At 58.3% G+C, this 113165-nt stretch carries 110 protein-coding genes, 2 tRNA genes, 1 pseudogene and 1 riboswitch (2 of these 114 cut by a window edge); of the genes and pseudogenes, 60 read left to right on the top strand and 53 right to left on the bottom strand.

All coding sequences use genetic code 11. The features are described from left to right. Together ACR0CZ_RS18515 and ACR0CZ_RS18510 are read right to left on the bottom strand one after the other, a co-directional pair. Positions 1–509 carry the 5' portion of an FAD binding domain-containing protein gene (locus ACR0CZ_RS18515; RefSeq protein ID WP_170398402.1) on the bottom strand. It extends 358 nt beyond the left edge of the window, so the window shows 509 of its 867 coding nt (coding positions 1–509); the start codon lies at positions 507–509; its stop codon lies beyond the left edge, outside the window. A 128-nt stretch (positions 510–637) separates the two neighbouring features. Next, positions 638–3850 (bottom strand): reductive dehalogenase, encoded by a 3213-nt coding sequence (locus ACR0CZ_RS18510; protein ID WP_480537250.1) that lies wholly within the window; start codon positions 3848–3850, stop codon positions 638–640. Positions 3851–3927: 77 nt separating this feature from the next. Between ACR0CZ_RS18510 and ACR0CZ_RS18505 the strand changes: the two genes are divergently transcribed. Next, on the top strand, positions 3928–4830 hold the full coding sequence (locus ACR0CZ_RS18505; protein WP_170398397.1) for a LysR family transcriptional regulator: 903 nt from the start codon (positions 3928–3930) through the stop codon (positions 4828–4830). Here the strand turns inward: ACR0CZ_RS18505 and ACR0CZ_RS18500 are convergent. Next, on the bottom strand, positions 4821–5672 hold the full coding sequence (locus tag ACR0CZ_RS18500; RefSeq protein ID WP_170398394.1) for a LysR substrate-binding domain-containing protein: 852 nt from the start codon (positions 5670–5672) through the stop codon (positions 4821–4823). The two genes, ACR0CZ_RS18505 and ACR0CZ_RS18500, sit on opposite strands and share 10 nt — an antisense overlap. Positions 5673–5775: 103 nt before the next feature. Here ACR0CZ_RS18500 and ACR0CZ_RS18495 point away from each other — a divergent pair, with 103 nt between their 5' ends. Further along, positions 5776–6477, top strand: a complete 702-nt coding sequence (locus ACR0CZ_RS18495; RefSeq protein WP_480504100.1) for an SDR family oxidoreductase — start codon at positions 5776–5778, stop codon at positions 6475–6477. 2 nt (positions 6478–6479) lie between these two features. Here ACR0CZ_RS18495 and ACR0CZ_RS18490 read toward each other — a convergent pair whose 3' ends face one another. Genes ACR0CZ_RS18490 through ACR0CZ_RS18480 form a run of 3 tightly spaced genes read right to left on the bottom strand, consistent with a single transcriptional unit; the run spans position 6480 to position 11016 of the window. After that, positions 6480–7751, bottom strand: a complete 1272-nt coding sequence (locus ACR0CZ_RS18490; RefSeq protein ID WP_170398389.1) for an NAD(P)/FAD-dependent oxidoreductase — start codon at positions 7749–7751, stop codon at positions 6480–6482. Positions 7752–7792: 41 nt separating this feature from the next. After that, positions 7793–8827 carry an ACP S-malonyltransferase gene (locus ACR0CZ_RS18485; RefSeq protein ID WP_170398386.1) on the bottom strand — a complete coding sequence of 345 codons (1035 nt, stop codon included), beginning with the start codon at positions 8825–8827 and terminating at the stop codon, positions 7793–7795. Then, complete coding sequence (locus ACR0CZ_RS18480; RefSeq protein WP_170398383.1) at positions 8824–11016, bottom strand: thiamine pyrophosphate-dependent enzyme; 2193 nt, start codon at positions 11014–11016, stop codon at positions 8824–8826. Before ACR0CZ_RS18480 ends, ACR0CZ_RS18485 begins: the two co-directional genes overlap by 4 nt. A gap of 217 nt (positions 11017–11233) precedes the next feature. Between ACR0CZ_RS18480 and ACR0CZ_RS18475 the strand changes: the two genes are divergently transcribed. After that, positions 11234–12133 (top strand): LysR substrate-binding domain-containing protein, encoded by a 900-nt coding sequence (locus ACR0CZ_RS18475; protein ID WP_170398380.1) that lies wholly within the window; start codon positions 11234–11236, stop codon positions 12131–12133. Positions 12134–12140: 7 nt separating this feature from the next. On the opposite strand, the gene ACR0CZ_RS18470 is transcribed toward ACR0CZ_RS18475, so the two are convergent. Together ACR0CZ_RS18470 and ACR0CZ_RS18465 are read right to left on the bottom strand one after the other, a co-directional pair. Next, entirely contained in the window at positions 12141–12893 is a 753-nt protein-coding gene (locus ACR0CZ_RS18470) for a nuclear transport factor 2 family protein (protein WP_170398377.1), read from the bottom strand. A gap of 216 nt (positions 12894–13109) precedes the next feature. After that, positions 13110–14267 (bottom strand): acyl-CoA dehydrogenase family protein, encoded by a 1158-nt coding sequence (locus tag ACR0CZ_RS18465; RefSeq protein WP_170398374.1) that lies wholly within the window; start codon positions 14265–14267, stop codon positions 13110–13112. Between the two features lie 219 nt (positions 14268–14486). Here ACR0CZ_RS18465 and ACR0CZ_RS18460 point away from each other — a divergent pair, with 219 nt between their 5' ends. The 3 genes from ACR0CZ_RS18460 (at position 14487) to ACR0CZ_RS18450 (ending at position 19339) form a co-directional block, all read left to right on the top strand. After that, positions 14487–15128 (top strand): pyridoxamine 5'-phosphate oxidase family protein, encoded by a 642-nt coding sequence (locus ACR0CZ_RS18460; protein WP_170398371.1) that lies wholly within the window; start codon positions 14487–14489, stop codon positions 15126–15128. Positions 15129–15242: 114 nt separating this feature from the next. Continuing rightward, the gene (locus ACR0CZ_RS18455; RefSeq protein ID WP_255612153.1) at positions 15243–16169 is read left to right on the top strand and encodes an NAD(P)-dependent oxidoreductase; all 927 of its coding nucleotides are present in this window, start codon (positions 15243–15245) and stop codon (positions 16167–16169) included. Between the two features lie 104 nt (positions 16170–16273). Continuing rightward, on the top strand, positions 16274–19339 hold the full coding sequence (locus ACR0CZ_RS18450; protein WP_170398365.1) for an aminotransferase class III-fold pyridoxal phosphate-dependent enzyme: 3066 nt from the start codon (positions 16274–16276) through the stop codon (positions 19337–19339). A 46-nt stretch (positions 19340–19385) separates the two neighbouring features. On the opposite strand, the gene ACR0CZ_RS18445 is transcribed toward ACR0CZ_RS18450, so the two are convergent. After that, positions 19386–19862, bottom strand: coding sequence for a hypothetical protein (locus ACR0CZ_RS18445; RefSeq protein ID WP_170398361.1), 477 nt, complete (start codon positions 19860–19862; stop codon positions 19386–19388). Further along, the gene (gene hemP, locus ACR0CZ_RS18440) at positions 19859–20026 is read right to left on the bottom strand and encodes a hemin uptake protein HemP (protein WP_170398358.1); all 168 of its coding nucleotides are present in this window, start codon (positions 20024–20026) and stop codon (positions 19859–19861) included. Before hemP ends, ACR0CZ_RS18445 begins: the two co-directional genes overlap by 4 nt. Positions 20027–20251: 225 nt before the next feature. Between hemP and gph the strand changes: the two genes are divergently transcribed. Beyond that, positions 20252–20914 (top strand): phosphoglycolate phosphatase, encoded by a 663-nt coding sequence (gene gph / locus ACR0CZ_RS18435; protein ID WP_170398355.1) that lies wholly within the window; start codon positions 20252–20254, stop codon positions 20912–20914. Positions 20915–21127: 213 nt separating this feature from the next. Here the strand turns inward: gph and ACR0CZ_RS18430 are convergent, their stop codons facing one another. The 3 genes from ACR0CZ_RS18430 to ACR0CZ_RS18420 form a co-directional block, all read right to left on the bottom strand. Continuing rightward, positions 21128–22300 carry an acetate/propionate family kinase gene (locus ACR0CZ_RS18430; protein ID WP_170398336.1) on the bottom strand — a complete coding sequence of 391 codons (1173 nt, stop codon included), beginning with the start codon at positions 22298–22300 and terminating at the stop codon, positions 21128–21130. Further along, positions 22300–23685 (bottom strand): bifunctional enoyl-CoA hydratase/phosphate acetyltransferase, encoded by a 1386-nt coding sequence (locus ACR0CZ_RS18425; protein ID WP_170398333.1) that lies wholly within the window; start codon positions 23683–23685, stop codon positions 22300–22302. Before ACR0CZ_RS18425 ends, ACR0CZ_RS18430 begins: the two co-directional genes overlap by 1 nt. A gap of 75 nt (positions 23686–23760) precedes the next feature. Then, positions 23761–25029 (bottom strand): cytochrome c peroxidase, encoded by a 1269-nt coding sequence (locus ACR0CZ_RS18420; protein WP_170398330.1) that lies wholly within the window; start codon positions 25027–25029, stop codon positions 23761–23763. Between the two features lie 15 nt (positions 25030–25044). Here ACR0CZ_RS18420 and ACR0CZ_RS18415 point away from each other — a divergent pair, with 15 nt between their 5' ends. Continuing rightward, complete coding sequence (locus tag ACR0CZ_RS18415; RefSeq protein ID WP_170398327.1) at positions 25045–25515, top strand: tetratricopeptide repeat protein; 471 nt, start codon at positions 25045–25047, stop codon at positions 25513–25515. A 30-nt stretch (positions 25516–25545) separates the two neighbouring features. On the opposite strand, the gene ACR0CZ_RS18410 is transcribed toward ACR0CZ_RS18415, so the two are convergent. The 6 genes from ACR0CZ_RS18410 to ACR0CZ_RS18385 are packed head-to-tail and all read right to left on the bottom strand — an operon-like array spanning position 25546 to position 31123. Then, positions 25546–26607, bottom strand: a complete 1062-nt coding sequence (locus tag ACR0CZ_RS18410) for a TRAP transporter substrate-binding protein (protein ID WP_170398324.1) — start codon at positions 26605–26607, stop codon at positions 25546–25548. A gap of 25 nt (positions 26608–26632) precedes the next feature. Beyond that, positions 26633–27922, bottom strand: coding sequence for a TRAP transporter large permease (locus tag ACR0CZ_RS18405; protein WP_480537231.1), 1290 nt, complete (start codon positions 27920–27922; stop codon positions 26633–26635). Continuing rightward, on the bottom strand, positions 27923–28510 hold the full coding sequence (locus ACR0CZ_RS18400) for a TRAP transporter small permease (RefSeq protein WP_170398319.1): 588 nt from the start codon (positions 28508–28510) through the stop codon (positions 27923–27925). It lies immediately after the preceding gene. Between the two features lie 53 nt (positions 28511–28563). Continuing rightward, positions 28564–29079, bottom strand: coding sequence for a flavin reductase family protein (locus ACR0CZ_RS18395; protein ID WP_170398551.1), 516 nt, complete (start codon positions 29077–29079; stop codon positions 28564–28566). Further along, positions 29079–29969 carry an aldo/keto reductase gene (locus ACR0CZ_RS18390; protein WP_170398317.1) on the bottom strand — a complete coding sequence of 297 codons (891 nt, stop codon included), beginning with the start codon at positions 29967–29969 and terminating at the stop codon, positions 29079–29081. The genes ACR0CZ_RS18395 and ACR0CZ_RS18390 overlap by 1 nt, the downstream gene beginning before the upstream one ends. Beyond that, complete coding sequence (locus tag ACR0CZ_RS18385) at positions 29969–31123, bottom strand: LLM class flavin-dependent oxidoreductase (protein ID WP_170398314.1); 1155 nt, start codon at positions 31121–31123, stop codon at positions 29969–29971. Before ACR0CZ_RS18385 ends, ACR0CZ_RS18390 begins: the two co-directional genes overlap by 1 nt. Positions 31124–31228: 105 nt before the next feature. On the opposite strand from ACR0CZ_RS18385, the gene ACR0CZ_RS18380 reads away from it, so the two are divergent. Both ACR0CZ_RS18380 and ACR0CZ_RS18375 read left to right on the top strand, forming a co-directional pair. Next, positions 31229–31939: a GntR family transcriptional regulator gene (locus ACR0CZ_RS18380; RefSeq protein WP_170398311.1), complete on the top strand. Its 711-nt coding sequence runs from the start codon at positions 31229–31231 to the stop codon at positions 31937–31939. Positions 31940–31951: 12 nt separating this feature from the next. Continuing rightward, on the top strand, positions 31952–33052 hold the full coding sequence (locus ACR0CZ_RS18375; RefSeq protein WP_170398308.1) for a Gfo/Idh/MocA family protein: 1101 nt from the start codon (positions 31952–31954) through the stop codon (positions 33050–33052). 9 nt (positions 33053–33061) lie between these two features. Here the strand turns inward: ACR0CZ_RS18375 and ACR0CZ_RS18370 are convergent, their stop codons facing one another. The 3 genes and pseudogenes from ACR0CZ_RS18370 to ACR0CZ_RS18360 form a co-directional block, all read right to left on the bottom strand. Continuing rightward, the gene (locus ACR0CZ_RS18370) at positions 33062–34918 is read right to left on the bottom strand and encodes an SLC13 family permease (RefSeq protein ID WP_170398548.1); all 1857 of its coding nucleotides are present in this window, start codon (positions 34916–34918) and stop codon (positions 33062–33064) included. 131 nt (positions 34919–35049) lie between these two features. Beyond that, positions 35050–35517 (bottom strand): annotated as a pseudogene (locus ACR0CZ_RS18365) (CmcI family methyltransferase); the annotation flags it as partial. A 460-nt stretch (positions 35518–35977) separates the two neighbouring features. Further along, positions 35978–36053: transfer RNA gene (locus tag ACR0CZ_RS18360), tRNA-Lys, on the bottom strand. A gap of 218 nt (positions 36054–36271) precedes the next feature. Between ACR0CZ_RS18360 and dapF the strand changes: the two genes are divergently transcribed. Then, on the top strand, positions 36272–37105 hold the full coding sequence (dapF, locus tag ACR0CZ_RS18355) for a diaminopimelate epimerase (RefSeq protein WP_170398305.1): 834 nt from the start codon (positions 36272–36274) through the stop codon (positions 37103–37105). Then, a complete protein-coding gene (mtaB, locus tag ACR0CZ_RS18350) occupies positions 37102–38358 on the top strand; it encodes a tRNA (N(6)-L-threonylcarbamoyladenosine(37)-C(2))-methylthiotransferase MtaB (protein ID WP_170398302.1) in 1257 nt (418 codons plus the stop codon). Before dapF ends, mtaB begins: the two co-directional genes overlap by 4 nt. Positions 38359–38501: 143 nt before the next feature. Here the strand turns inward: mtaB and ACR0CZ_RS18345 are convergent, their stop codons facing one another. From ACR0CZ_RS18345 to petA, 3 genes are read right to left on the bottom strand one after another with little or no spacing between them, the layout of a single operon-like run. Continuing rightward, positions 38502–39287 (bottom strand): cytochrome c1, encoded by a 786-nt coding sequence (locus tag ACR0CZ_RS18345; protein ID WP_170398299.1) that lies wholly within the window; start codon positions 39285–39287, stop codon positions 38502–38504. A gap of 17 nt (positions 39288–39304) precedes the next feature. Then, positions 39305–40636 (bottom strand): cytochrome b, encoded by a 1332-nt coding sequence (gene petB / locus ACR0CZ_RS18340; RefSeq protein ID WP_170398296.1) that lies wholly within the window; start codon positions 40634–40636, stop codon positions 39305–39307. Positions 40637–40650: 14 nt separating this feature from the next. Then, positions 40651–41235 carry a ubiquinol-cytochrome c reductase iron-sulfur subunit gene (petA, locus tag ACR0CZ_RS18335; protein ID WP_170398293.1) on the bottom strand — a complete coding sequence of 195 codons (585 nt, stop codon included), beginning with the start codon at positions 41233–41235 and terminating at the stop codon, positions 40651–40653. A 485-nt stretch (positions 41236–41720) separates the two neighbouring features. Here petA and ACR0CZ_RS18330 point away from each other — a divergent pair, with 485 nt between their 5' ends. Beyond that, a complete protein-coding gene (locus tag ACR0CZ_RS18330) occupies positions 41721–42167 on the top strand; it encodes a c-type cytochrome (RefSeq protein WP_170425585.1) in 447 nt (148 codons plus the stop codon). Positions 42168–42189: 22 nt separating this feature from the next. On the opposite strand, the gene ACR0CZ_RS18325 is transcribed toward ACR0CZ_RS18330, so the two are convergent. Then, positions 42190–42804, bottom strand: a complete 615-nt coding sequence (locus tag ACR0CZ_RS18325) for an FMN-binding negative transcriptional regulator (protein ID WP_480537230.1) — start codon at positions 42802–42804, stop codon at positions 42190–42192. A gap of 55 nt (positions 42805–42859) precedes the next feature. Continuing rightward, positions 42860–43006, top strand: a riboswitch (FMN riboswitch). Positions 43007–43078: 72 nt separating this feature from the next. On the opposite strand from ACR0CZ_RS18325, the gene ACR0CZ_RS18320 reads away from it, so the two are divergent. From ACR0CZ_RS18320 to cobO, 5 genes are all read left to right on the top strand, one after another. Further along, positions 43079–43519, top strand: coding sequence for a 6,7-dimethyl-8-ribityllumazine synthase (locus tag ACR0CZ_RS18320; RefSeq protein ID WP_170408142.1), 441 nt, complete (start codon positions 43079–43081; stop codon positions 43517–43519). 111 nt (positions 43520–43630) lie between these two features. Continuing rightward, positions 43631–44731, top strand: coding sequence for a chorismate synthase (gene aroC / locus ACR0CZ_RS18315; RefSeq protein WP_170466537.1), 1101 nt, complete (start codon positions 43631–43633; stop codon positions 44729–44731). Further along, positions 44715–45377 (top strand): HD domain-containing protein, encoded by a 663-nt coding sequence (locus tag ACR0CZ_RS18310; protein ID WP_170466534.1) that lies wholly within the window; start codon positions 44715–44717, stop codon positions 45375–45377. Before aroC ends, ACR0CZ_RS18310 begins: the two co-directional genes overlap by 17 nt. Before the next feature lie 54 nt (positions 45378–45431). Further along, positions 45432–46367, top strand: a complete 936-nt coding sequence (locus ACR0CZ_RS18305; RefSeq protein ID WP_170398226.1) for a DMT family transporter — start codon at positions 45432–45434, stop codon at positions 46365–46367. A 58-nt stretch (positions 46368–46425) separates the two neighbouring features. Next, positions 46426–47025, top strand: coding sequence for a cob(I)yrinic acid a,c-diamide adenosyltransferase (gene cobO / locus ACR0CZ_RS18300; RefSeq protein ID WP_170398223.1), 600 nt, complete (start codon positions 46426–46428; stop codon positions 47023–47025). Here cobO and ACR0CZ_RS18295 read toward each other — a convergent pair. The 4 genes from ACR0CZ_RS18295 to ACR0CZ_RS18280 form a co-directional block, all read right to left on the bottom strand. Continuing rightward, positions 47022–47231 (bottom strand): hypothetical protein, encoded by a 210-nt coding sequence (locus ACR0CZ_RS18295; RefSeq protein WP_170398221.1) that lies wholly within the window; start codon positions 47229–47231, stop codon positions 47022–47024. The genes cobO and ACR0CZ_RS18295 overlap by 4 nt on opposite strands. 268 nt (positions 47232–47499) lie before the next feature. Next, on the bottom strand, positions 47500–47865 hold the full coding sequence (locus tag ACR0CZ_RS18290) for an SPW repeat domain-containing protein (RefSeq protein WP_170398218.1): 366 nt from the start codon (positions 47863–47865) through the stop codon (positions 47500–47502). A gap of 111 nt (positions 47866–47976) precedes the next feature. Beyond that, on the bottom strand, positions 47977–48927 hold the full coding sequence (locus ACR0CZ_RS18285) for an AraC family transcriptional regulator (RefSeq protein WP_480537229.1): 951 nt from the start codon (positions 48925–48927) through the stop codon (positions 47977–47979). A 116-nt stretch (positions 48928–49043) separates the two neighbouring features. Next, a complete protein-coding gene (locus ACR0CZ_RS18280) occupies positions 49044–49910 on the bottom strand; it encodes a branched-chain amino acid aminotransferase (RefSeq protein ID WP_170398212.1) in 867 nt (288 codons plus the stop codon). A gap of 158 nt (positions 49911–50068) precedes the next feature. On the opposite strand from ACR0CZ_RS18280, the gene ACR0CZ_RS18275 reads away from it, so the two are divergent. The 14 genes from ACR0CZ_RS18275 to ACR0CZ_RS18210 all read left to right on the top strand — a co-directional run bounded on the left by ACR0CZ_RS18275 (position 50069) and on the right by ACR0CZ_RS18210 (position 61944). Then, complete coding sequence (locus tag ACR0CZ_RS18275; RefSeq protein WP_170398209.1) at positions 50069–50581, top strand: MarR family winged helix-turn-helix transcriptional regulator; 513 nt, start codon at positions 50069–50071, stop codon at positions 50579–50581. Further along, positions 50578–51279 (top strand): response regulator, encoded by a 702-nt coding sequence (locus ACR0CZ_RS18270; RefSeq protein ID WP_170398206.1) that lies wholly within the window; start codon positions 50578–50580, stop codon positions 51277–51279. Before ACR0CZ_RS18275 ends, ACR0CZ_RS18270 begins: the two co-directional genes overlap by 4 nt. A gap of 69 nt (positions 51280–51348) precedes the next feature. Beyond that, positions 51349–52275: a histone deacetylase family protein gene (locus tag ACR0CZ_RS18265; RefSeq protein WP_170466531.1), complete on the top strand. Its 927-nt coding sequence runs from the start codon at positions 51349–51351 to the stop codon at positions 52273–52275. After that, on the top strand, positions 52272–52514 hold the full coding sequence (locus ACR0CZ_RS18260; protein WP_170613140.1) for an exodeoxyribonuclease VII small subunit: 243 nt from the start codon (positions 52272–52274) through the stop codon (positions 52512–52514). Before ACR0CZ_RS18265 ends, ACR0CZ_RS18260 begins: the two co-directional genes overlap by 4 nt. Then, positions 52515–53381, top strand: a complete 867-nt coding sequence (locus ACR0CZ_RS18255) for a polyprenyl synthetase family protein (RefSeq protein WP_170625405.1) — start codon at positions 52515–52517, stop codon at positions 53379–53381. A gap of 14 nt (positions 53382–53395) precedes the next feature. After that, the gene (gene dxs, locus ACR0CZ_RS18250; RefSeq protein WP_480537228.1) at positions 53396–55324 is read left to right on the top strand and encodes a 1-deoxy-D-xylulose-5-phosphate synthase; all 1929 of its coding nucleotides are present in this window, start codon (positions 53396–53398) and stop codon (positions 55322–55324) included. Positions 55325–55464: 140 nt separating this feature from the next. Continuing rightward, a complete protein-coding gene (gene napF / locus ACR0CZ_RS18245; RefSeq protein WP_170398196.1) occupies positions 55465–55974 on the top strand; it encodes a ferredoxin-type protein NapF in 510 nt (169 codons plus the stop codon). Continuing rightward, a complete protein-coding gene (locus ACR0CZ_RS18240; protein ID WP_170398193.1) occupies positions 55971–56243 on the top strand; it encodes a chaperone NapD in 273 nt (90 codons plus the stop codon). The genes napF and ACR0CZ_RS18240 overlap by 4 nt, the downstream gene beginning before the upstream one ends. A gap of 17 nt (positions 56244–56260) precedes the next feature. Then, positions 56261–58753 (top strand): nitrate reductase catalytic subunit NapA, encoded by a 2493-nt coding sequence (gene napA / locus ACR0CZ_RS18235; protein WP_170398190.1) that lies wholly within the window; start codon positions 56261–56263, stop codon positions 58751–58753. A 27-nt stretch (positions 58754–58780) separates the two neighbouring features. Further along, positions 58781–59599, top strand: coding sequence for a ferredoxin-type protein NapG (gene napG / locus ACR0CZ_RS18230; protein ID WP_170398187.1), 819 nt, complete (start codon positions 58781–58783; stop codon positions 59597–59599). After that, positions 59596–60507, top strand: coding sequence for a quinol dehydrogenase ferredoxin subunit NapH (gene napH, locus ACR0CZ_RS18225; RefSeq protein ID WP_170408116.1), 912 nt, complete (start codon positions 59596–59598; stop codon positions 60505–60507). Before napG ends, napH begins: the two co-directional genes overlap by 4 nt. A 12-nt stretch (positions 60508–60519) precedes the next feature. Beyond that, the gene (locus ACR0CZ_RS18220) at positions 60520–60954 is read left to right on the top strand and encodes a nitrate reductase cytochrome c-type subunit (RefSeq protein WP_170398181.1); all 435 of its coding nucleotides are present in this window, start codon (positions 60520–60522) and stop codon (positions 60952–60954) included. 26 nt (positions 60955–60980) lie between these two features. Continuing rightward, positions 60981–61685 (top strand): NapC/NirT family cytochrome c, encoded by a 705-nt coding sequence (locus ACR0CZ_RS18215; protein WP_170398176.1) that lies wholly within the window; start codon positions 60981–60983, stop codon positions 61683–61685. Position 61686: 1 nt separating this feature from the next. Further along, positions 61687–61944: a hypothetical protein gene (locus ACR0CZ_RS18210; protein WP_170398173.1), complete on the top strand. Its 258-nt coding sequence runs from the start codon at positions 61687–61689 to the stop codon at positions 61942–61944. 33 nt (positions 61945–61977) lie between these two features. On the opposite strand, the gene ACR0CZ_RS18205 is transcribed toward ACR0CZ_RS18210, so the two are convergent. Next, positions 61978–62679, bottom strand: a complete 702-nt coding sequence (locus tag ACR0CZ_RS18205) for a Crp/Fnr family transcriptional regulator (RefSeq protein ID WP_170398170.1) — start codon at positions 62677–62679, stop codon at positions 61978–61980. Between the two features lie 185 nt (positions 62680–62864). On the opposite strand from ACR0CZ_RS18205, the gene hemA reads away from it, so the two are divergent. Continuing rightward, a complete protein-coding gene (hemA, locus tag ACR0CZ_RS18200) occupies positions 62865–64088 on the top strand; it encodes a 5-aminolevulinate synthase (protein WP_170425552.1) in 1224 nt (407 codons plus the stop codon). Between the two features lie 60 nt (positions 64089–64148). Here the strand turns inward: hemA and ACR0CZ_RS18195 are convergent, their stop codons facing one another. From ACR0CZ_RS18195 to ACR0CZ_RS18170, 6 genes are read right to left on the bottom strand one after another with little or no spacing between them, the layout of a single operon-like run. Beyond that, a complete protein-coding gene (locus tag ACR0CZ_RS18195) occupies positions 64149–64436 on the bottom strand; it encodes a cytochrome C oxidase subunit IV family protein (RefSeq protein ID WP_480459885.1) in 288 nt (95 codons plus the stop codon). Positions 64437–64441: 5 nt separating this feature from the next. Beyond that, positions 64442–64990, bottom strand: a complete 549-nt coding sequence (locus ACR0CZ_RS18190; protein ID WP_480537227.1) for a cytochrome c oxidase subunit 3 — start codon at positions 64988–64990, stop codon at positions 64442–64444. Then, complete coding sequence (locus tag ACR0CZ_RS18185) at positions 64987–66909, bottom strand: nitric oxide reductase D protein (protein ID WP_170466512.1); 1923 nt, start codon at positions 66907–66909, stop codon at positions 64987–64989. The genes ACR0CZ_RS18190 and ACR0CZ_RS18185 overlap by 4 nt, the downstream gene beginning before the upstream one ends. A 9-nt stretch (positions 66910–66918) precedes the next feature. Further along, on the bottom strand, positions 66919–67728 hold the full coding sequence (locus ACR0CZ_RS18180) for a CbbQ/NirQ/NorQ/GpvN family protein (RefSeq protein WP_170398158.1): 810 nt from the start codon (positions 67726–67728) through the stop codon (positions 66919–66921). A 5-nt stretch (positions 67729–67733) separates the two neighbouring features. Beyond that, positions 67734–69101: a cbb3-type cytochrome c oxidase subunit I gene (locus tag ACR0CZ_RS18175; RefSeq protein WP_170398155.1), complete on the bottom strand. Its 1368-nt coding sequence runs from the start codon at positions 69099–69101 to the stop codon at positions 67734–67736. A gap of 16 nt (positions 69102–69117) precedes the next feature. After that, a complete protein-coding gene (locus ACR0CZ_RS18170) occupies positions 69118–69567 on the bottom strand; it encodes a c-type cytochrome (protein ID WP_170398152.1) in 450 nt (149 codons plus the stop codon). A gap of 272 nt (positions 69568–69839) precedes the next feature. On the opposite strand from ACR0CZ_RS18170, the gene ACR0CZ_RS18165 reads away from it, so the two are divergent. Further along, positions 69840–70952, top strand: coding sequence for a Hint domain-containing protein (locus ACR0CZ_RS18165; protein ID WP_480503897.1), 1113 nt, complete (start codon positions 69840–69842; stop codon positions 70950–70952). A gap of 15 nt (positions 70953–70967) precedes the next feature. Here the strand turns inward: ACR0CZ_RS18165 and ACR0CZ_RS18160 are convergent, their stop codons facing one another. Continuing rightward, positions 70968–72158 carry an NnrS family protein gene (locus ACR0CZ_RS18160; RefSeq protein WP_170398149.1) on the bottom strand — a complete coding sequence of 397 codons (1191 nt, stop codon included), beginning with the start codon at positions 72156–72158 and terminating at the stop codon, positions 70968–70970. A 242-nt stretch (positions 72159–72400) separates the two neighbouring features. Between ACR0CZ_RS18160 and ACR0CZ_RS18155 the strand changes: the two genes are divergently transcribed. The 20 genes from ACR0CZ_RS18155 to ACR0CZ_RS18060 all read left to right on the top strand — a co-directional run bounded on the left by ACR0CZ_RS18155 (position 72401) and on the right by ACR0CZ_RS18060 (position 92805). Beyond that, positions 72401–74077 (top strand): cytochrome D1 domain-containing protein, encoded by a 1677-nt coding sequence (locus tag ACR0CZ_RS18155; protein WP_170398146.1) that lies wholly within the window; start codon positions 72401–72403, stop codon positions 74075–74077. Between the two features lie 125 nt (positions 74078–74202). After that, positions 74203–75987: a NapC/NirT family cytochrome c gene (locus tag ACR0CZ_RS18150; protein ID WP_170398143.1), complete on the top strand. Its 1785-nt coding sequence runs from the start codon at positions 74203–74205 to the stop codon at positions 75985–75987. 54 nt (positions 75988–76041) lie between these two features. Further along, positions 76042–76443, top strand: coding sequence for a plastocyanin/azurin family copper-binding protein (locus ACR0CZ_RS18145; protein ID WP_170398140.1), 402 nt, complete (start codon positions 76042–76044; stop codon positions 76441–76443). A gap of 189 nt (positions 76444–76632) precedes the next feature. Next, positions 76633–77394: a uroporphyrinogen-III C-methyltransferase gene (gene cobA, locus ACR0CZ_RS18140; RefSeq protein WP_170398137.1), complete on the top strand. Its 762-nt coding sequence runs from the start codon at positions 76633–76635 to the stop codon at positions 77392–77394. After that, on the top strand, positions 77387–77758 hold the full coding sequence (locus tag ACR0CZ_RS18135) for a c-type cytochrome (RefSeq protein ID WP_480459890.1): 372 nt from the start codon (positions 77387–77389) through the stop codon (positions 77756–77758). The genes cobA and ACR0CZ_RS18135 overlap by 8 nt, the downstream gene beginning before the upstream one ends. Then, complete coding sequence (locus tag ACR0CZ_RS18130) at positions 77755–78900, top strand: cytochrome D1 domain-containing protein (RefSeq protein WP_170398133.1); 1146 nt, start codon at positions 77755–77757, stop codon at positions 78898–78900. The genes ACR0CZ_RS18135 and ACR0CZ_RS18130 overlap by 4 nt, the downstream gene beginning before the upstream one ends. Position 78901: 1 nt before the next feature. Continuing rightward, a complete protein-coding gene (gene ahbB / locus ACR0CZ_RS18125; RefSeq protein WP_170398130.1) occupies positions 78902–79891 on the top strand; it encodes a siroheme decarboxylase subunit beta in 990 nt (329 codons plus the stop codon). Next, positions 79888–80337 (top strand): AsnC family transcriptional regulator, encoded by a 450-nt coding sequence (locus ACR0CZ_RS18120; protein ID WP_170398127.1) that lies wholly within the window; start codon positions 79888–79890, stop codon positions 80335–80337. The genes ahbB (ACR0CZ_RS18125) and ACR0CZ_RS18120 overlap by 4 nt, the downstream gene beginning before the upstream one ends. After that, complete coding sequence (ahbB, locus tag ACR0CZ_RS18115; RefSeq protein WP_170398124.1) at positions 80334–80816, top strand: siroheme decarboxylase subunit beta; 483 nt, start codon at positions 80334–80336, stop codon at positions 80814–80816. The genes ACR0CZ_RS18120 and ahbB (ACR0CZ_RS18115) overlap by 4 nt, the downstream gene beginning before the upstream one ends. 3 nt (positions 80817–80819) lie before the next feature. Beyond that, positions 80820–82034: a heme d1 biosynthesis radical SAM protein NirJ gene (gene nirJ, locus ACR0CZ_RS18110; RefSeq protein WP_170398121.1), complete on the top strand. Its 1215-nt coding sequence runs from the start codon at positions 80820–80822 to the stop codon at positions 82032–82034. Then, entirely contained in the window at positions 82009–83562 is a 1554-nt protein-coding gene (locus tag ACR0CZ_RS18105) for a nitrite reductase (protein ID WP_170398118.1), read from the top strand. The genes nirJ and ACR0CZ_RS18105 overlap by 26 nt, the downstream gene beginning before the upstream one ends. Next, positions 83519–83782 carry a hypothetical protein gene (locus ACR0CZ_RS18100; RefSeq protein WP_170398115.1) on the top strand — a complete coding sequence of 88 codons (264 nt, stop codon included), beginning with the start codon at positions 83519–83521 and terminating at the stop codon, positions 83780–83782. The genes ACR0CZ_RS18105 and ACR0CZ_RS18100 overlap by 44 nt, the downstream gene beginning before the upstream one ends. A 102-nt stretch (positions 83783–83884) precedes the next feature. After that, positions 83885–84349 (top strand): DUF2946 family protein, encoded by a 465-nt coding sequence (locus ACR0CZ_RS18095; RefSeq protein WP_170398112.1) that lies wholly within the window; start codon positions 83885–83887, stop codon positions 84347–84349. Between the two features lie 17 nt (positions 84350–84366). Further along, positions 84367–86517, top strand: coding sequence for a 4Fe-4S binding protein (locus ACR0CZ_RS18090; protein ID WP_480503915.1), 2151 nt, complete (start codon positions 84367–84369; stop codon positions 86515–86517). Positions 86518–86532: 15 nt separating this feature from the next. Continuing rightward, on the top strand, positions 86533–88440 hold the full coding sequence (gene nosZ, locus ACR0CZ_RS18085) for a TAT-dependent nitrous-oxide reductase (RefSeq protein ID WP_170398107.1): 1908 nt from the start codon (positions 86533–86535) through the stop codon (positions 88438–88440). A 2-nt stretch (positions 88441–88442) separates the two neighbouring features. Continuing rightward, positions 88443–89699, top strand: coding sequence for a nitrous oxide reductase family maturation protein NosD (locus ACR0CZ_RS18080; RefSeq protein ID WP_170398104.1), 1257 nt, complete (start codon positions 88443–88445; stop codon positions 89697–89699). Beyond that, the gene (locus tag ACR0CZ_RS18075) at positions 89689–90582 is read left to right on the top strand and encodes an ABC transporter ATP-binding protein (protein WP_170686791.1); all 894 of its coding nucleotides are present in this window, start codon (positions 89689–89691) and stop codon (positions 90580–90582) included. Before ACR0CZ_RS18080 ends, ACR0CZ_RS18075 begins: the two co-directional genes overlap by 11 nt. Next, positions 90579–91400: an ABC transporter permease gene (locus tag ACR0CZ_RS18070; protein WP_170398098.1), complete on the top strand. Its 822-nt coding sequence runs from the start codon at positions 90579–90581 to the stop codon at positions 91398–91400. Before ACR0CZ_RS18075 ends, ACR0CZ_RS18070 begins: the two co-directional genes overlap by 4 nt. Next, the gene (locus ACR0CZ_RS18065) at positions 91397–91912 is read left to right on the top strand and encodes a nitrous oxide reductase accessory protein NosL (RefSeq protein ID WP_170398095.1); all 516 of its coding nucleotides are present in this window, start codon (positions 91397–91399) and stop codon (positions 91910–91912) included. Before ACR0CZ_RS18070 ends, ACR0CZ_RS18065 begins: the two co-directional genes overlap by 4 nt. Then, positions 91909–92805, top strand: coding sequence for an FAD:protein FMN transferase (locus ACR0CZ_RS18060; RefSeq protein ID WP_170398093.1), 897 nt, complete (start codon positions 91909–91911; stop codon positions 92803–92805). The genes ACR0CZ_RS18065 and ACR0CZ_RS18060 overlap by 4 nt, the downstream gene beginning before the upstream one ends. A gap of 27 nt (positions 92806–92832) precedes the next feature. Here the strand turns inward: ACR0CZ_RS18060 and ACR0CZ_RS18055 are convergent. After that, a tRNA-Thr gene (locus ACR0CZ_RS18055) sits at positions 92833–92908 on the bottom strand. Positions 92909–93035: 127 nt separating this feature from the next. Between ACR0CZ_RS18055 and ACR0CZ_RS18050 the strand changes: the two genes are divergently transcribed. The 4 genes from ACR0CZ_RS18050 (at position 93036) to ACR0CZ_RS18035 (ending at position 97977) form a co-directional block, all read left to right on the top strand. Beyond that, entirely contained in the window at positions 93036–94262 is a 1227-nt protein-coding gene (locus ACR0CZ_RS18050; protein WP_480544989.1) for a YcaO-like family protein, read from the top strand. After that, positions 94259–95596: a TfuA-like protein gene (locus tag ACR0CZ_RS18045; protein WP_170397995.1), complete on the top strand. Its 1338-nt coding sequence runs from the start codon at positions 94259–94261 to the stop codon at positions 95594–95596. Before ACR0CZ_RS18050 ends, ACR0CZ_RS18045 begins: the two co-directional genes overlap by 4 nt. A 12-nt stretch (positions 95597–95608) precedes the next feature. Further along, on the top strand, positions 95609–96919 hold the full coding sequence (locus ACR0CZ_RS18040; protein WP_170397993.1) for a gluzincin family metallopeptidase: 1311 nt from the start codon (positions 95609–95611) through the stop codon (positions 96917–96919). A gap of 137 nt (positions 96920–97056) precedes the next feature. Beyond that, positions 97057–97977: a pentapeptide repeat-containing protein gene (locus tag ACR0CZ_RS18035; RefSeq protein WP_170397991.1), complete on the top strand. Its 921-nt coding sequence runs from the start codon at positions 97057–97059 to the stop codon at positions 97975–97977. A 101-nt stretch (positions 97978–98078) separates the two neighbouring features. Here ACR0CZ_RS18035 and ACR0CZ_RS18030 read toward each other — a convergent pair whose 3' ends face one another. Further along, the gene (locus ACR0CZ_RS18030; protein ID WP_170397989.1) at positions 98079–98843 is read right to left on the bottom strand and encodes a nuclear transport factor 2 family protein; all 765 of its coding nucleotides are present in this window, start codon (positions 98841–98843) and stop codon (positions 98079–98081) included. A 181-nt stretch (positions 98844–99024) separates the two neighbouring features. Between ACR0CZ_RS18030 and ACR0CZ_RS18025 the strand changes: the two genes are divergently transcribed. Next, on the top strand, positions 99025–99402 hold the full coding sequence (locus tag ACR0CZ_RS18025) for a winged helix-turn-helix transcriptional regulator (RefSeq protein ID WP_170397987.1): 378 nt from the start codon (positions 99025–99027) through the stop codon (positions 99400–99402). A gap of 27 nt (positions 99403–99429) precedes the next feature. On the opposite strand, the gene ACR0CZ_RS18020 is transcribed toward ACR0CZ_RS18025, so the two are convergent. The 13 genes from ACR0CZ_RS18020 to ACR0CZ_RS17960 all read right to left on the bottom strand — a co-directional run bounded on the left by ACR0CZ_RS18020 (position 99430) and on the right by ACR0CZ_RS17960 (position 112778). Further along, positions 99430–101151, bottom strand: coding sequence for an adenylate/guanylate cyclase domain-containing protein (locus ACR0CZ_RS18020; RefSeq protein WP_480537232.1), 1722 nt, complete (start codon positions 101149–101151; stop codon positions 99430–99432). 126 nt (positions 101152–101277) lie between these two features. Next, the gene (locus ACR0CZ_RS18015; protein ID WP_170397983.1) at positions 101278–101913 is read right to left on the bottom strand and encodes a GNAT family N-acetyltransferase; all 636 of its coding nucleotides are present in this window, start codon (positions 101911–101913) and stop codon (positions 101278–101280) included. 175 nt (positions 101914–102088) lie between these two features. Next, complete coding sequence (locus tag ACR0CZ_RS18010; RefSeq protein ID WP_039542759.1) at positions 102089–102388, bottom strand: lipid-A-disaccharide synthase N-terminal domain-containing protein; 300 nt, start codon at positions 102386–102388, stop codon at positions 102089–102091. After that, the gene (locus ACR0CZ_RS18005) at positions 102385–103146 is read right to left on the bottom strand and encodes a glycosyltransferase family 2 protein (RefSeq protein WP_170397980.1); all 762 of its coding nucleotides are present in this window, start codon (positions 103144–103146) and stop codon (positions 102385–102387) included. The genes ACR0CZ_RS18010 and ACR0CZ_RS18005 overlap by 4 nt, the downstream gene beginning before the upstream one ends. A 141-nt stretch (positions 103147–103287) precedes the next feature. After that, positions 103288–104772, bottom strand: a complete 1485-nt coding sequence (locus ACR0CZ_RS18000) for a glycosyltransferase family 39 protein (RefSeq protein WP_170466450.1) — start codon at positions 104770–104772, stop codon at positions 103288–103290. 138 nt (positions 104773–104910) lie between these two features. After that, positions 104911–105900 carry a C45 family autoproteolytic acyltransferase/hydrolase gene (locus tag ACR0CZ_RS17995; RefSeq protein WP_170397976.1) on the bottom strand — a complete coding sequence of 330 codons (990 nt, stop codon included), beginning with the start codon at positions 105898–105900 and terminating at the stop codon, positions 104911–104913. Between the two features lie 8 nt (positions 105901–105908). Beyond that, complete coding sequence (locus tag ACR0CZ_RS17990; protein ID WP_170397974.1) at positions 105909–107357, bottom strand: biotin carboxylase; 1449 nt, start codon at positions 107355–107357, stop codon at positions 105909–105911. Between the two features lie 22 nt (positions 107358–107379). Next, positions 107380–110112 (bottom strand): aminotransferase class I/II-fold pyridoxal phosphate-dependent enzyme, encoded by a 2733-nt coding sequence (locus ACR0CZ_RS17985; protein ID WP_480537226.1) that lies wholly within the window; start codon positions 110110–110112, stop codon positions 107380–107382. A gap of 42 nt (positions 110113–110154) precedes the next feature. Then, positions 110155–111123, bottom strand: a complete 969-nt coding sequence (locus ACR0CZ_RS17980; protein ID WP_480537225.1) for a carbon-nitrogen hydrolase family protein — start codon at positions 111121–111123, stop codon at positions 110155–110157. Then, positions 111120–111257 carry a hypothetical protein gene (locus ACR0CZ_RS17975; protein ID WP_170684571.1) on the bottom strand — a complete coding sequence of 46 codons (138 nt, stop codon included), beginning with the start codon at positions 111255–111257 and terminating at the stop codon, positions 111120–111122. Before ACR0CZ_RS17975 ends, ACR0CZ_RS17980 begins: the two co-directional genes overlap by 4 nt. Continuing rightward, complete coding sequence (locus ACR0CZ_RS17970; RefSeq protein ID WP_170397963.1) at positions 111254–111604, bottom strand: hypothetical protein; 351 nt, start codon at positions 111602–111604, stop codon at positions 111254–111256. Before ACR0CZ_RS17970 ends, ACR0CZ_RS17975 begins: the two co-directional genes overlap by 4 nt. Beyond that, positions 111601–112074, bottom strand: a complete 474-nt coding sequence (locus tag ACR0CZ_RS17965) for a VOC family protein (protein WP_170407970.1) — start codon at positions 112072–112074, stop codon at positions 111601–111603. Before ACR0CZ_RS17965 ends, ACR0CZ_RS17970 begins: the two co-directional genes overlap by 4 nt. A gap of 137 nt (positions 112075–112211) precedes the next feature. Next, positions 112212–112778, bottom strand: coding sequence for a cupin domain-containing protein (locus ACR0CZ_RS17960; RefSeq protein ID WP_170425413.1), 567 nt, complete (start codon positions 112776–112778; stop codon positions 112212–112214). A gap of 149 nt (positions 112779–112927) precedes the next feature. Between ACR0CZ_RS17960 and ACR0CZ_RS17955 the strand changes: the two genes are divergently transcribed. Next, on the top strand, positions 112928–113165 hold the beginning of the coding sequence (locus tag ACR0CZ_RS17955; protein WP_170397954.1) for a 4-aminobutyrate--2-oxoglutarate transaminase. Its footprint extends 1040 nt past the window's final position; only the first 238 of its 1278 coding nucleotides appear in the window; it begins with the start codon at positions 112928–112930; its stop codon lies beyond the right edge, outside the window.

Here is a 113165-nt window from a genome sequence, read left to right as displayed (position 1 = left end):
GCTGGAATGTTGACCGCCGAGATCAGTTCGCCTTTGGCCAGTGAGGTCTTGCCGGGTCCCGTCGGGATGTCTTCGACCGCCACCTCTCGTGTGCCGTCCGGGCCCGTCACGGTGACTGTAACGCCTGCCGCAACCATCGCTGGCACCGAGTCCGCCGCCGGAGAGCCATTGCACAGATTCCCGGTCAGCGTCGCACGCCCCTGTACCTGAGTCGATCCAATCAGGTCCATCGCCTCGACCACACCCGGCCAATCGCGGCCCAACGCGGCGTGCTCGCTCATCTCGGCACCGGTCGCGGCGACGCCCAGAGTCCAGCTGCCATCGGCATTGCGGGTAATTTCGCTAACGCCGTCGATCTTCTTGATGTCGATCAGCGTATCGGGCGTCACCAATTCCGAGCGCAACTGCACCAGCACATCGGTGCCGCCTGCCAGAAACCGAGTGATGCCCGTTGCATTTGCGGCCAGAGCCGACGCCTCGGCAAAGCTGGCGGGGCTGTGATAATCCATGAAAGTACCTCGCACCTGTTGATCAGGATAGACTGGGGTTCGCCGGGGACGTTAGTGCAGCAAGTCGGCGGCGTCCATGGCTGGAACGACCAATTTTTGGGATTCAAAATTCGTTTTATCGAGAGCAATCACAGATCGATCTCGATCACCCCGTCTGCCCGGGCCGCCCGGCTTTGGCACAGTATGATCGCACCTTCGCGTTGTTTGTTGGACAAAACGAAATCGCGGTGTTCGATATCACCTGAAATCACGTCACATTTGCAGACCCCGCAGATCCCATCAGCGCATTTCACATCCACGTGAAAGCCCGCCTCATTAAGTACCTGCGCCGCATCTTTGTCAGCGGGTACAGTCAACTCCCGACCCGATTTCGCCAATTTCAGAGTGAACGGATGGTTCTCATATTCGGGCTGTTCCGGCACCGAGAAATATTCGAGATGCCGTGCACCTTCCGGAAACCCCTGCCGTTCGGCTGCGTGAATGACGCCGTCCATATAGCGGTCAGGGCCGCAGGTATAAACGTGCCATCCGTCCTGATATCCGCCCAGAACGGCCTCCAGATCGGCCCGTGTGCCCTCGTCCGAGAAGTGATAGTGCACGTGATCGGCCCATGGCACAGCCGCCAGATCATCCAGATATCCGGCACCTGCTCGTGTGCTGGCGGAATAGTGTAACTCGAACGGTTTGCCCATCGCATACAGTCGGTGGGCAAAAGCAATCATCGGCGTGATGCCAATACCACCGCCCATCAGGAAGGTTTTGGTTGCAGTCTCGTCCAGCTCAAAATGGTTTATCGGCTTTGAGATGAAGACCTTGCGCCCTTCGTTGAAGATGCGGTGCAGCAAGGCCGAGCCGCCGCGCCCCTCATCCTCGCGCAGCACGCCGATCTGATAAGTGTTGCGGTCGGAGGGATCGCCCGACATCGAGTACTGCCGCAGGAATTCGGGCGAAACCAGCACGTCCAGATGCGCACCCGCCGTCCATTTCGGCAAGGGCGCACCGTCGAGGGTTGAGAACTCGTACTTGGTGACATCCGAGGTCATCTTGTCGACCTTGGTTAATTCCACCCGCATCACCGGGGCGTCCCCTGCGACCTGATAACGGTGGATCACAGACATATCGCCGGCCGCTTTGCGCGCTTTGTAGTCTTCAGCTGTGACCATCGCCTCATAGGCGGCAATTCCGGCTTCCCGGTCCATGTTGAAGGGATAGGGCCATGGGTGCGGTGCGAGCGGAGCGGGGTAGACAGCAAGCGTCTGATCCTCGTACTTCAAATCGAGGTCTTTTTGTAGGTCCCGCCGGTTCAATGGGTGCTGCGACGGGCGATAGGCTCCGTCGGCTTCCAGTTCGATATCCCACCACCATTTCTTGGTGTCATTCAGACCACCATTACCGACGGCGTCATCCAGTTTGGCCAATGCAGGCGCGGCCTGCGGAATATTCATCGCGGCCCATCGGAACGGGCGTTCCTTGAATATACCTTCGAGATTCCATGGGCAGGTCTTCATGCATCGTCCGCACATCGCCCCCCCGGGCGTGGTGATACGGTAAGTGGCGCATTTCTGGCTGTCGGATTTCCAGATTTCATAGCCGTTGAACATCAGCTTTGGCCCGGCAGTGATCGCGCCCGAAGGGCATTCCCGAGCGCATTTGTTGCAGCTTTCGCAAAACGTCTGAAGGCCGAAATCGATGGGTGTGTCATGCGTCATCGGCATGTCGGTTGTCACGACACCGGATTTCAGGCGCGGGCCAAGATAGGGGTTCAGGATCACCTCACCGATCCGACTGACCTCGCCCAACCCCGACAACAGCAGCAGCGGCGGTTGCAGCACCTCGCCATCCATCACCGTATGCGCCTTGGCCTTGTAGCCGAGATTTCGGATTTGCTGCGCGATCACGCCCCCCAGCAGTGAAAACCGCAGATAGGCGCGCATGGATTGGGCGACGCTGATCCAGTCATCGCCGCTGGCACCTTCCATCGTCTCATAGCCCTGGTCGATGATCATGCTGATCGCCTGATCATGGGGTGGAACGATTTCGTCTCCGGTGGCGTCATGGGAATACCAGCTCCACTCGGGGCACCGGCTGAGCCCGACCGCGTCGACCCCAAGGAAATAGGTTGCAGCCTTGATATTCGCGGCATTTCTTTCGGTATCTGTGGGCTGTACAGCCTCGGCGCTGTCACCGTCCTGCAGCAAAACAAATGCGCCCAGCGCGCGGCGTTGGGCGAAGCTGGGGGCGGATTTGCGCACGTAATGCCCGCCCTTTGTCGCATCCTGCAGCGATCTTCCCATGTCGCCGAACTGAGCCCGCGCAAACATGTCTGCGCGTTTGGGCACCCGGGCTACGTTTTGCTCGTCGATATAGGTGGTCGGTGTTTCGACTCGTTTGAGGTTTTCAAAAGGATGTGCGCCGTCCACATAGCGCCGCTTGGCATAGGCATCCCGGTTCACAGCGTTCTTGGCGAAGCCTGCACCCAGCCACCATGCAGGTCCTTGCGTGCGGAACCACGGTTGTTCGGCCAGCGGTCGCAAGGGTCGGTCATGCGCGATCTCCATTTCGGTGGTCACAGCGGCCAAACCGAACCGCTTGCCCAGCCACGGCACCACAACCGCGCCGTCCTCGACCGAGGCCAGTCCCGCCGAGACCGCCAGCTTGCCCAGATCGACCTCGGACGACATTGCCGTATGCGCACGCGCATCGAAGCCCAGCAGGCGGATGTAATTGGCAATGACCACCGCATTCTCGGTCGCCAGCAGGCACGCACGATGATCCTGCGCATCGCCGATCCAGTCTGTGCCCGGCTCTGACGGCTCAGGGTCGCGATTGAATTCATAGAGGAACACAATCGCATGACGATGAGAGTCGATGGGTTTCGGCGCGGTCTCCATGCTTTCTTTCAGGTCCGCCATGATCACGTCGATGCCCGAGGCAAGTGTCTTGGTCTGCCGCGTCCTGAGCGCATGTGCCAGCCGGTCGATATCCGGGTTGCGCCGAGGCTCAGCCAACATCGCCTCCGCGGGTAGCGGCCCGCAGCCCATCATCGACGCATCGTTGAAATAGCCAAACGCTTTCAGATGGTTGGCACGATCTGCTGGGTTGGCAGGAATTTCCGATGCGACGGGGTTCACAAATCCATCCCGGATTGCGTCCATCATCGCCTGAAACTCGCCCATCGCATTCACGATGCTTTCAGGCTGCTCGGGCCTGCGAAAGCTAAGCGCACACATCGGTTCGACCTGCGCCAGATCAGGCATCCGATCCTGCCGCGCCAGCCGTTCCAGCGGGAACGGACCCATGTGAACAGGTCTGTTCTTGTCCGAGAAAAAGCGGATCCCCATCGCGCGCCTCCAGTTAGCTGCCCTTTCCCCTACCCCGGCATGGACACCAAATCCATTCATGAATAATCATAAATGGTATGAGCAGAATTGATTTCACAGATCTGGACGGCAAGGTCCTACGGGTGTTCCTGACGATACTCGAAGAAAGCTCGGTGTCGAAAGCTGCCGACCGGTTAGGGGTGACGCAATCGGCCATCAGCCATACGCTGGGCAAGTTGCGGCAAGTGCTGGGCGATCCACTATTTGTCCGATCCGGACAGGGGCTGACCCCGACCGAGCGCGCTTTGTCGCTGAAAGAGCCGGTGCAACAGGTGCTGGACAACATGCGCGCCCTGACCGAAGGTCGCCCGTTTGATCCGCTGTCCGAACAGATGGACATTCAGATCGCCACCAACGACATGCCGCGCGAGTTGATCTTTCCCGAACTTCTGCGGGCGACACGCGCCGAAGGCGTCAGGTTGCGGCTGGAGTTCATCCCGTCGGGTGTTCCCGACCCGGACTTGCTGCGCAGCGACCGGTGTCAATTGATGCTCACCCCGCTGCCACCGGACGGGCCGGATATCTTTCAGAAGCGGCTGATCACCAGCCCGTTGTTGGTATTCTATGATGCCGCTCACCGTGATCCGCCTGAGGATTGGCAATCCTATTGCAACAGCGACCATGTCGAGGTGCGCTTTGCAGACGGCCGCAATGCCCGCGCCGTGATGCGCGGCGTGGATCAGAGCCAGATCAGACCGCCCGTCGTAACCCTGCCGCATTTCAACGCGATCCCGCCATTCGTGAAAGGCAGCGACCTGATCTCGACCGATACGGAGTTGATGAAATGCGGGCCGCTTGCCACGCTGGACAGTGCGCCACTGCCGTTCAAATGCGAAGCAGTGTCAATCTATATGGTCTGGCACCAACGCTCGGCCAACGACCCGGCACATCGTTGGTTACGCGACCGGATCGACGCGATTGCGGCCTCGCTTCAGACCTGAGATAGCAACCAGTCGCGCATCTGTTTCACCAGCTCCGGTTGGCGCGGTTTCTGCGGGGTGACGATGAAAAAGCTCAAATCGTCAACCAGCACCTCAGAGAGCGGCTGCACCAACCGACCCGAAGCCAGTTCCGCAGACACAAGTGGCGCATTGGCCAGCGCAAAGCCTTGCCCCGAGACAGCGGCGTCTATCGCCAGACTTGTCTGGCTGAAACTCATCATCCGCGGCTTCCCCTCGACCCCGGCGCGTTCAAGAAACAACGGCCACAGCCCATGGGAATCGCTGAGCAAAACGTGTTGCATCAGGTCGTCTGGACCTGAAATTTGCGATGCGAGGTCCGGACTGCCCACGACAACGAATTCGGTCGAGAACAAAGGTGTTGCTTGCAGATCTCGAGCAACCGGTGAACGGCTCTGGCGTACTGCAATATCGATTCCATCAGACTGGAAATCCGCCAACCGCTCGCGCGCGTCAACCTGCACCGAGATATCGGGATGGCGGGTCACAAAATCATTCAGACGCGGCACCAGCCATTTTGAGGCAAAGCTGGGCGTGACCGAGATCGTGATCTGCCGCTGATCAGCCAGCTCATCGACAGCCTCTTCAATCAGCCGAAACGCCCGACGCAGCGGCGCGTGGAACCGACGCCCCGCTTCGGTCAAGCGCAACCCACGTGGTAGTCGTTCAAAGAGTGCAGTGCCCAGCCGCGCCTCCAACCCCCGCACCTGCTGCGCAACGGCCCCTTGGGTTACGCCGATTTCTTCCGCAGCCAAGCGAAAGTTCAAGTGGCGTGCCGAGGCCTCAAAGGCGCGCATCGCATTGAGAGGTGGAAGAGCGGGCATAACTAGACTGTAGATTTTCTACAGCCTATGCGCAATAGAACTGATTGGTCAAAGTGAACGCTGCCAGCCATCTTTATACCAAACATCGCAAAGGAGCGTGAAGATGGAAAAAGTAGCTTTGATCACGGCAGGCGGCAGCGGTATGGGCGCGGATTCCGCGCGCAGATTGGCGGCGGATGGTTTCAAAGTCGGCATCCTGTCCTCGTCAGGCAAGGGTGAGGCGCTGGCGCATGAGTTGGGTGGCGTGGGCATCACGGGCTCGAACCAGTCGAATGATGACCTGCAGAAACTGGTCGATGCTGCAATGTCCCATTGGGGGCGGATCGATGTGCTGGTGAACTCAGCCGGGCACGGACCCCGCGCAGCGGTGCTGGAGCTGACCGATGAGGATTGGCACACCGGCATGGATGTCTATTTCATGAATGCCGTCCGACCGACCCGACTGGTGACCCCGATCATGCAAACGCAGGGCGGTGGATCGATCATCAACATCTCAACCTTTGCTGCGTTTGAACCGGACCCGGTTTTTCCTACCTCGGGCGTATTCCGCGCCGGGCTGGCGGCGTTTACCAAGCTGTTCTCGGACAAATACGCCGCCGACAACATCCGCATGAACAACGTCTTGCCCGGGTTCATCGACAGCCTTCCGGAAAAAGAAGAGTTCCGCACACGCATCCCGATGGGCCGCTACGGGCGCAGCTATGATGAGATCGCCTCGGTCGTGGCTATGCTCGCCTCCGAAGGCGGAGGCTACATAACCGGGCAGAACATCCGCGTCGATGGCGGCATCACCCGGTCTGTCTGAATTCAGAACCGCGCCTTAACAAAATGCGTCAGCGCCGCGCCGGTTTCGAAGAAAGCGCGGCGTAGGCCAGTCCAGTTTTCGCTATACTCAGCCACTGACGGAACCGGCAGCAAGGACGGATCGTCCTTGAGCAGACTTTTGGCCATCAAACGCCCGAACACGGTGCCCGGCCCGATCCCACGCCCCGAGAACCCATGCGCGGCTAACGCATTTGGACCGATCAGAGTGATTTTGGGAATATGATCCGAAGTCATGGCAATCCGCCCATGCCAGCCCTCAATCAACGGCTGATCCGCCAATTGCGGATAAAGTGCAGCCATTTTGCGCTTGATCCAGGATTTGTGTGCAAATCCTCCGGCGCTGTTTAGGTCGCCCATACCGCCAATGATAAACCGTCCTGCCTGGTCCAAACGGAAGGATGTCATGATCAGGCCGGTATCCCAGCATCCCTCTGCTTTAGGCAATATGCTGGCCCGCAGGTTATGGGACAGCGGCGCGGTGGCGTATTGGAAGTAGTAGACCGGCACATAGTCTGGTGCCGTATCAGCAATGCCCTGATGATAAGCGTTGGTCGCCTGAATAACCGATCTTGCGCGTACGGTTCCATCATCCCCCTGCAGCACCCAAACCCCGGCTTCCTGCCGCAAAGATCGAATCGGGCTTTGCGTATATATCTGCGCCCCCGCATTCTGTGCGGCGCGGGCCAGTCCCACCGCATAGCCCAGCGGCTGAATTGTACCCGCGCGGGGGTCAAACAATGCGCCGTGGACTGCCGGGCTGCCCGTCCGCTGGCGCGACGCATCAGGATCGAGCAATTCGACCGACGCACCAGAAGCGCTCAGCTGTGCGTGGCGTGTACGCAAATCACCAAAGCCCGAGGCCGAATGAGCACAATGCAACGTGCCCTGCCGCTCAGGCTCGCAGTCAATCCCGTGCGCTTCAATCAACTCGAACACGTCTGACGGCGCGTTAGCCAGCAGATCGATCAACCGATCCCCCGCCATTTGCCCCAGATGCGACCGAATTTGATCGGGTGGCAGCCAAAGCCCTGCGTTGACGAGACCGACATTCCGCCCCGATCCACCATGGCCGATCTGATGCGCTTCGAGCAGGCACACCGAAGCCCCCGCTTTTGCTGCGGTCAAGGCCGCAGAACACCCGGTGTAACCACCGCCGATCACGGCAAGATCAACGCTTACGTCATCAGACAGCTTTTGCGTGTCGATACGCTCGCGACAGGTCTGCCGCCATAACGATTGATCATAGTCGCGCATGCCCGGGCCTCGCCAAAGTTTCGCCGATCATCAGGCTGGTCTCAGTTGGTTGCAAGGGCGCGCTGGTCAGCCCGCCCCATGGCGATGAGGAATGGATCCGCCTCCTGATGCGACTGGAATGACGCCTTGTCGGTCATGCCCCGCCAGCGCCCCAGTGTTAGTGACTGCGCCACCGCGCCGCTCAGCGTTGCACCTGGGCCGGTGACGATGAACAGATCGGGCGCGAACTCGCGTGCGGCCGTCTGGATCGCATGGGTGAAGTCATAGGTCTCGGTCACCTGATGGCCCAGCGTGTAGTCCCACAACTCACTCGTGTCAGTTGCGCCGGGCCACCAGATTTTGCCACGCCCGTCAATCATCGGGAACTTGGGCTGAGCAAAAAGATCAGAACTCAATTGCGCCCGACCTTCCGCCGCCACCGGGGCCTGCAGCGCCGTATGAAAGGCGGCGTGATTGGCCAGCCGCAATGGGAACCGATCCTGCACGGTGGGGTGTGCCGCCTCAAACGCCGTCAGACCCGCCTCATTGCCTGCCAATACCAGCATCCCGCCCAGATCGATGGAAAGCGCCAGAGTGTGATCGTGCAACGCATTGATCCTCGCCACCTCATCCAGCAATGCGGCTTTGCGGGCAGGATCATTCGCCCATGTCTCATCGACGAATGGGTAAACCAGTTGACCGCCGATCAGGTGCTTCTGCATCAGCGTGCCCATCGTATTGACCACGCGAAACCCGTTCCCAGGGGTCAATGCCCCTGCGGTGGCCAGCGCAATATACCAGCCCATCGAGTTACCAGTGACGGCGACGACTTCAATATCGTTGGCCAATGCCTGCGCATCGGCCAACGCGGCAGCATAGATCAGGGGTGAGGCCACATCGCCGCGCGAGTACTTCCCGACGCTAAAGCGATCAGCCCCATCCAAGGCAGTAATCGCATCCTGTCCGGTTCCGGCGCGAATGGCGTCGAAGCTGCGGAACAAGTCCATACGATCCGAATGATGTTGGTGCAGATAGCCCAGCTCAGGCTTGTTATAAGTGCCCCGGCCCGGGCAGATCACAACGGCGGTGCGGGTCATGAGGCTGCTCCTGTCAAAGCCAGCGCTGCGGCAACGATACCGTCTTTCGAAGGAAGAGGTGCGGCATAGGCGGGGCCAGTTGCAATAAAGCAATCCTCGGCCACAACGCGGGCAGTTCGGGTAGAAGAACTTTGTTCGGCGAAGAAAGTCATCAGCGCTTCGGACTGACTGCCGGTCTTGCGGCATTCGTCGACGATCAAAACATGCGCGCATGTTTTGGTGGCTTCGCGCAAAGCCTCAACCGGCAGAGGAGCTAGCCAACGCATATCGATAATCCGGGTTTTCAGACCCGCCGCCTCAATTTCGGGCAGGGCCTGTTGCGACAGGTAATGCCCGTTGCCATAGGTCACGATGGCGAGATCGGTGCCGTCCCCCTGTACTCCCACATCGCCCAGCGCAATTTTCTGATCCCGCGCAGGATAGATGGTCATCCACCCGCCATCCTGCGCCGCATGCAGATCGCGCATCGGGTAGAGTGCGATCGGTTCAAGAAACACCACGACCCGCTGCTCTTCGCGCGCCAACCGCACGCATTCGCGCAGCATCAGTGCTGCATCGGCCCCGGTCGACGGGCAGGCGATGATGACACCAGGGATATCCCGCAAGACGGCCAGAGAGTTGTCGTTATGGAAATGTCCGCCAAAGCCCTTCTGATATCCGAGCCCAGCAATCCTCAGCACCATCGGGTTGGTGAACTGCCCGTTCGAGAAGAACGGCAGGGTTGCCGCCTCCCCCCTGATCTGATCCTCGGCATTGTGCAGATATGCCAGAAACTGGATCTCGGGGATCGGGATGAAACCGTTATGGCCCATACCGATCGCGAGACCCAGAATGGACTGTTCATCCAGCAGCGTATCAATCACGCGGTCCGGACCAAAGCGTTGCTGCAGCTTTTGTGTGACGCCATAGACGCCACCTTTGCGGCCCACATCTTCGCCCATGCAAACGATCTCGGCATGTTCCAACATCAGATCGGTCAGCGCCCAGTTGATCAGGCGGCTGAGCGGCTGCGGCTCATCCATCGCGCGCATATCTGCGCCAAAGGTCTTCGCACGCGCCTCAGCGCTCGGGCCGTTGGTCGCTTTACAAGGGCGCTTAGGCGGGATCAGGCTTGCCATCACTTCGGCCGCATTGGCCAGATGGGGACGGCTGGCAGCCTCTGTAGCCACACGATCCGTTCGGGTGCAGGTATCGCTGTAGATTTTTAACGCCTGATCCGGCGACAATGCATCCGCCTGATCCAGCAGTCGTACGGTGTGCAAAAGCGGATCATTGGCCTCATCCGCCTCAACCTCAGTTTTCGGCAGATAGGTCGTGGGCACATCCGCCCCGGCATGGCCATAAAGCCGCACGGTTCTGAGATGCAGGAAGGCCGGTTTCCTGCGCTTGCGGACATAATCTGCAGCCTCTTTCGCGACCGCATGGGTTTCATAAATGTCCAACCCATTGGCCTGAAAATACTTGATCCCCGGACGATGCTCCATCGACGCCTGAATCCAGCCCTTGGGCGTTTTGACCGAAATTCCGATCCCGTTGTCTTCACACACGAACAGCAGCGGCAGCGGCGTCGATTGCACACTGGTCCAGCCTGCCGTGTTGATCGCCCCCTGCGCGGTGGAGTGATTGGCCGAAGCATCCCCAAATGAACACATCGCAATCCCGTCTTCCGGCAACACGCGATGTTCGGGCGCATGTCGCCGGGCTGCCCCCAGCGCATAAGCCGCACCAACGGCTTTGGGCAAATGGCTGGCGATGGTCGAGGTCTGCGGCGGGATCATCAGCGCCCTTGATCCCAACACCTTGTGCCGCCCGCCCGAGGTCGGGTCCTCTTTCGAGCACGCAAAGCTGAGCAGCATATCCCACGCGATCTGCTGGCCCGGCACCTGTTCGGCGCGCGCGATCTGAAACGCAGCATCCCGGTAATGCAGAAAGGCAATATCGCTTGGGCGCAATGCGTGCGCGACGGCGGCCATCCCTTCGTGGCCAGATGAGCCGATGGTGTAGAACCCCTGCCCTGCCTTCTGCATCGCCCGGCTGGTCCGATCCAACGCGCGGCTGAGAACTTGCGACCGGAATAGTGAAACGGCTTCAGAATCGCCCAGACCGACGCGCGGCGGGGCTCCGTCGGGAAAATCACGATTTGCGACACGGGTCAGGAAATTCTCATGTACGATCTGGGCGCGGTCCATGTCTCTCGCTTTTGTCTTGTTGGTGTCATCGGCCTTGGGGAACCTCTGCGCGGGCGCGACCCGCTTGCTGATTTGTCCCGCGCTCCGACGTGAATTTCAAGATCGCGGATGGTACGGCACCCGCTCGACCACAAAAGTGATGTGGCGCACCACTCATCGCTCTGGCGGTAGGAAAAAACCAGTGCTATTGCGTTCAATAGGTATGAGGAATTGTCATATGATTGCACCCCGCCGTTTCTTGCCTTCAATCTCGTCCTTGCTTGCGCTTGAAGCCGTAGATCGGCTGGGCAGCGCATCTGCTGCTGCGGCTGAGCTGTCCTTGACACAAAGCGCGATCAGCCGGCAATTGAAGACGATGGAGGATCAGCTGGGCGTGCAATTGATTGAGCGCAGCCAGATGCGATTGCACTTGACGCCAGCAGCCAAAGACTATGTGCAAACCGCAAGGTCTGCTGTTCAGGATCTGGCGCAGGCCGCACTGAAACTCAAAGCCAACCCGGCGGGTGGGTCACTTGATCTATCGATCCTTCCCGCGTTCGGCATGCATTGGCTGGCACCCCGCCTTCAGGATTTTGCGCGACGGCACCCTGAGGTCACCGTCAATCTGGGGACCCGCCTCAAACCGTTTGATTTCATGTCTGAACCATTTGATGCCGCGATCCATTTCGGTCAGCAAGACTGGGCGGGCGTTCAGTATTTACCGATCATGCGGGAAGAAGTCCTGCCCGTCTGCGCCCCTGCCCTTACCGCTGTCAATTTCAATAGCTTGGGTGCTCTCCGCGCCGCGCCACTGCTGCATCTGGAGTCGCGTCCGGATGCCTGGGAGCGCTGGTTTGAGATACAGGGCCAGCCCGTCACCGGCCTACGGGGAATGCTGTTCGATCAGTTTTCGACCATGATTCAGGCCACGATTCATGGGTTGGGCGTGGCTCTGTTACCGTCATATCTGGTGCAGGATGATTTGCGCACCGGGCGGCTTGTCCAGGCATGGGACGGGCCGCGCGTGAGCCTTGGCAGCTATTATCTGGTCTGGCCGAATGACCGCTCGATGCCCGAGCCGTTACGGTCTTTCCAAGCCTGGATCAGTGAACAGATTTGGGCAGACGCCCACGCCTAACGCAACCTCAGAACTTACCGTTGTCATTTTTCCATTCGCTGCGTGGTGCAATGGACTCAACCGTATCCCAGTGTTCAACGATCATTCCATCTGCAACGCGGAACAGATCATAGAATGCGCTGTGTTTGCCCTGATACGCTCCTTCGCATACGGTCAGTACAAAATCCCCTTCCGCCAATACCCGATGCAGATGCTGATAGTTTAGGGCGTTCCTATCGGCCAATGCGGTCCTCAAGGCAGTCAAATCATCAGAGAACTGCGGACTGTGTTCTACGTAAGCGGAAGTGTTGATACAGGCCTCTATCTGGTCGAGGTTCCCGGCAATCAACGCGGTTTCGACGAAGGCGCGAACAAAGGCCCGGTTCTCCTCGGTTTTCTCGACATCCCGAACTTCGGTCGGACCATCCACCATACTGTGATCCGAGCCGTTTGGCCCCATCCGTTTCTGGATATTGTCCCAGTGCTCTACCGCTTGCCCGTCTTCGAACCGGAACACTTCGAAGCCGATATTCCGCCGTGAGAAATCATATTCCGTATGCGCGAAGACAAAATCGCCGTCTTCAAAGGCGCGTACGATATTCACGTGCGGTGAGGTCTGGGAAAGCCGTTTGAATAGGGATGCAAGCCCTTCGCTGCCTTCATGGGTTTGCGGATTGTGCTGGATGTATCGTGCTTCATTTACCACTGAAACCGGACCCGGATCGCCCGTTTCGATGCTTTTGAGCAGGGCAGATATGCGATCTTTGTTGGACTTCTCCATACCGGGTTCCCTTCAGGTCTGACTACTCCGTGATCACAATGGCAGGCGAAGTGTCAGGCATCAACGCCAGCAACAGCCAAACCCTGCGCGGCCTTCGGCCTTGCGTCCTGCGGACGGCAGGGGGCCAGGCAAGCGCGGGCTGCGCCCGCGCTTGCCTGGCCCAACGGGAGGAGACGTTCCGCTAGGAATGTCGAAGACGGGCGGGAGTGTTTTGGTTCAGACGTCCAGCGAACGGGCGATGAGTTCTTTCATGACTTCATTCGTCCCGCCATAGATCATCTGGACCCGCGCATCCGCATAGAGCCGCGCGATCGGGTACTCCATCATGAACCCATAACCGCCGAACAGTTGCAGGCATTCGTGCATCACTTCGTTCTGCACCTCAGAGCCCCAGTATTTCACCATCGAGGCCGTCGCAGCATCCAATTCACCGGCCTCCAGTTTTCCAATGCAGTCATTGACGAAACTGCGCAGTACCTCGGCCTTGGTTTTACACTCGGCCAACTTGAAACGTGTGTTCTGGAAGTCCATCACCCGTTGTCCGAACGCCTTGCGCTCCTGCACGTAGTCCACCGTCTGCGATATGGCGAAATCGATCGCGCCCAGCGCCATGATCCCGATGGTCAGCCGCTCCCACGGCAACTGCTTCATCAGTTGATAGAACCCCTGCCCCTCTTCCGGGCCCAGCAGGTTGGTCATTGGCACCTTAACGTCTTCAAAGAACAGCTCAGCCGTATCGTTGCCCTTCATTCCCAGTTTCTTGAGGTTCCGCCCCCTCCGGAATCCGTCAGCCCCGTCGGTTTCGACCACAATCAGAGAGACACCCTTCGCCCCTAACGACTTGTCAGTTTTGGCAGCCACAATAACCAGATCAGCCGATTGCCCGTTGGTGATAAATATCTTGGACCCGTTGAGCCGATAAGAATTGCCATCCTTCTCAGCGGTCGTCTTCACCGCTTGCACATCCGATCCCGTGCCCGGCTCGGTCATGGCCAGCGCGCCGATCATCTCACCCGAGGCCAGTTTCGGCAGCCACTTCTGTTTCTGATCCTCACTGCCATAAGCGGTGATGTAGTGGGTCACGATAGACTGGATGCCATATCCCCATCCTGCGTCCCCGCGCGCAGTCTGCTCATACAAAGTAACGGAATCGAAACCCATCCCGCCGCCGACGCCACCATATTCCTCAGCAATCGAACCGGCCATCAGACCCGTCTCTCCCGCCTGCAGCCAAAAAGTACGATCAACCGCCCCGTTCTCGGCCCATTTCTCGGTATTGGGTACCAAGGCATCATCCATGAACCGGCCCGCCATTTCAGCAAACATTCGGTGTTCGTCAGTAACCCAGGCGGCGGTGCTGGTAAAAAGCGACATCAAATAGCTCTCCAGATCAGGTGTTTGCCCAAAACTAGCCGGGTGTGTGATTCCTTCCAATCCATGTGACGTGGCGTCCAGGACAGATACTACGCAACGTCCTTGGCACCATTGCCGAATTTGGGGCCAAACGTTCACATCTGTGTTCCCACGCCTGACAGAGCAGGCCATCATCGACCATATTGCGCATACGCCCCGGACGACGCAGGAGACAGCATAATGCCCCGCGCCTTTTCTGAACTGACCTTCACACCTGCCGTTCGCGCCCATCAAGAGCGGATGGGATCCGCAGCGACCTACGCGAAATTCCTGAGCCTAGGACCAAAACAGGGCTACCAAATCGGACCGACCGAAGAGGCGTTCATTCGCGCCCGCGACGGGTTCTATCAGGCCACCGTCTCAGAAACCGGCTGGCCTTATGTGCAGTTTCGCGGTGGGCCGATAGGGTTTCTGAAAGTGCTGGACCCGCACACCATCGGCTATGCGGACCTGTCTGGTAACAAACAATATATCTCGCGCGGCAACCTGGATGGGAATGACCGCGTGGCGCTGATATCAATGGACTACGCGAACCAGCGCCGTCTCAAGATTCTTGGGCGGATGACATTCAAGGAAGGTGCCGCGGCAGCAACTGATCTTTACATCAAAGGCTCCGAGACCGAGGCAGAACGTGCCGCGATCATCAAAGTTGAAGCGCTTGACTGGAATTGCCCCCGCCACATCACGCCGCGCTTTACCGAGGCCGAGCTTCGGCCACATCTGAATGATCTGGGTCAGCAACTGGCTGTTCTGCAATCAGAAAACCAGCGTTTACAGAGGGAATTGGCTGAGCTCAAAGCTGCGGCCGTTTTTCGAAGATGAAATCCGCGCCGGTTCAGATGTGAAACGAATGGCGCGCGATCGCTATGGATCTGAGCGGCAAATTGTGACGCAGGGTTGCCCTTTGGTCCAAGCTTTGCTTTGTCCTTTCTAAACATCACGACCTGCCGTCCGCTTGAGGCAGGAGCGGATAACAGAGAGGATCATCACATGGCAAAAGTTGCGTTCCTTGGCCTAGGCGTCATGGGCTACCCGATGGCCGGGCATCTCCAGGCTGCCGGCCACGAAGTCACCGTCTACAACCGCACCGCATCCAAGGCCGAGGCTTGGGTCGCCCAGCATGGCGGCGCGATGGCCCTGACACCGCGGCAAGCCGCAGAAGGGGCAGAGTTCGTGATGGCCTGCGTTGGCAATGACGACGATCTGCGTATGGTTTGCACAGGTGAAGATGGCGCCTTTCACGGAATGGCCAAGGGTGCGGTATTTGTTGATCACACCACCGTCTCGGCCAAGGTCACGCGTGAGTTGTACGAGGCTGGCATGACACAGGGGGTTGCTTTTGTGGACGCCCCGATCTCGGGCGGTCAGGCGGGAGCCGAAAATGGTGTGCTATCGATCATGTGCGGCGGTGACATGGACGCTTATCGTGCTGCTGAGCCGGTGATGCAGGTCTATTCCAAAATCTGCCGCCGCATTGGGGACAGCGGCGCGGGTCAAATGACCAAAATGTGCAACCAGATCGCGATTGCAGGGCTGGTGCAGGGCCTGAGCGAAGCATTACATTTTGCCGAAAAGGCTGGGCTGGATGGTCGGGCTGTGGTCGAGGTGATTAGCCAAGGCGCGGCAGGCAGCTGGCAGATGGCGAACCGGTATGAGACCATGCTGGATGACCATTTTGAGCATGGCTTTGCAGTCGACTGGATGCGCAAGGATCTGGGAATCTGTCTAGATACCGCCAATGAGACCGGGGCTTCACTACCAGTGACGGCGCTGGTCGACCAGTTCTACAAAGACGTGCAGAAACTTGGCGGGGGCCGGTGGGATACGTCCTCGTTGTTCAAACGGTTGCGAGCACTGGACTGAGCAAAGGGGGGGCTGTCTGCCCCATCGCGCCAGGGCGCGACTCCGCCCGAAGATATTTTTGGCCAGATGAAGAGGATCACCGTGGCAGTTGCAAGAGATAGCACATGAGCGACTTGAACACTTTCTGGGCTGGTCGCCTGCGTGAACACTGGGGGCTGGACGCCCGTCTGACGCGTCTGGATGGGGAGTACGACCTCAACTTTCTGGTCGAAGCCACCAACGGGCAGGATTATGTGCTCAAGGTGATGCACGCGGGGTGCGATGCGGCATTGGTCGATCTACAGATCAAGGCGCTGGGACATCTCAGCGCAGCAGCGCCCGGATTGCCCTTTCCTGCCGTTTATCCCGATTTGAACGGGATGATGTTGCCTGAGATTGCCGACGCGCATGGGCAACCGCGACAGGTCTGGCTGCAGGAACGACTGCCGGGGGCAAGCTATGCAAGCAGCGCGCCCAAGACCGAAGACCTAATACTAAAACTGGGCCGTGTTCTGGGCGCAACCGACCGGGCGCTGGAGGGGTTCACCCACGAGGGCTTGCATCGCGCCGATTTCAAATGGGATTTGACGCGGGCGAGTTGGATCGTCGACCAACTAGAGGCCATCTCTGATCCGGCAAGACGCGCGCGCGTTCAACAAATCGCTGAGGATTTTGAGGCGATCTCTGATCAACTGGGTGCATTGCCAAAGCAGGCGATTCACAATGATGCCAATGATTACAATATCCTTGTTGAAGGCAATCTGTGCGAACGACGCAGCATCTCGGGTCTGATCGATCTTGGCGACATGTGCGCGGCGCCGCGCGTTTGCGATCTGGCTATTGCCGGGGCCTATGTCGTTCTGGACCACCCTAAACCCGAGCGCGCATTGGCTGCGCTGGTACGCGGTTATCACGCCGCCAATCGGTTACGCCCGGATGAGATCGACCTGATCTGGCCTTTGTTGCAAGCACGGTTGGCGGTGTCCGTGGTGAATTCGACGCTGATGGCGATTGAGAACCCGGATGATCCGTATGTCACGATCAGCCAGGCCCCAGCGTGGCGATTGATTGAAAATGAGGCAATCAATGGCGCACTCATGCCCGCCCGATTGCGCGCCGCGTGTGGCTTGCCCGTTGTGGATGGGGCCGAGCGCATCCATGCCTATCTGTCCAACCATCGTGGACATTTCGCGCAGATGTTCGGGCAGGATCTGAGCGACACGCCAATGGGCTCACTGTCGGTGGAAAACTCAACCTGGCCTCAAAACCCGTTCCACATGCCGTTGGACGAGGCGGCGCGGGTTGGTGAGGAGTTTGGGGATGGTCCCTGGCTAGGGTATTACAGCGAGCCACGCCTGATCTATGCTGAGCCGGGGTTTCGCAAGGGACCGTGGAAAGCGTCGGATCGGCGCACAGTGCATCTGGCCGTGGATGTGTTTGCACCGGCCGGAACAGTGCTGCATGCACCTCTCAGCGGTCGGGTCGAAGCGGTTGAAAACAGGGACGCGCATCTCGACTATGGCGGGGTTGTGATCCTGCACCACGAAACGCCCGAAGGGGATGCATTCTACACGCTTTATGGCCATCTGGACCCTGAGGTGAGTGAGCGTTTGAAACCAGGTGACCCGGTGGCTCAGGGTGCAGCTTTTGCTCGTCTGGGCGATGCCAGTCAGAATGGCGGATGGGCCCCGCATGTGCATTTCCAACTGGCGCTGACGACCGACGGTATGCAGGCCGACTGGCCGGGCGTAGCGGATCCTGATGAGCTCGAGCTTTGGCACGCGGTCTGCCCCAACCCCGCAGCACTGTTGAACTCGCCTGATGAAAAGGTTTTCTATCGACCAACCGACAAGCAGGCGATCCTACAGGACAGGCGCGAACACTTCGGCGGCAATCTCAGCCTGACATACGACGACCCGGTCATGCTGGTGCGTGGCTGGAGGCATCACCTGTTCGATGAATGGGGGCGACCCTATCTGGATGCCTACAACAACGTTCCGCATGTAGGCCATGCGCATCCGCGTATTCAGGCGGTTGCAGCGGATCAGCTGAAGCGCATGAATTCGAACACACGCTATCTGCACCCGGCGCAAACCGCTTTTGCCGACAAGGTATTGTCGAAACTGCCGGATCACCTTGAAGTCTGTTTCTTCGTCAACTCAGGGACAGAGGCCAACGAATTGGCTCTGCGTCTGGCGCGCGCGCACACCGGGGCAAAAGGGATCGTGACGCCCGATCACGGCTATCACGGCAACACAAACGCTGCGGTGGCGATCTCGGCCTACAAATTCAACAAACCTGGCGGTATTGGGCAGGCAGATTGGGTGGAACTGATTGAGGTCGCGGATGACTATCGCGGCTCGTTCCGGCGTGATGACCCCGAGCGCGCACGGAAGTTTGCTGACCTGATTGATCCGGCGATTTCGGCATTACAGGCAAAAGGGCAAGGCCTAGCTGGGTTCATCGCTGAAACATTCCCCTCGGTCGGGGGACAGATCATTCCACCAAAAGGCTATCTGTCTGCGGTCTATGAAAAAATCCGCGCCGCCGGAGGGGTCTGCATTGCCGATGAAGTCCAGACCGGCCTCGGGCGCCTGGGCGACTATTACTTCGGCTTTGAACATCAGGGCGCGCTGCCTGATATAGTGGTAATGGGGAAGCCCATCGGCAACGGCCACCCGCTGGGTGTGCTGGTCACTACCAAAGAGATCGCCGAAAGCTTCGACAACGGGATCGAGTTTTTCTCGACCTTCGGCGGCTCAACCTTGTCCTGCAGAATCGGGAAAGAGGTGTTGGACATCGTCGACGATGAAGGCCTTCAAGAGAACGCCCGTGTGATGGGGGCTCGTCTGATGGACGGCCTCCGAAAGATCGAAGCGGACTTTGCCTGCGTTGGCGATGTACGCGGCATGGGTCTGTTTTTAGGGGTGGAACTGGTCAATCCTGACGGTTCGGAAAGCGGTGAGGTTTGCAGCTACGTCAAGAATCGGATGCGCGATCATCGCATTCTGATCGGTAGCGAGGGACCCAAGGACAATATCCTGAAAATCCGGCCACCGCTAACCATCGAAGCAGAGGACGTCGACATGATTCTTTGGGCGATGCGGGAGGTTCTTGGCGAAGTGGGTGACTACAGCCCTGCCCCCATGTGCGATCACGATCATCATCATGCGGGCTGCGGCTGCTGCTAAGAAACACAAAACCCCAGCGAAATTGCTGGGGTTTTGTCGCCGTCGATCAGTGGAGCACTGAATGTGGGGGGTGGTGCCCGGTCGTCGGCAAAGGGATCGAAACGGTCATCCGGCGTAACGCCAAGCCCAGTTCCTCGGACAACGAGGCCAGTGCCGGGGCGAAATCGGGCCGTACGATCAGCGAGGCCATCATCATTGCATCTTCACGCGCCCCTTCAGAGGCGGCACCGATCATCTGGGCAAAACAATTCTCATCAGCGCCCAGACATGCACATCCCAGCCCATGACGCACCAGCGGACGGCGACCGTGATGTGCACAAAGTGAACACAGCCGGTCCAGCGTCAGCATCGTGGCGCGTCCCTGATCTGCACCCAGCGCGATGTCAAAATCGCTTGCGGCATTTGCCCGGCCTTCGACCCCATCACCCCAAAGCCGCAGATACATGACGGCTCCGGCCTCAATGGGGTTCAGGTCAGCCAGACGGCCAACAGCCGCCCCGCCACGCGAAGAAGGTCCGCTCATTTTGTCAGGATCAGTTTGCCTGCGCGGGTGATGCGCAGCGTATAAAGCTGATCGCCCAGCTCGATATGGGCCAAATTGCCGCCATTGGTGAGGTCTTCCGCCTTGTGGGCCGGAAGCATCGAAACAGCATAGCTAAGGGTCGAGGTAGGGGTTTGCGCGTTCATTGGGGCATCTCCAGAGCATCTGTGGCACTTGGCCTTGTCTGTCTTCGTTTCGCTTGATCTGGCTGACCCTGTTTTGGGCTGGCTATCTGTTCGTGTGATTAATCTGATAAAAATAGTAAGGTTTGTCAAGCTGCTGTTTTTTCAATCGCTCCCACGGGTCTCTATTGCGCCGTCGCACAGCACGACCTAGGCATTGGACATCAACAAACAAAGGCGGATTCGCAGATGGCAGCAGTTGTCGTATTTGACTTGGATGGCACCCTGATAGACAGCCTTGCCGACCTTGCAGCTGCGGTAAACCGAATGCTGCACGATCAGGGGCACCCCTCCTTGCCTCAGGATACGATCCGGGGATTCGTCGGGAACGGATTACCCAAGCTGGTCGAGCGGGCGATGACGCATTGCGGGCTGGAGCCAACGCTTCACAAGGACCTGACACAGCTTACTCTGAAGCACTACAATGCAGGCGCCTGCGATCAGACCGTAGTTTATCCCGGCGTGATCCAGGCGCTGGATGAGCTTCGCGATATGGGCTGTGCGCTTGGGGTCTGCACCAACAAACCCGAAGCCCCTGCCCGGCATGTGCTGGGCGAACTTGGCCTGCTACCCTATTTCAACACGGTCTTTGGTGGAGACACGCTGGATATACGCAAACCCGATCCAGAGCACTTGCACGCCTGTTTCAAGACCCTTCAAGCCGCAGGCCCACAGATCTTCGTTGGCGACAGTGAGGTTGATGCCGAAACTGCGCAACGGGCTCAGGTTCCGTTTTTGCTGTTTGAACAGGGATATCGAAAGTCGCCGGTTTCGGACATGCCGTACACGCTCAGCTATGATAACAGTACCGCACTGCCTGCACTTGTTCGGAAAATCCTGACGCAGGCATAGACCCCAAAAAAGGTCGAGGGGCCGGCCAAGGGGGTAAGAAGCCAGCCCCTCATCGGGGGAAATTAGTGAAAGTGGATTGGGCGCACTGGCCCGGTAGTTAATGAAAAGTTAACGCACCTGCGCGGATCGCGAAATTGGGGGATTCCCGTAGTGCTGCGATTTTTTTCCCGATCCCCCAAATTATTTTGCGCGCAGAAGCCTAAAAACTGGGATTTATGCGGCTTTCTCAGCCGCGGCACGCGCGATCACCAGTTCCTCGTTCGTCGGAATGACCATCAGTTTCACACGTGACAGGTCGGTCGAGATGACGCGCAGATTGTCCGCGTTTGCATCGTGGTCCAGTTCAAGACCCAACCACCCCATGTCAGTGCAGATACGGTCGCGGATATAGGTCGAGTTCTCACCGATCCCGCCGGTAAACACGACTGCGTCCAAACCTCCCAACACGGCGGCCAAAGCGCCCAGCTCGCGGCGTATCCGGAACGTGTAGTAGTTGATGGCATTGCGTGCACCCGGCGTATTCGACGCCTCAAGCGTACGCATATCATTGGTCATTCCGGAAAGGCCAAGCAACCCGGATTTACGATACAGAAGGTCCGAGATCTCATCCGCATTCATGCCTTGCTGATCCATCAGATACAGCACAACGCCCGGATCCAGCTGGCCACAACGCGTTCCCATCGGCAAACCATCCATGGCCGAGAACCCCATGCTTGAACCGACCGAGCGACCTCCGATCATGGCGCACATCGAGGCACCGTTGCCAAGATGCGCCACAACCACCCGTCCGCCATGTATCAGCGGCGCAGTCTTGGCCAGATGGTCCGAGATGTAATCATAGCTCAGACCGTGGAAGCCATAGCGGCGAACGCCCATATCGTAATACTCGGTCGGCAATGCGAAGGTGTCATTGACCCAAGGGTGGTGGCGGTGAAAAGCGGTATCGAAACAGGCAACCTGCTTGGCATTGGGGAACCTGTCCATCGCAGTACGTGCGCCCTGCAGATTGTAAGGTTGGTGCAAGGGCGCAAAAGGCTCGAGTTTTTCCAGCATCTGCAAGCTTTCGGGGGTCAGCAGAATGGGCCTGTCATTATCCGGGCCGCCATGCACGATGCGGTGTCCAACCGCGGTCACGCCCGCCGACGGAAACTGCCGTTCCAGCAAATCCAAAATATAGTCCAAGGCGCTGGCCTGATCGCACAGCGCTTCAGAAGCGGTATCGGCAAGCACGCGGCCATCCGTGGTCTCTGCTTTGATGCGCGCCGCGCGGCTGCCGATGCGTTCCACCTCTCCCGAACAGACCAGGATCGGATCTGCTTCGCCTGCGGAGAACAACCCAAACTTCAGCGAGGACGAGCCTGAATTCAGTGTGATGATATGGTCCATCAGATCTTACCCGACATCCGCGCCGCATGCAGGGCCGCGACGGCACAGGAAACGAGCCGCGCCTTTTCGCCATCTGCGCGACTGGTCAGAATAATCGGTACGCGCGCGCCCAGCACCACCCCGGCAGCCTCGGCGTGCGCGATATACGTCAGTTGCTTGGCTAGCATGTTGCCTGCGTCCAGATTGGGTACGACAAGAATGTCTGCCCGTCCGGCCACCTCGGACACGATCCCTTTGGTGCGCGCCGCGGCCAGGCTGACCGCGTTGTCCATGGCAAGCGGCCCATCGACCAAGCCACCCCTGATCTGTCCCCGCTCGGCCATCTTCGACAGCAATGCGGCATCAATCGACGACCGGATTGCTGGATTCACCGTCTCGACCGCCGACAGAACACCCACTTTCGGAGCGCCAATTCCGATTGAGATTGCCAGATCGATCGCGTTCTGCGTGATGTCGATCTTGGTTTCCAGATCCGGCTCGATATTGATGGCCGCATCGGTCACCAGCAAGGGATGCGGCTGGCCGGGTATATCCATGACGAAGACATGCGTAAATCGGCGCCCCGCGCGAAGTCCACGATCCCGCCGCAACGCCGCCCGTAGCAGTTCGTCCGTATGAAGATGCCCCTTCATCAATGCTTCGGCATGTCCTTCGACAACCAGATCAACCGCTTTGTTGGCGGCGTCCAGATGGTCCTTAACGGGAACGATCTCAACGTCACCCAAGGGCAACTCAATCTCACGCGCTGCTGCAGCAATCTTGTCGGGGTCACCTATCAGGACCGGCTTGATGATGGTTTCACGCGCCGCCAATAAGGCCCCCCCCAGCGAGTTGGGCTCTTCTGGGGCGACAACTGCCGTGGGGATCGGAGGCAGCGGGCGCGAGCGATCGAGCAGTGCATCAAAATGCCGGTGCCGCTCGACGACCAGACCAGGCACTTCAATCTCATTGAATGACAGTTCTTTCTCCGGAGCGATCACGACCGCGATGCCGGACACGATCAGCGCCTCATCACTAGGGCGCATCACCTGAGTTTCCAGAACTACCTCGCGGTTATCGCGTTTTTCGATCACCGTAACTCTGGCCAGCAGTTCTTCGCCCGCATATGCCCGGGCGCTAAAATCCAAGCTTTGCGACTTATACAGCGTACCCGCGCCCGGCAGGATATTCCCCAAAACGGCCGAGATCAGAGCCCCAAGAAACATCTCGGGCGCGATCGCCTCGTTTACGTTATCACCGTCCCCATCTTCGTCGGCCAGGTTCAAAGGGTTATGGTTGCCGGAATTCGATGCGAAAACATAAAAATCATCCTCTGTGCAGAACCGAGTCAGCTCGGCGGTGTCACCGATCTGAAGCTGATCAAAGGGCTTGTTGTGATACTGCATTGAAACTCTCGGCGGCTGTTTTGCACCGATCATTATGAGATTTCAGGTAAATTTCCAATGACGTTCGATGGGTTTCTAGGGCTCAAAGCCATCTGGCACACCGAACAGTGGCTCATCCAGTGTGGTCCCGGTCAATGCACCCATGAACGCCACCAGATCTGCGACCTGGGCATCGGTCAGTTCCAGCGGTTCGATGTCAATTTTCTGGCGATGACGCTCCATCTCGAACCGGTCCTGCCAGACGATGAAATCAACATTCTCAAGCCACGGCACGTTGGGCAGCCCGGCCAAATCAGGGGTCCAGGCAGCGAGGCTCTGAGATGGGTTCAAGTGGTGGCGAATAATGCCTTCCAGATCGGGAAAGGCACCGTTGTGACCATAGGGCGCCGTCTCTGTCACATTGCGCAGCATCGGTGTGCGGAAACGATAGGCGTCCTCAAGACGGTTGCTTTCACCCATATGACCCACGTCGCGGGCATAGGGGTCCCATTGGCGGGTCTTGCCCGGTCCAAATGGCGGCAGGCTCAGCGCGTGGAATTTTTGATCCGATAGCAACGGGCCGGAATGGCAGTTTGCGCAACCTGCCTCACCATAAAACAGGGTCATGCCGTCCTTTTGCCGAGGCGTCAGGGCGGTGTTATCTCCGGCCAGATATTGATCGAACGGGCTGTCCATGCTGCGCCATTCCAGCGCCATGAATGCCGCCAGCGCGTTGGCTACTTGGGTGATCGTGATGTCCTCGGTCGTGTCGATGTCATCGAATGCCTTGACCATGGCAGGCCCATAGCGCGGATCAGTGCGCACGCGTTTGGCGAGGATCGGCCAGCCCTTGTCGATGCGGTCATGCACCGCGCCGGTGACTTGATTTTCGGCCACATTTCCGGCCATCTCGAATTGCGAGGTCAGCGGGAAAAGTGCCTGCGCGGCCAGCAGCGAATTCAAGCCGTCCGGCAACCACTCCTGCGCGGGTGAGTTGAAACCGTTACCGTAGACGTCAGAGATACTCAGACGGCCATCATGGAAAACCGTGTGAAGTTCCTTTGCACCAAGGTTCCAAAGCCCCGGCGAATTGCGGGGAATTCGCTTGCGGATTTTGTCCGTTCCGATGCCCGGCGTCCGGTCTGGCCCCAAGCCCATCCCGCCTTCTCCGATGCCAAGCGACAAGCCGTCCGAGGTGCCGAAATCCGGGTGATGGCAATGGGCGCAGCTTATGTTCCGGTTTCCCGATAAAATGGGATCGTAAAACAGTTGATGACCGATAGCGGCCTGTTCCATATCAAAGGGGATGAAATCGTCATCCGTCAGCGGGCGCGGCAGATCCTGAGCTGCCGCAGCCCCTGCCAAAAGGAAAGCAACCCCATGCGCCAGTTTGTATTTGCCCTGTGCCTTCTCGCCACACCAGCGCTGGCTGAACTGGAACAAGCACGCGATCTGATGGAGGCCGGAGAGTTTGAAGCCGCGCGTGAGGAATTGCTGCCAGCAGCGCGGTCCGGCAATGCCGAAGCCGAGGAATTGATCGGTGTGATGTACGGGTTGGGACTTGGAGTCGATCAGGACTATGAACGCGCGTTTGAATGGTACTTGCGCGCCTCGATGAAAGGTCATCCCGGGGCGCAATCCGGTATCGGTTGGTACTACGAGTTGGGTCTGGGCATGCCCGCGCCTGATCTGGTTCGAGCGTACATGTGGTACACGCTCAGCGCCATTGGCGGCGACCCCGATGCGGCGATCAGCCTTGAAGAAGTGGTCAAAAAAATGTCGCCGGAGCAGATCGAGAAGGCGCATGTTCTGGTCAACGACTACAAAGGGTGGATGTATCCGTTTCGGTGAGGGCCGGACCCCACGGCCCGGCCCAGCAATTCAGTTCAGATCCGCATCACGTGAGGCATTAACATCCGCCTCGGCTGCTGCCACAGCGTCAGTCAACGCTACAAAGATCTCATCACCACGTGCCACATTGGACTGGAACCATTCATAGACCGGGGTTGCGGCTTCTTTGAACGCAGCTTTCTGGTCGGGTGTCAGAACATAGAGGTCCCCGCCACCGGCAACGAAATCCTCATAAGCCTGAATCGACTTGCGCTTGGGTGAGGCAAAGGTCGCCTGCTGCAGCGCATAAAACCCGTCGACTACCACGCGGCGCATATCTTCTGGCATCTCCTGGAACTTGGCGTTGTTCATCCACCACAGCGCACCCATATAAGCGTGCCCGTCCAGCGTTACATATTGCAGGCCTGCATCCGGGAACTTCATGCCCATGATGTCCGTGATGCCGTTTTTCGAGCCCTCAACCACGCCGGTCTGGAAGCTGGTGAACAGTTCTGGCCACGGGATCGGGGTCGGTGATGCACCCAGTGCTTTGACCAGCTCCTGCGGCAGGTCGGCAACCACGGTGCGGATTTTCAGACCTTCCATGTCAGCCGGCTCGGCGACACGGCGTTGTGTATTGGCGAAGTTGCGCCAGCCACCTGTATTGCCGATTGTCATCAGACGGATCGCACCGCCGGAATCCTCCAGCGCCATGTCGCGCATCTGCCGGGTGAAATCACCAGATAGGACATGTTCGGCAATGCGGTCATCGGCCATCAGGTAAGGCAGGTCCAGAACCTGCACGTAAGGGAAGATGCCCGAGGCCCCTCCAGAGGTTGAGATGTAGATGTCGATCGTACCGTCTGCCACGCCCTGCAGACACTCAGCACCGTTCGAGCAGAGCTGCGTACCGATGAACAGCTCAACCTCAATGGCTCCGTTCGAGGCCGCCTCAACGTAGTTCTTGAAAACGACCAGACCGTCATAGTCTTCGTCGTTTTCATTCGAGTTTGCTGTGGCGCGTAGCGTGTAGTCGGCGGCTGCCGCGGCAATCGCAGACGCGGCCACTAGCGACGTGGCCACCGCTGCGGTTTTGATAAATCTTCTGAGCATGCGTTTCCTCCCTGTGATACTCAGTTCAGTTTGCAAATCCCGTTATCCTCGGGATCGTCATGGATAGTGCGGGGATGTATGTGATCAAGAAGATCACGATGATTTCGACCGCCAGAAACGGCAGGATTGCCTTGGCGATGGTTTCAACCCGTTCCCGAGACACGGCGGCGGCTACGAACAGCACCAGCCCCATGGGCGGGGTGGCCAGACCGACAGTCAGGTTGACGCTCATGATAATGGCAAAATGGATCGGGTCTACACCGAGGCTGGTGAAGATCGGACCGAGGATCGGGCCAAGGATGATAATAGCGGGGCCTGCATCCAGGAACATTCCGACGATGAACAGCAGCAGGTTGATCAGGAACAGCAGGATCAGCGGGTTTTCCGACAGGCTGAGGATTAGCGAGGCCAGCTGCTCCGGCGCATGGCTAAGACTAACGACCGTCTTGAACGCCATTGCCGCCCCGACCAACAACAGGACGACAGCTGAGGTCATACCTGCATTGCTGAGCACTTCGGGGACTTCTTTCCACGTCAATGTGCGCAGGACGAAGAAACCGATGATAAAGGCATACCCTACGGCGACAGCGGCCGCTTCGGTCGGGGTAAAGATGCCACCCAGTATTCCGCCCAGGATGATCACAGGGGTCATCAGTGGGAAGAACGCTTTTAGGCTGGCCTGACGGCGTTCTGGCCAAGTATATTTACGGCTGGCGACCGGGAAGTCGTATCGATCCGCCATAAGCTTGATCATGTGCATCAAACCGACACCGACCATGACCCCAGGCACGATGCCAGCGAGAAAGAGTGCAGCCACACTTTCACCCATGACATAGGCATAGATGATCATGATGCCCGAGGGCGGGATGATCGGCCCGATCACCGAACTGGCTGCCGTGATCGCGGCGGCAAATTTGCGGGTATAGCCTTGCTTCTCCATCGCCGGGATCAGCATTGACCCAAGCGCCGAAGTATCGGCGACAGCGGATCCTGAAAGGCCCGCGAACAGGATCGAGCTGAGGACGTTCACATGCGCAAGGCCGCCCCGCAGGTGGCCCATCAGGGCCTGGCTGAACTCGACGAGGCGGATGGTAATGCCGCCCCGGTTCATCAGTTCTCCGGCCAGCATGAAGAAAGGGATCGCCATCAGCGGGAAGCTATCCATACCGTTATAGACATTGCGATAGAGCAGCGTAATGTCGTTGGTCTGACCGCTAAGCCATAGCAGAATGCCGGGCGCTGCCAGCAGTGCGAAAAAGACCGGCAGGCCGATCAGCAGGAAAATCAGGAAGGTGGGCAGGAACCAAATCAGCATTTATTCAGCCCCCACCGCAGCTTCGGGAATTTCAGGCAAAAGATGTGCTCCGCCCAGCATGGTTACTATCGACCGCAAGATCAGTTCGATATTGACCGAGATCAGCAAGATGATCCCAACCAGCAGCGAGGCCATCATCCAACTGCGCGGAATACGGTACCATTCATCGAACCCGAAAGAGGTAGGCAGGTACAACGCCGCAGTGGCGAACCGGCCACCAAAGCCCGTAACCTCAGACCAGCCGATATTGACCGCAACAAGCAGCACGGCCAGCGAGATCAGCAGCAGGAACAAATTGAGCGATTGACCAAGCACGCGCGGCAGGAAGCGCGCAAGCATATCGATGGCGACGAACCCTCCGCGACGGAAAGCTGTGGGGGCCATCAGGCCCGTCATCCAGAGCATGCAGAACCGGGCAGCCTCATCCGGCCATGGCAGTGCGTTACCCAAGACATATCGGAAGAACACCTGAATCAGGATCGCGATAACCATAACTGCAATCGCAACAACACCGACCGCGCGGCCCAGACGCAGCACGGTTTCGTTCACGAATGCAATCGGCGTCAACGCCGATGCCAGTCCGCCCATGCGGATCCTCCCACTGTCAGCTGCGGGTTTGACCCGCAGTCGTCATATCGCGCTTAGCTCTGCGCGAATTGGCCGAGTTTTCCGGCAAAGAACGTCAGCGCGTCTCCATCCGCCATGCTGACTTTCAGAACTTTGCCCACCACGATCACGTGATCGCCTGCATCGTGATAGGCGTGCTGCTCGCATTCGAACCGGGCAAGACTACCCGGCAATAACGGGGTGCCGTTTTCACACCGGTCATGTTCGATACCACGCAGCGCATGGGCGTCTTTTGAACAGCCAAAGCACAGCTCGGCCTGTTCAGCAGACAGAACATGCACGCTGAAGTGGCGCGCCGCGTGAAAATAGCGGAACCGGCGCGAATTGCGGTCGCCCGCCCACATCACCAGCGGCGGATCCAGCGACAGGGAGGAAAAGCTGTTGGCCGTAATGCAGATCGGCCCATCCTCACTGTCGCAGGTCACGACAGTAACTCCGGTGGCAAACCGGCCAAAAGCATCGCGCAGGGTTCGCGTGTCGTCCTTATGCGGGACGAATGTATGGTTCATATCGCGCGAGATTGCGTTCATCATGGCACCTCATGTCCCAGCGCCGCCTCATACAGGCGGTACCAGCTTTCACGATCCAGCTTGACCTTCAACGCATCCGAGGCGCGTTTGATACGGCCCAGATTATTTGTGCCCAAAACCGGCAGGATGTTCGCCGGATGCGCGAGCAGGAAGGCAACCGCAACGGCGGCGCGGTCCACCCCGAAATCCTCGGCTATCTCATCCGCGACAACACCAACCGGTGGATTCCCCGCCATCAAAAGGCCCCCGCCAAGCGGGGACCACGCCATCAGCGGATGACCATGCTGCTGATGGAACGCCAGATCGCCGTTGGTGAACGGGCTGATCTCGCCCAGAGATATCTCGATCTGATTGGTGACCAACTGGGTTTTCATCGCCGACTGCAGCAAAGACCAGTCCCAAGGGCGGAAGTTGGACACACCAACCGCACCGACCTTGCCACTGGCAACCACCTCATCCAGCGCTGCACCGGTTTCATGGTGATCCATCATTGGATCCGGGCGGTGGATCAGTAGCAAGTCGATGTGGTCGATCGCCATTTCCGACAGAGATGTATCGACCGATTTCAGAATATGCGCGCGTGACGTGTCGTAGTATTTGACCTTGGCCTCGGCATAGCGCCCCATCGGTGCAACGATGTCACATTTGGTGACAATCTCCATCTTCTGACGCAGGTTGGGATTGGCCCGCAAGGCGTTGCCCAGAACGGCCTCGGCCGCGTATCCGCCGTAGATATCTGCTTGATCGAAGGTGGTGATGCCCTGATCCAGACAGGCCTGTATCTTGGCCTCGACATGCGCAGTCGAGGTGTCACTGTCATCACCCAAGCGCCACATGCCATAGACAAGACGGCTCATTTCCAGCGTGTCAGATAGTTTCACACGTTGCATCAGCGACGAACTCCGTTGCCCAGCGGGGTTGCCGGGGTGGTTGCTGGCACGCGCCCGTAGGCTTCGGGAAGCGAGCAGGTTTTCAGGTTGGGCATCACACGGGCGCCAAAATGCTTGGCCTCGTCCATGTGCGGGTAGCCCGAGAAGATGAAGGCGCGGATGCCCATCTTCTGATACTCTTCGATTTTAGACATAACTTGATCGGTCGAACCGACCATCGCAGCACCACAGCCCGACCGTGCGCGTCCGACGCCGGTCCACAGTCCAGGTTCGACATAGCCATATTCGTCGGCCAGATCGCGGTTCTTGGATTGATGCGCCACGCCCAAGGATGTCGCGTCCAGTGCCCGCTCGCGGATCGCACGACCATATTCGTCATCCAGTTTCGAGACGATGTAGTCGGCGTATTCCTGTGCCTCAGCCTCGGTATCGCGAACAATCATGTGGACGCGCAGACCGTAGTCCAGAGTACGATTGTAATTCTCGGCAACCGCATGAACGGCTTTCATCCGCTCGGCCAACTGATCCTTTGTTTCCGGCCACATCAGGTAGACATCGCAATGTTCACCGCACAGGTCCAAAGCAGACGGCGAGTAGCCGCCGAAATACAGCAGTGGGCCACCGGTCTGGTAAGGCCGAGCCGGGTCGGTGGTCAGGCCTGAAAAGTTATAGACCTCGCCCGCATGGTTGATTTCGTCCTGCGTCCAGGCCTGTTTCAGGATCTCGACCACTTCGCGCGAACGCTGATAGCGGTACGCACTGTCGGCTTTCTCGCCCGGGAAATCGGACGAGATGATGTTAACCGTCAGCCGCCCCTTAAGCATGTGGTCCAGCGTCGCGATGGTGCGGGCCAGCATGATGGGCTGCATTTCACCACAGCGCACGGCGGCCAGCAGGTTGATCTTTTCAGTGATCGGGGCGCAGCCTGCAACAAAGCTCAACGTATCCTGACCGACCTGATACGATGAGGGACACAGGATGTTGCGAAAGCCTTGCGCCTCGGCCTCTTTCACGATGCCTGAACAATGCTCCCAACTGGATCGCAGTTCACCATCGGGCACACCCAGAAACTGGTAGTCATCCGAGCAAAGCGCTGCAAACCACGAAACCTCGGCCGCATCCAGGTCGGGGGATGTGATGGGGACGATGGTCATTTGATTCACGCTCCGTACATCTTTGACTTTCCTCTTGCGTAGCAAGCGCATTGATGTAGATCAATAGTGTATCAATTTTTCCTGCGACCGAGTGAAGCGCCCTCAATGTCCGCCAACAGCCGCAATCCAAATGCCCTGCCGATCTATGTCCAGATCTCAGAGCTTCTGATCCGCGACATAGCTGCGGGCCGTCTGATTGATGGTGAGCGTCTTCCACCTGAACGGGACATGGCTTCGAACCTAAATGTCTCGGTCGGGACCTTGCGAAAATCGCTCGCCGAGCTTGAGAAAAAAGGCATGTTGGAGCGTATTCAGGGTTCGGGCAACTACATCCGCGAGACCGGAACGCAGAACAGCGTCTATGCTATGTTCCGGCTGGAACTGCCCGAAGGCGGCGGGTTGCCGCGTGCCGACATCCTGTCGGTTGATCATCTCAAGAAGCCTGCGAAACTGCCGAAGTTCGGCCTGTCTGATAGCGGTTCGCGTGTACGCCGGATGCGTTATCTGAATGACACAATCATCGCGGTCGAAGAAATCTGGTTGGACGAATCAGCCGGGACCATCGACCAGAACCTGCTGTCCGACTCGCTTTATCGCTATTACCAGCAACAGCTTGGCTTCTGGATCACACGGGCAGAGGATCGCGTTTCTGTCAGTGCCCTGCCCGACTGGACTCCTGAAGGCTTCACCAAACCTGCGGGCCAAGCCGCAGGGTATATCGAACGGTTCAGTTGGTCTGAGAAAGCTGAACCTATCGAGTTTTCAAAAACATGGTTTGATCCAGATCGAGCCACATACGTTCAACGCCTGAAATAAAAGGAACTGCGCATGACCCGGACCACCAATTACGGGCTGATCGGATGCGGCATGATGGGGCAGGAACACCTGCACAACATTGCTCTGCTTGAGGGCACACGAGTCGCCGCAATCTTCGAACCCGACCCGGAGATGGCGTATAAGGCGCAGGCGATTGCACCCGACGCGCAGATGATGTCTTCCCTTCAGGACCTTCTGGCAGTCAATGATCTGGACTGTCTGGTCATCGCCAGCCCCAACCACCTGCATGTTGATCAACTGGCCGAGATTGCGGAAACCCGCCCCCTGCCCCTGTTGATCGAGAAACCATTGTTCACTGATCCTGCCGATCTTGCACGGCTTGAGCAGTTAGAGCGCAGTTATCCGCACCCGATCTGGGTCGCGATGGAATATCGCTATATGCCCCCGATCACGGCGCTGATCGATGAAGCAGCGACCGCCGGTGGTGGGATCAAGATGCTCACGATCCGCGAACACCGTTTTCCGTTCCTCGAAAAGGTCGGCAATTGGAACCGGTTCAACCGTAACACTGGCGGTACATTCGTCGAAAAATGTTGCCACTTCTTCGACCTCATGCGCCTGATCCTGCAATCAGACCCGGTTCGCGTTTCCGCAAGCGGAGGCCAAGCCGTCAATCATTTGGACGAAGTTTATGACGGCGATACTCCAGATATTCTGGACCACGGCTATGTCATTGTCGATTTTGCTTCGGGCGCGCGCGCGATGCTCGAGCTTTGCATGTTTGCCGAGGGTTCGCGGTATCAAGAAGAAATCTCGGCCATTGGGCGCGATGCCAAGATCGAAGCGCTTGTGCCCGGCCCGGGCCGCTTCTGGCCCGAACATCTGGGCGACGCGCCTGTACCACAGCTGATCATCAGCCCTCGCGCACCGAAAGGTCCAATCCAGCGCGACATCCCCGTTGATCCCGAGTTGCTGGCGGCTGGCGACCACAATGGCTCGACTTATTACCAGCACAAAGGCTTTCTGGAGCTGGTCAGGGGCGAGCGCGCCAAACCCGAGGTCTCACTGCGTGATGGGATTTGGGCCGTGCGTATCGGCCTTGCCGCACAACAGGCGTCAGAGCAGGGCCAAACGATCAGCCTAGCTGGGTAATTAACAGGGTCAGAAAATCACATTCAGCATCAACAGTGAGACGATCAAGAAGATGATCGTCATGATCCCGCCCGAACGGACGAAATCGGTCACTTTGTACCCAGCTGGCCCCATGATCAGCGCATTTACCTGATGGGTCGGGATAATGAAACTGTTCGAGGTCGAAATCGCGACGGTTAATGCAAAGACCGCCGGGTTGGCACCCGCCGCAACCGCAATTGAAACCGCAAGGGGCACCAACAGAACCGTCGCGCCGACGTTTGACATGACCAGAGAAAATGCCGTCGCCAGAATGGCGACGCCCGCCTGTAGCGCCCAATTCGGCCATCCATCCAAGATGATCATGATCTGTTGCGCAATCCATGCCGCAGTCCCGGTATTCTGCACCGCCTGACCCAACGGGATCAGACACGCCAGCAGAAAGACCGTGTTCCATCCAACTGCTCGATACGCCTCGTCAACACTGAGCACCCGGGTCAACATCATTCCTGCGGCTCCGGTCAGCAAACAGAGCGACAACCGCACATCCGTGAACAGGATCAGCGACAATGAGATCAAGAAGAACAAGAGCGCCCAGCCTACCTTTTGCGGGCGCAATTCGTCCTGCGGGAAATCAGACGTGACCACAACAAAATCCGGATCACGCTTTATCCGCATCAGGTTGTCCCAGCGGGTATGAGCAACCAACATGTCGCCAGCCTTGAACTTCTCCAGCCCGATCTGGGTGGATTCATGCGTCTCAGTCTCGACATGACTTAGCGTCTCTTCACCCCTGTGGATGGCGAGCAAAGACATTCCGTAGGTTTTGCGGAATAGCAATTCGCGAGGGCATTTGCCGATCAGTTTGCTGTCAGGCGTCACGACCACCTCTGCGACCCCAGCATTCGTGGGTGCGAACTCTTCGACAAACACATCCAGATCAGGCAGCACCGTCAGCCCGTACTTTTCGGCAAACTCTTCGACAACCCAGCGCCGTCCCACAATCGCTAATCGACAAGGCGCAGCAATCTCGGCTGTTAGCACCTGAACCATCGAGGTCTTGCCACGGTAAAAGGTCGAGATGATATAAAGGTGATTTTCAAAGTTGATGTCGGCCAGTATCTGCCCGACCAGCGGGCTGTCGGCCGGAACCACAACCTCGAACACATCGGCCTTCAGCCCGTAGACCCGCTGAAGATATTCCTGAGTCCCGCGCCCGGTACCCGTACTCTCCGACCCTGAATCGCCCGGCAGCACCCAACGTCCCAGCAGCAGGAAATATGCGATCCCCGTCAGGATCAGCACCGCACCGATGGGGGTAACGGAAAACAATCCAAAGGGTTCCATCTTCTGGGCTTCGGGCAGCCCTTCGTTTGCAGTTTGGATCAGGTCATTCAACAGAATAAGCGGCGAGGACCCGACCATCGTCATTGTCCCCCCCAGAATGGCACAAAACCCCATGGGCATAAGCAAACGTGACAACGGAATACCCGATCGCGATGAGATACGGCTAACCACCGGTAGGAACAACGCCGCCGCCCCGACATTTTGCATGAATGATGAGATAACACCGACTGTGCCCGAAACGATCGGCAGCACTCGGTTTTCAGACTTACCACCATATTTCAAAATGACGGACGCGACCTTGTTCATCAGCCCCGTTTTATCCAAACCCGCCCCTACGATCATGACCGCAATGATCGAAATCACGGCATTGGACGCAAACCCGTCAAACAGATGAGGAACATTTGCCAGATTTTCGAGACCCGGTGCATAACTCAGCAGACCCACAATGACCAACACCAGGATGGCCGAAAGATCGATCCTTACAATCTCGGACACAAACAAGAACACCGTGAAGGCCAAAAGCGCCGAGACCACACCCATTTCGTATGTAAACGCCAATTGCTCCACTGGGATCACCTGGTTCCAAAAGCAAATCTAATAGGCATTTCTAGGCAATCAGCGCGGGCCTGTCATGGACTTTGTCTGTTTGGTCGAAATCCACCGTGACAAAACTACCGGCGTCGTAAGAAGCCGTCCGGTGCCACCGAAATTTGCAGCTTGTGATCGATACTCTTGTCGATCTCGAAATCAGGATTGACTTTCAACCAATCATGAACTGCAGTCTTTGGGTTGTCTCCAGGTCCCCATGGACGATCAGTGAACTTAGTGGGAGGCATTTCCTCAACGATTGTATCGAACACAATGCAATAGCTACCCGAAGGAACAAGCGGGGCATACGCATATAACTCAGCAAGCACATGATCGGGTGTATGATTGCTGTCGAGACAAACAAGTACCTTATGGTAATCTTCAGCAGCAGTTCGATCCTGGTCCACAATGTCTTCGTCGATAGATGAGCCTTGAATCATCTCGATTCTGGAGGCCATCGGATGCTCTTCTATGGCTGCATGATTGTGGGCGAGAGCACCAATGTCAACGCCAAGAACCCTGCATTTGGGACGAGCGAGATCAAGCGTCGTGCTCGCATAAGCGGCGTGAACATGTCATGGACTTGGACCACACCCCGCCGCGTGTGGTCAGGAAGACAGGCTGGAACCACTGCCTGAACTGTACGAAACCGTTATGGAGCTTGGTTGCAATAGGGATTCGCATCCGCGATAACTGCAAGACGCCGACCCGATTGCAAAGTCATTCACGATAGCCGTTGCCGCAGGAGATGGCAGAGTAACGGCAAGCTGTTTCGCCAGCCGCGCAAGGCATTGGAGACCGTCCCTCGTAAATCCAACAGAGCAAACCTCGGCAGTGTCTCCTTGCTGCCTGCATCGGTGAAGCGCCTCGGGGGCATGAGTTCCGGGGCGCTTTTACTGAGCGAGTCACCACAGCAAGCCGCATTGCTTGTATTGTACTGGTTTGGGCAAACACACCACCCCGCAGGGCGGGCACCACCTACTCTAAGCTTTTGTATTTGCTTGGCTTAAGTGGTGAGCCGTGCAGGATTCGAACCTGCGACCCACTGATTAAAAGTCAGTTGCTCTACCAACTGAGCTAACGGCCCACTCTTTTTAGGATCTCTTCGATCCGCAGCACTCTGTAAGGTAAATACCCGACCGGGTTCAAGACCTTATTTCGTACTTCAGTTCGCCGTCATTCGTATGAGTTCGGCGCCCCGATAGGCGGCCTAATTAGGCAGGTGGAACTGGGGGGTCAACCCCTTTTTTCAGGAATCTACGCGACAGGGTGGATTCATGTCCGGACCGGCGTTATACGCCCGCCATGCAACAGATACTCGACACCGGTTTGGCCTTTATGAAGATGCACGGGTTGGGCAACGACTTTGTCGTTGTCGATGCGCGCGCGCATGCCGTGCCGGTCACCCCGGCCCTTGCCAGGGGAATCGGGCACCGGCAGTTCGGCGTGGGATTCGATCAGTTGGCGGTTATCGAACGCGGTGAAGCGGATGCGCATCTGGTGTTCTACAATGCCGACGGGTCGACTTCGGCTGCGTGCGGCAACGCCACGCGCTGTATCGCCCGGTTTTTGATGAACGAAACAGGCAAATCCGAACTCACGCTCACAACTGAACGCGGCACACTGCAGGCCCGCGACGCTGGCGATGGACTGACGTCGGTGAATATGGGGCACCCCCAACTTCTTTGGAACGAGATTCCCCTGGCGGAAGAGATGGACACGCTGGAACTGCCGATAGAAGGTGGTCCAACAGCGACCGGCATGGGCAACCCGCACTGCACTTTCTTTGTCGACAACGCCGAGGCCATTCCGATGGAAGAGTTCGGCGCGCGTTACGAATACCATCCACTCTATCCCGAACGCACCAATGTTCAGGTCGCACAGATAGTCACACCCGACCACATCCGCATGCGGGTGTGGGAGCGAGGAGTGGGGATCACTCTGGCCTCGGGGTCATCGTCTTGTGCCACGGCCGTCGCTGCAGCACGCAGAGGTCTCACCGGGCGCAAAGTACAAGTTGACCTGGATGGCGGCACAATCTGGATCGACTGGCGCGAGGATGGGGTCTGGATGACGGGACCCACAGCCCATGTGTTTTCGGGCACGCTGACGCCTGAATACCTGAGGTCACTGGAATGAACCCGCCTAAGTTCAGCACTCTGGGCTGCCGCCTGAACGCCTATGAGACCGAAGCGATGAAAGAACTGTCGCAGCAGGCTGGCCTAACGGATGCTGTGATCGTCAACACCTGCGCGGTGACCGCCGAGGCCGTCCGCAAGGCGCGGCAGGAGATTCGCAAGCTGCGCCGCGAAAACCCCTCGGCACGTCTGATCGTCACCGGGTGCGCGGCGCAAACCGAGCCGCAGACCTTTGCTGCTATGGACGAAGTAGACGCGGTCATCGGCAACACCGAAAAGATGCAACCGGATACCTGGAAAGGCATGGCCGCCGATTTCATCGGTCAGACCGAGGCGGTTCAGGTTGACGACATCATGTCTGTCACGGAAACCGCCGGGCATCTGATTGATGGCTTCGGAACCCGCTCACGCGCCTATGTACAGGTTCAGAATGGCTGCGATCATCGCTGCACCTTTTGTATTATCCCTTACGGCCGGGGCAATTCTCGCAGCGTCCCTGCGGGCGTTGTGGTGGATCAGATCAAACGATTGGTCGATAAGGGTTACAACGAAGTGGTTCTGACCGGGGTCGATCTGACCTCATGGGGTGCGGATCTGCCCGCTCAGCCGAAACTAGGCGATCTCGTGATGCGTATCCTTAAACTGGTGCCCGATCTGTCTCGTCTGCGCATCAGCTCAATCGACTCGATCGAAGTCGACGAGAACCTGATGCATGCCATCGCGACCGAGCCGCGCCTGATGCCCCATTTACATCTGTCCTTGCAGCATGGCGACGATCTGATCCTGAAGCGCATGAAACGCCGCCACCTGCGCGAAGATGCGATTCGTTTCACTGAAGACGCCATCAAACTACGACCCGACATGACTTTTGGCGCGGACATCATCGCTGGCTTCCCGACCGAGTCCGAGACTCATTTCGAGAATTCCCTCAAGCTCGTCACCGAGTGCAACCTGACCTGGCTGCATGTATTCCCCTATTCCAAACGCAAAGGCACTCCGGCAGCCCGCATACCGCAACAGATCAACGGCAATGTCATCAAAGAACGCGCCGCGCGCCTGCGTGCAGCCGGCGATGCACAGGTCATCAAGCATCTGACGGCACAGATCGGCAAAACCCACAATATCCTGATGGAAAATCCCACAATGGGCCGCACCGAACAATTTACCGAAGTAACCTTCGGCAACGCCCAACCCGAAGGCGAGATCGTAATCGCGACGATACGGGGGCACAGCAAAGCTCAATTACAAGTGTGATCCGTTCTTCATCTGGCCAAAAATACCTCGGGGATGAATTGGCCGCAGGCCAAGAAGGGGCTGGCCCCTTCCACACCATCGCAACAAAAAAACCCCCGTCACCGTGATGGCGCGGGGGTTTAGTTTTTAGTTATACGTCGACCTTAGTCCAGACGTTTGCCCTTTATCGGTGCCCACAGGCGCTTGTTCACAAGGTACAGCAGAACAGACAGAACTGTCAGGAACAGAACACCGACGAAACCGGCATTTTTGCGCTCCATCATTTTCGGCTCGGCGCTCCACATCAAGAAGGCTGCTATGTCTTCGGACATTGCCTCAACGGTTGCAGGATGTCCGTCGGCAAATTCAACCTGATCTTCTGCCAGCGGCGGAGCCATGGAAATCCAACCACCGGGGAAGGCCTTGTTCTCATAGAGAACAGTACCGGCTTCTTCCTTTTCTTCACCGGTATAACCATCCAGAAGCGAGGCAATATATTCCGCGCCCCCCATGCCTTTGACCAGCTGGTTGATGCCCAGACCGTAAGGACCATGGAAACCGGCACGGGCCTTCGCCATCAGGCTCAGGTCAGGCGCGCCGACACCGTTGTTGGCCGGGAAGTGGTCGGTCGGGATTGCCGGGCGGAAATCGTCCAGCTCGGGATCGAACACCTCGAAGTTGTCGGCCGCGTAGGTGATGACTTGCTCTTCCGAATACCCCAAATCTTCAAGGGTCCGAAGAGGTACATATTGCAGACCATGGCAGGCTGCGCAGACCTCGGTATAGATCTGTAGGCCGCGCTGAAGCTGGTTCTGATCCCAGGTTCCAAACGGTCCCTCGAACGAGAAGTCGAAATCTTCGATGTGCTGCTCACCGCCACCTGCCGCAAAAGTCGAGGCGGGCGCAAGGGCCAAAGCGAACGCGGCACCGATTGCAAGTTTCTTGAACATGTTTCCGGTCCCTCTTCTTACTCGGCCGGCGTGGCGTCGGCGTTTGCCTTGCCATAATGCGCGTTGAAGTCTTCTTCGATGGTTTCCGGCTGCGCCTCGGGTTTTTCGATGACACCCAGGATCGGCAGGATCACGAAGAAATAGGCGAACCAGTAAGCCGAAGCGATCAGCGAGAAGGTCGCATAGGGCTCTTCCGCGGGCATCGCACCCAGCCACATCAAAGCAAAGAAGTCGATGATCAAAAGGTAGAACCACCATTTGAACATCGGACGATACTTGCCCGAACGCACGGTCGAGGTGTCCAGCCAAGGGGCTAGGGCCATGGCCAGGATCGCACCAAACATCGCAATCACACCAAAGAACTTGGCGTCGATGATGCCGCCGGTGATGAAGCTGGCGAACTGAACGACCCAGACTTCGCCAGTGAACGCACGCAGGATCGCGTAGAATGGCAGGAAGTACCATTCAGGGACGATGTGCGCAGGTGTAACCAGCGGGTTGGCTTCGATGTAGTTATCCGGGTGACCCAAGTAGTTCGGCATGTAGCCCACGATGGCCCAGAACACGACCAGAATGACCGCCAGCGCGAACAGGTCCTTGATCACGAAATAGGGCCAGAACGGCAACGTGTCTTTCTCTGCCTCGGCTTTCGAGCCACGGCGAACCTCAACACCTGTCGGGTTGTTGTTGCCTGTGGTGTGGAAGGCCCAGATATGCACGATCACAAGCGCCGCGATAACAAACGGCAGAAGGTAGTGCAGCGAGAAAAAGCGGTTCAGAGTGGCGTTGTCCACCGCAGGTCCGCCCAGCAACCAGGTCTGGATCGCATCACCAACAAACGGGATCGCACCAAACAGGCCGGTGATCACGGTCGCACCCCAGAAGGACATCTGACCCCAGGGCAGAACGTAGCCCATGAACGCAGTGCCCATCATCATCAGGTAAATGAGCATCCCAATGATCCACGTAATCTCACGCGGGGCTTTGTACGAGCCGTAGAACAGGCCGCGGAAGATGTGGATGTAGACTGCTACAAAGAACAGCGATGCGCCGTTCATGTGCAGATAGCGCAGCATATAGCCGCCGTTCACGTTGCGCATGATGTGTTCGATGCTGGCAAAGGCCAGATCAACATGCGGGGTGTAGTGCATCACCAGAACGATACCGGTGACGATCTGCAACGCCAGGCAGAACGCCAGGACGATGCCCCAGATCCACCACCAGTTCAGGTTCTTGGGGGTTGGGATCATCAGGGTGTCGTAAAGCAGGCCGACGATGGGCAGACGGCTGTTCAGCCACTTCTCGCCATTTGTCTTCGGCTCGTAATGATCGTGGGGAATTCCGGACATAAGTTAGGTCTCCCTTAGCCGAGCTTGATGGTGGTGGCGTCCACCCATTCAACGGGCGGAATGGGCAGGTTTTCAGGCGCGGGGCCTTTGCGGATACGACCGGCAAGATCGTAGTGCGAGCCGTGGCAGGGGCAGAACCAACCGCCAAAATCGCCAGCATCGCCAAGCGGCACACAACCCAGGTGTGTACAAACACCCATCTGAACGATCCACGCCCCTTCTCCTTCGCCTTCGGGCGAAGGCATGACGCGATTGGCGTCGGTCGCTGGTGCATCGGCGTTCAAATTGAAGTTGCGAGCCAGCGGGTCAGGCAGCGCGTCGACACCTTCAGCGTCCTGCTCCTGAGCTTCCTGAATCTCGGCACCTGTGCGGTGACGGATGAAAACAGGTTTACCCAACCACTTTGCAGTCAGCTGCGTGCCCGGCTCTACCCCGCTTACATCCACACGGATCGAGGACAGCGCCTGGACGTCTGCCGATGGGTTCATTTGATTTACCAGGGGCCAAACGGCAGCCCCGGTGGCAACGACACCTGCGCCGCCAGCGACGTAGTAGAGGAAATCTCTGCGGGTGCCTTCGTGGTCTTCAGCTTGGGACACGAGGTTATCTCCGATTATCTGGCGCCCGCGAACGGGCATAAAGCTCGCGCACCGCACAAGTGCGGCGTCTTAAACGGGGTATCTATCGGGGAGAATAGAGTTCGTCCAGCGCTCTTAAACGCGCAATACGCCGCATCTAAGCATTCATGTCACGGTGAAAGGGCAAAATTTCAATCTCAAATGCAGATTTTAACCCTCAGAGCGGCGAATTGGCGCCAGGCAGGCGGGACGTGATTCGGCATCGACCCGCGCTGGTAGATCCCCAAATTGAAATCTCCTCACCCTATGCGAACGCCGCCGATTTCACGTGCATCTCTACTTTAGGAACACTGTATTCCTTCTATTTTAGCGCGATACGATTCCTCTTAAATTATTAATATAAAATAGATATTTCAAACACGTGATTATCTACCAGAATTCGATTGCACTCTAAACGGGAATGCGTGAAAGGCCACAGGCGCAATATTCCCAGCCGGAGATGTTCAATGCTCAAGATAGCAGCAACCGTAGTTTTTGTTTCGTTTCTGACTTCAGTACAGGCGATCGCAGCCGGCGATCCGGCGAAAGGCGAACAGCTCTATAACAGATGCTCTTCGTGCCATGCGATCATCAAAAATGGCGAGGTTCTGGTCAAAGGCGGCATCACCGGGCCGAATCTCTTTGGCGTAGTTGGCCGCACCGCCGGAACTGAGAACGATTATCTTTATGGAAGTGAACGTTTGCCCATCGGGATGTTCACCGACGACATGATCCGCGCCGGGCAAGAAGGGCTTGTGTGGACTGAAGAAAACATCGCCGCCTATTCTCGGGATCCGATCGGGTTCATCAAGGAATATCTGGATGATGACACCGCCCGCCCGAACATGAGCGTCAAGCTGAAAAAAGGCGCAGATGACATCGCTGCTTATCTCGCCACATTCAGCGCTCAATGAATGGAAGGCGAGAACGCGTGCCTCAGGCCTTGCGCATCAACGAGGCCAAGCGCGCCACCTCGCTGCCAAGTCCTGCTGAGTGCACGTTATCAGCCGCGCGATGTCGCGCCTCTTCGGGTTTGTTCTGATTCAGCTTCCAAGTGCCGTCGATATCCGAGATCATGAGTCGGCAGGGAACGATCATGCGCATCATTCTATCCAGCGCGTCTGGTGTCATCTTAGACGCCAACCATGGCGGCTTTGGCAGCAGGCGATTTTCAAAGCCTGCCGCCTGCCGGTCGAGCAGATTTCGCAGGTCGTCCGTTGGCCGCATCTCAAGCACACCAGTCAGATGCACCGCTACATAGTTCCAGGTCGGCACTTGATCATCGACTTCGTACCAGTCAGGCGAGATATACCCATCCGGCCCTATCACAGCGATCTTCGCAGGTTGCGGCTTTTTCAGCGCCCTAACAATCGGATTTGACCGGACCAGATGCAGGTCAGCCGATGAAGCATCCTCGTTCAGAAGAAAGGGAACGTGGCTTAACAACGGTGCATCCGATGTCGACACCGCCAGAACACCAAAGGCGCGGTCACGCGCAAACTCGATGTGACGCTCGCGCGTCTCGGCGCGAAAGGTGGGATTGGGATGCATATTCGTCCTCCTGCCAATTTCTCTTGCAGAAGCGATATCTCCTTGGCAAGGTCCCACTCGTTCTCAGGGCGGGGCGAAATTCCCCACCGGCGGTATGCGGGCATGACCCGTAAGCCCGCGAGCGGCCCCGGTCTCCGGGGTGTCAGCAGATCTGGTGAGAAGCCAGAGCCGACGGTTACAGTCCGGATGAAAGAGAACGTGCAGCACGCCGGTAATGCGGTGTGCCTGCTCGTGATCGCCTTGGGTGACGTGTCTGTTACGAAAGGAGATCATGATGACACACACCCGCTATGCTTTTGTCAAAGCCAACTGGCATTCAGATATCGTGGATCGCGCGCTGGATGGGTTTCTCGAACTGATTTCAGCCGATCAGGTTGATGTCTTCGACGTTCCGGGCGCTTTCGAGATGCCCCTGCTGGCCCGTGACCTGGCGCAAACGGGGCGCTACGCCGCCGTAGCCTGCGCTGCCTTTGTAGTGGATGGCGGCATCTACCGGCATGACTTCGTCGCACAAGCGGTTGTCGATGGCTTGATGCGGGCCGGGCTCGATTCAGGTGTTCCGGTCCTGTCGGTCTCGCTGACACCGCATCAGTATCAGGAAACGGATCACCACAACGCCATCTATCGCGCGCATTTCATCGAAAAAGGGCGCGAGGCAGCTCATGCAGCGCTCAAGATCAACGCAACCCGCGCCATGGTGGCTCAAGCCGCCTGATTTATTCCAATCGCGCCGCCCACAGGGCGGCGCTTGCTTCTCTGCAAATGCAAATCCGCTTGAGGACCAAGGCACTCCCCGCTAATCACGTCGCTCAAAGGAGCATGCCCCATGTCGATGAACAGTTTTGGCCACCTCTTCCGCGTTACCACCTGGGGTGAAAGCCACGGGCCCGCCTTGGGGGCCACGGTCGACGGCTGCCCCCCGGGCGTTGAGATTAATGAAGCGATGATCCAGCACTGGCTGGATAAGCGCAAACCGGGTCAGAACAAATTCACCACCCAACGGCGTGAGCCCGATCAGGTGAAGATCCTATCTGGCGTATTCGAAGGCCAGACAACCGGTACACCTGTGCAGCTGATAATCGAGAACACCGATCAACGCTCAAAAGACTACGGCGACATCATGGACAAGTTCCGTCCGGGACACGCCGACATCACATACTGGCAGAAGTACGGGATCCGTGACTATCGCGGCGGCGGGCGCAGTTCGGCGAGGGAAACGGCATCACGTGTGGCGGCCGGAGGACTCGCGCGTGAGGCTATCAAACAGATCGCTCCGAATGTTCAAATCACCGGTTATATGACCCAGATCGGTCCGCACAAGATCGACCGTGCCAATTTCGACTGGTCGCAGATCGAACAGAATCCATTCTGGACGCCCGACGCCAAAGCAGCCGAAGATTGGGCCGCTTATCTGGACGACCTGCGCAAATCCGGCAACTCGGTCGGCGCAGTGGTCGAAGTGGTCGCGCGCGGCGTTCCGGCGGGGCTCGGCGCGCCGGTTTATGCCAAGTTAGACACTGATCTGGCTGCAGCCATGATGTCGATAAACGCCGTTAAAGGGGTTGAAATCGGTGAAGGCATGGGCGCCGCCGAACTGACTGGCGAGGCCAACGCCGACGAGATATTCATGGGACAGGACGGCCCTCAATACAGCTCGAACCACGCTGGCGGTATTCTGGGCGGCATTTCGACCGGCCAGGATCTTGTGGTGCGCTTTGCGGTCAAGCCGACCTCGTCCATTCTGACCACCCGCAAGACCATCACCAAATCCGGCGAAGAGACCGAGATCATTACCAAAGGCCGCCACGACCCCTGCGTCGGCATCCGCGCCGTTCCGGTAGGTGAGGCAATGGTGGCTTGCGTGATCCTCGATCACCTGCTCCTGCACCGTGGTCAAATCGGCGAGAACCGTGGACAGATTGGCTGATCTGCGCGCTTCGCTGCGCGCTGTCGTCAGGCAACGGATGCAGACGGATCCGGCGCATGATCTGGCGCACTTGGATCGGGTTTGGGTTAATGCGCAGGCGATTGCGGATGATGAAACCAACCCGCGTGTCTTGCTGGCGGCGTGTTATCTGCATGATCTGATCAACCTGTCAAAAGATGATCCGGATCGGCATCTGGCCTCGATGCGATCCGCCGCTGAATCAGAGCCTATTCTTGCAGACCTTGGCTATACAGCCATCGAAACGGAAGCTGTTCAGCACGCCATTGCCGCCCATAGCTTTTCGGCCAACATCCCGCCCGAAACACCCGAGGCGCGAATACTACGGGATGCCGATCGTCTGGATGCGTTGGGTGCTATCGGTATCGCCCGCAACTTTTCAGTATCGGGCGCCCTGGGACGCACCCTTTATGACCCGTCAGATCCGTTTGCCGAAAACCGTTTGCCGAATGACCTGATTTTTTCAATCGATCACTGGCAAATAAAACTGCTGCGCTTACCCAATGATATGCTGACCGAAAAAGGCAGGGCCATCGCGCAGGACCGAGCCGCGCGGATGATGAGGTTTCTAAAGGACCTGTCAGAGGAAATTGGAGCTCAGCTTCCACTAGACTGGTCCAATCTCTGATACGTCAACTTTGGCCAGTTGATCTTTCCGCCTCAAAGGCGCAGGTTCGCGACCATGGCGAAATCCTTAACATCGCATCGTCCGGCATTGGCCGTGGCGCTCAAGCTCAGTGCGCTCGTGCTGTTCACGACGATGTCTGCATTGGTCAAGGCTTTGTCAGATGATTTCCCGCCGGGAGAGATGGTGTTTTTCCGCTCGCTTTTCGCGATTCCGGTTATCATCGCCTGGCTGGTCTGGCGAGGAGAGCTGGTGCATGGCTTTGTTGTCAAGAAGCCGATGGGCCATTTCTGGCGCGGGGTTCTGGGAACCTCGGCCATGGGGCTGACCTTTACTGGTCTTAGCCTGTTGCCGCTGCCCGAGGTAACCGCCATCGGATATGCAACCCCTATCTTCACGCTGATTCTGGCAGCAATCATGTTGGGCGAGCGGATACGAATGATTCGTATCGGGGCCGTCGCGCTTGGCCTTGTCGGCGTTCTGATCATGATCTGGCCCCGGCTGGGTTCAGGCACTGCCGAAACCGCCGCAACAATAGGTGCGCTTTGCGTGCTGGCTGCAACCGTTGCTCGTGCCTTTGTGCAGATACATATTCGCCAACTGGTACAGGTGGATCATCCCGCCGCAATCGTGTTCTATTTCTCTCTCACTGCGACCTTGCTTTCGGGTCTCACAGTGTTTTGGGGCTGGGTTATCCCGACATGGGAGCAAGCCGCATTGCTGGTGACAATCGGCCTGATCGGCGGAGTGGCGCAGATTCTGGTGACCTCGTCCTACAAGTTTGGACAAGCGTCAATGCTGGCACCTTATGACTACACCACAATGCTGTTCGCCATTGTCATTGGTTATTTCTGGTTCGATGAGTTGCCAACCCTGGTGATGCTGGGCGGCGCGGCGTTGGTGATTGCAGGCAACGTCGTGGTGATCCTGCGTGAACGACAACTTGGCCTTGATCGGACCAAAGCGCGATCAGCAACGGATCCCAAAGCCTGACTTTACCTTTCGCAATCTTTCCCTAGGTTGGGTCGCGATACACCTATGAGGTTTCCCGATGAGCGACGCACAGAACCACAAAGAAAAGATGCAAGAGGTGCAAGCCAAGCACCGCAAGAAAGTCTCGGAAGCGGTCGATCCCGGCCGGGGACTGGTGCTGATCAATACAGGTAAGGGCAAGGGAAAATCCTCGGCTGCGTTTGGCGTGGTGATCCGGGCATTGGGCTGGGGCCAGAAAGTGGCTGTGGTTCAGTTCATCAAGGGCAAGTGGAAAACCGGTGAGCGCAGGTTCTTTGAGGAACGCGACCTGGTCACCTGGCACACGATGGGCGAAGGGTTTACCTGGGATACACAAGACCGCGAGCGCGACATCGCGGCTGCGACTTCGGCCTTCAACAAGGCCTGTGATCTGATGAAAAGCGGCGACTACGATCTGGTTGTTCTCGACGAGATCAATATCGCCCTGCGCTACGAATACCTTTCAGTAGACACTGTTATTGAGGGGCTTCAGACCCGATCAGACAAAACCAGCGTGTTCCTGACTGGCCGGGATGCCCCGCAAGCCCTCAGGGACTATGCGGATCTGGTAACCGAGATGACCGAAGAAAAACACCCGTTCCAAGCCGGCATCAAAGCTCAACGTGGTGTGGATTTCTAGGCCCGCGCACCACCCTCATTCAGCGCGCGCATCGAATCGCGCCTGACTGCGTACATCGTTGCGGCTGAGCGTTCTTCGAGCGCCCGGCAGCGCTCGGCGTTGCAGGTCTTGTGATCGAGATAGGCCGCGACTTCTGAGGTTAGCGCGTCGCAATCACACGATGCACAGCAGGGATCGGCCATCAATTCTTCAAATCGATCACGCAATCGCGGGCTCCTTTGGTCGTTCCCGGGGCGATGGCGGGCTTTCACATCTGCTTTTGCTGAGCCCACAGATCGCCCCGGAACCAGTTGCTTGATGGTGTCATCTGGCGTTGCGCTATATCTGATGGTTTTTGTCGGAAAATTCAAGCCTGAAAATCTGATGCAACAGGGGCGACCCATTGGGCAAATTTGGCCTTATTAGTGTCTAAAACAAAAAAAGGCCATCCGGATGCCCGCATGGCCCAGCTGATCGCTACGGTTCTGACTCACTTCAAACAATAGCGCTCTGTTCGGGCGCGCTGAGCGAGATCACCACAACGACTGCGGCCCCGTTCACCCAGTAGAACAACGCATCAAGCCCAGAAAATCCAAACAGGCTGGGCGCAAACAGGAACGTGACGCCGACAAGCAGATCAACAGCCAAGTGGAACTTGTATGGCAGAACCCGCCAAATCCCAAGGTGATGGTCTGTCAGAACGGTCAGTACGAATGCTGCAATGCCGGTCACAACGGACAGCCAGAGTGCCAGCGGGTTGGACTGGCCCAGCCCCAGTACAAAAGGCAAAACCATCAGCGCAATCGCAACCGGGTAGTCAAGATAGGCATGGACAGAGCGGGTGACAAAACGCAGGGACATGTGAACTTCCTTTCTTCAATCAGTGATGATCAAAGATTAGGGGCGCGCGATTGAACGCAACATCTCAGTTCGTTTTGCATTTATTGCAGATCGTTCAATTGATCAGTACGATTAGTGCATCGCACGGTACGCGGCGGGCGACAGTCCGACCTGCTTCTTGAACACGCGTGAAAACGCAGCCTCGGACGCGTATCCCACTTCTGCTGCGGCATCCGCAACGTTCCAGCGATTTTCGGTCAACCCATGGCACGCGATCTGCATCCGCCAGTCCGTCAGGTACTGCATCGGGGTAGTCCCCATCTTTTGTGAGAAAAGCTGCGCAAATGCAGTGCGTGACATTGCTGCTTCTCGCGCGAGCATCGCAACGCTCCACTCCTGTGCCGGAGACTGGTGAAATGCAGTCAGCGCCCGCGAGATGCGCGGATCGGCAAATCCGGCAAGCGCGGCATCATGAGGACTTTGATGTTCAAGGTATGCCCGGATCGCTTGCGCAAACAGCACTTCGGACAGTTTCAGCGCGATCAGGTCACCGCCGATACGAGCACCGGACACTTCAGATCCGATCATGCGCAATGTCGCCTCGATCCAGGCACCCGCTTCTTCACCGTAATTCTCGATCAGTATAAAAGGTGGCAACCGGTCGATCAGCATATGACCGGTTCCGTTTCGCCCGGCTGGCCCGGTGCATGAGAAATGTCCGCAAATCAGTTGCGTATCGCGCTCGTCTTCCTCACCGCCATAGACCAGGACACCATCGCCTTTGTAGCCTGACCGCTCTAACACCTGCTCAAGGGGCAAGGCATCATAGGGTTTGACTTCATTACACAGCAGCGCATGCGGCGCACCGTGGGGAATAAGAATCAGATCACCCTGCCGCAACCGCAAGGTCTCGCCGGTTGTTGGCAGGTGCACCTTCAATTCACCGCGTTGCACAAAGTGAAACCGGGCCACGTTCTCGAAGCCCGGCACCTGTATCCCAAACGGCGGAGTAAAGGATGTGCGGAAATAAAATGTGCCACGCAGAGACAGGCGTGTAAGGATATCGCTGAGAAGATCTAACATGAGCCAACGATACGGCTTGGCCCGGCAGCGTCCATACCTTCGAACGATCTGCATGCATATTTGCATGATCTGCAATCAAAACCCCCGCCTGAGCGGGGGTTCAATACGGTGTTAACTTACGCGCGGACCAATTTCTCGTAATCTTCGGCGATTTCGCGGGTCAGATCGCCAACCTCGAAGGTATAATCGCCGATCTGCCCGACAGGTGTAACTTCGGCTGCAGTGCCAGTCAGCCAGCATTGCTCGAAATCGGCCATCTCCTCGGGACGGATCCGACGTTCATGAACAGTGATGCCCTTGTCTTTCAGCATCTGGATCACCGTCTGACGAGTGATGCCGTTGAGGAAGCAATCGGCCAGCGGGGTGTGCACTTCGCCATCCTTAACGAAGAAGACATTTGCCCCCGTCGCCTCGGCGACATTGCCATTATAATCCATGAACAAAGCGTCCGAGCAGCCTTTGGCCTCAGCTTTGTGTTTGGAAATGGTGCAGATCATGTAAAGACCTGCTGCCTTGGCATGGACTGGAATGGTTTCCGGACTGGGTCGTTTCCACTCGGCGATGTCCAACTTGGCGCCTTGCATCTTAGCGTCACCGTAATAGGCACCCCAAGGCCAAACAGCGATGGCCATCCGAACCGGATTCTTGGCGGACGCCACACCCATATCCTCGCCCGAGCCACGCCAGACCAGCGCACGTACATACGCATCTTGAAGACCACTGGCTTTGAGCGCTTCTTCCTTGGCGGCCTCGATCTCATCGACCGAGTATGGCATCGGCATATCCAGCGCCTCTGCCGACGCGATCAGGCGTTCGGAATGCTCGCGGCTTTTGAAGATCTTGCCGTTATAAGCGCGCTCACCCTCGAACACCGAAGACGCATAATGCATCGCGTGGGACAGGATGTGCACATTGGCCTCACGCCAGGGCACCAATTCGCCATCCATCCAGATGACACCGTCGCGATCGTCATATCCAGCCATGCGAAACCTCCTGAACCGGTCGATATTTCCGAATGTTGCGCCGTTTAGGTCCGTATCGGACACAATGTTGCGCAAAAACTGCGATTCGATACCTGTGCGCTCTTGGAATGTCAATAAGGCTGACATAAAGTCAGATTATATTGCGAATGAGGCCCAACATGACCGACATCCGTCCCGCCCCGGTCTTTGGCGGAGAAAGCCTGTTGTTTCTGACAGATGAACAACTGAGGCAGGGCATCGAGGCCATGTTTTTTGCCTATCGCGGCTTTACCGCTGATCCGGACCGTATCCTGACTGAATTGGCCTACGGCCGTGCTCATCATCGGGCCATCCACTTCATCAATCGTGCACCGGGGACAACGGTCAACAACCTGCTGGCCATATTGGGTGTTACGAAACAATCACTGAACCGCGTCTTGCGCAGCCTGATCGAAGATGGGTTGGTCGAAAGCCGGGTCGGAACAGTGGACAAACGCGAACGCCACCTATTTTTGACGGATAAGGGAAAGGCGTTAGAGGCCAAACTCTCCGACGCCCAGCGCGCCCGGATGCGCGCGGCCTACAAGGATGCGGGCCCCGAAGCGGTGGCCGGGTTTCGCAAAGTGCTTGAAGCAATGATGGATGCTGATATGCGTCGTGCATATACGAAACTGCGGGATACGACTTCATGAGCGAAATGGACGCCCATCTTCTGATCGTCGACGATGACGAGCGCATTCGCGATTTGCTCAAGAAATTCCTGATGCGCAGCGGGTTTCTGGTGACCTCAGCGCGGGATGCAGCCCATGCGCGGCGGGTTTTGTCGGGACTGGATTTCGATCTGATCGTGCTGGATGTGATGATGCCCGGTGAGGACGGTGTGAGCCTGACCCGATCTCTGCGCGACACCCATTCCACCCCGATCCTGCTTTTGACGGCCAAGGGCGAGACCGAGCATCGGATTGCCGGGCTTGAGGCGGGTGCGGATGACTATCTGGCCAAGCCATTCGAGCCGAAAGAGTTGCTGCTGAGGATCAACGCCATTCTGCGTCGGATGCCAGAGACACCTGCACAGGACACGGCGGCGAAGATTCTACATCTTGGGCCCATTCGCTATGATATCGAACGCGGTGAGATGTGGCAGGGCGAAGACCCGGTGCGCCTAACCGCGACCGAAAGCCAGTTGATGAAAATATTCTCGGCTCAACCCGGCGAACCGATCAGCCGAGCCAAGCTGGTCGAAGATCTGGGGCGTGACAAAGGTCAGGCACAGGAGCGCGCTGTGGACGTACAGATCACCCGCTTGCGTCGGAAGCTTGAGCAAGATCCGAAGCAACCCCGGTATCTGCAGACCGTACGGGGTGCAGGGTATATGTTGGCACCGGATTGATTTTGCCGCTGCGCGGCGATCTTAGGCCTTCGGCGAAGGTATTTTTAGCCAGATGAAGATGGGATCCTGATGAAAACCGCCCTATTGACCCATGCAGATTGTTTGCACCATGTGACACCTGAGGGACATCCGGAACGGGTTGCGCGGTTGGAGCATATCCTGCATGCGCTTGAGGGGCTGGATGTTCAGCGTGTGACGGCGCCGTTGGCGGCGGATGATGATCTGCTAAGGGTGCATCCGCAGAACCATATCAGCGATATTCTCGACCATAGGCCCCCGGATGGGTTCAAGCAGATTGATGGGGATACGTTCATGTCTCCGGGATCTGTTGATGCGGCCTATCGTGCGGCGGGCGCGGTGGTGCGGGCCGTTGATTTGGTACTGACCGGCGAAGCGCCGAACGCGTTTTGCGCTATTCGGCCTCCGGGGCATCATGCCGAGACCGAGACGGCAATGGGGTTCTGCCTGTTTGGGAATGCCGCGCTGGCTGCAAAGCACGCGTTGGATCATCACGGGTTGAACCGCGTGGCAGTGGTGGATTTCGACGTGCATCATGGCAATGGCACGCAAGACCTGCTTTGGGATGAGAAACGCGCTTTGGTGATCACCAGCCAGCAGATGCCCTTATGGCCCGGCTCGGGCCGCCCGGATGAGACCGGTGCTTATGAAACCGTTTTGAACATACCACTGGCTCCGGGCACGGGTGGGGCCGAGATGCGGGGAGCCTATGAGGCGCAAGCCTTTCCGCGTCTGCGGGCGTTTAGGCCGGAACTGATCATTATTTCCGCTGGGTTTGATGCGCATCAAGATGATCCGTTGGCCAATCTCAATTGGTCCACGGGCGATTTCGCCTGGATCACGGCGGAGCTGTGCAAGATTGCCGATGACGTGTGTGATGGCCGTATCGTCTCGACTCTGGAAGGCGGTTATGATCTGAACGCATTGGCCGAGGCGACACGCGCCCATGTGGAAGAACTGATAAAGGCAGCACGATGACCGATACCCCAGTTGAACAGATGACGTTCGAACAAGCGATGAAAGAGCTTGAGGCCGTGGTTGGCCAGTTGGAACGTGGTGATGTGGCGCTGGATCAATCGATTGCGCTGTACGAACGTGGCGCCGCATTGAAGAAGCGCTGCGAGGATGAGCTGAAGCGTGCTGAGGAAAAAGTGGCCGCGATCACTCTGGACGCAGGTGGTCAGCCAACCGGGACGACGCCTGTCGAAGGTCAGTAAATGTTTCGTGAAAAGCTGGCACAGGATGCCGCGCTGATTCAGAGCCATTTCGATTTGGTTCTGAGCGCGCTGGATGATCTGGATGTGACACGGGCCATGGCCTATGCCACCGAGGGCGGCAAGCGTCTGCGAGGGTTTATGGTATTGGAAAGCGCGCGGTTGCTTGGCGTCGATACAGCTCGGGCAATCTGGCCAGCGACGGGTATCGAAGCGCTGCATGCATACTCTCTGGTCCATGACGACCTGCCTTGCATGGATGATGACGACCTGAGGCGTGGACGCCCAACGGTGCACGTGAAATGGGATGAGGGCACCGCCGTTCTGGCCGGGGATGCGCTGCAGACACTTGCGTTTGAGCTTTGCACGCGGCCAGAGGTCGGAAATGCTGAAATACGCGCTGAACTGGCTCTAACACTGGCAAAAGCGAGCGGCGCACAGGGTATGGTTCTGGGTCAGGCGCTGGATATCGCCGCTGAGACGGCGGCGGAGCCGCTGACACTGGATGAGATTACACATCTGCAAGCGGGCAAGACCGGTGCGTTGATCGAATGGTCCGCCTGTGCGGGTGCGCGATTGGCGCAGGCCGATCCCACCCCCTTGCGCCAATATGCCCAGGCGCTTGGGCTTGCCTTTCAGATCGCGGATGACATTTTGGATGTCGAAGGAGATGCCGAAAAGGCCGGAAAGCGGCTGCAGAAAGACGCCGAGGCGGGCAAAGCGACCTTTGTCTCGCTACTGGGTCTGGACGCCGCCAGATCCCGTGCAATTGAGCTTGTGGATCAGGCTTGTGCTGCGCTGGACGAACATGGCCCCGCTGCAGAAACCTTGAAGCAGGCTGCCCGCTTCGTTATTGCCCGGGACAGCTAAGCCAGGAACGCCAAATGTCTGACCGCCCGAATACGCCCTTGTTGGACCTTGTGAGCCGCCCAGCGGATCTGAAGCAGTTTTCAGATGCGCAGTTGCATCAGGTCGCAAATGAGTTGCGGGCCGAGACGATTTCAGCAGTTTCGGTGACCGGAGGGCATCTGGGCGCGGGTCTGGGTGTCGTCGAGCTGACCACGGCGCTGCACGCGGTATTCGACACGCCACGAGACAAGATCATCTGGGACGTAGGTCACCAGTGTTATCCGCACAAGATTCTGACAGAACGCCGGGGCCGAATTCGCACCCTTCGCACAAAAGGCGGCCTAAGCGGATTCACCAAGCGCAGTGAAAGCGCCTATGATCCATTTGGCGCTGCACATTCCAGTACCTCGATCAGTGCCGCGCTAGGCTTTGCTGTCGCGCGTGATCTGGGCGGCGTTACGCCTGAAGGGCTGGGCGATGCGATCGCTGTGATCGGCGATGGCTCTATGTCCGCCGGCATGGCCTTTGAGGCGATGAACAACGCAGGCCACCTGAAGAAACGCTTGATCGTAATTCTCAATGACAATGAGATGAGCATTGCACCGCCGGTGGGTGCCCTATCGAATTATCTATCGCGCATTTATGCCGAAGAACCATTTCACGATCTGAAAGCTGCTGCCAAAGGTGCGGTGTCGTTGCTGCCGGAACCCTTCCGCGAAGGGGCAAAGCGCGCCAAGGATATGCTGAAGGGCATGGCCATGGGCGGGACGCTATTTGAAGAGCTCGGCTTTTCCTATCTTGGCCCGATCGACGGGCATGATCTGGACCAGTTGCTGCCGGTTCTGCGTGCGGTCAAGGCGAAGGCAAGCGGACCGATCCTGATCCATGTGCTGACCAAGAAAGGCAAGGGGTATGCCCCCGCCGAACAGGCCCGCGACAAGGGTCACGCGACCGCCAAGTTCGATGTGGTGACGGGCGAGCAGAAAAAGGCGCCTTCGAACGCGCCTTCCTATACCTCGGTCTTTGGCAAGACACTGGTCGATGAAGCAGCGCGGGATGACAAGATCGTCGCGGTTACAGCCGCGATGCCGGACGGGACCGGGCTGAACCTGTTTGCGGAGCGCTATCCGTCGCGCTGTTTCGACGTTGCGATTGCCGAACAGCATGGCGTGACCTTCTCGGCTGCGCTGGCCGCCGGGGGCATGAAACCATTCTGTGCGATGTATTCGACCTTCCTGCAGCGTGGCTATGATCAGGTTGTGCATGATGTGGCGATCCAACGCCTGCCGGTGCGATTTGCCATCGACCGTGCGGGTCTGGTTGGGGCAGACGGTGCGACCCATGCGGGGTCGTTTGATATTGCTTACATGGCCAACCTTCCGGGTATGGTTGTCATGGCGGCTGCAGATGAGGCCGAATTGATGCACATGGTCGCCACTGCGGTGGCACATGACGATGGCCCGATCGCTTTCCGGTATCCTCGCGGCGAAGGAGCGGGCGTTGATCTGCCCGAGCGCGGAGAAGTATTGGAGATCGGCAAGGGCCGGTTGATCAAGAAAGGTGCCCGGGTGGCGCTGCTGTCTTTCGGTACGCGGCTGGCCGAAGTGCAGAAAGCAGCAGAGGCGCTATCGGCGCGCGGGATCAAGCCCACCATCGCCGATGCACGCTTTGCCAAACCGCTGGATCGGGACCTGATCCTTGATCTGGCTGCCAATCACGAGGCACTGATCTCCATCGAGGAAGGGGCCATCGGCGGCTTTGGCAGCCATGTTGCACAATTGCTTGCGGATGAGGGCGTGTTTGACGAAGGGTTGAAGTATCGCTCGATGGTGCTGCCGGATATCTTCATCGATCAGGCGAGCCCGGCGGATATGTACGCCGTCGCAGGAATGAACGCAGAACAGATCGAGGCAAAGGTTCTCTCGGTTCTTGGCGTTGCTACAATCGGTGAGAAACGCGCCTGATATTCGGGTGTTGCCGCCCCTGGATGCTGAAAAAATAAGCAGTTCAAAAATGATCTAGGTCAATTCCTTACACGCTGTGCTACGCTAACACCCGAGTCAGGCAGGCCAACCCCTGTCGATCACTCAAAGGTCGCGAGCGAATGAACAAGCTAGCCAGCCGACGCGCATTCCTGAAAGGGAAAGTGCTGCGCGAGGATACATCAGCCATCCACCCACCGGGTGCGGTGACCGAGTTTCTTGAGCTTTGCACTCAATGCGACGAATGCCGCGAGGCCTGCCCTGAAGATATCATCCGTTTCGACGCGCAAGGCTGGCCTGTTGTCCAATTGGATGCAGGCCCCTGCACTTTTTGCGGCGATTGCGCCAACGCTTGCCCGACCGGGGCGCTGAATCCTGAACACGTGGCTGATTGGCCTTGGCGCGCTGCGGTGTCGGCCTCTTGCCTGTCGATGAATGGTGTCAGCTGTCGGGTTTGTCAGGATGTCTGCGACCACAACGCGATCCGCTTTCGGCTGCAAACCGGTGGTCGTGCTGAACCCCAACTCGACACCGATATTTGTACCGGCTGTGGCGCTTGTGCCAGCGCCTGCCCTGCCGGTTCTGTCACCTTTGAACGCCACACCCCGCCCGCTCAGGAGGTAGCCTTATGAATATCTGTGGATGCCTCGTCCATGTAACCCCCGAAACCAAGCAGAGTGCACAGGCCGCGATTGCAGGTACAAACGGGGCAGAAGTTCACGCAGCATCCGAGGATGGCCGCATTGTTGTTGTGGTCGAGGATACGCCGGAAAAAATGGCGTCCGAGACGATCATGGATCTGCACCAGATCCCGGGTGTGATCTCTCTGACCCTGACCTACCACCATTTCGAAGACCTCGCGGAGACCCGTCCGCACCTTAACGCTTCTCGCCAGATCTAAAGCCGGAGACCCATGTCATGACCATCTCTGAATCCCGCCGGACCTTCTTGAAATCAACCGCCGCCGCTGCGACAGCATCAGCCGCAGGACTTCCCCTTGCGACCGGACAAGCCAGCGCTCAGGTCGGCAACCCTGATATCCGTTGGGACAAAGCCGCCTGCCGGTTCTGCGGCACCGGATGCTCGGTTCTGGTTGGCACCAAAGACGGGCGCGTGGTCGCCACGCAAGGCGACCCGGATGCGCCGGTGAACCGCGGTCTGAACTGTATCAAGGGCTATTTCCTGTCCAAGATCATGTACGGCAAAGACCGCCTGACCACGCCGATGCTGCGCAAAACCAACGGCGAATATGACAAGAATGGTGAGTTCGAACCCGTCAGCTGGGACGAAGCCTTCGACGTCATGGCTGCCAAGTGGAAAGAGGCCCTTGCCAAGAAAGGCCCGACCAGTGTCGGCATGTTCGGTTCGGGCCAGTGGACCGTTTGGGAGGGCTACGCTGCTGCCAAGATGATGAAAGCCGGTTTCCGATCCAACAACATCGACCCCAACGCGCGCCATTGTATGGCCTCGGCGGTTGTCGGCTTCATGCGCACCTTCGGCATTGATGAACCAATGGGCTGCTATGACGATTTCGAGCACGCAGACACATTCGTGCTCTGGGGCTCGAACATGGCCGAGATGCACCCGATTCTGTGGTCACGCCTGACCGACACGCGTCTGACCAAACCGGGATCCGAAGTGCATGTACTGTCGACCTATGAACACCGCTCGTTCGAGTTGGCCGACAATGGAATGGTCTTTGCGCCGCAGACCGATCTGGCGATCCTGAACTATATCGCCAACTACATTATCCAGAACGGCGCGGTGAACGAAGAGTTCGTCAACAAACACGTCAACATCACCAAGACCGCCACCGATATTGGCTATGGACTGCGCGATAACAACCCGCTGCAGGAAGAGGCAGAGAATCCAAACTCTGGCAAGATGGAGCCGATCAGCTTCGAAGAATATGCCGAAGCGGTATCGGAATACACGCTGGAATACACATCGGAACTCTCCGGTGTTCCTGCCGCTCAGCTTGAGCGTCTGGCCCAGCAATATGCCGACCCCAACCGCAAGGTGATGAGCCTGTGGACCATGGGCTTCAACCAGCACACTCGCGGATCGTGGGTGAACTCGCTGATGTACAATGTGCACCTGCTGGTGGGTAAGATTTCCGAACCCGGAAACTCGCCCTTCTCGCTGACCGGTCAACCTTCGGCCTGTGGTACGGCACGTGAGGTCGGAACCTTCGCTCACCGTCTGCCGGCTGATATGGTTGTGGCAAACGACAAACACCGCGAGATTTGCGAGACCGCGTGGAAAATTCCTGCGGGCACCATCCCACCCAAACCCGGGTTCCACGCCGTTTTGCAGCACCGCAAGCTGAAGGACGGCGATCTGAATGCCTATTGGGTGCAGTGCACCAACAACATGCAGGCCGCGCCCAATATCAACGAAGAAGGCTATCCCGGCTATCGCAACCCGGAGAACTTCATTGCCGTCTCCGATCCCTATCCTACTGTAACAGCCCTGTCGGCTGACCTGATCCTGCCTACCGCCATGTGGGTCGAGAAGGAAGGCGCCTATGGCAACGCCGAGCGTCGCACCCAATTCTGGCGGCAACAGGTCAAAGCGCCGGGCGAAGCGAAATCCGATCTGTGGCAGTTGATGGAGTTCTCCAAACGCTTCACCGTTGAAGAGGTTTGGGGCGAGGAACTGCTGGCGACCATGCCAGAACATCGTGGTAAGACCATGTATGACGTGCTGTTCGCCAATGGCACGATCGACAAGTTCCCGCTGTCAGAGACCGCAGAAGGATTCGACAACGACGAGTCCGAGCACTTTGGCTACTACGTGCAAAAGGGCCTGTTCGAGGAATATGCCGAGTTTGGGCGCGGCCACGCGCACGATCTGGCCCCATTCGAAACCTACCACCAGGCGCGTGGCCTGCGCTGGCCAGTCGTGGATGGTAAGGAAACACTGTACCGCTTCCGAGAAGGCTATGATCCGTATGTGCCTGAAGGCGAAGACGTGAAATTCTACGGCCATAAGGACGGCAAGGCCAAGATCATCTTCGCGCCATACGAACCCGCCCCCGAGGTACCGGATGAGGAATTCAACCTGTGGCTCTGCACAGGGCGTGTGCTGGAACATTGGCATTCAGGTTCGATGACCCGCCGCGTGCCCGAACTGCACCGCTCCTATCCCGCCGCCGTTGTCTACATGCACCCGGACGATGCGCGCGACCGCGGTCTGCGCCGCGGGCAGGAGATCGTTCTTTCCACCCGCCGCGGCGAAGTTAACAGCCGGGTCGAAACCCGAGGCCGGAACAAAGTGCCGCGTGGCCTGGTGTTCATGCCATGGTTCGACGAAGGCCAGTTGACAAACAAGCTGACTTTGGACGCGACCTGCCCGCTCTCGAAAGAGACCGACTTCAAGAAATGCGCCTGTAAGGTCGAGCGCGCGTAAAAGGCTGGCAAGGCAAAGGTCGTCCCCATGTCTCGTGTTGGCACACCCCTTTCGCCGCAGCGGCGCCGGTTCCTGCAGGACTCGGCGCGCGCAGCGGGTGGTTGCGTAGCAGCCGGGTCCTTGCTGGCCTGGCTGGCGCGGGACGCACGGGCGTTGCCGGCCGAGGCGTTGCGCCCCCCCGGTGCCTTGCCGGAAAAAGACTTTCTGTCAGCCTGCATCCGCTGTGGTCTGTGCGTGAGAGAGTGTCCCTATGACACGCTGAAACTGGCCGAGCTGGGTGTCGATGCGGTGGCCACCGGCACGCCGTATTTCACCGCCCGTGATATCCCTTGCGAAATGTGTGACGACATCCCCTGTGTCGCTGCCTGCCCGACCGGGGCGCTGGACCCCGGCCTGGACAATATCGACGACGCCAAGATGGGTGTCGCCGTTCTGGTCGATCAGGAAAACTGCCTGAACTTCTTCGGCCTGCGCTGCGATGTCTGTTACCGCGTCTGCCCCGTCATCGACGAGGCCATTACGCTGGAGACCGAACACAACGCCCGCTCGGGCAGTCATGCAATCTTCATTCCAACCGTTCACGCCGATCATTGCACCGGCTGCGGCGTTTGCGAGAAAAGCTGCGTTCTGCCCGAAGCGGCGATCAAGGTGCTGCCCGCCCGATTGGCTCGGGGCAGCAGCGCCGATCACTACCGCAAGGGCTGGGAAGAGAAAGAAGCCAAAGGCGCGCCCGTCGTCGAAGGTATCATCGATTTGCCTGATCGCCTGCCGGGACCGGGCTCCGATAACCTTGTCGCACCGGGCGGGTTTGAGCCCAGATTCAAATTGCCGGAGGTCACTCAATGACCGTCCGCACAAACATGCCGCTGGGGCATGAAGCTATCGCCGCCAAAGGTTGGCTGAGTGCCCATAAATACCTGCTGCTGCGCCGCGCCAGCCAAGTGTTCTTCCTGGTACTGTTCCTGTTGGGCCCGTGGTTCGGCATCTGGATCGTGCAGGGCACTCTGGCCGGGTCGCTGACCCTAGGCGTACTGCCCCTGACCGATCCGTTCGTCTTGCTGCAAAGTCTGATCGCAGGGCACTGGCCCGAGCTGACCGCCGCCATTGGTGCCGTCATCGTTCTGGCGACCTACGCGTTGGTCGGAGGCCGCGTCTATTGCTCGTGGGTCTGCCCGATCAACCCTGTAACCGACGGCGCGCACTGGCTGCACCGCAAGCTGGGTCTGCAAAAAGGCTGGCAGCCCAAACGCGGAACGCGGCTGTGGATCATGGCCACTGTGCTGATCGTCTCTGGCCTGACTGGCGCAATTGCTTGGGAACTGGTCAACCCGATCACCATGCTGCATCGCGGGTTGATCTTTGGCATGGGCTTCGTCTGGGCGATGGTCGCCGCGATCTTCCTGTTTGACTTGCTTGTCTCGCGCCATGGATGGTGCGGCCATGTCTGCCCCGTAGGCGCATTCTACGGACTGGTGGGCAGCAAGGCGATGCTGCGGGTCAGCGCCGCCAATCGCAACGCCTGTGACGATTGCATGGACTGCTACGCGGTTTGCCCAGAAAACCATGTGATCTCTCCGGCGCTGAAAGGCAAAGACAACCCGCTGATCCTGTCGCCCGACTGCACCAATTGCGGTCGCTGCATCGATGTCTGCGCTGAAGACGTTTTCAAATTCACCCATCGGTTCGACGCCCTGACCGTCGCGCCACCGGAATCAACCGCCGCGCCCCAGCCGCGCGCCTCAAGACCTTTTTGAAGGAGTGAGAAGATGAAAAAGCCGATCCTAGTGGGCCTTGCCCTGATCCCGCCGCTGCTCCTCGGTGGCCTGGCCCTCGCGCAGTCTGCCGGAGTTAACAGCCTACGCGGTGCCGAAGTCGATGAACCCGCCGTCCTGGATCAGGTGCATCGGACAGTCGAAGGCCGTATGCAGCGTAATTATCGCCAGCAGCCGCCGCTGATCCCACATTCGATCGAACAGTACCAGATCGACCTGCGCACCAATCAGTGCCTCTCCTGCCATGACTGGACCAAGGCTGGTGAACGCAACGCTCCGACGTTGTCGATGACTCACTATCTGGACCGCGAAGGGCGAGAGTTGGATCAGATCGCCGGCACACGGTATTTCTGCAATCAGTGCCACGTACCACAGGCCGATGCGCTGCCTCTGGTCGATAACACTTTTGAACCTTCCTCCGGAAACTGAACACAGGTCGAAAAGGAGAGCGCGACATGTCCGACTCCCAAGAAAAACAAGGACTCATCCGGCGCCTCTGGACCTGGTTCTGGAGCCCGATCGCCGTCCTCAGTGTCGGCTTTACACTACTGGCCGGGTTTCTGGCAGGCATCCTGTTCTGGGGTGGGTTCCACTGGGCACTGGAATTGACCAACACGGAAGAGTTCTGCGTATCCTGCCACACGATGGAAACCAATCTGGGCGAATATCGGGAAACGGTCCATTACAATAACGATTCCGGCGTGCGGGCCATCTGTTCCGATTGCCACGTCCCGGACGAGTGGAACCACAAGATCAAGGCCAAGATCATGGCCGTGAAGGACGTCTACCACGAACTGGCAGGCACCATCAGCACGAAAGAGAAGTATGAGGACCATCGTCTTTCCATGGCGTCGGCCGTATGGAAGAAGATGAAGGAATCCGACAGCCGGGAATGCCGCAACTGCCACAACTTTGACTATATGGACTTCACCCTTCAGGAAACCCGCGCAGCCAGCGAACACCAGCGCGCAATCGACACCGGCATGACCTGCATCGATTGCCACCAGGGCATCGCACACAGTCTCCCACCCAATTATTTGGAAACGTATGAGAAGATTGCGAAAGAGGTAGATGGTGAGGTTCTGCAGGAACACGCTGCAGCATCAGGGGACGACATCCGCGCGTTCCTGAACAAAAGCTCGGAACAAGGTGGGGACTGAGATGTTAGAGATACTTGGAACCATCGGCGGTAACGTACTGGGTCTGCCCGGCATTCTGGGTCTGGCACTGGGAATGATGACGCGCCAATACTGGTTGGGCGCACTGATGGGTGGATTGGTTGGCCTGATCGCGCCTCTGCTCTTTGCCGGTTGGCAGATTTCCCACGTTGGAACGATAGCGCTGCTGATCGCAATTATCGTTGGTCTCTGCACCGGAAGTCTGGGCACCGCCATTCGCCGCAAGGGCGCAACCGTCTGAAGTGGTTGGTTGGGCCCGGCGGCAATTCCGGGGTCACCGCCCCCAGTTTTCCGCCGGATCGCTTTCCGCATAGTCCCGCAAAAGCGCGATATCCGAGATTTCGGCGTGGTTGCGGTTGATCTTCACACCCACCGCCTTGAGCCGCGAAAACGCCCGGCTCAGGCTTTCCGGCTTCATCCCCAGACGGCCTGCGATGAGCATCTTGTCGTAGGGCAGCAAAACCTCGCATCCGCCTTTGTCGCTGTCGCAGAGATTCAACAAAAACTCGGCCACGCGTTGCGCTCCGGTCTGAGCCTTGAGTTGCTCTAGCTGCGCCACCAACGAGTGAAGATGGGTAAAGGTCGCGGCCAGAATAGAAATACCGATCTCAGGGTCCTCTCTCATCAATGAGATCAGGATCGGACTGGGGATATGCATGACATCACAGGCCGATACGGCCTCGGCGGATACAGGATAGGGAACGTTACGCAGAGCTACGGCCTCACCAAAGCTGTCACCACGTTTGAAGACGCTCACGACGGCTTCGGCCCCGGTGGGGGTCATGCGGAACAGCTTGACCCAACCCTCAAGCACGACGTGGATGGCCTGCGCTTTTTCCTCCTGCAGGAATATTGTCTCACCACGGTCATACTGGCGCCAGATCGCGTGGCTCAGCAGTGTTTCCACATGCTGTTCCGGTAAACTGCGCAGCAGCAGCGACTGACGTGCGATCGCTTTTTGTGCTTCGTGAGACAAGAGAATACCCCTGTTAATTCCTGCCGGCGCATGGGCGCGGTCGGTCCATCCCTGTTCCACGCTATGCCAGAGCCGGCAGTTGTGCACCATAGTTTTATGTTGTCTAAACTTGACTATTGTCATGTTGCGGCTTGGTTCGCTGCCCTATTCTCGGCTCAAAGCCAGTATTCCGGGGAGCACGTAACATGGACTACGAGCGTTATTTCAGTCAAAGCCTCAGTGACCTTCGGGATGAAGGGAACTATCGTGTTTTCATAGACTTGCAACGTCGCTGTGGTTCTTTCCCGAACGCACGTCAGACGGATGGATCTGTCCAGCGAAATGTGCGGATCTGGTGTTCGAATGACTATCTTGGCATGGGTCAGCACCCATCTGTTATCGATGCAATGCATGACGCATTGGATCGCTGTGGCGCGGGGGCCGGGGGCACGCGAAACATATCAGGCACCACTCACGACCACGTGCTGCTTGAGGCCGAACTGGCCGATCTGCATGGAAAGGAAGCCGCGCTTCTGTTTACTTCCGGGTATGTTTCGAATTGGGCAGCCCTTGGCACTCTCGCCGCGAAAATCCCCGGCCTGATCGTATTCTCTGATGCACTGAACCATGCCTCAATGATCGAAGGCATCCGCCACTCGCGGGCGCAGAAGGTGATCTGGAAACACAACGATTTGGATGACCTTGAAGCCAAACTGGCCGCAGCTGATCCCGATGCGCCGAAGATGATCGCGTTCGAGTCGGTCTATTCGATGGATGGTGACATCGCCCCCATCAAAGAGATTTGCGATCTCGCCGACAAATACGGCGCGATGACCTATCTGGATGAGGTTCATGCCGTTGGCCTCTATGGGCCACGCGGCGGTGGTATCGCTGAACGCGAAGGTCTGATGGATCGCTTGACGGTGATCGAAGGCACGCTTGGTAAAGCGTTCGGTGTGGTGGGCGGGTATATTGCTGCCTCGGCTGCGCTGTGCGATTTCGTGCGCAGCTTCGCCAGCGGGTTTATTTTTACCACCGCCCTGCCACCATCGATCGCGGCCGGGGCCGCGGCCTCGATCCGGCATTTGAAACAATCGAATGCTGAACGCGACCTGCAGAAAGCCCGTGTAGCTCAGGTTCGGGCCCGTTTGGATGCGGAAGGTATTCCTCATATTCCTAACCCCAGCCACATCATCCCGGTGATGGTTGGCGATCCGGTGAAGTGCAAGTTCATCTCGGACACGCTGCTGGAAGAGTTCGGCATCTACATTCAGCCGATCAATTATCCCACCGTACCAAAAGGGACCGAGCGTCTGCGGATCACGCCGTCTCCGGTACATACGGATGAGGATATCGAGCATCTGGTTGGCGCGCTGTCCACACTCTGGCAACGCTGTCAGATTGCGCGCATGCCGATGGCAGCCCAGTAACCAAGAAGCGCCCCCTAGCGTAAAACTTCGCCGTCTCCCCGGAGGCGGCGTTTTTTTGAGTCAGATCAGGTAGAGGGCAAAGACAATGATGGCAAAGCCCGTCAGCACCATGGTGAAACCTCGCAGCCAGGCCGGGCTGTTTACGAGATCAAGATAACAAGCCAGGATAACGCGACATTTCGCCAGTGCGAGGACCAGAATACACCCCGCCAGAACGGCTGGCGGGATGGGCAGCACAGTCAGCAGTGCAGATGCAACGCTGAGCGCCAGAAGGCTGAGCCATGCGCGCGTGAGCGTATTCGGGAGCCTCCGGCGGGAGTATTTGGGAAAAGATGAAGCTGCGGGCATCCGTATTATCCCAACAGGTAGATCACGGGGAAAAGCAGGATCCAGACCAGATCGACCATGTGCCAGAACTGCGCACCTGCCTCAATGTTGCGTGGATCGTCACGCCAGGTGACCAGCAGCAGGATACCGACCCCTGCCAACACATGTGCGGCGTGAAACCCGGTCAGCAGATAATAGAACAGGAAAAATGGGTGGGTCTCATAGGTGATCCCCTGTTCGGCTTTGCCCGCGTATTCCGCACCTTTGATGATCAGGAACACGACACCCAGCACGGCGGCAGTGATCAAGGCCATTCGAGCCACGCCCCGGCGCGCGATTTTTCGCCACTGCAGCGCCTGCGCCGCCAGATAGCCCGAAGTGACCAGCACCACCGTGTTTAGCGCTGCCCCTGTCCGGTAAAGGTGCGATTGAGCCTCGGCAAATCCTGTCGGGTCGGTCAGGCGCACGCCCATAAAGGCAATCAGGCCCGCGCCGAAAACCAGCAATTCCGAGATGATCAGAACCCACATCAGCAGCTCGCCCGGAAGCTCATCGATCAAAGAGGCGTCGCTCATGCTCCAACCAGTTGGCGGTAGATCTGAGGCAGGGCCATGATCAGCCGGTGCGGGTCGGGGATGACGGCGAAGCCGCCTTGACCGAACATGCGCGGGAACCAGCTTTTGCCGGTTTTGTCGATGGTAACGCCAAAGACCGATTGCCCTGCCCTACGCGCCTCGCGCACGGCCATGCAGGTGTCTTCGATACCGTGGCGACCCTCGTAATGGTCCAGGTCGTTGGGTTTGCCGTCAGTGATGATCAATAGCAACCGGCGTTTGCGCGATTGGCTGGCCAGATCGGCGGAACAATGGCGGATTGCGGCGCCGAGGCGGGTATAGTGGCCGGGGCGCAGCGAGGCTATGCGCTGTTCCACCAAACCACCCATCGGCTCGTCGAAGCGTTTGCAGCGCTGCACGTAAACCCGCTGGCGTTTCAGCGAACTGAAGGCGTGGATGGCGAAATCGTCGCCGCAGGCGTTCAGACCCCAGGCGAGTGCCGCAAGAGCCTCGCGTTCAATGTCGATCACGGCGCGGCCTGTGACGGCGCTTTCGGTCGAGCGGCTGACATCCAGCAGGATAGACACCGCCAGATCGCGCGCCTCGGGGCGCGATTGCATCCAAATGCGTTCGGTGCCTTCGCCATTGGTACAACGGTCTACCTGCGCCCGAACGGCTGCCTCGATATCCAATTGGTCACCATCCAGATGACCGCGCGTCATCACGCGGCCCGGGCGCAGCGCCTCGAACTGGCGTTTCACGGCGCGGATGCGGCGGGCAGTGGCGGGGTCTTTGCCGAACTCGGCGGCATCTTCGCGAATCTCGGCGTCCGAGGTCAGAACGTTGACATGATCGGGCAAGTATTGGCCGGTGCGCACGTCCCATTCGGGATACAGAACCCGTCCCGACAGGCGTTCGCGGTTCACGTCCTCCGGAGCGAGGTCCAGATGAAGTTTCAGTTTGGTCGGCGGCGCCTTCGAGATCTGACCCAAGCCAATCTCTTCCTGATCATCGGCGGCTTTCTTGGCGTTATCAGGATCGTCATCGTCGATGCGCCGGTTGATGTTCAGGAACTCGGCCCAACTGAGGATCGCTTCGAACTTGTGCAGGATGAAACTGTCGCTGCGGTTGGCCTGATCCGATTTGCGGCGGCGGGCACGGTGAGTTTTTTCGCCGGATTCCTCAGGTGGTCCTTCGGTTTCGGGGTTCTCCACTTCGTTATGTTCGGAGAACCCGACCGGGCGCAACTCGGGCCACAGCGGGACAGGCCGGAAATGCTGATAGCCGCGCGGGGCGGTGAGGTCGTCATCCAACGCTAGAAGATGTTCAGCCTTTGGCGACAAAGGCGCGGGGTCGCCAAGCATGTGGCGGGCCAGTTCTTCAACCGCTGCCTCGACGGGTGGCAGCCCGGAAATGTCGCGTTGATACAGCACGCCCTTACACAGTTCCGCATATAGCGGGCGCAGGCCGGGGGCGTTGTGCAACGCCGCCTTGACCATCTGTCGGGCGGCAACAAGCGCATGCAGGTCGGCGCGCAACGGGTCGTCTTCGTCGCTACGAGTTCCGGCATGTGCAGCGGCGGCGGCCAGCCAGACATAAAGCGCACCGTTGGCTTCACGCGCGGGAAACACCGCTAGCCGATCCGGCAAACGCAGAACTTCGCCATCGAACGACGCACGCGGCATTAGCTCGGCCTCGGTTGCCAGACGACGACGCCACCCCAGACGGTGGCGCGAAATCTCGGGCGAGACCGGGCGCAATTCTACGCCCGGACTACCCCCAAGTCCTCGAAAGAGGACTGCCAGCCGCCCTGCGACCTCTGAGAGGTCGACCGCGGCTCCATCATGCACTTCAGGTGCATCAAGGCGACTGGCAAGGGTGTGCCACAGTTTCCCGATCGTTTCTTCGGGTTCCCATGGCTCAAAATCGATCCTGACCATCGGCCGGCCTCACCCAAAGACAGCCGTGACAAGATCGAGGAGCCCGCGTTTGATATCCTCATCATCAGTCAGAGGTTCGATCATTGCGGCGAGGATGGCGCGGTCGGTGGACATGCCCTGTGCGATCAGCGTCGCGGCATAAACGACCAGCCGGGTGGACACGCCTTCCTCAAGGTCCTGACCCTTAAGCCCGCGCAACTTACCTGCAAGGCGTACCAGCGGTTTACAGCGTTCAAGCGGCAGACCGCTTTCTTGCGCGACGACTTCGGCCTCCATCTCGGGCGAAGGAAAGTCGAATTCCAGCGAGATGAACCGCTGCCTGGTCGAGGGTTTCAGGGTTTTCAGGATATTCTGGTATCCGGGGTTGTACGAGGCCACCAGCATGAAGCCGGGCGCGGCCTCAAGCTCTTCGCCGGTGCGGTCGATCGGCAGGATGCGCCGGTCATCGGTCAGCGGGTGCAGCACAACGGTGACGTCCTTGCGGGCTTCGACCACCTCATCAAGGTAGCAGATCGCGCCTTCGCGCACCGCACGAGTCAGAGGGCCGTCAACCCAGACGGTTTCGCCGCCCTTCAACAGGTAGCGACCGATCAGGTCGGCGGCGGCGAGGTCATCGTGGCAGGCTACGGTGTAAAGCGGGCGGCCAAGCTTGGCGGCCATGTGGGCCACAAAGCGGGTCTTGCCGCAACCTGTTGGGCCTTTCAGCAAGACCGGCAGGTCGTTGTTGTAGGCGGCGGTGAACACATCGCATTCATCGCTTTGGGCGAGGTAGAAGGGGGCGTTCGCCGCCCCCTCATTCAGTTTCATGGAGCCATCCATATCCATTACTCCGCAGGGGTTTCAGAGGCACCGGGTTCAATCACCTCTTTCCGGGGCACCCAGATCGAGTAGATGAACAGCAGCGCACCAAGGACCACGACCACACCAGAGCCAAGACGCATCCAGTAGAAGATCGCAATCTGGTCCTGCACGTCCATGAAGTAGTCACCGACCACACGTTGCATGTGAGTCTGCACGGTACCACCGAAGGTCAGGACGAAGGTCATGAAGACCATGCCGCTGGTCATAAGCCAGAACGAGCCCATGTTCAGAACCTGATTGTAGGGATCACGGTTCTTCAGGATCGGCATCGCATAGCTGAAGATCGCCAGGTTGAGGCAGACATAAGCACCGTAGAAAGCCAGGTGACCGTGGGCTGCGGTGATCTGCGTGCCATGGGTATAGTAGTTCACCCCGTGCAGCGTGTGCAGGAAGCCCCAGACACCGGCACCGAAGAAGGCAAGCGTTGCACAGCCCAGTGACCACAGCAGAGCAGCCTTGTTAGGGTGGTCACGACGGCCCTTCCAGACCATGACGAAGGCAAAGGCCATCATCGCGAAGAACGGGATCACCTCGAGGCTTGAGAAGATCGAACCGATCCACTGCCAATAGCCGGGTGTACCGATCCAATAGTAGTGGTGACCTGTCCCAAGGATGCCCGAGAACAGCGCGGCGGCGACGATGACATAGAGCCATTTCTCGACCACCTCACGGTCAACGCCCGTTAGCTTCAGCATCAGGTAGGCCAGGATCGAGGCCATGATCAGCTCCCATACGCCTTCGACCCATAGGTGGACGACATACCACCAGTATTGCTTGTCGAGCGACAGGTTGCCCGGGTTGTAGAAAGCAAACAGGAACAGCAGCGCCAGACCCCAGAGGCCCAGAACAAGGATGCTCGATATTGCCGTCTTCTTGCCCTTCAGAACGGTCAGTGACACGTTGTAAAGGAACATCAGCGCGGCCACGACGATGCCCGCCTTGACCCATTTGGGTTGTTCAAGGAACTCGCGCCCCTCTTTGCCCAGCAGCCAGTTGCCTTCGAACAGGTTGAAGACATAGGTCACGACCACGCCCAGCGTGCCAACCACAAGAATGATCAACTGCAGATAGGCCAGCTTGGTCGAATGAATCTCGCGCTCGGTCTCTTCGGGGATCAGGAAGTAGGCCGCACCGAAGAAGCCCAGCAGTAGCCAGACGATCAGAGAGTTGGTGTGCAGCATCCGTACGATATTGAACGGCAGAAGCTCACTCAGGAAGTTCGGGAATACATAGATGAAACCGGCCAGCAGGCCGCCGATTACCTGTACCGCGAACAGGGCCATCGCTACTGCGAAGTAGGCGTAGGCGATTTTTTGGGATTCGTATTTCATTGCTCCGTTCCCTTTCTCAGCCTGCCTCGTTGGGCGGCCAGCCCTGCGCATCGATGTTGTCCGTCCAGATCAAGAAGTTGGTCAGATCGCGGATCTCTTCGTCGCTGAGGTTGAAATTGGGCATCTGCCGACGACCGGGAATGCCGGTCGGCTGCGCCTCCATCCAGCCCTTGAGCGCTTCAAAGGCCGATTCCGGGTCGTCCAGCACACCCCAGCGGGTCATCACATTCCCGACTTCCGGCGCGTAGTAGGCGCCCTCGCCCAGGATCGTGTGACAGTTGATGCAGGCATGTTTTTCCCAGACATGTTTGCCCCGAACCACACTGTCATCAAGCTTCGCCGAATTCTCGGAGTTGACGATGTACCAGTGCGAGTGGGCCGACAGGGCCAGGAAGATGAGGATGAAGAACAGTGACCCGCCATAGAATATGTTGCGAGCCATGCTCTTTGTCATGACTTCTCGCATTGCGCTCTCCTTTGCGCAGATTAGCTAGTCTGATGACAATGGCGGGTGGGTCGCAGGGCTGCCTTAACGAAAGTCAAGCATGCCAAAGTAAGCGCGGAATTGGACACCAGTGATCATAATTGCGCCAGTATCACTAAAATGCCCTCAGATTGCCTTGAAAAATAGTACTTAGAACAGCATGTTTCCGGACGTTCGAACAGTTGAAGCGAGCGTTCTCGATTTATTGGTGAATAGAGGTGCGTAGATGGCACCTGAAGCGTGGTGGTTAAAGAATGGCGAACTACTCATACATCGGGTACGCACCCGGCGTTATTACGGTGAATACAATTGGGCCTGATACGATCACCCTGGACGCAAGCTATGACCCCGCGACGGACCGAAGGGTATTCAATGTTGAGGACGAGGCCGGTGGTTTCATTCGAAATGGGTTTGGCCCGCCAGTTCCCGATACCGGGGATGTTTTCAACGGCGACAGATTCAACAACGAAAATGGCGACGACGATACACAGACCGGAACGGTAACAAACCTTGATGGTTCGACAACGTTTCTGAGCGGCGACATCTATCTGGAAGAATCCTACATTCTGACGAATCCCGGCGGTGGGACAATCACTGTGTACCTTGTCGAGGTTGAAGGAACCAACGCTGGCTACATAACCTCTGAGCCCCTAGATCCCGGGGTGACGTATTCGATGAGCGTCGTCAACGTTACACCGAGCAACGCACCGGACACGACTGACCCCGGTTCCATCGTTGATGTTCCTTGTTTCTCAGCCGGAACGCTTATCGCGACACCTGATGGTGATGTCGCGATAGAAACGCTTTCCGCTGGTGACATGGTTGTCACCTTGGATCATGGGCCACAACCAATTCGCTGGATCGGCGCGCGCGCTCTGGATAGGTCTGAATTTGCGCTCAATCCCAAGCTGCGCCCGATCCGAATCACAGCGGGCAGCCTGGGAAGCAACCTGCCGCGACGTGATCTGTTGGTCTCACCGCAGCATCGCATGTTGATCCGTTCGAGTATCGCCGTTCGCATGTTCGACAGCGAAGAGGTTCTGGTCCCAGCCCATAAGCTGGTCGGCATACCCGGCATAACCGTCGACGAGACATCTCAGGGCGTGGTGTATTTCCATATTCTGTTCGACCGGCATGAGATCGTGCTGGCGGAAGGCGCGCCGTCAGAAAGCCTATTCACAGGCAAGCAAGCCTTGAAAGGAATACAGCCCGAGGCGCTGGCCGAAATTGTTGCGCTCTTCCCAGAGTTAGCTTTGCCAGACCATCAACCAATCGCAGCCCGCCAGATTCCAAAACGCGGAAGACAAATCCATACTTTGCTGCAACGACATATTAAGAATGACAGGGCGTTGCTCCGACCTTCTTGATCTAAGAACCGTTGCTCAGGCCGCTAGACGTGGCCCGGTCAACGCGGGCCACATCGCCACCAGATACAAGACGATGGCGCATATCCACAGCCCATCTGAGGCCAGCATCGCAACCAGATATCCCTGGCCAAACGCCGACCCGACCCAGCGCAAAACTGCGGCTGCCGCCATCAAACCGTAAGCGATCGCCATGGGTGGCGGGGCCACGAGGGCACGGCCACTATGGCCGAGGGCGGCCCGACTCATCACGGCAAGGGTCATGCCGCCGACGCAACCAATGCCCAGAACATGCAGCGCCCCGATCTCGCTGCCGAACCCCTGCACAGCCAGCCCCCACAGGATCAGGCCCAGCGCCAGCATGCCCAGCCCCAGATGCAACGCGATCAGGATCGGCTGCCGCAGTGCCCAGCGTGCGCGCCAACGTGCCATGCGCAGGATCTGAGCAACGCCAAGCATTAGCGCGATAGCGCCTGATACAGGTGCGATTCCAAAGACGAGCACGCTCAGCGGCAGTGACAGTGCAAGCCCCATGGCGGCTTTATCAAACGCTCCTACCGAAATAGGCCAGTTGGATTCGGGCTCTCCCGCGCGTTTCATCGCATTTCGGGTGAAAGCTGGCGTAATGCGCCCGCCAAGTATCGCGATTAGGCTACAGAGCGTCAGCAACCCCGCCCGCAATCCGATGTCCAGCGTATCGCTGGTCACACCGATCCACTCTAAATGGGTTAACAAGTTGGCAATCCAGATCGCACTGAGCAGCAAAAGGAATACCATGTTCTGCGGTTTGGGGCGTCGGATCAGCTGAGTAGCAATCTTTGCCGCCAGAATTGGAACAAAGACCAGATCGAACACAGCGACCAGAACCGGCGGCAGCGCACCGGAGAACCACATCGCTACCCGCCCGGCCAACCAGAGACCTGCGGCCAGCATGATGAACCTGGCGCGCGCCTCTGGGGTCCCGGTCCAGTTGGGAACAGCCGTCAGAAAGAACCCGCCCAGAGCTGCTGTGGCATAGCCAAAGATCATCTCATGCGCGTGCCACATTGGGGGACTCATGGAATAGGTTGGGTCTTCGTATCCGACCAACCCGGTCTGCGTCATCAACCAAAAACCCCACGCGCCTCCCGCGAACAGACCAAAAAGTCCGGCGGACAGGAAAAAGATGCGAAACCCCTCGCCCAATACGCGCGCGATCACTGCCGACATGCCTGTTCTCCTCGGCCTCAATGGCTGTTGGAACAGGTTTAGCAAGGCCGACCAGTGATGGACTTAACCGAAATCAAGCATCCGAAAAACATGTCCCTGAAACTCAGGTTTTCCCTTTGTTTTATGGCTCATTATAGCCCGTCAATTTCCAATTTGCGCGCGCTCCGTTGACTTTCGTCAAGGATGACAAACGCGTGATGTTTCACCCTAGGACCTGCCTCACCAGCAAATGGAGAGTGATCATGTCACTTGGAATCAGCTACAACAGAACTGGCCGCGCCTTAGGGGTCGGTTTGGCAATGTTGCTGGGCAGCGTCGCTGCGCCAGTCTTTGCCGAAGAGCCAACCCTGAGCAAGGAAGCCTTTGAATCATCAAAACAACTTTACTTTGAACGCTGCGCCGGTTGTCACGGTGTGTTGCGCAAAGGGGCAACCGGCAAAAGCCTTGAGCCGCTGGTTGAAACGAAGAATGACGATGGTACCGTAACCGAGTCGGGCACCCTGAAACTGGGGCAGGAGCGGCTGGAAAAAATCATCGCATGGGGCACCGAAGGCGGGATGAACAACTTCTCGGACGTGATGTCCGAAGAAGAAATCCGCGATATGGCGACCTACATCCAGATGGAGCCACCCCAACCGCCAGAAATGTCGCTTGAGCAGATGATGGCGACGCGCAAAGTCTATGTCGAACCTGAAGATTACCCGACCGAGCCGCTGCATGGCCGCAACTGGGAAAACTTCTTCGTGGTCATCGAACGTGACGTGGGCAAGGTGGCCGTGATTGACGGTGACACCAAGGAAGTGCTGGCGCATATCCCGACCGGTTATGCGGTGCACGTTCTGAAAGCCTCGGAACACCACAAATTGGAAGAACCGGAAAACCCGGGCCGCTTCTGGTACACCATGGGCCGCGACGGGAAGATGACCAAGATCGACCTGTGGCAGAACCCCGAGAACATGCTGGTTGCCGAGGTTACCATTGGTTATGACGCTCGCGACGTGGCGGTATCGGGTGACGGTAAATACGTCATCGGTGGCGCCTATTGGCCCCCTCATTTCGCCATCGTCGACGCCGAAACCATGGAGCCGAAAAAGGTTGTCTCGACCCGTGGCTACAACGTGGACGGGGATTATGTGGAAGAGGCCCGCGTGGCCGCCATCTACACCACCCCGAACGAGCCCACGTGGATCGTGGCCGTCAAGGAACTCGGTCAGCTGTGGCAGGTGGACTACTCCGATCTGGACAACCTGCGTATCGACAAGATCGACAGCGCAAAGTTCCTGCATGACGGGTTCTTTGATCCGACCGGCCGTTATTTCCAGATCGCCGCAAACGCGTCGAACAAGATGGTCGTGGTCGATACCGAGACTCACAAGCTGGAAGCTATGATCGATACCGCGCCGCTGCCGCACCCCGGCCCGGGCGCCAACTGGGATGACCCGAATTGCGGTCCTGTTGCCGGTACGACCCACTTGGGCGAAGGCACGGTTACCGTTTGGGGCAACGACCCCGAAGGCCGCCCGGACGATGCCTGGAAGGTCTGCTATGAGGTGGAAACCGACGGACCCGGTCTGTTCATCCGGACCCATCCGAACTCGGACTACATCTGGGCCGACCAGACCAAGCACCCCGAGCCTGAGATCCAGCAATCGGTGCAGGTCATCGACAAGGCAACCGGTGAGATCGTGAAAACGATCCAGATCACAGAAGAGGAAGGCAACGTCGCCGTTCACTTCGAGTTCAACCAAGACGGATCCGAGGTTTGGGTGTCCAAGTGGAACCGCTCGACCTCGAAAGAGCCAAATGGAGAGATCGTGATCTTCGACGCCAAGACGCTGGAAGAGATCGGCCGCGTGAAGGGACTGTTTGCACCCACCGGCAAGTTCAATGTCTACAACCGTTCGAACCACGTCACCTGACGGGTTTTGTACTCAGCACCGGAAAGGGCGGGCCCCTCGCCCGCCCTTTCCTCGTTTGACTCATCAGCCAAATCCACAGGCCTGACATCCAGGGCCAGAAAAAGAAGCCAAAACGGAGACCGGATATGACCTCCGAACCGGAAAAGAAAAAACCAATCTGGCGCCGGTATTTCCTGTGGGGAATGCCCGTGGCCGGGATCGCTGCGGCCTTTGCCGCCGGCATCATCTTCTGGGGCGGGTTCAACACCGCTATGGAAGCTACCAACACCAAGGAATTCTGCGTCTCGTGCCACGAGATGCGAGATTTCGTTTACGAAGAATACACCGGCACAATCCACGACGTGAACCGTTCGGGCGTAGGCGCGGTCTGTTCCGACTGTCACGTGCCCAAGGATTGGACTCACAAGATCATCCGCAAGATCAAGGCGTCCAAAGAACTGTATGGCAAGGTGGTCGGCACCATCAACACCCGCGAAAAGTTTGAAGCCAAGCGCGTACATCTGGCTATGAACGAATGGGAGCGGATGAAATCCACGGACTCGCGCGAGTGCCGCAACTGCCATGACTTCGAGTCGATGATGCCCGAGTTCCAGAAACCCCGCGCCCGTCAGCAGCACCTGAACGCGATGACCGTCGGACAGACCTGTATTGACTGCCACAAGGGGATTGCGCACTCGGACGCCCGCGACCGGGCCGACGAAGAGTATCTGGAAAAGCTTGAAGCGCCGAACCCAGATTTCATTCGCGAAATCCCCGCCGAATATCTGGCCAGTCTCGAGCGGATCGAAGCCAAAGAAGCCGCCGATGCCGAGGCTGAGAAAGCCGCGCGTGTAGCCCAGCAAGAGGCTGTTCAGGCCCAGATCGCAGCAGCGGTTGACGCAGCCGTCGCGGAAGAGCGTGCCAAAGCTTCTGGCGAAGATGCCGCAGCCCCGGCAGGTGGCGGCAGCGATGTTGGCACAAATATCGATTGGGCCGCTGTCCCCGGTGCAGATATGAAACTGTTCTATCCCGGTCAGGCCTCGTTTGAATGGGTTCAGAACGGCAGATCCCACGGCGGAGCACGTCCTTTGACCAAGGGCGGAGACAAGTGCACCACCTGTCACGCTGCCGAACTGGACGCGATCGGCAACAAGATCGTGGCCGGTGGGGATCTGGAACCAACCCCGATCCCGGGCAAACGTGGTGTGATCGATGCGACCGTGCAAGCCGCTCATGATGATGAGACCCTGTATATCCGTCTGCAATGGCCGGATGCGGGCCACAACCCCGCCCCCTTTGTCGATGGCGGCAAGATGGACCCGGACAACCAGATCAAGGTGGCCATGATGATCACCGGCACTGGGATTGAGCTGGGCGATCAGGTCGGCTGCTGGGCCTCGTGCCATGCAGACAACAGCTACATGCCCTTTGACCCGGGTGCCGAGGCGATTGCCGCAAATGGCGATGTCTCGGGTCGGCTGAGCACGCAGGACACTGTGACCAAATACATCAGCGAAAGCCGCACCGAGGTCGAGATCAAAGGCCGCCGCGGTAAGGCGCTGGGTGGCTGGGACAAGCTGCAGGCCGCCGATCAGATCGAGCAGTATCTGGCCGATGGCACCTATCTGGATCTGATGCGCGTCTACGCGGACGGTAGCGCCACCAACGGCTATCTGCTGGAACAGCGCGTGGTCAATGACGGTGAGATCGCCGCCTCGGCCAGCCTTGATGCAGGTATGTGGACCGTGGTCTTCACCCGCCCATTGAACTCGGGCGCAGCCGGTGACGTGCCGCTGGAGGCCGGTCAGACCTATACGGTGGGCTTTGCCATCCACGATGACTTTGCCGCCGCACGGTTCCACCACGTGACGCTGGATACCAGCCTGGCATTGGACGACGACAACGCCTTTATCAACGTCGTCAAACAATAAGGAAGAAGGACCGGGCGATCCGGTCCCTTCCGCTCAAAAGAGGAGACTTGGACAATGAAACCCCAACACCTTCTCCCTGCGCTGCTGCTTCTGGCCGCGCCCGCATGGGCAGAGGACACCGCCGCGCTGTGTGCCGAAGCCGAAGAGCGCTATGTCGAGCTGTTCGGTCAGCCCTCCTCCGCCGTTGAGGGTGCCGATGTGGTGCTGATGTACAAATACACGTTCTGCCCAGCCGAGCTAACCGTGAAACCGGGCACAACCGTGCGCTGGGTGAATGTCGATAAGCGCACCAGTCACTCGGTCCTGCTGAAAGACGGCAGCGAGCCCGAAAGCGACCGTCTGTTTCCTGAGGAGACGGTTGACCTGACCTTCCTCACCCCGGGTCCACAGGACTATCTGTGTGGCCCACATTGGGAGACACAGAACATGATCGGCATGATCACCGTCGAACCCTGAGCCGAGGCAATCATACAGGCAAGCCGAAAGGAGCGCGGGGCAATTCCCGCGCTCCTTAACTTTAGTCAAGGAGGTTCCTTTCAGATTACGCCAGTCTGGCCGCATGACACGCCCGGCTCACCCAGCAACGTCCCCTGATCGCGCAGGAATTCCGGGCTCCGAAGACATTCAGACCAAGCGAGTTTGCACATGAGCGGTAAGGTTTTTCTGATTGGCGCAGGCCCCGGTGACCCCGAACTGATGACCCTGCGCGCGCTGCGGATGCTGCAAGAGGCGGACGTGGTGGTCTATGACCGTCTGGTCTCGGCCGATATCCTCAATCTGCACGCTGATGGCGCACGGCTGATCCCGGTTGGGAAGGCCCCCAAGTGTCATACCGTGCCGCAGGATCGCATCAACGAAATCCTCGTCGAGGAAGCCAGCGCCGGTCACACCGTTGCTCGCCTCAAGGGGGGTGACCCGATGATCTTCGGACGCGGCTCGGAAGAGGCCGCGCACCTGATGGCAAACGGAATCCCAGTCGAATACGCGCCAGGCATTACCGCAGCGCAGGGGGCATCCTGTTCGACAGGCGTGCCGCTGACCCATCGCGGGTTGGCGACATCGGTGCAATATGTCACCGGGCACCGACAGGCCGACAAGGTGCTGGATCTGGATTGGAAACGTCTGGCCGACCCGGACTCGACCTTAGTCGTCTATATGGGCGTCGCCAATATCGGCCAGATCGCCATGGGACTGATGACTGAGAACCTGCCCGGCTCAACTCCGGTTTTGGCGGTAGGCAAAGCGACCACACCTGATGAGCGCCGGATGGTATCCCGGCTGGATCGGCTGGCCTCTGATGTGCGCAAGGCCGGGCTAAAGGCGCCCACGCTGTTCATCATCGGCAAGGTAGTTTCACTTTATGCAGAACGGCCTGTGGCCGACCTTTTGGAGCAGGCGCATGGCTAAGTTCGGTTCCAGAAGGCCGGCACAGCAACCGGCTGTGAGAGGACGCAAAGGATGGGCAGCACGTGCTGTTCTCACTTCCGCAGTGCTTGTTGCCACCACGGCCTTCGCCGCCGACACTCTTGACCCCAACGCACTGAAGCGTCTTGTCCATCAGGACTGCGGCTCTTGCCACGGGCTGTCGCTGAAAGGTGGTCTCGGCCCTGATCTGAGATCCGAGACTCTGGAGCACTACGACGCGGACGTTCTGACCGGCGTGATCCTCGACGGCATCCCCGACACCGCGATGCCCCCATGGCGGCCTCTGATCAGCGAAGAAGAGGCCGAATGGATCGCCCGTTACCTGCTGGCACAGGAGGCACAATGAAACAGCTCATCCTTACCCTCGCCGCCACTTTGCTCATGACCACCGCCCAGGCTGAACCCACGGCGACCGGCGACCTAGGACTTGTGATCGAACGCGCCAAGGGCTCGGTTCTTCTGGTGGACCAATCCGACCGCGCCGCGCTGGCCCGGATCGAAGGGTTGGGCGATCTGTCCCATGCCTCGCTGGTCTATTCACCCGATGAACGCTTTGCCTATGTTTTTGGGCGTGACGGCGGCCTGACCAAGGTGGATATCGTCACCCGCCAGATCGTGAACCGGGTCGTGCAGGCGGGCAACGCCATTGGCGGTGCCATTTCGGATGACGGCGAGCTGGTCGCTGTATCGAATTATGAACCTGGCGGTGTACGCGTCTTCGATGCGGACACGCTAGAGATGGTCGCGGACATTCCTACCGACAGCAAAACCATCGGATTGGTCGATGCACCCGGCCGCCGGTTCGTGTTCACCATGTGGGACACGGGCGAGACCTGGATTGCTGATTTCTCCAACGGCGCACCCGCGATCACCAAGATCCCCGACATGGGCAAGAATCCTTACGACGCGCTGATCACCGCAAATGGCCGCACCTATATCACCGGCTTGTTTGGCGAGGATGGCCTGACCGCGCTGGACCTTTGGGCCGAGACGCCCGAACCCATCCGCGTGCTGCCCAACTATGGGCGCGGGCAAGAGGAGATGCCGGTCTACAAGATGCCTCACCTCGAAGGCTGGGCGCTGACGGGGCGCGAATTTGTGCTGCCTGCCGTCGGCCATCACGAGGTTCTGTGGATCGACGCCGACACTCTGACCGAGACCGGACGTACGCAGACCCATGGTCAGCCGGTCTTTGCCATGGCCCGTCCTGACGGGCGGCAGGTTTGGGTAAACTTTGCCCACCCTTTGAACGACACCATTCAGGTTATTGATTCTGTGACCAAGGAGATCATTCACGAATTCAAACCCGGCCCTGCCGTACTGCATATGGAGTTCACTCCGCGAGGGCATGAGGTCTGGATCAGCGTGCGCGACGCCAACAAGGTTATGGTCTACGACACGCAAACGTTTGAAAAACTGCGCGAGATCGACGCCGACAGCCCATCCGGCATTTTCTTCACCGCCCGTGCGCACAGAATGGGGCTTTGACATGCAACACATCACCGATCCCATCGACCGCCGTTTGCTGGACGAGTTTCAGCGCGACTTTCCGATAACAGAGCGTCCGTTTCAGGTGTTGGCGTCTTTGCTAGGGCTGGACGAAGCCGAGGTGATTGATCGCCTTACTCGCATGCAGGCCACCGGGCGGATTACACGCGTGGGTGCCACCATCGCTCCGGGCGCGGTTTCGGCCAGCACCTTGGCCGCTGTTGCGGCCCCCGAACATCGGTTGGAAGAGATTGCAGCCCTGATCGACGCCGAACCGGGCGTGAACCACAACTACCAGCGGGAGGATGACTGGAACCTCTGGTTCGTCGCAACCGGCCCGGATCGCACCCATGTCGATGACACCCTTGCACGGATATCGCAGCGTTCCGGACTGCGGGTTCTGGACCTGCGCCTCGTACGTCCATTCAACGTCGATTTGGGCTTTCGTATGTCGGGAAAAACACGCAATGTTCCTGGCCTTCGTAAGGTGGATCGCTCAGCCATGCAGCCCGGAGATCGCGAGTTGCTGCAGGCGCTCAGCTCGGGCCTGACCCTGACAGAGATTCCTTATGCCGCATTGGCACAAACGCTGGGCAGAGATGATTCCGACGTAATGGGGCGTATCGAAGCGCTGCAAACAGCAGGCATAATCTCTCGTCTCGGGGTTATCGTGCGCCACCGGGCGCTCGGCTGGTCAGCCAATGCGATGGTTGTTTGGGACATGCCGCCCGAACAGGTGGACACGGCTGGACCGGCGCTGGCGGCCTATCCCGGCGTGACGCTGTGCTATGAGCGCAACCCGGTCAAGGATGTCTGGCCCTATCGCCTCTATTCCATGATCCATGCACGCTCGCGCCCCGAAGCGATGGAGGTTCTGGCCGCAGCCGCCGCTCTGCCCGAACTGGCAGGCGCACGGAACAAAGTGCTGTTTTCGACCCGTTGTTTCAAACAGACCGGCGCGTTGATCCAACCGAAAGAGGCAGCAGCATGACTATGGACGCGACCGACCGCGTAATCCTGAACCGGATGCAGGATGACCTGCCGCTGACCGCGCATCCCTTTGCCAGTGTAGCCCAGGAACTTGGGATTCCCGAAGACGAACTCCTAACCCGTCTCGCACGAATGAAAGAGCAGCGGATCATCACACGTTTCGGCCCGTTTTTCGACGCCGCTGCAATGGGTGGAGCGTTCTGCCTGTGCGCCATGGCCGTGCCAGAGGATGAATTCGAAACCGTCCTGACCAAAGTCAATGCGCACGCCGAGGTTGCCCATAATTATAAGCGTACGCACCGGCTGAACATGTGGTTCGTGCTGGCCACCGAAACGCCTGAGGGGATCGAGGCCGCCGCTGATGCGATCGAACGGGAAACGGGGATCGAAGTTCTCCGTTTCCCCAAACTACAGGAATTTTTCATCGGCTTCCGGGTGGCAGCATGATCGACGTTCAGGACAGAGAGATTATCGAAGCGCTGCAAAGCGGTCTGCCGCTTGTGCCTGCGCCTTACGCAGCCGTTGCCGAAAAGCTTGGGTTGGACGAGGATGCCCTTTTGTATCGTCTGGCAGAGCTGAAATCCCATGGTGTTATCCGCCGCATCGCCGCCGCTCCGAACCACTACAAGCTGGGGATGACGGCAAACGGGATGACTGTTTGGGATGTAGACGACAGCCAGATTGCGGAATTGGGCACGCAGATCGGGGCGCTGCCCTTTGTCACCCACTGCTACGAACGTCCCCGCGCCCTGCCCGATTGGCCATATAACCTGTTCGCCATGGTCCACGGTTCTGACCGGGACGAGGTCGAGGAAAAACGCGCCGAGATCACCGCCATTCTGGGCGAGGCCTGCCGGGCCAAGGACATCCTTTATTCCACGCGCATCCTGAAGAAGACAGGGCTGCGGTTGAAAAAGAAAGGCTGAGACATGTTCCGCCTGACTGAATACATGCAGCAGCTCGTCAAACCGACACCGGTGCGCAGACGCCGTCCCGGCCCGGTGAAACCGGTGGTGATCTGGAACCTGACACGGCGCTGCAACCTGAAATGCCGCCATTGCTATACCGTCTCGGCGGATGTGGCGTTCCCGGGTGAGCTCAGCCATGAGCAAGCCATGGTAACCCTTGAGGATCTGGGCCAGTTTCGCGTCCCGGCCCTGATCCTCTCGGGTGGGGAACCACTGGACCGGTTCGATTTCTTCGACATCGCCAAACGCGCCCGCGATCTGGTGCCGATGCTGGCACTGTCGACCAACGGCACACGGATTTACGACGAAACTGCCGACATGATTGCCGAAGTGGGCTTCAACTATGTCGGCATCTCGCTGGACGGAATCGGGGCCACGAATGACTGGTTCCGCGGGGTCGAAGGCGCCTTTGCCGACGCCCTGCGCGGTGTGCGCGAATGCAAGAAACGCGGCATCAAGGTGGGTCTGCGGTTTTGCCTTACAGAAGGCACGCAACATCACCTGCCTGACCTGCTGCAGCTTTGCGATGATGAGGGAGTCGACAAGTTCTATCTGTCGCACCTCGTCTATGCCGGGCGCGGCGACAAAAACCGAGGCGAAGATGCCGAGCACCTGCGCACCCGTAAGGGTCTGGACCTGCTGCTGGAACGTGCGTGGGAAGCTGCGTCTGGCGGTCGTCCTCTGGATATCGTGACTGGCAATAACGACGCCGATGCGGGGTATTTTCTGAACTGGGTCCGGGCGCATTTCGACGATGACAAAGCCGCCCATGTGCGGGAACATCTGGCCGCATGGGGCGGAAACTCCAGCGGGCTGGGTGTGGCCAATATCGACAATCTGGGACGCGTGCATCCCGACACTTATTGGTCCGATTACACTGTTGGCAATGTGAAGACCAAATCGTTTTCGGAACTCTGGACCAGCGATGACCCGATGCTCGCCATGCTGCGCACCCGTCCGCGTCCTTTGAAGGGGCGTTGCGGGGCCTGTCAGTTAAAGGATGTCTGCGGCGGCAACACCCGCATCCGTGCCCTGCAACTGACCGGCGACCCGTGGGCCGAGGACCCGGCCTGCTATCTATCAAACGAAGAAATCGGCGTGCAGGGCGCAGGCGAGCGTCTGCAGGTCACGCCGTTCCGAGGGAAAAGCCATGATCCGGCGCATCAATTCTTTTGACACCTTGAAAATCGGCACATTCTGCTCGCTGCTGCTGACCGGCGCAGCTTGGGCTGATGCACCTTCGGATTATGCTGAATTCTGTGCTTCATGCCATGGTGAAAACCGTCTGGGTGGGGTCGGTCCGGCGCTGATCCCCGAGACGTTGAAACGGATGCGTGGGCCACGCGTGGCGGCAGTGATTGCCGAAGGGCGTACGGCCACCCAGATGCCTGCGTTTTCGCACGAGTTGGACGCGTTGCAGATCGAGGAACTGGCGGGATGGTTGAAATCTCCGCTGGAGACCGATCCCGAATGGGGTGAGGCCGATATCATGGCCAGTCGGACTCTGGATGATGAGTACGTATCGGTTGACGCGCCTGTCTGGGACAGCGACCCGATGAACATAACGCTGGTGGTGGAAACAGGCGATCATCATGTCAGTGTGCTGGACGGCGATACGTTCGAGGTTCTGGATCGGTTCGAAACCCCGTTCGCCGTGCATGGTGGGCCGAAGTTCAGCCCCGATGGGCGCTATGTCTTCATCATGTCGCGCGATGGCTGGGTGCAGAAATATGATATCTGGGCGCTGAAACAGGTGGGCCGCGTGCGTGCGGGGTTGAACAGCCGCAACATCGCCATGTCGGGTGACGGCAAATGGGTGGCAGTAGCGAACTATTTACCTAACTCACTAACCCTGCTGTCGACAGAGGACTTGTCGGTCGCGAAAGTCATTGAAGTCAAAAGCAAAAAGGGCGTTCCCAGCCGTGTTTCCGCCGTTTATCAGGCACCACCGCGCGAAAGCTTTGTTCTGGCGCTGAAGGATGTCCCCGAGATTTGGGAGGTGTTCTACGGGGCCAACCCGCCGCAATCCGGTATTGGCCACGATTTCCGCATTGAGGGGCAGTTCAAGAATCCTGACCCGTTCCCCGTGCGCAAGATCACCACGCCTGATTATCTGGACGATTTCTTTTTCGATCAGAGTTATGAATACGTTATGGGCGCCTCGCGTGATGGCAAGGGCGGGCAGGTGATTGATCTGGTGATCGGTCATAAGATCGCAGATCTGGACCTGCCGGGGATGCCTCACTTAGGTTCGGGGATCACCTGGCAGCAGGGCGACACCACCGTGATGGCTACGCCGCATCTGACCGATGGCACGGTCTCGGTGATTGACATGGGAACATGGGAAACCGTCAAGCGGATCAAAACCGAAGGGCCAGGATTTTTCATGCGCAGCCATGAGAACTCGCCTTACGTCTGGGCCGATGTGTTCTTTGGCCCGAACAAGGATGCCATACACGTGATCGACAAGCAAAGCCTTGAAATCGTGAAAACTTTGCGCCCCGCCCCAGGCAAGACCGTGGCGCATGTAGAATTCACCAAGGATGGTAGTCACGCGCTGGTTTCGATTTGGGAAGATGACGGCGCGGTGATCGTCTATGACGCGCAAACGCTGGAAGAGGTCCGCCGCCTGCCGATGCGCAAACCGTCTGGGAAGTACAATGTCTGGAACAAAATCACCTTCTCGGAAGGCACCAGCCACTGAAGGCAAATGGCCGGTCTGGAAGCTGGCCATCCTGCTTTATCCTGCCACGGCTCTGACCGTGGCCATCAACCTGTTTCTGGCTGGGCTGATCCTGCACAGCGCGGGGTTTGGTGCCATTGAACCAGTACCTGCGATCTTATGGTCCATCCCCTTGGGCGTGCCCGCCTCATGGCTGGCAGGGCGCTGGGTGCGTGGCCTGATGGATGAGGCAGACGATTGATTTGAAAAGAAAATCAGAAATTTGCTTCACCTAACCTAAGTCAAGTCGCGACTCGGTAGAATCCAATACCCCAAAGGCATAGCTTTCCGAGTCGGAGACTCCATGCCTGCCCTGATCCCTCTGCACAATCTCCCTGTACGCGCAACTCGCGCGGCATGTGGGTTGGCAGGCATATTCCTTCTGTTGTTGCAGGCCTTTGGACCGGTGCTGGCGAGTCCCGGTGAAAGTGTCTGGATGGAGATCTGCTCGGAAGGCGGCGCGGTCTGGGTTGAAGTTGATCTTGAGGAGGACACCGAAGACCCGACCGCGTACTGCCCAAAATGCGCCGATTGCGCGCTGTGCGCTGTCACCAGTGCAGCGCCCGCACCCGAGCTGGTGCAGATACCGCAAATCGGAAACTTCCGTGTTGTACAGCTTCAGAACAGCAAATCTTCCATGTTGTACAAGTCGCATAAGCTGTGGCCCGAAACCCGGGGACCTCCGCGCCCGACCCAAGAAACTGCTGAACGCACCCTGCGCGCGTCCATGGCGTCCACCCTAAGTATCGGAGGTGCGCCGTGGTCGTAAGTCGCGCAATCCACATAATGCTGGCCCTTGCCCTGTCCTGCCTGATGGCGATCAGTGCCCATGCCGACAGCCTCGCCAGCTTCCTGCCCGAGATTGAACCCGCCGATCTGGCCCCCGGTGCTGATGCCATTGGGCCGGTCCGCGATGACGTTCCGGTTGCACCCGTTCTGAAGGCCGGCGAGACCGTTGCCTGGGCCTTCCTAACCTCTGACTTCGTTGGCACCACCGGCTATTCCGGCAAACCGATCCATGTGGTCGCCGCCATCGATGATCAAGCGGTGCTAACCGGTGTGCAACTGGTCAAACACTCGGAGCCCATCGTTCTGATTGGCATCCCCAACGCGCGCATGGTTGAGCTGACCGAAGGCTATGCCGGTCTGGACTTGAAGATTGAGGCTGAAACCGGCGGTGAGGGGCATGACCTCGATATCATCTCGGGGGCCACCGTCACGATCATGGTGATTGATGACAGTCTTGTGCGCGGCGGCATCAAGGTGGCGCGGGCGCTGGGGTTGGGCGGTTTGTCTCCGCTGCAGGCCGATGGGCCGAAACGCGAAGTCGATCTGGCGCAGGATGCGGTATACGACTGGACCACCCTGTCCGGCAACGGCTCGGTCCGGCGACTAACGCTGGATATCGGGCAGGTCAACGCTGCGTTCGAAGCCACCGGAGATCAGCGCGCCATCAAACGCCCTGAACCCGGCGAACCAGATGACACCTATATTGATATGCATATGGCGTTGGTATCCGTGCCGTCGATCGGCAAGTCGCTGCTGGGTGAGGCCGAATATCAAAACATGGTCGACTGGCTGGACGAAGGCGAGCAGGCCATTCTGGTGCTGGGGCGTGGGGCCTACAGCTTCAAGGGCTCGGGCTATGTCCGGGGCGGGATTTTCGACCGGATTCAGTTGATCCAAGGCGACAATTCGGTGCGATTCTTCGACAAGCAGCAGCGCCGGTTGGGCAAGGTTGCGGCACCCGATGCCCCAAGCTTTACGGAATTGGACATCTTCAAGATCCCCGCTGAGGCCGAGTTTGATCCGGCCGAGCCCTTCCGCCTGCAACTGTTGGCGCAGCGGGCTGTGGGCGCGGTTGAGAAGACCTTTCTGACCTTCGATCTGGGCTACAAACTGCCCGAGCAGTATCTGCTGCCCATTACGGCCCCTGTAGTCGTCGATGACGCCACCGGCGAGGCAGCAGCCAAGGCCGCGCTTTGGAAACGCATCTGGAAGGATCGCACGGTTGAGATCGGGGTGCTGGGCGTCATGCTTTTGGTGCTGACAGCGACATTCTTCTTCCAGTTCCACGCCACCATGAACGCCCGCGTCTTCTATTGGTTCCGCATCGGATACCTGACCATGACGCTGTTCTTCATCGGCTGGTACGCCAATGCGCAGCTGAGCGTCGTGAACTTGATGGCGCTGGCAGGCAGTCTGCGCACCGGCTTCTCTTGGGATGCCTTCTTGCTGGACCCGTTGGTCTTCATCCAATGGTTCGCTGTCGCTGCCGCGCTGCTGTTCTGGGGTCGGGGTGCTTATTGCGGCTGGCTGTGCCCGTTTGGCGCGCTGCAGGAACTGACCAACAAGATCGCGCGGGCCTTCAAGGTGCCGCAGTGGACACTGCCCTGGGGCCTGAATGAGCGGCTCTGGCCCGCGAAATACATGATCTTCCTTGTGTTGTTCGGGATCAGTTTTGTCTCGATCCCGCTGGCTGAAACCTATGCCGAGGTCGAGCCGTTCAAGACCGCGATTATTCTGAAATTCATGCGCGACTGGCCCTTCGTGGTCTTTGCGCTGACCCTGCTGGGGATCGGTCTGTTCATCGAACGGTTCTATTGCCGCTATCTCTGCCCCTTGGGTGGTGCGCTGGCGATCCCTGCCCGTATCCGCATGTTCGACTGGCTGCGCCGCTACAAGGATTGCGGCACCCCCTGTCAGACCTGCGCCAACGAATGCCCCGTTCAGGCGATCCACCCCACCGGTGAGATCAATCCGAACGAGTGCGTCACCTGCCTGCATTGTCAGGTGCTCTACCAGTCCGAGGACAAATGTCCCGTCGTTATCCGCCAGTTGAAACGGCGGGCCAAGACAGGGTCGGTTCAACCGAAAACCCCCCTCGGACAACCACCGGCGAACCATCCGAACGCCAAACCGCAAACCGTTTCCTAAAAAGGAGGAACGATCATGTCGGAACACGATAAGAAACTGAACGTCACACGCCGCGGACTGCTGGGTGCATCTGCAACCGGCGCCGTGTTGGCCGGGACCGGTCTGGGCAGCACCCTGATGACCGCGAAAGAGGCCAGCGCCGCCGCCAATGCCGCGCTGGAGCCCGGCGAGTTGGACGAATATTACGGCTTCTGGTCCTCGGGTCAGACCGGCGAGGTGCGTATCCTCGGCGTGCCGTCGATGCGCGAGTTGATGCGCATTCCGGTATTCAACCGCTGCTCGGCCACCGGCTGGGGCCAGACCAACGAGTCGCTGAAGATCCTGACCGAAGGGCTGCTGCCCGAGACCAAGCAGTACCTGGCCGCCAATGGCAAAGTCACCTACGACAATGGCGACCTGCACCACCCGCACATGTCCTTCACCGATGGCACCTATGATGGCCGCTATCTGTTCATGAATGACAAGGCCAACACGCGCGTCGCGCGCATCCGCTGCGACGTGATGAAATGCGACAAGATCATCGAAATCCCGAACGCGCATGACATCCACGGTCTGCGTCCGCAGAAATACCCGCGCACCGGTTACATTTTCGCCAATGGCGAACACGAGGCCCCGCTGGTCAATGATGGTGAGATCCTCGACGATCCGTCGCAATACGTGAACATCTTCACCGCCATTGATGGTGATACGATGGAGATCGCATGGCAGGTGATGGTGTCGGGCAACCTCGACAACACTGACTGCGACTATCAGGGCAAATACGCATTCTCGACCTCGTATAACTCGGAAATGGGTATGAACCTAGCCGAGATGACCGAGAATGAGCTGGACCACGTGGTCGTGTTCAACCTGAAAGGCATCGAAGACGCGATTGCCGCCGGGAACTATCAGGAACTGAACGGCGTCAAGGTCGTGGACGGGCGCAAAGAGGCCGGTGGCAACCTGACGCGGTATATTCCGATCCCGAATTCGCCGCATGGTGTGAACGCAGCGCCCGACAAGAAACACATCATGATCAACGGCAAGCTGTCCCCGACCGTATCCGTGATCGATGTGGAAAAGGTCGATGCGCTGTTTGCCGACAATGCCGATCCACGCTCGGCCATCGTGGCGGAACCGCAGCTGGGTCTTGGCCCGCTTCACACCGCGTTTGATGGCAAAGGCAACGCCTACACCACCCTGTTCCTGGACAGCCAGGTGGTGAAGTGGGACATCGCCAAGGCCATCGAAGCCTACGGTGGTGCGGATGTTGATCCAATCCTCGACAAAGTGGATGTGCATTATCAGCCGGGCCACAATTCGACCTCGATGGGCGAAACGGCTGAGGCTGATGGCAAGTGGCTGATTTCGATGAACAAGTTCTCGAAAGACCGCTTCCTGAACGTCGGGCCACTGAAGCCGGAAAACGAGCAGTTGATCGATATCTCGGGTGATAAGATGAAGGTGGTCCATGACGGCCCGACCTTCGCGGAACCGCATGACTCGATCCTCGTGCACCGGTCCAAGGTGAACCCGGTCAATGTCTGGGATCGCAACGACCCGATGTGGGAAGATGCCCGCAAACAGGCCGAGGCTGATGGTGTCGATCTGGAAGAGGGTGCCGAGGAGCCGATCCGCGATGGCAACAAGGTGCGGGTCTACATGACCTCGACCGCGCCTGTGTTCAGCCTTGAGAAGTTCACCGTCAAACAGGGTGACGAGGTCACGTTGTATGTCACCAACCTGGATGACGTGGATGACGTGACCCACGGGTTGTGTCTGTCGAACTTCGGCATCGCGATGGAGGTTGCGCCGCAGGCCACCGCCTCGGTCACCTTCATTGCCGACCGTCCGGGCGTGCATTGGTTCTATTGCCAGTGGTTCTGCCACGCGCTGCACATGGAGATGCGTGGCCGGATGTTCGTTGAGCCGCGGAGCGCGTAACCATGCGTTGGTCCCTGCTCATACCGCTCCTGCTCGGCTCGCCCCTTTGGGCGGCGGATTGGGATGTGCCCAACCGGGCAGGGGCCATCAACGAGATACTGGCGCAGGCGGCGGATGGAGACACCCTCCACCTGAGCCCCGGCGTTTACACAGAAACGCTGGTTCTGGACCGGCCCGTCAAGATTGACGGGCTGGGACAGGCCACCATCGACGGACAAGGCGAAGGCAGCGTCATCACCGTGACCGGGCCGGGTGTGACCGTGCGCGGGCTGACGGTGATCGGATCGGGCTCGGACCATGACGGGATCGACAGCGGCATCCAGTTGACCAAGACGGCCCATGCGCCGGTGGTCGAAGACAATGTGCTGCTGGGCAATCTCTATGGCATCGACATCCATGGGGCCAAGGACAGTATCGTCCGACGAAACCGGATTGAAGGGCGGCAAGACCAGCGCATGAACGAGCGCGGCAATGGCGTCTATGTCTGGAACGCGCCGGGTGCGGTGGTTGAGGACAACGATATCCGCTATGGCCGCGACGGAATCTTTGTAAACTCGTCGAAGAAGAACACCTTCACCGGTAACCTGTTCCGTGATCTGCGTTTTGCCGTTCATTACATGTATGCGGACAATTCGGTGGTCAGCGACAACGTCTCGATCGGCAATGATCTGGGCTACGCGGTGATGTTCACGACCAATGTGACCGTGGCCAATAACGTCTCGATCGGCGACCGCGAACATGGCGTCATGCTGAACTACGCCAACAAAAGCACCATCACCGGAAACGTTGTGAAAGGTGCGAAAGAGAAATGCACCTTCCTCTATAACTCGAACAAGAACGAGTTCACCGATAACTGGTTTGAGGGATGCGGCATCGGCATCCACTTTACCGCTGGCAGCGAGCGCAACCGCATCGTTGGCAATTCATTCATCGGGAACCGGACGCAGGTGAAATACGTCTCGACCAAATGGGTCGAGTGGTCCGAGGACGGGCGCGGCAACTACTGGTCCGATTTCGCCGCTTATGATGTGGATGGCAACGGCATCGCCGATGCCCCCTATCGCCCCAATGACTCGATGGACCATGTGCTGTGGACCCAACCCGCAGCCAAATTGTTGCTCGGCTCCCCTGCCGTGCAACTGGTGCGCTGGTCGCAATCGGCCTTCCCGGCGCTGTTGCCGGGGGGCGTGATGGACAGCAACCCCTTGATGCAAGCCCCTGAACCCCCAGCTATGAAAAAGGTGCCTCATGACGGATAAGGCCCTGTCAATTGACCATGTTCTCAAGGACCGAGGGAAAACCCGCGTTCTTGACGATATCACCCTGTCTCTTGCCCCCGGCCAGCGCGTTGCGCTGCTGGGCCATAACGGCGCGGGCAAGTCGACCCTAATCAAATCCATCCTCGGCCTAACACCGATCCATGGCGGAGCCATTCGGATCGGAGACGCCACCCCCGGTAGTGCTCAGGCACGGCGCGAGACGGCTTATCTGCCCGAAGCGGTGTCGTTTCATCCCGCGCTAACCGGGCGTGAGCAGTTGACCCTGTTTGCGCAGCTTTCAGGCGCAAAAGCCGATGTGTCCGGCCTGTTGGAGCGTGTCGGCCTAAGCGACGCTCTGGACCGTCGGATCGGCACCTATTCCAAAGGCATGCGGCAACGTTTGGGTCTGGCGCAGGTGCTGTTGGGCCAACCGAAAGTGGCCTTGCTGGATGAGCCGACAAGCGGACTGGACCCAATCTCGCGGCAGGACCTGTACACCATTATCGACGAGCTGGCCGCCCAAGGCACCGCTGTTTTGATTGCCAGCCATGCGCTGACCGAGGTCGAGGCCCGTACTGATCGCATCGCGATCATGCGCAAGGGTCGGATGGTCGCCGACGACACGCTGACCAACCTGTCGGCTCTGGCAGGTCTGCCCATCCGTCTGAAGGTACGCGCCAGCGCCAATCCGGATGTGCTGGCCGCTGAACTTGGCGGCAACCGGATCAATGGAGCATCCGTTGAATTGCTCTGCACACCCGAAGACAAGATGGAGGCGCTGCGCCGGATCGCCGGGTTGGGCGACGCGGTCGCGGATGTGGAAATGACCCCACCCAAGCTGGAAGACCTCTATCGCCACTACGCACAGGAGGGTTTGCAATGACCCGCTTCCTCGCCATCACCCGCACTGAAATGCTGATCCTACGCCGCAACCGCTGGCTGCTGGTTGCAACGCTGATCATGGTTCTGTTCGCTCTGGCGCTGACCTTTGCAGGCAGCGCCCCAACCGGCACGCTGGGGGTCGACATGTTGACCGTTTCGGTGGCCTCGATGACCACGCTGTCGGTCTATCTTGCGCCGCTGCTGGCGCTGATGATCGCCTTTGACGCCATCGCGGGCGACGTGGATCGCGGCAGCCTGTCGCTGCTGCTGTCCTACCCGGCGGGGCGCGGAGAAATCCTGTTGGGCAAATTCACCGCCCATCTGGCCGCTTTGGCCTTCGCCATGACCGTCGGTTTCGGCACCGCAGGCGCAGTGGCCGCCTTCTTTGGCGGCGCGGGTCCGGAAAGCCTGATGGCTCTGGTCCGCCTGATCCTCACATCTATCCTGCTGGGCGCTGTCTTTCTGGCGCTTGGATACTTGCTGTCCGCCCTGGCAAAGGGGGCCACGGCGGCGGCAGGTTTGTCGGCCGGGCTCTGGCTGGTTTTTGTCGTCCTCTATGATCTGGGCCTGTTGGGGGCCGTCGTCATGGACAAGGGCGGCACCTTCACCCAATCCGTCTTTCCATGGGTGATGGTGGCCAACCCGGCCGACGCATTCCGTTTGTGGAACATCGCCGCAACCGAGGGCGTTGCCATGGCCTCCGGCATGACCGGAGCCGCGCAGGCCCTGCCGGTCTGGGCCGCGCCCGCCTCGCTGCTGATCTGGCCGGTGCTGGGCTTTGCCCTTGCGCGTCTCGCATTTCGGAGAGTTGAGCCATGAGAAACCTTGCCCTGATCGCTCTGGTCGCGTTGACGGCCTGCAAAGAAGAGGTGGCCGAGGCCCCCGACCCGGTTGATCTCACCCCGGATGCGCTGAGTTATTTCTGCCAGATGAACATCGCGGAACATGGCGGGCCCAAAGGGCAGATCCATCTGGAAGGCTATCCCGCGCCTTTGTTCTTTGCGCAGGTGCGCGACATGCTGGCCTATCTGAAAAGCCCCGAACGTGACGCCAAGATCACCGCTGCCTATGTCAGTGACATGAGCGTCGCGCCCAGCTGGCGGCAACCGGGGATTTCCAACTGGATCGCAGCCGATGGTGCGACCTTTGTCGTCGGCGCCGATGTGGCCGGTGGCATGGGTGCGCGAGAAGTCGTGCCCTTTGGCGACCCCGCTGCGGCAGAGGCGTTCATTGCCGAATATGGCGGCGCCGCCCTGCCACTGTCTGATATTCCCGATGCCGAAGTGCTGGGCCCCGTCGATCTGGACCTCGCGCTGGAGACCCCCGCATGACCATTCTGACCCGCCGCCGTTTCCTGGCCATCTCAGCCGCCTGCGCCGCCGTACCCGCCGCTGCTGGCAACGTCGCCCAATGGCGCGGTATCGCGCTGGGCGCACCCGCCAGCCTGAGGCTGGAAGGCTCGACGGACGCACAGGCCGCGCCGATCTTTGCTGCGGTCGAGGCAGAGCTGAATCGGCTGGAGAATATATTCAGCCTCTACCGGACGCACTCGCAGATCAGTCAGCTTAACCGGATCGGCCACCTGGTCACCCCGGCGCCTGAGCTGCTGGAGGTGCTGAGCCTTTGTTCCACGCTTCACGACGCTTCGGGCGGGGTATTTGATCCGACGATCCAGCCCCTGTGGCTAGCGCTCGCGAGTGGCGCGGCGGGGTCGCAAGTGGAACGTGCACGCCAGACGATTGGTTGGGACAAGGTTCACGTAAGCGCCGGTGAGATCCGCCTGCCGCATCCCGGACGCTCGGCGATTACCCTGAACGGGATTGCTCAAGGTGCGATCACTGACCGGATTGCCGCTTTGATGCGATCCTTCGATCTGCGCGATGTGCTGGTGGATATGGGCGAGGTCGCCGCCCTTGGCCAGCGGAGCAATGGCGAGCCGTGGCGCGTCGGGCTGGCCAAGCCCGACGGTGCTGTCGCCAAACGGATCACACTGCAGGACCGCGCCGTCGCAACCTCGGCCCCCGAAGGCACCATGCTGCAGGGCGATCAGGGGCATATCCTGAACCCGAAAGGGTTGGGTGCGACCTATCAGGCTGTATCAATCTCAGCCCCGCAGGCAGCATTGGCAGACGGGCTCTCAACCGCCCTATGCCTGACCCCACGTGCCAAAACAAACGCGATGGTATCGCGGTTTCTGGGCGCGCGTATCGAGCTGAGTATCTGAGCGCGGGTAAGACTTTTCGCAAGAGGATGGTGCCTCAAGAGGGACTCGAACCCCCGACCTTGTCCTTACGAAGGACCTGCTCTACCAGCTGAGCTATTGAGGCGATGCGGAAGCTCGTTTAACGGCAGCGCGCGGGTCATGCAAGCGTGGATTGCCGGGCCGGTGCGCGGTTGACCACTACGCATTCATCCCGCATCCTGACGCCAACATGATCCGCCCGGCGGGTTACGATGGTTTATCAGATATTTGGCAAGGTCATTTGGATGTCCGGGAATTCGCAGAAGTCTTATGTGCTAGACACCCACCGGCTGCGCGACCCGGAAGAGACCCTGGCCATCGTCAAACCATTCCTCAAGCAGATGGGCATAACCCGGATCGCCAACCTGACGGGACTGGACCGGGTTGGATTGCCGACAGTGATGGTGACGCGGCCAAACTCGCGCTCGGTCGCGGTGTCGCTGGGCAAGGGGCTGTCGCTGAGCGCAGCCCGGGCTTCGGGCGTGATGGAAGCGATTGAATCCTGGCACGCAGAGCGGATCGAACTGCCGCTACGGCTGTCCAGCTTTGCTGATCTGGCGGTGGAGTATGTGGTCGATGCCGACCGTCTGCCCAGCGTCACCGGCGGGCAGTTCGACCCTCATCAGGCGATACTGTGGGTGCTGGGGCGCGATCTGCCCTCGGGCCAGCCCTGCTGGGTGCCGTATGAGATGGTGGACACCGATTATACCACCTCGCCCGTGGCTGGGCAGCGGGCGTTTCCGCGAACGACAAACGGGCTGGCGTCCGGTAACAACGTGACCGAAGCCAGTTGCCACGCGATCTGCGAGTTGATCGAGCGTGACGCCACAACGCTGTGGCACCATCAGGGCGCAACCCCGCGTGTTAATCCCCGTACAGTGGACGACCCGCGTTGCCTTCAGGCGATGGAACAGATTTCTGCGGCGGGGCTTGATTTGGGAATCTGGGACACGACCTCGGACATCGGCATCGCCAGCTTTCGCTGCGCGATCTGTGAGGACGGAGGCACCACGGGCCATATCGGCATCGGCGACGGCTGCCACCCGGATCGCGCCATTGCCCTACTGCGGGCGCTGACCGAAGCGGCGCAAACACGGCTGACCTATATCTCAGGGGCGCGCGATGATCTGGACCCGGAAGAGTTCTCAGACACTGCCCGGAACTGGCGCAGCGGATACATCCGCGAACTGATCGATGGCTCGGCGCCCATCGGTGATTTCACCGAATGCCCAACCTACGTGACCGGATCTTTCACGGATGACCTGTCTTTGTTGCTGGCGCGCCTGTCCGAGGCAGGCATAGATCAGGTGGTCACTGTTGATCTGTCGCGACCCGAAATTGACATCGCAGTGGTGCGCGCGGTGATACCGGGCTTGGAAGCGCCCCATGACGATCCCGACTTTGTCGCAGGCCCCCGTGCGCGAGCGGTGATGTCATGAGTGTGGTTGTTTTTGTCGGGCCGACGCTACGGGCCGAAGCCGTACGCGAACATCTGAACGCCACTATTCTACCCCCGGTTCAGCAGGGCGATGTGTATCGGGCAGTGCGGGAAAAGCCGCGTGCGATCGGGATTATAGACGGGTATTTCGACGGGGTGCCCTCGGTCTGGCACAAGGAAATCCTGTGGGCCTTGGAGCAAGGTATACCGGTCTTTGGTAGTGCCAGCATGGGTGCGCTGCGCGCGGCAGAGCTGGCGGATTTCGGGATGATCGGGATCGGCCAGATTTTTGAGGGTTACCTGAATGGTGCCATCGAAGATGATGACGAGGTAGCGGTGCTGCACGGCCCTGCCGAGCTTGGCTTTCCACCGCTGAGCGAGCCTATGGTCTCGATCCGCGCCACCATTGCGCAAGCCAAGACAGCGGGTGTGTTGTCGTCTGAGACGGGCGACGCGTTGCAGCAAAAGGCGAAAGACCTGCACTACCGTGACCGGGTTTGGGATCGCATCCTTGAGGGCGTTTCGGACCCGCAACCCTTTCAACGATGGTTGCCCGAGGGACAGGTGGATGCGAAAGGGGATGACGCCCGCGCGATGCTGGCTGAGATGGCCCGCTTTCTGAATGCTGGAACGAATGTGTCAGACTCACATCGCACCGAACGGACGCTGGTCTGGCGTGACCTCTGCGCTCGTGTGGATCGGGAAGCCGCACAACAGGATAGCGAGGCGCGGGCGCTAGTGGATGAGCTGCGGCTTGATCCGGTTCTCTACGCGCATCTGCGTGATCGCGCAGCGTTAGGCTTGCTGTCTAAGGACGAGACCCGCCGACAGGGGTTGGACCCGGATAAAGACGCCGTGGTCAAGCAGATGACCGAACATCGGCTGGAGGCCCGGCTACCCCGCCATGCGGATTTGCTCGAATGGCTGGAAGAAAATGACCTGACCCTTGTGCAGTACGAGGCGATGCTGGCCGACAAATCCCGTGTCGATATCGCAATCCAAACGCTGGCCGAGACAATGGATGCCGCTTTGCTAGCCGAGCTTCGACGCTCGGGCGACTACAGCGCGTTGCGCGACCGGGCCCAGCGCAAAGCGGCGCTGCCGCTGGACCCGAGCAACGCCGCAATTCGAACGCGTGCCTTGGTCTGGTATTTTGAAACACGTCTTGACCAGATGGTGCCGGATGATCTTGACTCCTACGCGATCGGGCATGGCCTTGAGGGGCGCGATGCCTTGGTCGATCTGATTGAAGCCGAGTTCCTGTTTTGCCACACCAGCGGCGATCAGGTTGATCAAGAGCCAGGCTTGGCAACAGGTCTGCGCGCAGGCGGATAACGGGAGGGAAAAATGGCAATCTGGCCCGACTATTCAGAGAATGACCCCCCCGGCACGCGGTTCTTACTATATCCGCAATCGCCCTTTTTAGAGCCGAATTCTAAGCCCGAACTGGTCGAAATATCGGCCCCGCAAGGGACCATAGGCCCAGGCCCATCGGGCCCCCGCATGTATGCGATGTACCCGGTCGACAAAACGACCCCCTATGGCGCGATGATCGAGGGTGAAGACGGCCCCGAGATGTATCTGCCCGCATGGGACGGCTATATCCTGCCGCCGCCCGAGCCCGATGAGTTTGGCAATTTCATCCATATCGATCCCGAGGACCCGGCCTTTGAAGCCGCCCATCTGTTCGGAGCGGCCCATTTCACCATGGATGTGTGGGAGGGCTATTTTAATCGCCCGATCCCCTGGCATTTCGCGCGTGATTTCGAGCGGCTTGAGCTATCGTTGCTGCCAAGTCTAGATAACGCGCATATCGGTTGGGGATTTCTGGAAACCGGTGGCACTCGCGATATCGGTGACGAATACCGCCCCTACAGCCTGAACTTCGATGTGGTCGCGCATGAGATCGGCCATGCCATCATCTACAGCGTGGTCGGCATGCCGTCCGAAGAGGACGCGACCGGCGAATATTACGGGTTCCATGAATCGGCGGCCGATATGGTGGCGCTGTTGGCGTCGCTGCATTTCGGCTCGGTCGTGGATGAATTGCTGAAAAACACGCGCGGCAACCTTTATACCTATAACCGGCTGAGCCGCTTTGCAGAGCTGTCGCAGAACTCGCAAATTCGGATCGCCGCCAATGACCGGACGCTTTCTGAATTCTCGCACGGATGGTCCAGTGAACACGCCCTGTCAGAACCACTGACCGGGGCGATGTTCGATATTCTGGTCGATATCTACCACGAACGACTGGTAGCACATGACGTGATCGACCCGGAGATGGAGGAGCTCTCGGACGAGTTGGAAGGGACCGACGAATACAATGCGATCATGCAGGACCTGTTCGACGAACATTACGCAGCCGACCCCGAAGGCTTTCGGGTTGCCCTGATCGAAGCGCGTGATTTGCTGGGATCCTATCTTGCAGATGCGTGGGAGAAACTGGACCCCGATATGCTTAGCTACTTCGGCGTTGAACGCGCCTTGGTCATGGTCGATCACGAGGTCACCGGCGGCGCATTCCGGCAGATTATCGAAGGCAATTTCCGCATGCGCCACATCGGATTGACAGCGCCCGGCCCCCGTTTGACCAAGCCCGACGGCACGAGCCATGCCGCGTCGGTTCGTACGCTGTCACCCGAGGTGAATGAACCTTAAAGTCTTTGTTTTTCCCCCGCTATTGTGGCAGGTTACGCGCACGGGGTGATAATAGTGACATTCAACGCGCACTGAATGCGCAAACCGGGACAGGCGAGGCAATCGGCAGCGTCGACCCCCGATAGGGAGAAAGTGATATGTCTGAGTCCTTACTCAGTTTTTCCGAGGTATTACTGTTTGGGCGAGAGTTAAGTGATTTAAAACTGAAACAACGCTCGGTCCGGTTGGCCGAAGAGGTTGAGGAAGACTACGACTTCAGTAAGAAATTCACCAAAATCGACGGCGTACATGTCCGGGAAGACGATCGTGTTCTGGTCCAGGTCGGGGATGCGGCAAACGAAAAGTCCGGCATCTACAAGGTCATCAAGGACGGCGATAAGTTCAAGTTCGACAAGCGGAAGAAGGTTCCGCACGACTCGTTTGTCTACATCCGTCGCGGACGTCAGTTCAAACATACCCACTGGCAGCAGATCGCGAACCGTCACTCGGAGCAGCTGTTCATCGAACAGGATGGCCGCCGGAGGGGTCGTGGCGTCAATAATTTCATCGGGGACCAGTTCGGAGGCGATGCACGACTGGCCCGGATTTACGGCTTCGCCTATGACGGCACCTATTACGAGATGCCGGAACCCACGATCTTTCTGGTGCATGGCGAAGGCGAGAGCGCGACGGGTGGCAACCTGCCCCATGGCTTCAAGCTGCAGACCAGCAATGACGCTAACGCGCCGGACACCACGCAACAGGCCGCACGCGCGCCGATGAACCCCTCGGTTTCGGGCGTCGCGGCAGCGGATTACCAGATGGCCAATGATATTCGCGTCTGGAACTACGATCAGGCCGATTACACCATCCGCATGGATATCGCAGCCGGTCAGATCGAAGACGTGCTGCTGGACGTCTATTTTGAGTATGACGCACCGATGATGTCCGGAGCCAAGGTCTCGGGCGCCAAGGTGAGCGGGGCCAAGGTCTCGGGCGCGAAGGTCAGCGGGGCCAAGGTGTCCGGTGCTAAGGTGTCAGGTGCCAAAGTCAGCGGCGCAAAGGCACGTGGTGAATAGGAAGGTTGAAATGATCCTGACCGATTGACGTTTGGTTTTATTCCAACGTCTGCTTTGGGTTGGCGGGCCATTTATGCCTGACCCGCCATCCCTTTCGAAGATCAGAACTTGCCGTTTTCGTGCGCCATTTCGGCTGGCGTAGGCGAAACGACGTCCCAATGTTCAACGATCTTTCCATCTTCGACGCGCCATAGGTCGAAGAAGGCCCAAGGGTTCCCTCTGACGGTGGCATCTGAGGCGACAAAGACAAAGTTGCCTTCGGCCACCACAATCTGCGGCTCGAATTTGGTGATCACATTCCCCTGCTCTGCCCAGGCTTTGGTGCCCTCGATCAGGCCATCGATCCCATCGGCAAGCATTGGATTGTGCTGCATATAGACCTCGGAATACATCGGAGCTTTCTCGGGCGCGGCACCGCCCAGAACGTCACGCACAAACCCCAGAACCAGCGCCTTGTTTTCTTCTGTTTTCTCAAGATCGGTGATCTCGGTCGGCCCATCTGTCATGCCACGGCCCGACACTGTTGTTTCAGGAACGGGCTGCAAATTGTCCCAATGTTCAGCAACTTTGCCATTCTCGACGCGGAATATGTCAAAGGCGGCGAGGGTCGGTGCACCAAAAGCGTCCGCGTTGTCGAACGTGCTGTGCAATACAACCATATCGCCCTCGGCGATGACCCGGTGGGTAGTTGCAGTCATCCCGGATTGTTCGACCAAAGGGATCAGGCCGGCCAGGCCTTCGGCTCCGGTCGGGACTTGCGGGTTGTGCTGAATATAGTCCGGGGTAACGAGCTGTAGCGCAGCTTGCGGGTCATGTTCAGCAAAGGCAGCCGTAAAAAGTGCGATTACAAGTTCTTTGGGGGACATGTTGATTTCCTATGATTCGTATCTACTGGATACGTGGTAGCAAATCCATACTACATTTCAATTACGTACTTAAAAATGACCTGGTACGCTTGAGGCTACTGCCCGAATTTTCAGGGAGTTGTACCGAGGCCAACGTGACGCTATTGTGCGATTAAGTTTCGAAACAATACCAGAGATTGATATGCTACCAATTGGTGTTGCCAACAAGGCAGAAGCTTCCAACTGCTCAATCCGTTCCGTACTGTCCAATGTGACGGGCAAATGGCGGATGATCATCATCCTTGCGCTGGAGGATGAGCCGAAACGCTTTGGCGATCTCAAGCGCTGTATCGGAGACATCACACAAAGTGTGTTGACCGAAAACCTGCGCGGGTTGCAACGTGATGGTTATTTGACCCGCACCGTCGATCCCGGACCGCCAGTGGCAGTGTCTTATGAATTGACACCTTTGGGCAGAAGCTTGCTTGAAATGCTGAAACCGCTCGTCTTCTGGTCGCATGAACAAATGGATGAAGTCAGGCGGTTACGCATGCAGTTCGACCGCGAACAGGCGAGTTGATTTTCATAGGCGAGATCGGGCAGCAGCTCAGAACCCGGCCTTTTTGAGCCCCTCGACAAAATGCTGCGTGTCGTCAGACAGGCGGTCTGGCTGAACCTTGGCCCAGCGCGATAGTGAGAAATTGGGATGCGCTGCGCGGTGTTTGTCGGCGATCTGGCGGGCCATTTCCAGCTCGCCCTTATGGGCATAGCTGGCGGCCAGCACGCGCTGCCCCTCGGTCGGGTTGTTCATCTTGTTCACGCATGAGATCACGTCGTCATAGCGTTTGAGATTGTAATAGGCCCCGCCCAGATGCCACAGGTACTGATCGGGGAAATAGGGGTTCAGGCGCATCGCCTGCTGCAGATGTTTGATGGCGGTTTCGTTGTCGCCCCAATGGGCCAGCGCATCGGCGTAGTCCGAATGCATGTCCGCATCGTTGGGGTTAAGCTGCAGGGCGCGTTTGTAGGATTCGATCGCCGAGTCATGCTCTTTACGATAAAGCTGCACATAGCCCAGCTCTCCAAACCCGCGCGCATCTGTGGGGTCAAGCTCCACCGCGCGCTGAGCCAGCGACAGGGCCTTGTCCAGCGCGCTGTTTGGGTCTTCGGTCCATGAATAGCGCCAATCGATGTTGAGCGTGCGTGACAGCGCCGCCGCGGCCCGTGCATACCCGCCGTCGCGCTCAAGCGCGGATTTGTAGCAATGCTGCGCCTTGCGGTTGTCGTTGCGGGTGTATTTGAAAATATGGTGCTGCCCCTGCAGAACCGAACCATAAGCCCGCAGGTCTGACGGGATTGCCTGCACCATGCGCAGCTTTTCATGCGACTCGATCATGACTGCAGTGGCGGCAACGATGCACTCGGTCACCTCATCCAGGATGTCGAAGATATCATCGAGCTTACGGTCGAACCGTTCACCCCAGATGGTGCGTTCGGTGTTGGCGTCGATTAGCTCGGCCGTGATCCGGATACGACTGGACGAGCGGCGCACACTGCCGCGCGCGATATAGCGCACGTTCAGACGCCGAGCGGCCTCTTGCGGCGACATCGACTGGGTCTTGAAGAAGAACGAGGAATTCCGGGCAATGATGAACAGGTTCCGGAACTTGGACAGGTTCATGATGATGTCGTCGGTCAGCCCTTCGGCGACCCAGCTGTCATCTTCATCCCCGCCTTGGCTGGTAAAGGGCAGCACCGCAACCGACGGGTTATCGGGCCTTTCAAGCACTTCCAGCTGCATCTCAGGACGTAGGGTTGCGGCCATTGTTGCACCCTCGACCTCGGTTCGGACACAGTAGGTCGCGACCGGAGACATGATGTTCTTGAGCTGCTTGGGACCGAGGAATTCATAGCCATAGCGCAGGCGGTTACGGATCTGTTCATAGACGGCTGCGCTGACATAAACCCGTTCTGGCTCGGCAATCTCCTGCAGGCGGGCAGCGATATTGACGTTGTCACCATGGATGCCGCGTTCGTCCATCAGAACTTCGCCCATGTGAACGCCAGCGCGAAATTTGATGTTGTGCTCGTCATCCCGTGCCTGATTATGTTCCGCAGCGATCCGATGCAGTTCGATGCTGAACTCTACCGCACTGGTCGCCGTGTCGAATAAGGCAAGAATGCCGTCACCGCGCACTTCGATGATTTTGCCCTGATACTTTGAGCAAGCCGATTCAAGCTGCGAAAGCAAAGACTTCAACGCGTTATACGTATCCATCTCGTTCTCGCTCATCAGGCGGGAATAGCCGACAACGTCGGCAAAAAGCACCGCGCCTAGTTTCTGTTTTATTGATGCGTCCGAACCGGTCGTGTTCACTGGCAATACTCAATTGTGTTGTCATGTCGAATCCGACAGGACTGTTTTAGCAAAAAATGACTCAGAATACGTAACATTTTAGGTATCTGCACCGGAATCGGGGGGCCAAGACCACCCAGAGGCATCAAAACTGACCACTGTTTGGGTGCCTAACTCCTGCGCGAGCACCTCTCGACGCGCGATCCAGTCCTGCTGCAACATGCCGACGACAACCATGTCATGGAACTGCCCATCCGCGAACCAGGCTTGACGCATCGTGCCCTCGATCTCGCAGCCGATTCGCTGGATCAGATCGCGGCTGCTGTGATTGTCGGCCCGGTAATACGAGGTGATACGGTTCAGCCCCAATTGCCGGAATGCGAAATCCAGCATCAGCGCAACCGAACGCACCGCCACGCCATGTCGACGGATGGATTTGTCGACAAAAACCGGAACCACCGCATCCCTGTTGACGCTGGAAATTGCTTCAAGCCCGGTCATCCCCACCAGATCACCACTGTCAGATTCGATTGCGAACCAGCATTTGCAGCAGTCCTTTGAGGCGTTTATCGCGTCTTCCCAATATTGTTCGGTCTGTACCAGGTTCTGAGGAATGCGCGACGTTCGGTCGAACAGTGCCAGGTCATGGATATCCTGAAACCAGCGCGCAACTGTTCCCAGATCCGCCTTTTCCAAAGGGCGCAATCTGAACAACCGGGGTGAGCTATCGGGCAAGAGAAAATATCCTCCGAGTACAATTCTGAAAATCTATTCGCGGGATACTAGCACGAAAATTTCAGAAACAATAAGAGGTTGTTCACACAACGCAGCCGTAGGCCGCTACCCGCTGAACGGGTGCAGCCGACAAACTTGTAATGGGTGGCAGGTCGTAAAGAAGCGTTACGATCAATCAGCGGTTTTCAGCGCGAATAAGGAAGATGTTGCGCAGGTAGATGGACAGGCCCATCGACTGACCCAGAATAAAGACCGGGTCACGGCGATAGATCGCATAGCTCAGCAGGATAAGCCCGCCGCCGATCGAAAGGTACCAGAACGCCATCGGGATGACGGATTTCTTGGCGCGCTCGGACGTGATCCATTGCACGATAAACCGGGCGCTGAACATCAGCTGACCGGCCAGACCGATAAAGACCCAGAGCGCCTCGGTCGGGCTGTCGACGTGCAGGATTTCCAGAATGGTTTCTTTCATGACCGGGACGCCTCGGTTGCGGAAACGGATTTGGCGCGGCGGGTCAGCCAGACAACGCCGAACAGATCCCAGATGCCGACCATGGCCCGCCCGAAATTGGTGTATTTGGATTCGCCCGACAAACGCTGCTGATGCGCCACATCCACCAGCGCGATATTCCAGCCATAGGCCTTAAACAGGGCGGGCAGATAACGGTGCATATGATTGAAAAAGGGCAGATCAAGGAAAGCCTGCCGTCGGAACGCCTTGAAACCGCAGCCGGTGTCACGTGTGCCGTCTTTCAGCATCCAGCCCCGCAGTGCATTGGCAAAGCGCGAGGCAAGCTTCTTTGACGCAGTGTCTTGTCGGCCAACCCGTTGCCCCGCCACCAGGCCAATCGAGGCATCACCACCCGACACCAGCGGCGCCCAAATCTTTGGCAGCTCTTCCGGCGGGTTCTGTCCGTCGCCATCCAGCGTACAGCAGATATCCGCGCGTGCTTCCTTGACGCCGGAATGCACGGCAGCACTTTGGCCACCGGCCGTTTTGTGCTGCAGGATGCGCAGTTGCGGACAGTCTTTCTGCATCTGTTGCAGCGCCGCAAAAGTGTCATCGGTCGATCCATCATCAACCGCGACAATCTCAAACGCTGGCAATTCGGCCGCAGCAGCGCAGATGCCCTGGATAAGACCGGGAACAGCCCCCTGTTCGTTATGCATGGGAATCACGATCGACACGGTGGGTCGATTGTCAGCGTTGGCATCATGATCAGCATGCATGGTGGGTAGCTTTACTTGTTTCAGTCTCAGGGCTTTTGCGGGATCAACGGCGAAAATTCAAGTGGCCACCGCATCGCAGGCCAACATCTGCGCAACTTGTTGGGGCATTGTTCAGCGATGGGACGGATTGCACCGTGTCTCCTATTCAGGGGCGGGCGTGACACCGGTTGCTGACCAATAGACCAAACCGTCAACCGCAGTTGGCTGCGTCTCGAGCCCGATCAGGTCAGGTGCCAGCTCAGACAACTCACCCTCCGAACAGAGCCCTCGCAGCGGGCCGGTGGTATAGCCGAACCTGTCGAGGTATTTGTGCAGCTCCAGCCGTCTGAGATAGACAAAGCGCCTACCGTTGGAAGCAAAGACCGATGCGGCCCCGGGCGGTACGCGCAACTTGCGGTCATAGGCGCAGAGCAGCAGGGTTTCATCCGGTTGCAGCATTGCACCCAAAGGGGTCAGAATCTCGGCCTCGGGCACGCCCAAACGCACGCGACCCTTGCCCAGATCGGTGGCATCGCGGTCATAGAACAGGCCGCCTGCAACAAAGACCAGACCCAGCGCGGCCACCATCCCGGCCCAGCGCAGGCGCTCGACCGAAAACAACAAACCGGTTGCGGCGACCATCAGCATCGGCAGGATCAGCAGGGTGTAGCGTGCATAAACCTTGCCGGCTGCGGCCCACATCATGATAACGAAGAACGCTGCTATCCCTGTTGCAGCAAGAAGTCTGGGCCGCTTTTGCAGAAATGGCAGAGCGCAGATGCCGACAAAACCCAGTAGCCGCAACCACGGCTCGCCCGCGATGATCAGATCATAGAGTTTCCCGAAGCCGCGATCGCTGAGCGATGGGCGAAAACGATCCAGCATCTCGCCTTTGATGTTGCCATCCAGCGAGTCGCCAAAGAGGAACCGAAGCTCTTGCAGGATCGGCCAGGCGAAGGCCAGCGGGATCGCAATCTTTAGTGTCCGGCGAAACGTTCTGTTCTGCCAGATCTCGCTGAACGGTTCCGTCTGCCATCTGTTGGTCAACTTCAGCGTCAGTAGTGCCAGCGCTAGAAAGGCCAGCGGGGTTGGGCTTTTCTGCAAGGCGGCCAACACCAGAGTTGCGCCGAAATAAGGCCAGTATTTCGGCTTTTCCAACGCTGCCAACAGGGCTGCAATTCCAAGGGTCGAAAAGAAAACCGCCCCGGTATCAAGCATCGCGGATGTGGCGTGTTGCCAGAACTGAAGCGACGTGGCCACCAGCAGGACCGAAGGCAGCATGGCCCAGGGGCTGTCCGGGATCATCACCCGCGCCAGTACGGCCGTTGCCATCAGCGCGCCCAGCGCAAAGATCATCGACGGCAGGCGCAAGGCCAGAATATCAGATACGCCAAACTCCATCAGCAGCGCAGACATCCAATACTGCATGGGCGGTTTTTTCAGGCTAGGTTCGTTGTTGGAATAAACCGCCAGCCAGTCCCCATTGCGCGCAAAGCCTGTACTGCGGTCATAAGTGTAGAATTCATCGTAGTGATAGATGTTCCCAACACCCAGATCAGTCAGATACCAGGACCAGACCAGGACCATCACCAATGCGGTGACGAAGTAAGGAAGCAGTCTTAGCCAATTTGGGGAGGTACCGGTCATGCTTTCCGTGGTCCTATCGCGTCATAGAAATATGTGGTGTTGGTCCCGCCGGGCCTTGTTTGAAACTGCCGCGCGTCGAGCTCCCATTATTGCGTCGCCCGTCCAAGAGCAAGAAGTTTAGAAGGGCGACCGCGCTTGTCAGACTGCAGGCTCGGCCTCGTCGGGCAACATCAGGCTCAGCTCACCCTCTTTGAAGCCATCGAAGGACAAGTCCCAGCTGGCACCGGGCCAAAGCAGTTGCAACTGCTTCTTCGCAGGCCGATAGACCGCAGTATAGAGCGTGCCGAAACCTGATCTGAAAGCCGTTGAATAAAGCGGCGGACGCAGGAACGCATCGATAAACCGCTTCTCGCTTTCCGGGTGCTGGTTGAGACGGTTGAGCAAGAACCTTTCGCGTTCCACGGTGGCCGTAAAGCGCGCATGGGTGGACCATTCGACATGGCCCTGATGGTTTGTCGCCACTGGTTGGTCCGAGATTTGCGGGTGCCGGTCCGGGGCAAGGTACACCGTGCTGTGATTGTGTTTCGCATCCAGAACGGTGACGTTATAGCTCATGTGGCAGGGGATGCGGCACAGGCAGTCAACCGCTTGCGCAGTGGTCTCGCAGGTTTGAAGGACATAGCGCAGGATCAGCGGCACGCCAAAGCCGTCGCCGACCTCGCGCCGCCCGCCAAAGGTGAGCGAGACCGTCAGACCGGCATCGTTGATGCCATCAAGCAGACCCAGAACGCCGTCGCTCATCCCGATGACCCCGCGCCCGTCCCAGCGGGTTTTCAGCAGAGCGGCGTCAAAGGTTTTTGGATGGTAGTCGTAATTGCGCACCAGAATCGGTGTCTTGCCACGCCAAATCGCCTGGCTGCAGCCCGAAAGATATTTCGGCGGGCAGTAAAAGCTGAGAAACCGTGCCTGGCTGTCGCTGCCGCCGACCAGTTCGACGATCTCTTCGTACAGCGGCAAAATCTCGGGCATGTGTTTTTGCAGGGCGCGTAGACATTCGCGATAGGTGGGGCGGGCCGAATACCCCTCTTGCGCCCACCATTTGCGGTAGGCGGGCCAGTATTCGGCAAACAGCCCGGCCAGCTTGGGACCGGGCTGCGCTTCGTCAATTGAGCGAAAAACAAGCGCCATGGGGCTTTCTACATAATTTTGAAGGCGGGGTCTTCCATCGGCTGTGCCGCGGGCAGCGGTTCAGCCGTATAAGCCGAAGTGATCCCATGAATCCACTTCTTCGATTTGTCCGTCAGTTTGAAGCCCTTGGTCATTGACCGCCCACGCGTTACCAGAATTCCGAGGTCAGCGCCTTCATAGCGGTAATCACCGACATTCGAAATACGCAGGAAGAACGCTTCGTTCTCGCCCACCGCGCGGCGGTGATAGTCGAACCGGTCGAACACAACGCGGCCATCTTCCAGCATCTTGTAGATGCCCGATTGTGGGGCCTGCGTGATCCGGTCGACACTGTCATCGGTGTGTTTGATTACCATTTGCGACCAGCTGTCGATCATGTCCGGATCCGCCCAGCGGGCATTCAGTTCCTCGACATCCAGCGCGAAGGGCTTCTTTGAAAACTCAAGCAGATGGAACAGAAACAGTGGCGCATCAGCGTGCGCAAAGGCCGCGTGGTTGGTCATCGAGCTGGCGCCAGTGATACGGGGGTTCAGTTCACCCAGCCACAGCTCATCGGTTTTCTTGTCGATCAGGAAGTCGAGTTCGAAATAGCCGCGATAGCCGGATTTCCGCAGTTCTTCACCGAACTGGAACGTCAGCTGCCGGGCCTGTTCGCGGGCCTTAGGTGGGAAAGCGGTCGAGAAAATCTCATTCCCGCACCAGCCGCCGCGATAGGGCGTGAGTTCCTTGAAGCCCACAAGCTCAGTCATCAGCGGGCCAACGATGGTACCCTCCGAGGTCGCACAGGCCTCGATCGCCGCCCCGCGACAGTCGATCCGCTTCATGATCTTGATTTCGCCTTCGCCGACGATCTCGTCTTTGTGCTTGTTGAAATCAGCTTCGGACTTGATGAAGAACGTCGTATGGCCGCTGTCGCCGAAGGCGGATTGTAGCACCAGATCATTCCCCAATCCGGCCTTTTCGCAGATCTTTTTCAGGTGATCATAGCTTTTGACAACGCTCAGCGTGTTGGGCACCGAAGGCACACCCGCCTTATTGCCGATACGGACAGTTTCGATCTTGTTGTCACATTTGGTGCGCAGCTTGGCTTTGGGGAACCACAGCTGACCGCCCAGCTCCTTGACCAGCTTCTCGGTCGTCTCGTCGAACATCAGGAAGACAAACTTGGGCTTGCCACCGCGCCGCTTGACCAGGTCGATGACCTCTTTGTGCTGCAGCAGATAATTGTTGATGTCTTCGATGGACTGAAACTCATCATGCGGCATTTCCGAAGGCACAAACACGTTCGGATGTCGCCCGTCAAAGCAATCCATGTAGCAGATATAGGTGAAGTTCATCACCCATTCATCCAGCCCCAACAGGTTGAAATTGGTTGCCGATACGAAATAGATCGGGTCCTTGTTGGTATGGAAATACCGGCGGATTTCCGAGATGTTTTTCAGCACCTTCTTTGGCATGATTGTTGTCCTCCCTGACCCCTTAGGGGTTCTTTACTGACTTCAAAGCGTCTTCGGTAAAAATGCGCAGGCCCAGATCGGCACGGAACCCATGGATTTCCGAGACGTCCAGTTCCTGCATGAATTTGAGAATTTCAGGGCTGATCACCTGCCCCGGTACCAAAATGGGAAAGCCCGGCGGATAGGGGATCACGAAGGTGGCCGAGACCATCTCTTCCCCGGCTTCGAGCCGTTCCAACATCTCCTTGTCGGGCTCGACGTAGTCGCAATTGTCTTCGTCATAGGACAGGAAAAACGCCGTGCGAATGTCACCAGCTTCGGTACCTGCCTCACAGCGGAACGCATCGTGGAACCGACTAAAATCGGGCAGAGGTGGGACGTGTTCGCTCAGATTCCTGACGCGCTTGTCAAAGGCCCGTTTTTCCATTTTCGAGGCGTCGTCCATCAGATCGTCCAGTTCCTTGGCGATCTCGACCAGCACCTCGATCAAATAGGCGACCGAGCTGCGTGTGGTGCCGATATTGGTCATGAACAACACGGTATTGCGCGAGGTCTTGTTGATCTGGATCCCGTATTTGTCCATCAGGATCTTGGTCTTGAAGGTATCGCCATCCCAGCCGGTCGCGCCCACATGCAGGGTGATCCGGGTGGCATCCAGAACAAACTCGTCCTTGGCCCAGCAATCCCAAACATCGGCCCAGCCCTGATCGGGATCGAAATAGCTGGTCATGCCGCTTTCGCGATATTGCTCGGGGATCATGTCGCCCGCTGTGACCAGCTTGAAATACTTCCTGAGCAGCGGATGGGTCGTCACGGCCCGGCGGATTGCCATCGCGCTTTCGACCTGTCGCTGGACGAACTCGTATCCTTCGATCTCGACCTGTCTGCGTCCTACATCCAATGAGGCGATGATCTGATAGTTGGGCGAGGTCGAGGTGTGGGTCATATAGGCTTCGTGAAACGCCTCTTCGACCGCACCTTTGAACTGCTGGTCATTGACATGGATCATCGAACCCTGCCGCAGCGCAGTCAGCGTTTTATGCGTCGACTGCGTGGCATAGACCCTAACACGCGCATCGGGCGGCGCGATCAGGCGGGTGTTCAGCAGTGTTTCATCATCCGCGCCCTTTAGTTCCTCCTGTTGGGCGGCGTAAGCCTCGGCATGTTCAGGGGTGCGGAATTGTTCGCGCAGGATATTGGCCGATCGCATCGCGGTACGTACGCGCGAATTCGGGGCAAAGCGCGCGTAACCGAACCAGGCCTCATCCCACAGGAACACAAGGTCCTTTTTGATCGCCAGACATTCCTGCATCACCCGCTGCACGTTGTAGACGATGCCGTCGAATGTGCAGTTGGTCAGCAGCACCATACGAACCTGATCCAGCTTGCCTTCGGCCTTCAGGGTCAAAAGCTTGTGCTTGATCTCTCGGATCGGTACCGCGCCATACATCGAGTAATCATGCAGCGGATAGCTGTCCATATAGACCACGCTCGCTCCCGCCAGCACCATGCCGTAATGGTGCGATTTGTGGCAGTCGCGGTCGATCAGCACGATGTCTCCGGGCCGGACCAGAGCTTGCACCACGATCTTGTTGCAGGTCGAGGTGCCATTCGTGGCAAAAAACGTCTGTTTAGAGCCGAATGCGCGGGCTGCGGCTTCCTGCGCCTCTTTGATCGGGCCCTTCGGCTCCAGCAGCGAATCCAGCCCGCCAGACGTGGCCGAAGTTTCCGCCATGAAGATATTTGATCCGTAGAACGCCCCCATGTCCTGAATCCAGTGGCTGCGACTAATCGATTTACCCCGGCTGATCGGCATCGCGTGGAACACGCCCGTGGGCTGTTTTGAGTATTCCTTGAGCGCCGTGAAGAACGGTGTCTTATAGCGCCGCTGCACCCCGCGCAGGATGTTCAGGTGTAATTCCAGAAAGTCTTCCTGATTGTAGAAGACCCGCCGGCACAGGCCCAGATCGAGACCGGCAATATCTTCCGCCGAACGGTCGGTGATTAGATAAGCGTCCAGCTCGGGGCGCAGCATGCCGATCCTGCGGCAGGTTTCAGGGCCGTATTCCGAAGGGGACAGCGCATCAAGATCGGCGCCCTCGCCATAGAGGCTGATATAGCGGCCCAAAACATTGGTTTCGTTCTTGGACTTCAGGCTAAGGCCCGGGCGAACAATGACCGCCTGTACATTCTGGTTGAACAGAACCCCGATCAGCGCATCCTCGACACTGGGAACGACAACGGTTTCATAGATAAACGGATCTTCGCTGCGGCGCATCCGTTGCAGGCTGGTTTGCAGGAACCGTTCCTGATGTTCGTTGACCTTGTCAACGATCATCACCTCGAAATATGGGCGGCCCAGCGCGCGGGCTTCATGGCTTTGGGTGGACTCGTCCTCAAACTCATCAACCTCGGTCTCATCCGCGATCAACGGGATCGAGCGGCGACGATAGGCCCCTGAGGTCAGCGCCCGCGACACCCGGCGCACGGCGGTTGAGAAATCGCCAAAGTTACCATGGTCCAGCAAACGACGCAGATAGTCGAACGCCGATCCGCCCGGAAAAGCGAAATACATCTCGATCGGGGCCAGCGCCTGCAGCAACTGCCGTGCCCGGTCCCGATCTTTTTCGTTACCGCCCTGATCCAGGGACTCGGCCGTTTCCCGCAGCGCGCTCCATCGGTCTGCCCTCAGTTGCGAGGCGCTGTAGTAGTCCGAGATGGTGTGGAGCTTTTCGCTATCGGAAATGCCGTGCATGAAATTTTTCCTTTCTGCCGATACCGAAAAGCTGGGCCGGTATCAGTCTGTGCCAGAACGTCCTTTGTAGAGATACAGATTGTCGGGCTTGGTCGCGGCGTCTTCAGTATATCCCAGCGCCGTTCTGGGGTCGGATGCAGCGACGCCCGCAACGTCGCCTTTCTGCGGAATGCGCAGCGGGCCGAGCGTGTGCAGATAGGCATCCGCCCCGCTGGAACGGTCATAGACCGGGAACTCCGCCTCGCGGTCGCGGAAGCTTTTGAGAACCTGCCCCAGACCTTTCAGTCCGACCTCGCGTTGGCGGCGGACCTGATCAAGATCGATCTCGATAGGGAAGATATCCTCCTGTCCCGCAGACTGGTGCAGCACGGTGGCCGAGGGATCAACGACCAGTGAGCGGCCCACGCCCCCAGCGGCCAGCCCGTTCACGTCAAACACGTAGCATTGGAACTGCGCAGCGGTCGCCTTGGCGATCGACAGCTCGGCCTCGCGGTCGGTTGTGCCGGTCAGAACCGGGTGCAGAAGAACCTCGACCCCTTGGCTGGTCAGGTGGCGGGTGGTTTCGGGGAACCAGATATCGTAGCAGATCGACAGGCCAAACCGGCCCACATCCGGCACATCAAAGATGCAGAATTCGGTACCCGATGCTATGTTCTGTTCATAAGGCTTGAACGGGAACATCTTGGAGTATTTTGAGACGATCTCACCTTCGGGGTTGATCACCACCGAGGTGTTGAAAATCCGTCCATCTTCGTGCTTTTCGAACATCGATCCGGGGATCAGCCAGATCCCATAACGCCGAGCGGCATCCTGAAAGCGCGACAGGTCGTCATTGTGAAAGGGCTGGGCAAACCGGTCGAGCGGACCATGAGGCGCCAGTTCGCTGAACAGGGCCATCTGGGTCCAGGGGAACCGTGCCATCATAATGTCGATCCGGTGCAGCATCGCGTCGACATTCGACTGCAACGCACCGACATGCATCTGGATTCCGGTTATCGCAAAAGGGGTCATTTTTCGTTTCTTCTCATTTTCTTGCCGATTGCGACCGCCGATTTGATCCGGCGTTCTTCATCGGAACATAAAACCGTGTGGTCACGCAAGCCTGCTGTCCTCAGGCTATGGTTTTCCGAGGCGACTGCCTTCATACTGCGGCTTCCTCGGCGGTATCTTCTGCCTGCGGTTCCACAAAATCGATGTCGTTGCGAACCCAGAAGAACCGGAATCCGCAACTGCGCAGCCATTTCTCAAGCCGATCAAGGCTGGACCACTCCCGCCGCAGCCCGCGCGTGGATTCGACCAGCGCCCATTGGCCATCGACCAGAAAGTATACAGTCCAGGTATTGGGATGCGCCGAGTGGTTGGCAAAGCCACCGCTGATCACCTCACGCGCCGTGCGAACGGCGACCGGATAGTCGCCGATGCGACCCTCAGCCGCGAGAATGGCCAGATCGTTTTGACGGATCGTGAATGTGGGAAGGGGGGCGTCGTTCATGCAGCCTCGATCTGCGCCGCGTCCAGCAGCGCTTTGCGCCGTTCACTGATATCCGCTGGCTTCAGGTTTTCGACGCGGGTCGCCAACGTCCAGACATGACCGAACGGATCGGCAATCGTGGCGCAGCGTTCGCCCCAATAGGTGTCCGCCGCCTCAGCGATCAGGCTGGCACCGCTTTCCAACGCGGCTGCAAGGGCAGTGTCCACATCTTCGACATACATATGATGCCCAATCGGAGTGACTGTGCCCGGAATGGCGGGGCCGTGCGCACCCCATCCGGCGGTGACAAACAGCATCGAGTTGCCGATCTTGATCGAGGCAAAGCCGGGGGCCTCATCCGCGTCATAGGCCTGTATCTTCGCATCAAAGGCGCTTTCGTAGAAAGTTAGCGCGGCATCGACGTCGGCGACGGCAAGCGATGCGGTGCAGGTGCGATAGCCACGTGGCAGAGTGGCAGGTTTCTTTTTCATTCCGGTACTCTCTGAATTGGGCGGCGGACACCCTGGATTATCTGCAGGAATTTCCCGCACTATGCATCATACTGTGGATCAAACCAGGAGATACTGCAACACTATGATGCATAGTGCTGAAATTTCTGCCGTGATGCTTAGAATGTAGGCGGAGTGCAGGCGCTGATGACCCGGCAAACTTCGGGGCCGACCTGCCTGAACCGGTGCGGGGTGCGACTGTCGAAATAATAAGCATCGCCTGGTCCCAGTACCTTGCGCTTATCACCCACGGTCACCTCCACCCGACCCGAAATGACAATACCGCCCTCTTCCGCCTCATGCCCGTACATCACGCGACCGGTGTCAGCCCCTAGCTCGTAAGTTTCCTGCAAGATCATCATCGCGCGACCATGCAGGTTTGATCCTACCTGCCGCAGAGACAGCCCACCCTTTCCGATCTCAGTAAGTTCTTCTGAGGCGTAAAACACGGTCTGCTCAGGTTCGATTTCGAAGGAAAAGAAATCGGACATGCCAATCGGTATGCCTTGCAGAATACGCCGTAACGCACCAACCGATGGATTCATCTTGCCCGACTCGATCAGTGAGATGGTTGAGTTCGGCACATCCGACTTCTTGGCCAGCGCCCGCTGAGATAAGCCTGCACGCTCTCGCAAGGTTCGCAGGCGCAATCCGAGGGTCAAATCCTCTTGGCTGGTGTTCTTCATGTTCAGTATCCGCAACACTTGATCCTGCCGGGACGGTAAATCAATGGCTTATGAATCACAAGAAACAGGCTTTCGCTTGCAGGCGCAGATACTACAGTCGCGCAGTCAAACATACGGGCACCGCGCCCGGAAACGGGAAAGGACGCAAGATGCTGAACGCTCAGATTGCTGAACGCCGGAATACCTCGATCGCGCAGGGCGTGGGGATGCAAACGCAAGTCTATGTGGACCGTGCCGTGAATTCCGAGGTCTGGGATGTCGAAGGCAAACGCTATATTGATTTCGCCGCAGGCATCGCCGTTGTGAACACCGGGCATTGCCACCCCAAGGTGATGGAGGCTGTTCAGAAACAGGCCGCGAACTTCACCCATACCTGCCATCAGGTTC

This window comes from Ruegeria sp. H9 (genome assembly GCF_056532915.1).
Note: the sequence above shows the minus strand (reverse complement) of the source record. Positions and strands in the feature narration are given on the sequence as shown.

Excerpts from the sequence above, each read along its gene's own strand:
- ACR0CZ_RS18285 (WP_480537229.1), bottom strand. The coding sequence starts at position 48,927 with ATGTTAGATCTTCTCAGCGATATCCTTACACGCCTGTCTCTGCGTGGC.
- ACR0CZ_RS18345 (WP_170398299.1), bottom strand. The coding sequence starts at position 39,287 with ATGTTCAAGAAACTTGCAATCGGTGCCGCGTTCGCTTTGGCCCTTGCG.
- ACR0CZ_RS18260 (WP_170613140.1), top strand. The coding sequence starts at position 52,272 with ATGACCGATACCCCAGTTGAACAGATGACGTTCGAACAAGCGATGAAA.
- ACR0CZ_RS18270 (WP_170398206.1), top strand. The coding sequence starts at position 50,578 with ATGAGCGAAATGGACGCCCATCTTCTGATCGTCGACGATGACGAGCGC.
- ACR0CZ_RS18095 (WP_170398112.1), top strand. The coding sequence starts at position 83,885 with ATGCCTGCCCTGATCCCTCTGCACAATCTCCCTGTACGCGCAACTCGC.
- ACR0CZ_RS18375 (WP_170398308.1), top strand. The coding sequence starts at position 31,952 with ATGACCCGGACCACCAATTACGGGCTGATCGGATGCGGCATGATGGGG.
- ACR0CZ_RS18075 (WP_170686791.1), top strand. The coding sequence starts at position 89,689 with ATGACGGATAAGGCCCTGTCAATTGACCATGTTCTCAAGGACCGAGGG.
- ACR0CZ_RS18105 (WP_170398118.1), top strand. The coding sequence starts at position 82,009 with ATGATCCGGCGCATCAATTCTTTTGACACCTTGAAAATCGGCACATTC.
- ACR0CZ_RS18135 (WP_480459890.1), top strand. The coding sequence starts at position 77,387 with ATGGCTAAGTTCGGTTCCAGAAGGCCGGCACAGCAACCGGCTGTGAGA.
- ACR0CZ_RS18400 (WP_170398319.1), bottom strand. The coding sequence starts at position 28,510 with ATGGGCGGACTGGCATCGGCGTTGACGCCGATTGCATTCGTGAACGAA.
- ACR0CZ_RS18060 (WP_170398093.1), top strand. The coding sequence starts at position 91,909 with ATGACCATTCTGACCCGCCGCCGTTTCCTGGCCATCTCAGCCGCCTGC.
- ACR0CZ_RS18465 (WP_170398374.1), bottom strand. The coding sequence starts at position 14,267 with ATGTCGCTTTTTACCAGCACCGCCGCCTGGGTTACTGACGAACACCGA.
- ACR0CZ_RS18030 (WP_170397989.1), bottom strand. The coding sequence starts at position 98,843 with ATGTCCCCCAAAGAACTTGTAATCGCACTTTTTACGGCTGCCTTTGCT.
- ACR0CZ_RS18330 (WP_170425585.1), top strand. The coding sequence starts at position 41,721 with ATGCTCAAGATAGCAGCAACCGTAGTTTTTGTTTCGTTTCTGACTTCA.
- ACR0CZ_RS18470 (WP_170398377.1), bottom strand. The coding sequence starts at position 12,893 with ATGGAGAAGTCCAACAAAGATCGCATATCTGCCCTGCTCAAAAGCATC.
- ACR0CZ_RS18370 (WP_170398548.1), bottom strand. The coding sequence starts at position 34,918 with ATGGGTGTGGTCTCGGCGCTTTTGGCCTTCACGGTGTTCTTGTTTGTG.
- ACR0CZ_RS18280 (WP_170398212.1), bottom strand. The coding sequence starts at position 49,910 with ATGGCTGGATATGACGATCGCGACGGTGTCATCTGGATGGATGGCGAA.
- ACR0CZ_RS18395 (WP_170398551.1), bottom strand. The coding sequence starts at position 29,079 with ATGAACGCAATCTCGCGCGATATGAACCATACATTCGTCCCGCATAAG.
- ACR0CZ_RS18415 (WP_170398327.1), top strand. The coding sequence starts at position 25,045 with ATGCGCCAGTTTGTATTTGCCCTGTGCCTTCTCGCCACACCAGCGCTG.
- ACR0CZ_RS18405 (WP_480537231.1), bottom strand. The coding sequence starts at position 27,922 with ATGCTGATTTGGTTCCTGCCCACCTTCCTGATTTTCCTGCTGATCGGC.
- ACR0CZ_RS18380 (WP_170398311.1), top strand. The coding sequence starts at position 31,229 with ATGTCCGCCAACAGCCGCAATCCAAATGCCCTGCCGATCTATGTCCAG.
- ACR0CZ_RS18180 (WP_170398158.1), bottom strand. The coding sequence starts at position 67,728 with ATGGATGGCTCCATGAAACTGAATGAGGGGGCGGCGAACGCCCCCTTC.
- ACR0CZ_RS18325 (WP_480537230.1), bottom strand. The coding sequence starts at position 42,804 with ATGCATCCCAATCCCACCTTTCGCGCCGAGACGCGCGAGCGTCACATC.
- ACR0CZ_RS18460 (WP_170398371.1), top strand. The coding sequence starts at position 14,487 with ATGCCCCGCGCCTTTTCTGAACTGACCTTCACACCTGCCGTTCGCGCC.
- ACR0CZ_RS18010 (WP_039542759.1), bottom strand. The coding sequence starts at position 102,388 with ATGAAAGAAACCATTCTGGAAATCCTGCACGTCGACAGCCCGACCGAG.
- ahbB (WP_170398130.1), top strand. The coding sequence starts at position 78,902 with ATGCAACACATCACCGATCCCATCGACCGCCGTTTGCTGGACGAGTTT.
- ACR0CZ_RS17960 (WP_170425413.1), bottom strand. The coding sequence starts at position 112,778 with ATGAAGAACACCAGCCAAGAGGATTTGACCCTCGGATTGCGCCTGCGA.
- ACR0CZ_RS17990 (WP_170397974.1), bottom strand. The coding sequence starts at position 107,357 with ATGCCAAAGAAGGTGCTGAAAAACATCTCGGAAATCCGCCGGTATTTC.
- ACR0CZ_RS18445 (WP_170398361.1), bottom strand. The coding sequence starts at position 19,862 with ATGAGCGGACCTTCTTCGCGTGGCGGGGCGGCTGTTGGCCGTCTGGCT.
- ACR0CZ_RS18155 (WP_170398146.1), top strand. The coding sequence starts at position 72,401 with ATGTCACTTGGAATCAGCTACAACAGAACTGGCCGCGCCTTAGGGGTC.
- ACR0CZ_RS18410 (WP_170398324.1), bottom strand. The coding sequence starts at position 26,607 with ATGCTCAGAAGATTTATCAAAACCGCAGCGGTGGCCACGTCGCTAGTG.
- ACR0CZ_RS18480 (WP_170398383.1), bottom strand. The coding sequence starts at position 11,016 with ATGGACCGCGCCCAGATCGTACATGAGAATTTCCTGACCCGTGTCGCA.
- ACR0CZ_RS18025 (WP_170397987.1), top strand. The coding sequence starts at position 99,025 with ATGCTACCAATTGGTGTTGCCAACAAGGCAGAAGCTTCCAACTGCTCA.
- ACR0CZ_RS18475 (WP_170398380.1), top strand. The coding sequence starts at position 11,234 with ATGATTGCACCCCGCCGTTTCTTGCCTTCAATCTCGTCCTTGCTTGCG.
- nirJ (WP_170398121.1), top strand. The coding sequence starts at position 80,820 with ATGTTCCGCCTGACTGAATACATGCAGCAGCTCGTCAAACCGACACCG.
- ACR0CZ_RS18450 (WP_170398365.1), top strand. The coding sequence starts at position 16,274 with ATGAGCGACTTGAACACTTTCTGGGCTGGTCGCCTGCGTGAACACTGG.
- ACR0CZ_RS18275 (WP_170398209.1), top strand. The coding sequence starts at position 50,069 with ATGACCGACATCCGTCCCGCCCCGGTCTTTGGCGGAGAAAGCCTGTTG.
- ACR0CZ_RS17985 (WP_480537226.1), bottom strand. The coding sequence starts at position 110,112 with ATGCACGGCATTTCCGATAGCGAAAAGCTCCACACCATCTCGGACTAC.
- mtaB (WP_170398302.1), top strand. The coding sequence starts at position 37,102 with ATGAACCCGCCTAAGTTCAGCACTCTGGGCTGCCGCCTGAACGCCTAT.
- ACR0CZ_RS18220 (WP_170398181.1), top strand. The coding sequence starts at position 60,520 with ATGAAAAAGCCGATCCTAGTGGGCCTTGCCCTGATCCCGCCGCTGCTC.
- petB (WP_170398296.1), bottom strand. The coding sequence starts at position 40,636 with ATGTCCGGAATTCCCCACGATCATTACGAGCCGAAGACAAATGGCGAG.
- ACR0CZ_RS18320 (WP_170408142.1), top strand. The coding sequence starts at position 43,079 with ATGACACACACCCGCTATGCTTTTGTCAAAGCCAACTGGCATTCAGAT.
- ACR0CZ_RS18045 (WP_170397995.1), top strand. The coding sequence starts at position 94,259 with ATGAGTGTGGTTGTTTTTGTCGGGCCGACGCTACGGGCCGAAGCCGTA.
- ACR0CZ_RS18080 (WP_170398104.1), top strand. The coding sequence starts at position 88,443 with ATGCGTTGGTCCCTGCTCATACCGCTCCTGCTCGGCTCGCCCCTTTGG.
- ACR0CZ_RS18290 (WP_170398218.1), bottom strand. The coding sequence starts at position 47,865 with ATGTCCCTGCGTTTTGTCACCCGCTCTGTCCATGCCTATCTTGACTAC.
- cobO (WP_170398223.1), top strand. The coding sequence starts at position 46,426 with ATGAGCGACGCACAGAACCACAAAGAAAAGATGCAAGAGGTGCAAGCC.
- ACR0CZ_RS18000 (WP_170466450.1), bottom strand. The coding sequence starts at position 104,772 with ATGACCGGTACCTCCCCAAATTGGCTAAGACTGCTTCCTTACTTCGTC.
- hemP (WP_170398358.1), bottom strand. The coding sequence starts at position 20,026 with ATGAACGCGCAAACCCCTACCTCGACCCTTAGCTATGCTGTTTCGATG.
- napA (WP_170398190.1), top strand. The coding sequence starts at position 56,261 with ATGACCATCTCTGAATCCCGCCGGACCTTCTTGAAATCAACCGCCGCC.
- ACR0CZ_RS18120 (WP_170398127.1), top strand. The coding sequence starts at position 79,888 with ATGACTATGGACGCGACCGACCGCGTAATCCTGAACCGGATGCAGGAT.
- nosZ (WP_170398107.1), top strand. The coding sequence starts at position 86,533 with ATGTCGGAACACGATAAGAAACTGAACGTCACACGCCGCGGACTGCTG.
- ACR0CZ_RS18185 (WP_170466512.1), bottom strand. The coding sequence starts at position 66,909 with ATGGTCAGGATCGATTTTGAGCCATGGGAACCCGAAGAAACGATCGGG.
- ACR0CZ_RS18240 (WP_170398193.1), top strand. The coding sequence starts at position 55,971 with ATGAATATCTGTGGATGCCTCGTCCATGTAACCCCCGAAACCAAGCAG.
- ACR0CZ_RS17965 (WP_170407970.1), bottom strand. The coding sequence starts at position 112,074 with ATGAAAAAGAAACCTGCCACTCTGCCACGTGGCTATCGCACCTGCACC.
- ACR0CZ_RS18160 (WP_170398149.1), bottom strand. The coding sequence starts at position 72,158 with ATGTCGGCAGTGATCGCGCGCGTATTGGGCGAGGGGTTTCGCATCTTT.
- dapF (WP_170398305.1), top strand. The coding sequence starts at position 36,272 with ATGCAACAGATACTCGACACCGGTTTGGCCTTTATGAAGATGCACGGG.
- ACR0CZ_RS18165 (WP_480503897.1), top strand. The coding sequence starts at position 69,840 with ATGGCGAACTACTCATACATCGGGTACGCACCCGGCGTTATTACGGTG.
- ACR0CZ_RS18130 (WP_170398133.1), top strand. The coding sequence starts at position 77,755 with ATGAAACAGCTCATCCTTACCCTCGCCGCCACTTTGCTCATGACCACC.
- ACR0CZ_RS18100 (WP_170398115.1), top strand. The coding sequence starts at position 83,519 with ATGTCTGGAACAAAATCACCTTCTCGGAAGGCACCAGCCACTGAAGGC.
- ACR0CZ_RS18305 (WP_170398226.1), top strand. The coding sequence starts at position 45,432 with ATGGCGAAATCCTTAACATCGCATCGTCCGGCATTGGCCGTGGCGCTC.
- ACR0CZ_RS17980 (WP_480537225.1), bottom strand. The coding sequence starts at position 111,123 with ATGACCCCTTTTGCGATAACCGGAATCCAGATGCATGTCGGTGCGTTG.
- cobA (WP_170398137.1), top strand. The coding sequence starts at position 76,633 with ATGAGCGGTAAGGTTTTTCTGATTGGCGCAGGCCCCGGTGACCCCGAA.
- ACR0CZ_RS17970 (WP_170397963.1), bottom strand. The coding sequence starts at position 111,604 with ATGAACGACGCCCCCCTTCCCACATTCACGATCCGTCAAAACGATCTG.
- napG (WP_170398187.1), top strand. The coding sequence starts at position 58,781 with ATGTCTCGTGTTGGCACACCCCTTTCGCCGCAGCGGCGCCGGTTCCTG.
- ahbB (WP_170398124.1), top strand. The coding sequence starts at position 80,334 with ATGATCGACGTTCAGGACAGAGAGATTATCGAAGCGCTGCAAAGCGGT.
- ACR0CZ_RS18490 (WP_170398389.1), bottom strand. The coding sequence starts at position 7,751 with ATGCGCGACTATGATCAATCGTTATGGCGGCAGACCTGTCGCGAGCGT.
- aroC (WP_170466537.1), top strand. The coding sequence starts at position 43,631 with ATGTCGATGAACAGTTTTGGCCACCTCTTCCGCGTTACCACCTGGGGT.
- ACR0CZ_RS18255 (WP_170625405.1), top strand. The coding sequence starts at position 52,515 with ATGTTTCGTGAAAAGCTGGCACAGGATGCCGCGCTGATTCAGAGCCAT.
- ACR0CZ_RS18215 (WP_170398176.1), top strand. The coding sequence starts at position 60,981 with ATGTCCGACTCCCAAGAAAAACAAGGACTCATCCGGCGCCTCTGGACC.
- ACR0CZ_RS18195 (WP_480459885.1), bottom strand. The coding sequence starts at position 64,436 with ATGCCCGCAGCTTCATCTTTTCCCAAATACTCCCGCCGGAGGCTCCCG.
- ACR0CZ_RS18210 (WP_170398173.1), top strand. The coding sequence starts at position 61,687 with ATGTTAGAGATACTTGGAACCATCGGCGGTAACGTACTGGGTCTGCCC.
- ACR0CZ_RS18005 (WP_170397980.1), bottom strand. The coding sequence starts at position 103,146 with ATGCATGCTGATCATGATGCCAACGCTGACAATCGACCCACCGTGTCG.
- dxs (WP_480537228.1), top strand. The coding sequence starts at position 53,396 with ATGTCTGACCGCCCGAATACGCCCTTGTTGGACCTTGTGAGCCGCCCA.
- ACR0CZ_RS18485 (WP_170398386.1), bottom strand. The coding sequence starts at position 8,827 with ATGACCCGCACCGCCGTTGTGATCTGCCCGGGCCGGGGCACTTATAAC.
- ACR0CZ_RS18090 (WP_480503915.1), top strand. The coding sequence starts at position 84,367 with ATGCTGGCCCTTGCCCTGTCCTGCCTGATGGCGATCAGTGCCCATGCC.
- hemA (WP_170425552.1), top strand. The coding sequence starts at position 62,865 with ATGGACTACGAGCGTTATTTCAGTCAAAGCCTCAGTGACCTTCGGGAT.
- napH (WP_170408116.1), top strand. The coding sequence starts at position 59,596 with ATGACCGTCCGCACAAACATGCCGCTGGGGCATGAAGCTATCGCCGCC.
- ACR0CZ_RS18500 (WP_170398394.1), bottom strand. The coding sequence starts at position 5,672 with ATGCCCGCTCTTCCACCTCTCAATGCGATGCGCGCCTTTGAGGCCTCG.
- ACR0CZ_RS18070 (WP_170398098.1), top strand. The coding sequence starts at position 90,579 with ATGACCCGCTTCCTCGCCATCACCCGCACTGAAATGCTGATCCTACGC.
- ACR0CZ_RS18175 (WP_170398155.1), bottom strand. The coding sequence starts at position 69,101 with ATGAAATACGAATCCCAAAAAATCGCCTACGCCTACTTCGCAGTAGCG.
- ACR0CZ_RS17995 (WP_170397976.1), bottom strand. The coding sequence starts at position 105,900 with ATGGCGCTTGTTTTTCGCTCAATTGACGAAGCGCAGCCCGGTCCCAAG.
- ACR0CZ_RS18050 (WP_480544989.1), top strand. The coding sequence starts at position 93,036 with ATGGTTTATCAGATATTTGGCAAGGTCATTTGGATGTCCGGGAATTCG.
- ACR0CZ_RS18510 (WP_480537250.1), bottom strand. The coding sequence starts at position 3,850 with ATGGGGATCCGCTTTTTCTCGGACAAGAACAGACCTGTTCACATGGGT.
- ACR0CZ_RS18505 (WP_170398397.1), top strand. The coding sequence starts at position 3,928 with ATGAGCAGAATTGATTTCACAGATCTGGACGGCAAGGTCCTACGGGTG.
- ACR0CZ_RS18065 (WP_170398095.1), top strand. The coding sequence starts at position 91,397 with ATGAGAAACCTTGCCCTGATCGCTCTGGTCGCGTTGACGGCCTGCAAA.
- ACR0CZ_RS18390 (WP_170398317.1), bottom strand. The coding sequence starts at position 29,969 with ATGCAACGTGTGAAACTATCTGACACGCTGGAAATGAGCCGTCTTGTC.
- ACR0CZ_RS18425 (WP_170398333.1), bottom strand. The coding sequence starts at position 23,685 with ATGCAGTATCACAACAAGCCCTTTGATCAGCTTCAGATCGGTGACACC.
- ACR0CZ_RS18385 (WP_170398314.1), bottom strand. The coding sequence starts at position 31,123 with ATGACCATCGTCCCCATCACATCCCCCGACCTGGATGCGGCCGAGGTT.
- ACR0CZ_RS18170 (WP_170398152.1), bottom strand. The coding sequence starts at position 69,567 with ATGCGAGAAGTCATGACAAAGAGCATGGCTCGCAACATATTCTATGGC.
- gph (WP_170398355.1), top strand. The coding sequence starts at position 20,252 with ATGGCAGCAGTTGTCGTATTTGACTTGGATGGCACCCTGATAGACAGC.
- ACR0CZ_RS18150 (WP_170398143.1), top strand. The coding sequence starts at position 74,203 with ATGACCTCCGAACCGGAAAAGAAAAAACCAATCTGGCGCCGGTATTTC.
- ACR0CZ_RS18265 (WP_170466531.1), top strand. The coding sequence starts at position 51,349 with ATGAAAACCGCCCTATTGACCCATGCAGATTGTTTGCACCATGTGACA.
- ACR0CZ_RS18190 (WP_480537227.1), bottom strand. The coding sequence starts at position 64,990 with ATGAGCGACGCCTCTTTGATCGATGAGCTTCCGGGCGAGCTGCTGATG.
- ACR0CZ_RS18040 (WP_170397993.1), top strand. The coding sequence starts at position 95,609 with ATGGCAATCTGGCCCGACTATTCAGAGAATGACCCCCCCGGCACGCGG.
- ACR0CZ_RS18145 (WP_170398140.1), top strand. The coding sequence starts at position 76,042 with ATGAAACCCCAACACCTTCTCCCTGCGCTGCTGCTTCTGGCCGCGCCC.
- ACR0CZ_RS17975 (WP_170684571.1), bottom strand. The coding sequence starts at position 111,257 with ATGAAGGCAGTCGCCTCGGAAAACCATAGCCTGAGGACAGCAGGCTTG.
- napF (WP_170398196.1), top strand. The coding sequence starts at position 55,465 with ATGAACAAGCTAGCCAGCCGACGCGCATTCCTGAAAGGGAAAGTGCTG.
- ACR0CZ_RS18495 (WP_480504100.1), top strand. The coding sequence starts at position 5,776 with ATGGAAAAAGTAGCTTTGATCACGGCAGGCGGCAGCGGTATGGGCGCG.
- ACR0CZ_RS18035 (WP_170397991.1), top strand. The coding sequence starts at position 97,057 with ATGTCTGAGTCCTTACTCAGTTTTTCCGAGGTATTACTGTTTGGGCGA.
- ACR0CZ_RS18430 (WP_170398336.1), bottom strand. The coding sequence starts at position 22,300 with ATGGACCATATCATCACACTGAATTCAGGCTCGTCCTCGCTGAAGTTT.